Genomic DNA, 115,343 nt, shown 5'->3' on the forward strand with positions numbered 1-115,343 from the left:
CGGTTGCGACGCTGGACTGCGGGTTCTGGCCGGTGACGAGGTTTCCGTCGACGACGACCTCGCTCGACCAGGCGGCCGCCGGAGTGACGATCGCGCCCTGCTCCCGAAGCCGGGTCTCGACGAAGAACGGACTCTTGTCACCCAGGCCGCCCTGCCGTTCCTCTTCGTCGCTGAACGACGTCATCGAGCGGCCGGCGAAGGTGAACGATCCGTCTTCGCCACGCGCGCTGAGCAAGGCGGCGAGCCCGTGGCAGAGCGCGGCGATGGTCTTGCCGCGCGCGTCGGCGTCGTTGAGCAGGGTGCCGAGGTCGGCGTCGTCGACCAAGTCGGTCATCGGACCATGCCCGCCCGGCAGATAGAAGGCGTCGTAGTCGTCGGCTGAGACGCCGGAAAGCTTGAGCGGCGCCGAAAGATCCAGCCCCTGGAGGTATTCCGCGAACTTCGCACCCTCGGCGGGGTCGACGCCGCCGCGCTCGTCGAGGCTGATGGGATCGACGGTCGGCCGGTGCCCTGCCGGGGTCGCGATCTCCACCTGGTGACCGGCCTCGGCGAGCACCCGATGCGATGCGGCGACCTCTTCGGCCCAGAACCCGGTCGGGTGGTCGGTGCCGTCGGTGAGCCGCACGTGGTCGGCGGCCGAGACGATCATGAGGATCCGCGCCATGACTGTTCCTTTCGTTGTTCCGGGGCGTGTGCCCCACTGCCGCCTTCAACGAGGTCATGGCCACGCGTACTCCGCCTCAGCGGCTACGATCCATAAGATTTCTTATGGAATGGAGACTTGCATGCCCAACTTGGATCGGCTGGCGACCTTCCTGTCCATCTACCGCCAGGGCTCGCTCTCCGCGGCCGCGGCGGAACTCGGCCTGAGTCAGCCCGCCGTCACCGGCCAGCTGCTCAAGCTCGAGGAGGAACTCGGCGAACAGCTGTTCGTCCGGTCACGGCAGGGCGCGGCGCCGACCGCCCGCGCGGCCGAACTCGCCGCCAGGATCGGCACCCGCATCGACGAACTGCGGGGCGCGCTGACGGCCGGCGACGACGACGTCCAGTACCGCGAACGGGTGGCGCTGGGCGGTGCGAGCGACGGCATGGCCACGCGGTTCCTTCCCGCGCTGGCTCCGCTGACCGAACGTGGGTTGCACATCACCGTCACCCTCGGGCTCGCCGACGAACTCCTGTCCGCGCTCGAAGCCGCGCGCCTGGACCTCGTCCTCTCCTCGGTCCGCCCGCGCCGTCGCGGCATCGCCGCCATTCCGCTGATCGACGAGGAATTCGTCCTCGTCGCCGCTCCCGCCCTCGCGCGGAGCGTCGATCCCGTGCTGCTCGCGACCGACCCGGTGCCCGCGCTGGCCCATCTGCCGCTGATCGCGTACGCCGACGATCTGCCGATCATCCGCCGCTACTGGCGCAGCGAATTCGGGCGGCGGCCGCCGAACCGGGTCGCCATGGTCGTTCCCGACCTCCGCGCGATCCTCGCCGTCGTCGTCGCGGGCGCCGGGGTGAGCGTGCTGCCGCGCTACATCGCCGCGGCCGCGCTCGAAGCGGGCTCGGTCTCGACCGTGCACACCCCGGTGGTGCCGCCGCTCAACACGATCTATCTCGCGCACCGGGCGGGGACGGCGCGGCCGGTGGTGACCCTCATCCGCGACCGGCTGCTGGAACGCGCCCGCGTCTGGGGTTCGCTCTGAGTCCCCGGATGCGGCAAAAATGACCTCTTCCCGCGGCGGGACCGTCGCGAGGCTTGCTCTTCCGGATCCGTTTCTTGGAGGACACATGGTCTCGAAGCCCCGCCTCGCACTGGGAATGCTCGTTCTGGCCGCCTTGGCGGGCGGGCTGCTCGCGTTGCTCATCTCGCTCGACGTCGGCGCCTTCTGGGCCAAGACACTGCCGCTCGTGTTCCTGGCGGGCGGGGCGGCGCTGGCTCAATCCCTCGGTCTGTTCACCAAGGCACCGAAGGATTAGGACCGGTCCGTCAGCGTCCTGCCCGTGACCGGACTGGATTCACCGATGGCGCCGCACAGTGGGCCCACGACATCTTCGAGGCCGTCGGGCGGCGTTCCGCCTGAAGGGTGGTCAAACTCGCTGCGGCGCGAAGGTCCGGCGATAGTCCTGCGGGGAAACACCGACGACCTTGTGGAAATGGTGTCGTAGCAAGGCTCCCGAGCCGAAGCCGCAGCGGCGCGCGACCTCGTCGATGCTCATCGTCGTCTCCTCCAGCAGCGACCTCGCGTGCAGAACCCGTTGCGTCGAAAGCCATCGATGTGGCGTGGTGCCCGTCTCCGCGACGAACTTGCGCGCGAAGGTGCGCTCGGACATCCGGGCCCGGCGGGCGAGTTCGGCGACCGGATGTTCGTGGGCGATGGTGTCGAGCATCCAGGTGAGCACCGGCTGAAGGCTGTCCCCGGTGCACTCCGGGATCGGCACCTCGACGAACTGGCGCTGCCCGCCTTCCCGTTGCGGCGGCACCACCATGCGCCGCGCGATCGCGGTGGCCGCCGCGGAGCCGAGTTCACGCCGGACCAGATGCAGGCAGGCGTCGATGCCGGCGGCCGTCCCCGCGCTGGTGACGATGTCGCCGTCGTCGACGAAGAGGACGTCCGGGTCCAGCTGGGCCCGCGGGAAGCGTTTCCGGAACGCCGCGCTGTGACGCCAGTGGTTCGTGCACCGCCGCCCGTCGAGCAAGCCGGCGGCACCCAGCACGAACGCGCCCGTGCAGACCGAAAGCAAGGTGGCGCCGCGCTCCGAAGCCGCACGGAGCGCTTCGAGCACCGCGGGCGGATATTCGTCGCGCACGTCGCAGGCCGGGACGACGACGAGATCCGCGTCCTCGGTCGCTTCGAGACCGTGTTCCGGGGTCACTTTGACGCCGTGACCGAGGCTGAGCGGCACTCCCGCCCACTCCCCGCACACGCGGAAGTCGAGCAGGGGCACTCCGTCATCGGTGCGGTCGTAGCCGAACACCTCGCACACGACTCCGAACTCGAAGGCGGCGAAATCGTCCAGCAGCACCACGGCGACGCTTTTCAGCATGACCGGAGCCTAGCTGGCAGGATTTTGCCGCACAACGACAGAACTGCCACTTCTGGCAGGATGTCGAGTGGCGCAAACTTACTGCCATGACCGCAATCATCGTCACCCTCGCCCTGATCGCCCTCGTCGGCTACCTCCTGGAGCGCAACCACACGCGCCAGGGCCGCCCGGACACCGCCGGCGGAGACCCGCTCAGCCGCCCCTTCTGGAGAGGAGGCGCCACGGTCTAGGCTCTTTCGAAACTGGGGGTTTGATGGCCGGCAGACGGCGTTTTCTTCGTCCTGTCCTGTGGAGCGCGGCTGTGCTGGCCGGCGGCGGGGTGCTCTTCGCCGCCGTGTTGGCGGCCGACATTCCCTACGCGGACACCGAGCCGCCGACGACGAGCCAAGCTCCGAAGAGCCCGGCACCGCCTCCCTCGGCCGAAGCGGTACTCCCCGAGGCGACCTCCACCGTCACGACCACGGGCATCCGGACGGGGCCGGACGACCGCACTCTCCTGCTCCAGGTGCGGATCCCGGCCGGCTCGCCGCAGTGCGCCCGCGAGCCGCGGATCGAAGGCCTCACCGAAGAGAACGGCATCATCCACGCGAACGTCGTCATCGATGCCGTGGCCGCCGACTGCCGGGAAACGGTGCCGTCCGAGTTCAAGCTCACCACCGCGTCCCCGATCGCGAACCGGACCTTGATGCTCGGCTCCGGCGCTCCCTGGAACAAACTGCCCGACGGAACCTGGGGACACTGCGGCAGGCTGGGCTGCGACCCGCCCGCCGATCACTGCGCCGACGTCTGGATCGAGCAGACCCGCGGGGAGGCCATCGACTTCGACACGCGCGCCTGCGACCAGGGATGGCTCGTCGTCGACCGCCTCAACTTCCCCCAGAGCCCGTCCCTCCGCGTGCTCTACCGGTGGACACCCGAGGGGTGGCTCGGCGTGACGGGCGTCAAGTCCGAGGGCTGCGAGGAGATCCTCGCCAAAGAACCGCAGTTCACCAGGGCTCTCTGCGAGAAACTCGGCCCGATCTCCTGACCGCCTGTGTCACGAGCGCCACGTTGCCCGTCGAGACCCCCACCGGACCCGCATCCGCCGAGGTCAAGCCCGCAATCACGGCTTTAAACCACTTCGCCCGTATTTTCTGCCGGTTACCAGTTTTCTGGTTAGGGTGCAGTGGTGCAAATGGGTTAACATCGGGCGGAAGGAGCGCGCGCCGCAGTCGGCGCGTCACTGAACATGAGTTCGCAGGACGGTAAACAAGCGGAAGAAGAGGTCGTCGCGGAGACCGCGGGCGACCTTGCCCACGCGCCGGACACGACGGGCCCGGGCCACCCGCCCGACGAGCACGTCCCCCTCGACCTCGCCTCCGAACGACCCGCCGAGACCGACCGGACCGTTTTCGGTGTCGCGGCGGTGCTCGCGCTCGCGATCATCGTCTGGGGCGTGCTGGCCCCGGAAAATCTGGCGAGTGTCGCGTCGACCCTGTTGAACGACGCCGTGATCCCGTACGGCGGTTGGGCTTTCGTGCTGACCGCGAGCGGTTTCGTGCTCTTCGCGGTTTGTCTGGCCATAAGCCGCTACGGCCGGATCCCGCTGGGCGGGGACAAGGAACTGCCCGAATTCCGGACGTCCTCGTGGATCGCGATGATGTTCAGCGCCGGTATGGGCATCGGCCTGATGTTCTTCGGGGTGTACGAACCGGTCTCCCACCTCGCGAGCCCGCCCCCGGGCACCGCGGCCCCGAATTCCGACGAAGCCGTCCACACCGCGATGGCGACGACGCTGTTCCACTGGACCGTGCACCCGTGGGCGATCTACGCGGTCGTCGGGCTCGCGATCGCCTACAGCACCTTCCGCAAGGGCCGCACCCAGCTGATCAGTTCGGTGTTCGCGCCGCTGATCGGCAAGCGGCGCACCGAAGGCCCGCTGGGCAAGGCGATCGACATCATGGCGATCTTCGCCACGCTGTTCGGTTCCGCCGCTTCCCTCGGTCTCGGCGCGCTCCAGGTCGGCGGCGGCATGGGCGCCGTCGGCTGGATCGACGACCCCGGCAAGGGGCTGCTGGTCGCGATCATCGCGATCCTCACAATCGCGTTCATCGCTTCGGCGGTTTCCGGTGTGGCCAAGGGCATCCAGTGGCTGTCCAACATCAACATGGTGCTCGCCGCGGTGCTCGCGGTGTTCGTGCTGGTGGTCGGCCCGACCGTGCTGATCCTGAACATCGTGCCGGGCGCCATCGGCGACTACTTCCGCGAACTGGCGGAGATGTCGGGCCGCACCGGGATGACCGGCGGCGAGGAGATGCAGACCTGGCTCGGCGGCTGGACGGTCTTCTACTGGGCGTGGTGGATCTCGTGGACGCCCTTCGTCGGCATGTTCATCGCGCGGATCTCGCGCGGCCGCACGATCCGGCAGTTCATCTTCGGTGTCATCGCGATCCCGAGCATCGTGAGCCTGATCTGGTTCGCGATCTTCGGTGGCGCGGCGATCAGCAGGCAGCGAGCGGGGACGGACATCGCGGGCGCGGGCAGTGCCCAGTCGGCGACGTTCGAACTGCTCGAGACGCTGCCGTGGTTCATCCCGATCGCGATCCTGGTGATGATCCTGGTGTCCATCTTCTTCGTCTCCGGTGCGGACGCGGCGTCGGTGGTGATGGGTACCTTGTCCCAGCGTGGAAGCGTGCATCCGACGAAGGGTGTCGTGATCTTCTGGGGCGTGCTCATGGGCGCCGTCGCGGCGGTGATGTTGCTCGTCGGCGGGAACAAGGCGCTGACCGGTCTGCAGAACCTCACGATCCTGATCGCGGTGCCGTTCGTGTTCGTGATGGTCGGGTTGTGCGTGTCGGTCTGGAAGGACCTGCGCAACGACCCGCTGATGAAGCAGGAAGACGCGATGATGTTGTCGCTGAAGGAACTGCACGAGGAACGCACGAACGGCCACGCCCGCCGTCGCATCCTCGGACGGTCGAAGCAGCGCACCTGAGCTGATCGCGCGTGAAGGCCCCCTTCCCTCCGCTGAGCCGAGGGAAGGGGGCCTTCACGCGTTTCAGGCGCGTCCGATGGCGACGAAAGCGCACAACGCGAGGTAACCGAGATCCAGTAGCGCGACCAGCGGCTCGCGGCGGCGCAGGCGAACGACCACGGCGCCCGCCATCACCAGCGCCAGCCCGAGGGCGGCCAGCGGCACGAGTTCCGGCGCGATGTCGAGCAAGGCCGGGAGGATCAGGCCGGCCGCGCCCAGGATCTCGACCAGCCCGATGAACTTCACGGCGCCGGGGCTGAAATCCAGTACCCAGCCCGCGGCCGACGCCACCCCGGCGATCTTTTCCCTTCGCAGGAACAGTTTCCCGACGCCGGATACGACGTACATGACGGCCAGCAGCCAGGCGACGATCCACAGTGCGGTGTCCATCAATGCCCCGCGAACTGGCCGGGCGTGTAGTCGCCGGCCGGCTGCCGGGTGATGACGTTGAGCCGGTTGAAGGCGTTGATGAGCGCGATCTGGGTCACCAGCGCCACCAGCTGCTCGTCGTCGTAATGCTTGGCGGCGGCCGCCCACGCCTCGTCGGTGACTCCACTGCCGTCGGCGAGACGGCAGCCCTGCTCGGTGAGCTCCAGCGCGGCGCGTTCGGCCTCGGTGAACACCGTCGCCTCGCGCCAGCACGCGATCAGGTTCAGCCGGGTCGTGGTCTCCCCCGCGTGCGCCGCGTCCTTGGTGTGCATGTCGAGGCAGCCCGAGCAGCCGTTGATCTGGCTGGCCCGGATGTTCACCAGTTCCCTTGTCGCCAAGGGAAGTTCGCTGCCGTCGACGACTTTCGCGGCCGAAACGAGATGCTTCACCAGCTTCGGTGCGAGTGCGGTCTTGAGGTAATCGATCCTTGCCTGCATGGGTTTCTCCTTCTCGTCGGTGTTCACTTACTCCGACGAGGAGGACTCCCGAGAGGTAACACCCATGGCCGCGAGGCGACGCGGGTCACTCACGGACTCGATTTCGACGATGCGGCCGTCGACGACGGTGCAGGACATCACGCCCAGCAGCTTGCCGGTCCTGCTCCACGACACGATTCCCGGTTTGCCGTTGACCAGCGCGGGACGAGTGGTGACGACGGCGCGCGCCCCGCGCTGGACCCGCGTGGCCACCTCGGCCGCACCGAGCCGCACGACCTCGCCGTGCCGGCTCTGCGAGCGCCACGTCACGTCGGGGTCGAGCAACTCGACCAATCCTTCGAAGTCTCCTTTGCGCGCGGCCGCGAGGAACGCCTCGACGACCGCGTGCTGCCGCGGCTCGTCGGCGGGACGCCTTCCCTGCACCTTGCGGCGAGCGCGGCTGGCGAGCATCTTGGCCGCGGCCGCGGATTTGCCGAGGATCTCGCCGACCTCGGCGAACGGGACCCCGAACAGATCGTGCAGCACGAAGGCCAGCCGCTCGGCCGGGCCGAGGGCGTCGAGCACCACGACCAGCGCCACCCCGACCGATTCGGCGAGCAGCGCGTCCTCTTCCGGCGAGTCCTCCAGCACCAGCAGCTCGGGCGGCTCGTCGTAGGAGTCCTCGGGACGGGCTTTACGGGAGCGCAGGGCGTCGATGCAGACGCGGCCGACGACGGTGGTCAGCCAGCCGGACAGGTTGTCGATCGTGGCGGCGTCCTGGCGAGCCAGCCGCAGCCAGGCCTCCTGGACGGCGTCCTCGGCGTCCGCGCGCGAGCCGAGCATCCGCTGCGCCACGGCCACCAGACGCCCGCGCTGCTCCTCGAACGCGCTGGCCAGGGCTTCGCCGGTCATGTCGATACCTTTCTCGCGCCGAACCCGTCATGGACATGACGAGCGCGACGCGAGAAAGGTAACGGACCTCGCTCAGACGTCCCGGATCGGCGTCTTCACGGTCTTCTTCATGCCGGGGTTCTTCGTTTCCGGCTTCTTCTCACCGGGCTCGGGCTCAGCGGTAGAGCCGCCGATACCGGAGTCGATCGCCGCCGTGACGATCAGGTTCCGCTCGTCGGACGAGATGACCTCGCCGTCGAGGAGTTCCTGCGTCACGGCCCGCACGTAGGTCACGAACTGCTCGTTCGACGAGTAGTCCGACTCGTCGTCGATCACGTCGTTGATCGTGCAGCCGTTACCGGTGTCGCGGTTCTCGACCTGGCTGTCCGCCGTCCCGAGGATCACGGTGTCCCGGACGTCGGAGTCCGGGCACGTGTCCGGGCCCGGCGGCGCGGCGACGATGGTGAACGCGCCGCCCTGTTCCGCCGAGACGTTGCCCGCCTTGTCCGACGCGCGGTAGGTCAGCGTGTGCGTGCCCAGCGTGGTCACCTTCACCGGCGCGGTGTAGACCGTCCAGGCCCCACCGTCCAGTTTGTACTCGATCTTGTCCACACCGGACCCGGTGTCCGTCGCGGTCAGGTTGATGGTCGCGTCTTCGATGTACGACCAGCTTCCGTCCAGATCACCGCTCACCACCACCGAAACCGCGGGCGCGGTGCTGTCGTCGCCCTCGACGATGGTGAACGTCGCCGTGCCTTCCGCCGAGACGTTGCCCGCCTTGTCGGTCGCCTTGTACTTCACGGTGTGGGCGCCGACGACGGTGAGCGCGAGCGGCGCCGAGTACGCCAGCCACGGGCCGCCGTCCAGCTGGTACTCGACCTTGCCGACACCCGAGCCGGCGTCGGTCGCCGCGAGGGTCACGGTCGCCTTGCCGATGTAGTTCCCGGCGGTGTCCTTGGTCCCGGTCACCTCGGAGGTCACGGTCGGCGCGGTGGTGTCACTGCTGACGATGGTGAAATGCGCCATGCCCTCCGGCGAGACGTTGCCCGCCTTGTCCGACGCGCGGTAGTGCACCATGTGCATGCCCGGGGCGGCGACCGCGACCGGAGCGGTGTACGCGGTCCACGCACCTTCGTCCACTTTGTACTCGACCTTGTCGACGCCGGATCCGGCGTCTGTCGCGGTGAGCTTCACGGTGGCGGTGTCGACGTAGTTGCCCGCCGTGTCCTTGGTACCCGTGACCTCGGAAGTCACCGTCGGCGGTGTCGTGTCGCCGGGCTGCCCGGTGACGACGGTGAACGACGACATCCCTTCCGGCGAAACGTTTCCGGCCTTGTCGGACGCCCGGTAGTGGACCATGTGCGCCCCGGCGGCGGAGACCGCCACGGGTGCCGTGTACGCGGTCCAGGCGCCGCCGTCGAGCTGGTACTCGACCTTGTCCACACCGGACTGGCTGTCCGAAGCGGACAGGTTCACCGTCGCGGAACCGACGTAGTTCCCGGCGGTGTCCTTGGTCCCGGTCACGTTCGCGGTCACCGTCGGCGGCGTGGTGTCCGGGGTCGGCTCGCCGGTGACGACGAACTCGCCCATCATCTTGGTGTGACCCTGGATCGTGCAGTAGTAGCGGTACTTGCCAGGGGTCAGCGTCACCGTGGCCTGGTGCACGCCGTTCTTGTCGTCGTAGGGGTTGGCGAGGATGTTGAGGTTGACGTCGTGGTTGTAGCCCGGCGTCGACGTGTCGAACGTCAGCGTGTGCGACATCGTCGAACCGAGCTCTTCGGTGTTCTTGAAGACGATCGTGGTCTCACCGGCCACCGCGGTCGACGGCGCGCTGAGGTAGTGGTCGGTGCTGTCGCCCGCGGTCCATTCCAGGGTCTGGACAGGGGCGGCGGAGGCGGGAGCGGACGAGCCTGGCAACACCAGGCCCGCCAGCGCGAGTGTCGCGGCCACCAGGGCCACGACGAGGGTTCTTGGGGACATCGCAGGGAAACCTTCCGTACAAGGGAGACCGGCCGGGCACGCGGATCCGCGCGCCCGGCCGGTTTTCGCGCTACAGCTGCCGCACCCGGATGTTGCGGAACTCCATCAGGTCGTTGTCACCGTGGTTCTGCAGACCGATGAACCCGCTGACGAACTGCCGGAAGTCGGTGGACGGGTCGCCCGCCCGCGACGAGGAGATCCCCGGCGCGTTCTCGAACTCGTTGATCACCACACCGTTGCGGATGATCGTGTACTTCTGCCCGACGACCTTGACCTCGTACTCGTTCCAGGTCCCCTTCGGCTTCACGCCCGCCTGGTCCAGCGGCCGCGGGTCGAAGTTGTAGATCGACCCGGTCTTCTGCGGTTCGCCGGTGGCCCCGTCGTACAGCTGGACCTCGTGGCCGCAGTAGATCGCGACCCAGGCCTGCGACGTCCGAGCCGAACCGACCGTGCCGCAGCTGCCCGGCGGACGCTGCTCCAGCGGGGTGCGCGGATCCGGGAACCGGACGAACACACCGCTGTTCGCGCTGCCGTTCGGCGCGATGTCCTTGAACTGCAGCTTCACCGAGAAGTTGCCGAACTGCCGTGCCGAGTACCACAGCATCCCCAGCCCGCCCGACGGTCGCAGTGACCCGTCCGGCTGGATGGCGAACTGCCCGGACGGCGCCTGCGACCAGTTCCGGAACGACTCCGGCGTGCCGTCGTAGATCGCGTCGTAGCCGGTGACGCCCTTGTTGCCGATGGGCGACGCGGCGGCCGCGGCGTTGATCTTGTCCGACTCGGCCGCGTTCAGCACACCGAGGTCGCCCAGCCGGTCCACGGCCTGGGTGACGTGGTTGACGAAACCGGCGTGGGAGGTCCACGTGCTCTCGTCGTCGATCATGTCGTCGACCGTGCAGCCGCCACCGGCGTTGCGGTTGGTCACCCCGGTGTCGGTGTCACCGATGGTCACCGTGGCACTGGGATCCGCCACGAGACACCCGACGCTCACCGAGTTCCGCGTGGTCACCGTCTCGCCGTTCGCGTAGGTCACGGTCAGCTTGGCGGTGTACAGCCCGGTGCGCGGGTAGGTGTGCCGCGGGTCGGGCTGGGTCGAGATCGTGCCGTCGCCGAACTCCCACTTGTAGGAGACGCCGCCGGACTTCGACCCGGTGAAGGCCGCGGTGAGCGGCTTGTTCTGCACCATCGTCGAGGACGCCGCCGCGGACGGGGTGGCCTCGCCGCCGATGTAGCTGATCTTCAGCAGCTTCTGGTTGTTGGTCAGGGTGAAGAAGCCGCCGCCGTAGTCGAGCGCGTACAGCGCGCCGTCCGGCCCGAACTTGGCGTCCATCCACTGGTTCAGCTTGGTGTCGCCACCACCGGTCGGGATGATCTGCCGCACGGTCTCGGCGAACACCGGCGGATCCTGCTTCGCGACGCCGTTCGGGTCGAGGGTGACCGCGATCCGGTTCTGCCCGTTGCTCTGGTCACCGATGAACCACTTGTCGTTCCAGTAGGCGGGCCACGCGACGCCGCTGTTGGTGTTGACCAGTTCGCGGTGGTACGTCGGCCCGGTCATGACCGCCTGGCCGCCGCCCTTGAGGTAAGGCTGCGTGTAGGTGGCCTCGGCCGCGTTGTACGTCGGGACGGAGCTGTTGGGGCGGTTGGGGAACACCGGCCCGCCGCCGTCCGGCGCGTACCAGATCATGTTCTTCTTGATCGGCGGCAGGTTCACCAGGCCGGTGTTGCGCGGCGAGGTGTTGACCGGGTTGTCGCAGTCGTACCAGCCGGTGAGGACCGCGGCGTCGGTGCTGCTGCGGTCGCGGTACGGCTGCTTGTTGCCCATGCAGTACGGCCAGCCGTGGTTGCCCGCCTCGGTGATGACCGTGGCGGTCTCGTACTTGGCCGGGCCGAGCTCCGGGCTCGGCGAGGACGCGTCCGGGCCGACCCACGCGGCGGTCAGCCAGTTGGTCTTCTTGTCGACTTGCAGACGCGAGATGTTCCGCACGCCCATCACGTAGATCTCGGGCCTGGTCTTGTTCCCGGGGTCGTTGGCCTCGGGGAACAGGTTGCCCGCCGGGTTGGTGTAGGTACCGTCCGGCTCCGGGTGGATCCGCAGGATCTTCCCGTTGAGGTCATTGGTGTTGCCGGCGGTGCGGCGCGCGTCCTGGAACGAGACGCCCTTGTAGTCCTGGGTCCAGTTGTTGCCGGAGTACCCGTTGGAGCCCTGCGACGAGTTGCTGTCACCGGAACCGATGTAGAGGTTCCCGTCCTTGTCGAAGTCCATCCCGCCGCCGGCGTGGCAGCAGCTGTGGACCTGGACGTCCCACGACAGCAGATCCTTGCGGGTCGCCTGGTCCAGCGTCTGGTTCTTCAGGTCGTAGGTGAACCGCGAGACCGTGCGCTTGCCGATCCGCTTGTCGATGTCGACCGACGCGTGCGGCATCCAGTAGGCGTACATGAAGCCGTTCTCGCTGAACTTCGGGTCCAGCACGAGACCGAGGAGGCCTTCCTCGTTCTTGACCAGTTCGTCGCCGCTGCCGCGGTTGCCCATCACCTTCAGCGTGGTGAGCAGCTTCGGCTTCTTGGTGACCGGGTCCCACTGGTGGATCGTGCCGCAGCCGGCGCCGATCTCGGGGTTGGTCCAGTCGTTCGGCGCGGGCACCGTGTTGCCGGCGCAGGCGGCGCGGCCGATGTAGAAGACCCGGCCGTTCGGCGCGATGGTGAGCCCGTGCGGCTCGCCCATCTGGTCCAGCTGGCCGGGCTGGTTGATCCCGGTCAGGCGTTCGACCTTGTAGTTGGCCGCGATCCCCGCCTTGCAGTCACCGCGCACCATGCCGGTGGTCCACTTCAGCGCGCCCAGGATGTGGCTGCGGAACTGGGCTTCGCCGTAGCTCGCCTCGGTCCGGCCCATGCCGGTGTAGAAGGAGCGGCCGCCGTCGTAGTCACGGCACCAGGAGATGGGGTGGAAGGCGCCGTTCGCGCCGACGCCCGGCTTGTAGGTCGATTCCTCGACCTGCGCGACCGTGTGCACGGTCCCGACCGGGTTGACCTCCCAGTTGAGCCACCGGTCGGTGCGGACCCACTTCTGCGGCAGTCCCGCGGTGGCCGGGTTCGCCTTGTCGAGGACGTCGACCGTGGCCTCGGCCGGCGGGCTCTCCGGCGGCGGCGGGGTGGTCGAGTTGTCCTTGTACAGCTTCCAATCGGCCAGCTGGATGAGCGGTTCACCCGCGTTGGCCGTGATGTTCAGCCGGTAGTTCGCGTAAGCCGTGGTGTTGGCGAAGGTGAACTTGCGGCTCACGAACCGGTCGGCGAACGTCTCGTTGGTGCGAGTGTCCAGATCGGTCCACGTGGTCCCGTCGTTGGAGCCCTGCAGGGTCCAGCTCTTGGGGTCACGTCCGGGGAAGTCGTTCGCCGACACGAGGTCGTAGCTGCTGACGGCGACCGGGGCGGCCATCTTGTAGGCGACCCAGCCGGTCGGCTGGAACGCCAGCCACTTGGTGTTCTCGTTGTTGTCGGCGAGCTTTTCCTTGCTCTCGTTGGGCGCGTTCTCCGCGCTCGCGGTGACCGAGGCGACCGCCTCCGGCGTGGGACGCGCCCCCACCGGACGGGCGCCGATCAGCCCGGAGAACCACTGCGAGCCGTCCTGCGCCCGCGCGGCGTCGGACAGGCCGAGGAAGCCGCCGCCCGCCTTCATGTAGTTCTGCAGCGAGGTTTCCTGGTCGCGGTTCAGCGTGATGCCTTGCGCGGACAAGAAGACGACGCCGCGGTACTTCGCGAGGTTCGCCTGCGTGAACACCGCGGGGTCCGAAGAGGACGATACCGAGATCCCGTTCGCCTGGCCCAGGCTTGCGATCGCGTCCGTGGCGCGCAAGACGGGGTCCTTCTGGTCCGCGGCGGCGCCGTGGAAGACCAGCACGTTGATCGGGACGTTCGTCGCGGCTTCGGCGGTCACCGGTGCGATGGCCAGCGGAAGCCCGGAGGTGACGACGGCGCCGACCGCGAGCGCGGCCAGTGACCGTCTGCGGAGCCGACGTTGCGAAAATACTCGTCTCAAGTTTCTCGCTCCTTTCGAAGTCTAGTGGTGGTGGGCCGAAGCACCGGTGGCGTCCGGAGTGGACGTCGGGTGGTGGTGGCCCTTGAAGCGGTCGATCGCCTCCTGGGCGCCCGCGGGCATCCCGCCGTCGGCGTTGCGGACCAGGAACACCCCGGACATGCCGTCGTCCGAGTGCTGCTGGACGTGGCAGTGGTACATCCACGCGCCCGGCCCGACGCCGTCACCGGCGATCACCTGGAACCCGAAGGAGTTTCCGGGGTCCAGGGTCTTGTTGTCGACGATCGGGGCGTTGTCGGTCGCGCTGGTGAGCATGCCGGTGCGGGTGTCCGCCCAGCGGTGCGCGTGCAGGTGGAAGGTGTGCATCAGGTTGCCGTGCCCGATGCAGATGAACTCGACGCGTTCGCCGAGGTTCGCCTCGAAGATCGGCGTGTTCGGGGCGACCTGGTGGTTGACCCACATTTCGGTGAACACCACGGTGAACTGCTTGCTGGGCAGCAGATCCCCGCGTTTGCGCACGATCAGACCGCCGTAGAGGCCCTTCATCAGGCCCACGGTGCCGTGGTCGCCGCCGAACGCGTGGTCGTGGTAGTGCCAGTACCCCGCGCTGCCGGGCATCCAGAAACCGTTGGCCGCCTGATACGCCGTCCGCGTCCGCCAGGTGTAGGTCTTGGTCTCGTACGGCTTGTTGAAGGAGTCGTTGAACGGCGAGCCGTCCGACTTGGTGTCGTAGTTGACGCCGTGCGGGTGGATCGACAGCCGCTGGTCGGTGTTGTTGACCAGCTCGATCACCAGCGTGTCGCCCTCGTAGCACTCCAGGAGCGGCCCGGGGATCGTCGGTTTGCCGGGCTCCAGCCCGTACCCGACCCGGGTCGAACCGGGAACGTAGTCGGCGTAGATGGTGATGTTGCGGGTCATCCCGGCCGCGGCGGCCGGCGCCGATCCCGCGCCGGCCGACACCACGACCGGGGCGATGACCCCGGCCGCGGTGCCCGCGAGCATCGATCTGCGGGACAGCCCGCGTTTCTTCTTGTCCATTGTGGATTCCCCAGCTAGAAGCGGACGTTGCGGAGATAGGTGAATCCGGTCTGGGCGGTGCTCAGGGGATCCGTGGGGTTGTCGTGCTCGACGATGTATTCGGCGAGGTGGGGACGGGTGTGCCGGAAGATGCGGGGGAAGTCGATGACGCCCTTGCCGGGGTCGACCATCTCGCCCGCCGCGGTCCGGTCCTTGACGTGGTACTGCACCACGCGCGGGCAGTGCCGCCGGTACAGCGAAACCGGGTCCATCCCGCCTTCCACCGCCCAGAACAGGTCGATCTCCAGGTGCACGTAACGCGGGTTCGTGTTCCTGGTGAGCACGTCGTACGGGCGCACGCCGTCGATCGGCGCGAACTCGTGCGCGTGGTTGTGGTAGCCGAGCGGAATCCCGGCCTGGCGGAACTTCCGTGCCGCCGTGTCCATCCGACCGGCGAACTGCTTCCAGCCGTCGATGGTGTCGAAGTTCGCCCACGGCACGTTGGCGCGGGTGTTCCCGAGGATCTTCGCGTCCGCGATGGTCTTGTCGAGGTCACCGTCGATGCCGACGTGCGTGGACGTCGCCTTGATGTGGTTCTTGTCCAGCAGACCGCGGAACTCCTGCGCCGTACGGCCGTAGGTGCCCGCCAGTTCGACCTTCCGGTAGCCGATGTCCGCCAGCGCGGACAGGGTTCCCGGCAGATCGGCCTGCAGCGCGGTGCGCAGGGAGTAGAGCTGGATGCTGATCTTGTCCACCGGGACCCGGCCCCGGCCGTGGTGGCCGTGTCCCTGGGTCTCCGCCTCGGTGGCGGCACTGGCGACGGCCGGCAGGGCTACCGCCGCGCCGACCGCGACCGCCGCCGTCGCCGCACCACGCAGGAGTGATCGTCGAGAGTGGAACCGCTCAGCTTCTTCACCGCACATGAAACCGCCCTCACTTCTGGTTGCTGAAAGCCGCGTCGAAGGCCGCCGACGGCTTGTCGAACAGGAGCCCCCGCAGAAAGGTCACGGCTTCCGCCGCGCCCCGGAGCCGGTCCATGCCGGCGTCCTCCCACTCCACCGAGATCGGACCGGCGTAGCCGATCGAATTCAGTGCGCGGAAACAGTCCTCCCAGGGCACGTCGCCGTGCCCCGTCGAAACGAAGTCCCAGCCGCGTCGGGGATCTCCCCAGGGGAGATGCGAGCCGAGCCGTCCGTTCCGCCCGTCGAACCGCTTCCTGGTGTCCTTGCAGTCCACGTGGTAGATCCGGTCGGCGAAGTCGAGAATGAAGCCGACCGGGTCGAGGTCCTGCCAGATGAAATGCGAAGGATCCCAATTCAGCCCGAATGCCGGACGGTCGCCGACAGCTTCGAGCGCACGTTTCGTGGTCCAGTAGTCGTAAGCGATCTCCGATGGGTGGACCTCGTGGGCGAACCGCACGCCCACCTCGTCGAAGACGTCGAGGATCGGGTTCCACCGGTCGGCGAAGTCCTGATAGCCGTCGTCGATGACCGCCTGCGACACCGGCGGGAACATCGCGACGTACTTCCACGTCTTCGAACCGGTGAAGCCGATCACCGTGTCCACGCCGAGTTTCGCCGCCGCGCGGGCGGTGTCGGCCATCTCCTTCGCCGCCCGCTGCCGGACGCCTTCCGGCTCACCGTCCCCCCACACCCGCGAGGGAATGATGGCCTGGTGGCGTTCGTCGATCGGGTCGTCACAGACGGCCTGCCCGACGAGGTGGTTGGAGATGGCCCACACCTTCAGGCCGTGCTCGGCCAGCAGCTTCAGGCGTCCGGGCACGTAGTCCTCTTCGGACAGTGCGCGATCGACCTCGAAGTGGTCGCCGGAACACGCGATCTCGAGGCCGTCGTAGCCCCACTCGCTCGCGAGCCTGCACACCTCGGTGAACGGGAGATCCGCCCACTGGCCGGTGAACAGGGTGATCGGACGGCTCATCAGGACTCCTCGAAGGTGATCGCGTCTACGTCGAACAAGCCGCCGGAACCGCCCTTGAACACGAGGAACAACGGGCCGGTGCCGCCGGGGTCGGTGATGGCGGACGCCGGGATGTCGGCATAGGTGTCCCAGCCGCCGGTGTTGGCGACGGTCACCGTCTGGACCAGCGGTCCGTCCACCGTGCCCGAGCGGACCTCGATCGTGCCGCCCGCGCCACCGGAGGACACCCGGTAGCCGATGCCGCTGACACCCACGAGGTTCACCGGGTCGAATTTGATCCAGTCACCGGATTCGATGTGGCCGACGCGTTTGCCGCCACTGGCGCCGGCGTGCGCGACGACCTCGATCCCGCTGGACTGCGTGTAGAACTCGGCCTGCTTCAGCTTCGGCTGCAGGATGGACTCGGCCTCGCCGGTGAGCGCGGGCACGCCGTTTCCGCCGTTGTCGGTGTAGCTGGCGTTGATGACGCCGAAGACGTTGGCGTCCGCGCCGTGCCCTTCGTCGGCGGGGGTGGCGATGGTGCCCTCACAGCCGGTCGCACGGCTCAGCGGGTGTCCGTGCCCCTCGTGGCCGAGGATGTATTCGACGGTCACCTTCGAGCAGTCGATCGGGTTGTCTTCGGCGTCGGTCACCTCGACCTTGAACGGGACCATGTCCCCGAAACTGAACACGCTGCCGTTGACCGGCGTCTTCAGCGTGACCACCGGCGCGGTGTTGCCGACGGTGACCACCACGCTCGCCGAACCGGTCAGCCCGGTGGAGTCGGTGACCGAGAGCTTCGCCGTGTACTGGCCGTTCGCGGCGTAGGTGTGGGAAACCGGGGTGGCTTCGGTGGAATCGGTCGTACCGTTGCCGTCGAAGTCCCACGCGTAGGACAACGCCTGGCCGTCGGGGTCGTTCGTCCCGGCCGGGTCGAACTCGACGGTCAGCGGTGCCTGCCCGGACGTCTTGTCCGCGGCCACCTTGACGATCGGCGTCCGGCGGCCCTTGGTGTAGTCGATGCGGTAGACGGCGGATTCCTTGGAGCCGCCGAAGTAGCCGGTGCCGTAGTCGAGGACGTAGAGAGCGCCGTCCGGGCCGAACTCGAGGTTCATCGGGCGGACGAGGTCCATCGAGTCGAAGAACGGCTTGATGGCACCGCGCTCCCCGTTCGGTCCGACGGTGATCTCCTTGATCCAGCCGCGTTCCCATTCGTAGGCGAAGGTCTTGCCGTCGAAGTACTCCGGGAACTTGGTCTGTGACGGGTTCTTCGCGTCGAACTGGTAGACCGGCCCGCCCATCGGGGACTCGGGTCCGGTGCCGAACTCGGGCAGCGAACCGCCGTCGTAAGGGATCCACGCCTTCTCGACCGGCGGCAGATCGGTCAGCCCGGTGTTGCGCGGGCTGGTGTTCTTCGGCTTGGCGCAGTCGAACGCGGCGCCGGACTGCTTGGTGGCGAAGTCGTAGTCGATGAACGGCTGGTTGTCGCCGATGCAGTACGGCCAGCCGTAGTTGCCCGGCTTCTTGATCAGGTTGAACTCGACCGTGCCGCCGGGACCACGCTTCGGGTCGGCCGCGCCGGCGTCGGGACCGTAGTCGGCGAGGTGGATCCAGCCGGTCTCGCGGTCGACGGCGAATCGGAACGGGTTACGGAAGCCCATCGCGTAGATCTCGGGCTTGGTCTTGGCCGTGCCGCGCGGGAACAGGTTGCCCTTGGGGATGGTGTACTTACCGTTCGCGCCGACCTTGATCCGCAGCACCTTGCCGCGCAGGTCGTTGGTGTTGGCCGAGGTGCGCTGCGCGTCGTACACCGGGTTGCGGTCGGCGCGTTCGTCGATCGGCGTGTAACCGTCGGAGGAGAACGGGTTGGAATCGTCCCCTGTGGACAGATAGAGATTGCCCTGTGCGTCGAAGTCGATCTCGCCGCCGGCATGGCAGCAGATCCCGCGTTCGGCGGGGACCTGAAGGATCTTCTGTTCGCTCGCGAGATCGAGCTTGTTGTCGGTGCCCAGCTTGAACCGCGAGAGCTGGTTATAGCCCTTGAACGGCTCGAAGTCGGCGGGGGTGCCGTTCTCCGGCGCGTCACCGGCAGGGGTGTTCAGCTTGGGCGCGTAGTACAGGTAGACCCAGCGGTTCTTGGCGAAGCCCGGGTCGATGGCGACACCCTGGAGGCCGTCCTCGTCGTGGTTGTAGACGGGGATCTGCCCGGCCAGCGAGGTGGTCGCGGAGGAACTGGTGTACCAGACGCGGCCGTCGCGCGAGGTGTGCAGGACGTCGCGGTTGGGCAGCACGGACAGCGCGATCGGCTCGCCGGTCTTCTCCTCACCCTTGGCCAGGGTGATCTGGTCGAAGTCCGCGTCGACCGGGGCTTCCTCCTGTTTGGCGCAGCCCGGCTCGCTCAGCTTGGTGGCGTACTTGATGCCGCCCGCCAGATGCTTGAGGAAGGCCGGTTCGGCGTAGGACGCCTTGGTGTGCCCGCCGCCGGTGTACCAGGAGCGGCCGCCGGAATTCTCGTGGCACCAGGCGATCGGGTGATCGCCCATCGCGCCGTCACCGGGCTGGTAGCTCTTCTCGTCGAGGCTCGCGAGGACGTGGACGTTACTGCGCGGGTTCTCGCGGTAGTTGTACCACTCGTCGGTGCGCGGCCAGGTCTCGGGAAGGTCCACAGTGGACACGTGCTCGTGGTCTTCGATCTTGACGTTCGCCTGCTGGATCTGCGGATGCGACTTGAAGTACGCGCCGACCAGCTCGCCGTACCAGGGCCAGTCGTACTCGGTGTCGGAGGCGGCGTGCACGCCCACGTACCCGCCACCTCCCTTCACGTACCGCTCGAACGCGGCCTGCTGGTCCGCGTTCAGCACGTCACCGGTGGTGGAAAGCCAGACCACCGCGTTGAAGCGTTTGAGGTTCGCGTCGGTGAAGGCCGCCGCGTCCTCGGTCGCTTCCACCGCGAAGTGGTTCTGCGCCCCCAAATCCTTGATCGCTTTGATCCCGTCGGGGATCGAATCGTGCCGGAAGCCCGCGGTCTTGGAGAACACGAGCACCGTGGCCGCTTCGTGCGCCGATGCGGTCTGCACCGGTAGCGCGACGCCTGTCAGAGCCGTGACCATGGATGTGACGAGCACACCCAGTCGTCGTTTCAAAGACATAGCAGTAGCGATCCTTTCGATGAGCGGCGGCGATCAAGGAAGGGGTTGCGGAGCGGAGCGTCCTTTCTGGGAGGGGAAGGGAGGGGGGCGGGTGGAGAGGGGAGGTGGCGGGTGGGGAGGGGGGCGCGGTGGTCGTGAGTGGTAAGTGTCGTTAGAACGTCACTTACCACTCACGACCACCTTCACCGACGTCCTTGCCGCGCCCGTGCTGACGCGACGTGTTGCGAAAGCCACTTTCGCAACGTTGAAGGTTGCGAAAGTGGCTTTCGCAACGTCGGTACCGGCGAGAACAGGCGGCCTTGTCCCGAAAGCCACTTTCGGGACATCAGACGTCGCGAAAGTGGCGTCCGCGACACGCATCGACCACACCACCTCCGCCACCTCCTCTACTTCAGGCCCTGCAACGACAACAACAACGGATGCACGTCGGTCGCCCCCACCCGGCCGGACGGCTGGAAGGCCGGATCGGAGCACAGCAGCACCGGACCGTCCTCTGTGGAATCCGGCAGCCGTCCGTGCGAGCCGCGCACCCAGCGCGGGTCGGTCGGGACGACGTCCATCGCGTACCGGAGCCCGGCGAACTTCTTCGCCAGGTTCAACCCGGCCCGAGCCTTGGCGAACTTGTCCTCCGGGTCGAAGAACAGCTCGGCGGGGTCGTAGCCCGGTTTGCGGTGGATCTCGACGCCGCGCGCGAAGTCAGGCTTCCGCTCGTCGTCGAGCCAGTAGTAGTAGGTGAACCACGCGTCCGGCTCGGCGACCGCGACGAGTTCGCCCGCGCGTTCGTGGTCGATCCCGTACCGGGCCTGTGCCTCGCGGTCGAGCACCTCGTCGACGCCGGTCAGCTCACCGACGATCGAACGAACCCGCTCGACATCGGCGGAGTCGCGGACGTAGACGTGCGCGACCTGGTGGTCGGCGACGGCGAACGCGCGCGACGCCCACGGGTCGAGGTACTCCATCCCCGCCTGGGTGTAGACCTCCAGCAGCCCCTCGCGGCGCAGGGCCCGGTTGATGTCGACCGGCCGGTGCACGTTGGTGATCCCGTACTCGCTGAGCGCGACCACGGTCGCCCCGGCGTTGCGGGCGTCGTCGAGCAGTGGCGCGAGCGCGTTGTCCAGTTCCCGCGCCGCCTGCCGGGCTTGCGGAGCGTCGGGGCCGAAGCGCTGCAGGTCGTAGTCCAGGTGCGGGACGTAGGTCAGCAGCAGATCCGGCCGCTTCTCCCGGAGGATCTGCCGCGACGCGCCGATGACCCACTTGCTCGACTTGATCGACGCCGTCGGGCCCCAGTACTGGAAGAGCGGGAACTCCCCCAGCGCGCCGGTCAGCTGGTCGTGCAGCTCGGGCGGACGGACGTAGGCGTCCGGCGACTTGCGGCCGTCGGCGTGATAGATCGGCCGCGGGGTCACCGTGACGTCGGTGCTCATCCCCATCGCGTACCACCAGCAGACGTTCGCCGACGTGTAGCCGGGGTGCGCCGCCCGCGCGGTCTCCCACAGCTTCTCGCCACTGACGAGCCGGTTGTGCTGACGCCACAGGAAGATTTCGCCGAGTTCGCGGAAGTACCAGCCGTTGCCGACGATCCCGTGCTGCGCGGGCATGAGCCCGGTGAGGAACGTCGACTGCGCGCTGCAGGTGACGGCGGGCAGTACCGTGCCCAGTTCGGCCTGCCAGCCATCGCGGGCGACGGCGGACAGTTTCGGCATGTCCCGCAACGCCTTCGGGGTCAGCCCGACGACGTCGATGACGACCAAGGGTTTCACGCGGACACCCCTTCCGTGACGAGATTCGCCTGTGCCCAGGCGAGTTCCGCGGCGATTCCGCCGACGAGGTCGCCCGCGTCCGGGAGCACGCTCCAGGTGTAGGTCTCGACCTCGATATGCGGTTCGCCGGGCAGTCCGGCGGCGACGGTGCGCAGGACGTCGGTGGTGGTGGACAGCGGCGCGGCCGGGGCCTGGTGCAGCGGCATGTGGAAGTGCACGCGCCACGGCCCCTCCCCCGGCAGGTCGGTCCACGCCTCGGGCAGGTCGTCGGCCTTGCGCACGACGCCGCCGGAAAACTCGCGGACCTGGTGCAGGTAGCGCGGTTCCGCGAACACGGCCAACGCCTCACGCGCCTCGGCGGGCTTCTCGACATGCAGCGCGGCGGAAGCCTGCACCTTGACGATGTCCACATCGGACTCCGCGATGGCCTTGAGGGTCTCCGCCGGGTCGGCGAACGACACCGCGAGGTGACAGGTGTCCAGGCACAGCCCGACGTACTCCGGGTCGACGCGGCCGGACAACCAGCCCAGCGCGTCGGCCACGGTGTCGAGCACGCATCCGGGCTCCGGCTCGACGGCCAGTTTGATCGGGCGGCCACCGATCGCCCGGACGACCTGACCGAACGCCTCGGTGGCGCGGCGGTCGTCCTGTTCGGTCCACGGTTCACGCCAAGCCAACGGCAGCGTCGATATGCTGCCGTAAGAAGCATCCTCGGCGAGGAGATCGGACAGCACGTTCACGCAGTCGATCGTGTACGCGACCCGGTCAGGGTTCGTCCACTCAGGACGGTAGACCGCGTGCTTGACGACGTCGTCGTGGAAACCGCCGTACGGGAACGCGTTCAGCGTGTACACCGACAGACCACGAGCGTCGAGTTCGGCGCGAAAACGCTTGCGTGCTCCGGCGTCTTCGGCCAGCCCGCGCGCGACCGGCGCGGAAAGCCAGAGCCCGACGCCGAGCCGATCCGCGCCCAGTCGCTCACGCACCGGGAGCGCGTACCGCTCCAGCTGCGCGACGATGCCGTCGACATCTTCGGCGGGGTGGACGTTCGTACAGTAGGAGATCATTTGCGGGCACCTCGCAGCACCGAGTTGCCCTCGAAGGTCACGGCCTCGCCGGTGAAACCGGGCAGCGGGTCGAGGGTGAGCCTGCCGCTCAGGCCGTAGAAGTCGACGGGGTTCTGCCACAGCACCTTGTCGACGTCGGCCTCGGTGAAACCGCCGTCGAGCATCGCCTGCCCGGTCTTGGCGGTCTTCAGCGGATCGGACCGGCCCCAGTCCGCGGCCGAGTTGACGATCATCTGATCGAGCCCGTACTGGCGCAGGATCTCGACCATCCGGTGCTCGTCCATCTTGGTGTCCGGGTAGATGGAGAACCCCATCCAGGCGCCGGAATCCTTGACCAGCTTGACGGTGACCTCGTTGAGGTGGTCGACGACCACGCGCTCCGGCGCGACGCCGGCCTCGCGCACGACGTCGAGCGTGCGCTTGGTGCCTTCCAGCTTGTCGCGGTGCGGGGTGTGCACCAGCACCGGGAGATCGTGCTCCAGCGCCATCGCCAGCTGCTGCGAGAAGACCTCGTCCTCTTCCTTGGTCATCGAGTCGTAGCCGACCTCGCCGACCGCGACCACGCCGTCCTTCGCCAAGTACCTCGGGAGCACGTCGAGCACCTCGCGGCAACGGGGGTCGTTGGCCTCCTTGGGGTTCAGCGCGATCGTGCAGTGGTGCCGGATACCGAACTGGGCGGCGCGGAACCGTTCCCAGCCGATGAGCGCGTCGAAGTAGTCGGTGTACGAGCCGACGCTGGTACGCGGCTGCCCCAGCCAGAACGCGGGCTCGACCAGCGCGCGGACACCGGCCGCGTACATGGCGTCGTAGTCGTCGGTGGTCCGGGAGGACATGTGGATGTGGGGATCGAAGATACGCACGGTCAGTGGCCTTCCTTGAGCAAGGAGAGGGCGTCGGCGGGTACGTCACGTCCGGCCGCCCTGCGTTCGTCGGCGAAGTCGGCGAGCATGCGCCTCAGCTCGTCGTCCGCGCGGGAGGTGAGATCCGCGACGGCGGCCAGCGGCACCCCGACGAAGACGCATTTGAGGACGCCGTGGCGCCAGGTGTGGTCGTCCAGGAATCGGGCGAAAGCCCCCATCGCGGCCGCGACCAGCCTGATGTCGTTGGCGCGCAAGGCGTCTTCGACCAGTCTGATCCCGGCATCGGTGACTTCGGCGCCCGGGAACTCCAGCGCGTTGAGCGCCCGCAGGACCCCGCGCCGCTCGGCGTCGTCGCCGAAGCGGTAGAGATCGCGCAGTTCCGCGGCCAGTGCGGCGTCGTCGAGGACGTCGGCCAGTACCGCCACGAGCCGGACCCTCTCCCGGTCATCGACGGTGCCGTGGACCAGCCCCTGCGGATCGGTGTCCGGGCGCAGCGCCTCCCGGCCGACCTCGCGGCCGACCGCCGGGAAGAGCGAGCCGATCACCGACGGCTTCTCCCGGATCCGGCGTTCCGCCTTGGCCGACCACGTCTGAGGCATCGCGGCGGTCAGCGCTTCGAAGGCCCGGCGCGCGGTGTCCGGCGCGGCGTGGCTGTGCCGGGGCAGTTCGACCGCGGCGAGGCCGGTGTAGCCGATTTCCGCCAGCGCGGCGAGCGTCCCCGGCAGATCCAGATGTCCGTCGCCGAACTCCAGATGCTCGTGGACTCTCGGCAGCATGTCGTCAAGCTGCACGTTCCACAGCAGCGGGCCGGCGAGGCGGACGCATTCGGCCGCGTTGACCGGCTCGACCGCGACGCAGTGTCCGACGTCGAGCGTGACCCCGAACAGCTCCGGCTCGCCGAGTTCCTTGCGCAGGTCCAGGACCTGGCTCAGATGCTGCACGAGGTGGCCGGGCTCGGGTTCCATCGCCAGCCGTACGTTCAGCCGCGCGGCGTGCTCCAGGACCGCCGCAACGCCCTCACGCAACCGGGACCACGCGACGTCTTTGTCCACAGTGGACACACCGGACCAGAACGAGACGCAGTCCGCACCGAGATCTCCGGCGATCCGCAACGCCCGTGCCAGGAAGTCGACCCGGAGCGCGGGGTCGTCCGACAGCAGCGTCGGCGAATGCTTGCGCCACGGGTCGAGCAGGTACCGCGCGCCCGTCTCGATGACGACCCGGTTCAGGCCGAGCGACGAAAGCCGGGAGGCCACGTGGTCGACCTGCCGCGCCAGATCGTCGGCGAACGGGTCGAGGTGATCGTGGTCCAAGGTCAGCGCGACCCCGGTGTACCCGAGGTCGGCGATGATCGCGAGGGCGTCGTCGAGGCGGTGGTTGGAGAAGCCGTTGGTGCCGTATCCGAGTGAAAACGTCATGTGGGGCTCACCTTCCTCGACAGCTTGCGGGCGATCGGGAGCGCGGCCGCGACCAGCGCGGCCCCCAGTACCGAGCCCTTGGCCGTGACCGCCGCCTGCAGCGGGACCATTCCGTGGATGCCGGACTTCGTCGCCGAGCGCACGGACTTCGCCGACGGGTCACGGACAGCGTCCGCCTGTGCCCGGCCGACCAGGCCCGCGTAGCCGGAACCGGCCGCCATCGAGGCCGCGCGATGCCAGCCCCCACGTGCTGGTCCGGTCAATGCCAACGTTGTCGCCGCGCAGCTGGTGGCCAGTGCCGCCCGGGCGGTCGCCGGATTCGCGCCGTGCACTTCCCCGGTGGACAACGCCGTGACGCCGAGCGTGTGGACGCCCACCGCGGCCGCGGCGGTGGCCGCCTTCTTCGGAGAGTCACCAGCGCCCAGCAGGACATCGAGCATGCGGCAGGCCGCCATCGCCACCGGCCCGGCGAAGGTCGGTTTGAGCACGGTGTCGTAGGCCCACACCGCCGCCGCGAGCGGAACCGCGACCCGCATCGCCCGGCGGCCGCCGCCGAGCGCTGCCAGGCCAAGTCCCGCGGCGGTCAGCGCGGCCCCGGTGGTGAGCGCCGCGCCGGCACTCACCCGCCCGGACGGGATCGGCCGCTCGGGACGCTCCACGGCGTCGAGCTTCCGGTCCGCCCAGTCGTTGAGGGCCATCCCGGCCCAGTAGAAGGCGACCGACGACAACGGCAGCAGCAGCCGTCGCCCGGTCATCCTGAGCCCCGCCGCGGCGGATCCGGCGACCGTGTCGCCGAGCACCGTCAGCGCGGCGGGCGCCCGCACGAGTTCCACGTAGGCCTTCACAGGGTTCCCGCCCAGCTGATCAGGCGGGCGGTCTGCTCGGCGAACCGGTGTTCGTCGCTGCCCAACGGATCCTTGAAGAAGAACCCGAGTTCGGTCAGCGCGCCGCTCTGGCCGGCGGCGTGCGCCGCGGTCACCAGCCTCGCGAGATCCAGGATCAGCGGCGCCGCGAGCGCGGAATCGTAGCCGGTCCAGGTGAACTGCAGGCTCATGCGCGCGCCGAGGAAACCCTCGAACGAGACGTGGTCCCACGCGGTCTTGATCTCGCCGAGGTCGGGCACGTTGTCGATGTGCAGCGGCGCGGTGACGTCCTCGCCGAGCAGCGCCGCGAGCCCGCGCGCTTTGGACTCGAGCTTGCTGTTCGCGGTCACCGGGTCGGCCAGCGTCTCGCCGTCGCCGCCACCGAGCAGGTTGGTGCCCGCCCAGGAGCGGACCTTCAACGCCCGCGCGCTGAACATCGGCGCGAGGACCGTGCGCAGCAACGTCTCGCCGGTCTTGCCGTCGCAGCCCGCGTACGGCAGGCCTTCCCGCTCAGCCAGCTCACGCAGCGCGGGCAGGGTGATCCCGGCGGACGGCGTGAACTCGACGTACGGGCTGCCCGCTTTCAGTGCCGCATAGGCCGAGAGGGAACTCGACGGCAGCACCGCCCGCGCCGGGTCGGCGAGCGCCGCTTCGAGCGCGGCGAGGTCGTCGTGTTCGGGCAGGTGGGGACAGGGCGCCTCGGTGGAGGACACGTTGACCACGACGACCCGCGCGAGGTCGTGCCGGTCGGCGAAAGCTCGGATGTCCGCCGTCAGCCGGGCGGCCGCGTCGGCCTGGGCACCGGTGTGGGACGCCGGGTGGTAGCCGTCGCGGATCTCGGCGTCCACCTCGGCCAGCCCCGACCGGACCGCGGCGAACACCGCATGCCCGAACACGCCGGCGTGCGCCAGTTGCTCGGCCCGCTTCTCCAGCGGCGTATGCGCGATGTCGTGCCCGCCGAGGACCAGATCGTCCCAGCCCGGCAACGGAACCCCGGCGAACGCGGGCAGCTCGGTGACACAGCCGCCACCGCCGGTCACTCCCGCGCGCAGCGCGAGGAGCCCCACCGCGGCCGTGGTGGCCACAGACCCCCTCGCGCCGATCAACCAGATGCCCGTACGCTCGTGAGCAGGCATTTCCTCCACCTTTCCCAGCCCGAGAACCCGACCTCCGATGGTCGGATGTTTCGGATCGAACCAAGTCGCGGTGATGGTCGTCATGCGACTTTCGGCTGGATCTACTCCTCAGCTGCTTCCTTTCGCGGTGACGCCGGGCACAGCGGTCCATCGCGCCTCGTCGGACGCGCTGCGCTCGACCGCGGCCAAGACCTGCTGAACCCTCAACCCGTCCTCGAAGGACGGTTCGGGATCCGTGCCATCGCCGATCGCGGTGAGCAGATCGGCGACCTCGTTGGTGAAGGTGTGCTCGTAGCCGAGGAGATGCCCCGGCGGCCACCACACCCCGACGTACGGGTGCTCGGGTTCGGTGACCAGGATCCGGCGGAACCCGGCCTCGGTGGCGGGCTGGCCACCGTCGAAAAAGGACAGTTCGTTCATCGACTCGAAGTCGAACGCGAGGCTCGCCAACGAACCGTTGATCTCCAGCCGCATCGCGTTCTTGCGGCCCAGCGCGAACCGGGTCGCCTCGAAACTCGCCACCGCGCCGCCGGTGAACCGGCCGAGGAACAGCGCGGTGTCGTCGACCGTGACCTGCCCGGTGCCGCCGTCGCCGTCCGGGCGCTCCTTGACGAAGGTGTTGGTCAGCGCGGAAACCCCGGTGATCGTCTCGCCGGTGACGAACTGGGCGGCGTCGACGATGTGCGCGCCGAGATCGCCCAGCGCGCCCGAGCCAGCCTTGTCCTTGTGCAGCCGCCAGGTCATCGGCGCCTGCGCGTCGGACAGCCAGTCCTGCAAGTAGACCGACCGCACGTGGCGGATCTCGCCGAGCGCCCCGCTCGCGACCAGCTTCCTGGCGTGCGCGAGCGCGGGCACCCGGCGGTAGTTGAACGCCACCATCGACCGGACGCCGTCGGCCCGCGCCTTCGCCGCCGCCTCGGCCATCGCTTCGGCCTCGGCGAGGGTGTTGGCCAGCGGCTTCTCGCACAGCACGTGCTTCCCGGCCTCGAGCGCGGCGATCGCGATCTCGGCGTGGCTGTCGCCCGGTGTGCAGATGTCGACCAGGTCGACGTCGTCGCGGGCGATCAGCGCGCGCCAGTCCGTCTCGACGTCTTCCCAGCCGAACCGTTCCGCCGCGGCCTTTGTCCGCACCTCGTCACGGCCGCCGAGCACGGCGAGTCTCGGGATCAGCGGTGGCGCGAAGAACCGGTGCACACTGCGCCACGCGTGCGAATGCACCGCGCCCATGAACGCGTGGCCCACCATGCCGATCCCGATCGTTTCCTTTGCCGTGCTCATGCCCCTCCTAGATGCGTGCGTGTGTCGGGTACGCGGGTTTACGAGTCGAAGCCGACGTCCATGTACTTGTCGACGTTCTCCTTGGTGACCACCGCGGAGTACGTGGTGATCTCGGCGGGGATCTCGTGCTCGGCGAAGTCGCCCGCCCCCTTGCCCTGGCCGAGCAGCCGCGCGAGCGAGATCGCCGAAGACGCCATCGACGGGCTGTAGAGCACCGTCGCCTTCAACGGTTCGGCGTCGGACTTGATCAGGTTCATCGCGTTCTTGGAACCCGCGCCGCCGACCATCAGGAAGTCCTTGCGGTTGGCGTTGTTGATCGCCGCGATGACGCCGACGCCCTGGTCGTCGTCGTGGTTCCAGAGAGCGTCCAATTTGGACGCCGACTGCAGGAGGTTCGAGGTCTGCTGCTCGCCCGACTCCGGGGTGAACTGCGCCGAGACCCGCGGTCCGACCTGGAATCCCTGACGCGCCAAGGCGTCCTTGAAACCCTTGCTGCGTTCCTGGGTCAGCGGCAGCGAGTCGATACCCGCGACCTCGCCGATCACCGGGCTGGCGATGTTCTTCGCCTTCATCTGCTGGGCGATGTAGTTCCCGGCGTTGACGCCCATGCGGTAGTTGTCGCCACCGATCCAGGTGCGGTACGCGAGCGGGGTGTCGAAGACGCGGTCCAGGTTGATCACCTGGATACCGGCGTCCATCGCCTGCTGGCCGACCGCGGTCAGCGCCTTGCCGTCGAACGGCAGGATCACCAGGACGTTGACCTTGGCGTTGATCAAGGTCTCCACCTGGGAGATCTGCTGGTTGACGTCGTTGGTGCCCTCGGTCGCGTTGAGCGTGACCTCACTGAACTTCTGCGCCTGCGCGCGGGCGTTCTTGGTGATGGCCGCCATCCAGCCGTGGTCCGCGGCAGGCGCCGAGAACCCGATGGTGACGGGTGTTCCGGGCTGCGAGTTGGCGCCGGCGTTGGCCACGTTGGCCGCGTTGTTCTGCGCCGGTGCCTCGTTCGAGGTGCACGCGGTCAGCAGCGCGCCCGCTCCGACGGCCGCGCCTCCCAGCAGGAAGCGGCGGCGGTGCAGGGATTGTTCGGTCATGACGACTCTCCATCCACGGTGATCAAGTGCTCGTCTTTGTCTTCTTCACGGAGCGGAACTGCAGCAGCGCGGCCAGGACGATGATCACGCCCTTGGCGATGTTCTGGATGTCGGTGTCCAGGTTGTTGAGCGTGAAGATGTTGGACAGCACGGTGAAGATCAGCACGCCGATCAGGGTGCCGATGAGCGAGCCGCGGCCACCGGTGAGCAGCGTGCCGCCGATGACGACCGCCGCGATGGCGTCGAGTTCGTAGAGCATGCCGTTGGTCGAGGCACCCGCGGTGGTGCGGGCGACGACCATCAGCGCGGCGATACCGCAGCACAGGCCGGCGACGCCGTAGACGAGGGCGGTGTGCCGCTTGACGTTGATACCGGCCAGCCGCGAAGCCTCGGCGTTGCCGCCGACGGCGAAGGTGCGGCGGCCGAACGTGGTGCGGTTCAGCAGCACCCAGCCGACCACGAACACCAGCGCGAACATCCAGATCAGCACCGGGATGCCGAGCAGATCACCGCGGAAGAAATCGAGGAAGCCCGCCTCCGACACCACCTGCGTGCGGCGGCCGCTGATGCGTTCCGCGAGCCCGCGGGCCGAGACGTACATCGCCAGTGTCGCGATGAACGGCACGATCTTCCCGTAGGACACCAGGATCCCGTTGATCAGCCCACAGCCGAGGCCGACCAGGAGTCCACAAAGGATCATCACGAACGGGCCGTAGGACTGGGTGGCCAAGGTGGTCAGCCAGACACTGGAGAGCGCCACGATCGACCCGACCGAGAGGTCGATGCCGCCGGCGATGATCACGAACGTCATCCCGACGCTGACCACCCCGATCGCCGCGGCGAGCCGCAGGATCGTGGAGATGTTGCCGTCGGTGAAGAACTGGTCGGGCCTGGTCACCTGGCCGACGATGCACAGGATCACCAGCACCCCGGCCAGCCCGAGCAGCCGGGTGTCGAGCGAGAAATTCCGCTTTTCCTTGGGTGGTAACGGTTCCACGGCGGGTCCCGTACGCACCGATTCGGCTTGGTCGGTCACGCCGCACTCCCCTCGAGAATCACGTCGAGCACATCCGCCTCTGTCAGCTCCGCAGACGGCTTTTCAGCCAGGACACGTCCTTCACGCAGCACCAGCACCCGGTCGGACAAGCCGAGTACTTCGGGGATCTCGCTGCTGACCAGCACGATCGCGACGCCGGTCGCGGCGAGTTCTTCGATCAGCCGGTACAGCTCCGCCCGCGCGCCGACGTCGACCCCGCGCGTCGGTTCGTCCAGCAGCAGGACCCGGCAGCCGCGGACCAGCCAGCGGGCGAGCACCGCCTTCTGCTGGTTGCCGCCGGACAGCGTGCGGATGATGCGGTGCGGGTCGGCGGGCCGGAGATCGAGGCGCCGCAGGCTTTCCCCGGCGTCGTCGAGTTCCCTCCCCCGCTCGGTGAACCCGAACGTCGCGTATTTGCCCAGGCTCGCCAGGGTCACGTTGTGCACGACGGGCAGATCCAGCAACAGCCCCTGGCTCTTGCGTTCCTCCGGCGCCAGCCCGATCCCGGCCTTGACCGCCGCGGACACGCTGCCCGGCCGGACCGGCTGGCCGTCTACCGACACCGAACCCGTGTCCTGCTTGCGCGCGCCGAAGATCGTCTCCAGCAACTCGCTGCGTCCTGAGCCGACGAGGCCCGCGATGCCGACGACCTCGCCGGCGTGCACGGTGAAGTTCACGTTCTCGAATTCGCCGACGGTGGTCAGGTTCTCCACCTTGAGGACCTCGATGTCCGGGTCCACGTGCTCCTGATGGCGAGGGCCGAACACGGTTTCGACCTTGCGGCCCGCCATCAGCGCGACGAGGTCCGCGGTCGGCGTCTCCTTGGCGTCGAGGCCCGTGGAGACGGTCCTGCCGTCCTTGAGCACGGTGACGCGGTGGCCGATCCGGCGCAGTTCTTCGAGCCGGTGAGAGATGTAGATGATCGCGACACCCTCGGCGGTCAGTTCGCCGACGATACGGAACAGGTTGTCGACCTCTTCGCCCGCCAGCGCCGCGGTGGGCTCGTCCATCACCAGCAGCTTCGCGTCGTACGCGAGCGCCCGCGCCATCGAGACCAGCTGCTGGCCCGCGGCGGAGAGCTTGCCGACCTCGGTCGACGGCGCGATCTCGGGGTGACCGAGCCGCGCCATCAGTTTCGCGGCCTTGTTCCGGGACTCGCTGATCCGCGTGAACCCGAACGACGCGCGCTCGCGGCCGAGGAAGATGTTGTCCGCCACGGAAAGCCCGGGCACCAGGTCGAGTTCCTGGTACATGGTCGCGATGCCGAGCTTCAGCGCGGCGACCGGCGAGGGCAGCGTGACCGGCTCACCCTGCCAGAAGATCTCGCCGCCGTCGGGGCGATGCGCGCCGGCGAGCGTTTTGATCAGCGTGGACTTGCCCGCGCCGTTCTGACCGAGGAGACAGTGCACCTCGCCGGGTTCGACGTCGAAGTCGACACCGTCGAGTGCACGCACCCCCGGGAAGGTCTTCACGATCCCCCGGACGGAGAGCAGGGTCATGCCGGAGCCTCCTCGGTCTCGAAAGGAACTAATGTCGGGTCGGCGAAAAGCCGTTCGGTGGCGAGATGCGCGGCGCCCCGCAGCGGAGCGGTGGTGCCCAGCGGCGACGGCTCGACACGGCAGGTGGGCTCTTGCCCGAGCGGACGCGCGGACAGCTCGCGGCGTACCGGCTCGACCAGCCATTCGCCCAGTTCGGCGAAGTAGCCACCGAGCACGACGACGTCCGGGTCGAGCACGTCGACCACAGTGGACACCGCGATGCCGAGCGCGACCCCGAGTTCCGAGACCGCCGCGACCGCGCGCTGATCACCGCGCTGCACGCGGTGCTTGAGCAGCCCGACCCGGCCGTCGACTCCGAGGGCGGGATCGTGCAGCGGGTCGCCGGGCGAAGCCGCGCCGCGCAGGACGGCGTTGAGGCCGGCCTTGGTCTCCAGGCACCCGACCCGGCCGCACGGGCACTGTTCGCCGGACGGATCGACGGTGATGTGCCCGACCTCGCCCGCGAATCCCCTGGCACCACGCAGGATCGCGCCGCCGGACACGAGTCCGCCGCCGACGCCCGTGCCGCCGCTGAGGTAGAAGAGCTCCCGCACACCTCGACCGGCTCCGGCGACGGCCTCGCCGATCGCACCGAGGTTGGCCTCGTTGTCGACCGCGATGGCGTCGGCCCGCAGACCGAGCCTGGCGGCGAGCAGGTCGGCGATCTCGGCGTCACGCCAGCGCAGGGTCGGCGCGAACCGCAGCACGGCGGCGGCCGAATCGACCAGGCCCGGCACCGAGACGGTGACCCCGACCGGCTGGTCGTCGAGCAGCACGTTCCTGGCGAGGAAGGCGAGTTCGTCCATGCTCCGGTGCAGCCCGAGCGCGGCGACGTCGGCGGTCTCGGCGCGTTCGGCGACGACGCGGCCGTCGAGATTCGTGACGACGGCGGCGAACCGATCGGCCTCGACACTGAGCGCGAGCCCGCAGGCGCTGGCGCCGTTCAGCTCGACCAGCTGGCTGGGCCTGCCGTTGCCGCCGCCCTGGAGTCCGGCGGAACGGACGAGACCGCGTTCGGACAGCTCGGTGATCAATCCGGAGACGGCCGCCTTCGTGAGCCCGCAGCGCGCGGCGAGCTGGGTACGCGAGAGCGGCCCCGCACGCATCGCCCGCAAGAGCGCGGCGAGGTTCGCCGTGCGTGGGCTGACCGGGTCGAGCTGCCCGGATTCAGTCGCGGCCACACTGCCCTCACTTACGAATCGGCCGTAACAAACTTTGTTACTTAGCCAGCGAAAGTAGGGTGGCCCGTGTCACTCGTCAAGGTGACAACAGGACAGAAACGCCCCTCGTCACCCGAATAGCCGTCCAGAACCGCGCAGACTTTCGTACTTTTCGAGCGAAAGTCTGTACGATCTTGACGTTACTAATCGGAATCAGGTGAGTGCTCAACGTGCCGCGCGAGCGCCTCAGCTGCTCAGCGTGAAGGCCCGATCGGTAGCGGACCAGGCGGCCCCGATGACGCCCGCGGTGTCCCCGAGCTCGGACAGCACGATCGGCAGGTTCCCGGTCGCGAGCGGCAGCGACCGCCGGTAGACCGAGCTGCGGATCTCGGCGAGCAGCTGATGCCCGAGCTGCGCCACGCCGCCGCCGATCACGACCATGCCCGGGTTCACGAAACTCACCAGCGAGGCGACCACCTGCCCGAGCCGTCGCCCGCCGTCACGGATGAGGTTGACCGCGCCGAAATCCCCCGACGCCGCGGCGCGGCCGACATCCTGCGCGGTGATCACGCCGCGGTCCGCGACGACGTCGGCGAGGTACGCCGACCGGCCGCTGCGCGCCAGGGTCAGCCCGTCGCGGGCCAGCGCGGCGCCGCCGAAGTACGCCTCGAGACAACCCGTCTCACCGCAGGCGCAGGTCGGCCCGTAGTCGTCGAGGCGGATGTGCCCGATGTCACCCGCCGTGCCGGCGACGCCGCGGTACACCTTGCCGCCGAGCACGATCCCGCAGCCGATACCGGTACCGATCTTGACGAACACCAGGTCGTCGATGGAGCGCGCGACCCCGGCATGCCGTTCCCCGAGCGCCATCGAGTTCACGTCGTTGTCGACGGTGACCGGGCAGCGCAGCAGCCCGCCGAGATGATCGCGCACGGAGAATCGGTCCCAGCCGGGCATTATCGGCGGCGCGACCGCCATCCCCTCGGCGAAACTCACCGGCCCCGGGAGGCCGATCCCTGCGGCGATCAACTTGCCCGGCGCCTCTTCGCGGATCTTCTCCGCCAGCGCGACGACGCGTTTGAGCACGGCGTGCGGCCCCTGCCGGACGTCGCAGTCCTCGACGGTGTGCACCAGGACCTCGCACGAAGCGTCGGTGAGGGCGACCCCGACCGACGTCGCGCCGACGTCCACCGACAGCACTCGCAGGTCTCCCGCCAGCCGCACCAGTGTGGACCGCCTGCCGCCGCGGCTCGCCGAAGGCCCCGCGGTCTCGACGAGACCGACCTCGGCCAGCCGCGCGACCTCGGCCCCCACCCGGGCACGCGGCAGCTCCAGCCGCTCCCCCAGTTCGACCCGGGACATCGGTCCCTCATCCCGCAACAGGGTGAGCAGCTGGGTCTGGTGCCGGGTTTCGACCATCGGATGCTCCGAGGTGGGTGCCGTGCTCATTCACCTGAGCCTACGGCGTTGTCCACCGGCTGTCCCGAATGCCACTCGGAACCCTCGGGGCATTTCGGGCGGGAACAAACCCACCGCCGCCTCTCAGTCCACTGTGGACGATTCGGCGCGGACGAGCAGCCACGCCGGGATCAGCACGATCACGGTGAGTCCGGCGATCCACCAGTGAGCGTGCGCGATGGCCCCCACGGTCCCCGGAGCGGCGAGCACGGTGAGAATCGAGGTGCCGAAGGATCCGCCGATCCGTTGCAGCATGGCGAAGAGCGGCATCGCGTGGGAAATTCGCTCTCGCGGCACCGAAACCAGTCCGGCGGCGAGCGCCGGGGTCGTGGTGAGTCCGATACCGCAGCCGCGGACGACCTGCACGGCCGAGAGCCACCAGTAACCGTCGGATCCGGTGAGCAGCGCCAGCGGCACCGTCCCGGCGATCGTGACGATCAACCCGGCGAAGATCACCCGGGCCCCGCCGATCCGGTCGGTCAGCCTGCCCGCGAGCGGAAGTGCCAGCACCGTGCCGAGTGCCAGGGGCGCGGTCAGGAACCCGGTGGCGACGAGGCTTTCGTGTCGGACATCGAGGTAGTACAGCGGCAGGACGATCATCGCGCCGAACGACGCGATCCCCATCCCGAAGATCACGGCGGCGGCCGAGGAGAACGTCCGGTCGCGGAACAGCCGCAGCTCGAGCAACGGCGCGGGCGACCTCAGCGCGGTGATCGCGAAGACGACGAGCAGGATCGCGCCGGCGACCGCCGCGATCGGGGCGGCTTCGGCGAAGCCGTACACGAGCAACGGCAGCCCGGTGACGGTGAGCGCCAAACCACGCCGGTCCAGCGGCCGGGTGTCGACGGGGACCTCCCTCGGCAACCGTTTCCGGCCCAGCAGCAGGCAGAGCAGCGAGAGCGGCACGTTCACCAGGAAGAGCCACGGGACGCCGAACCGCTCGGTGAGCACGCTGCCGGCCAGGGTGCCGAGCACCGGCGCGAGGTAGATCGGGATGCTCAGTACGGCCATCATCCGGCCCAGCCGCTTCGGCCCCACCGTCGTCGCGAACAGGATCTGTCCCGCCGGGACCAGGAGCCCGCCCGCGGCGCCTTGCAGGACGCGGAAAGCGATCAGCGCCTCGATCGACGTCGCCGTCGCGCAGAGCGCGGAAAGCACCGCGAACAGTCCCACGCACACCAGCCACAGCCGCGTCGTACCGAAGCGGCGGCACGCCCAGCCGCTCACCGACACCATCGCCGCGAGCGCGAGCAGATAGCCGGTGGTGATCCACTGGACGGTACCGAGCGGTGCACGGAATCCGGCCGCGATCGTGCCGAGGGCGACGGTGACGACGGTCGAGGTGAACATCGACAAGAACCCGCCGAGGGTCAGGATCGACGCCATCCCCCACAACGCGGGGGTTATGCGCTCCTCGGAACTCCCGATCATCCTACCTGCCGATCTTATCGATGTTAAGATCTTAACGGTGATAAGATACTGCCGAGTTGTCAAGTCCGATACGGACCGGCGAAGGTGTGCGCATGGTCGTGAGACGGGATGGCTACGTTCGAGCCGCGCTCGAACTCCTCGACGAGGTCGGGCTGGACGGATTGAGCCTGCGCAAGCTCGGGGAAAAGCTCGGTGTGCGGGGTCCCGCGCTCTACACGCATTTCAAGAGCAAGCAGGCGTTGCTCGATCAGATGGCCGAGACCATGCTGGACGACCGGCTGGCTCCGCTGGACGAGCCCTCGGCGATGGACGATTGGGCCGAGTGGCTGGCGCGGCGTGCCCGCACTATCCGCCGCACGCTGCTGTCCTACCGGGACGGCGCCCGGCTGCACGCGGGCTCGCGCCCGACCGGCCGGTCGGCGATGGCGCCGCTGATCAAACCGTTGCTGCGGGCCGGTTTCACCGAAAAGGACGCGACGCACGCGATCCTCGCCATCAGTCGGTACACGCTCGGCTGCGCGATCGACGAACAGCAGCACGTCGAGGGCGACCACGACGAGGATCCGGCCGCCTCCTTCGAATACGGCCTCGCGCGCCTGATCGCCGGGCTCCGCGCCGATGTCGATGTCGCGAATCCGCCAGACCAGGATGTCGCGTGACTGCTGGACTGAGGTCATGACGACCGACAACGCCCGGCTGTTCCGCTCCCTGCACGTCCCGTCCGACCCGCTGGTGCTCGCCAACGCATGGGACGTCGCGAGCGCCCGGCTCGTCGAGGACGCGGGCGCCGCGGCGATCGCCACCACCAGCGCCGGCGTGGCGTGGAGCCTCGGCGCCCCCGACGGCGACCGCCTCGGCCGTGCACTCGCGGTGGACCTGATCACCAGGATCGCCCGTGTGACAACGGTTCCGGTGACCGCGGACATCGAAGGCGGCTACGCGGACACACCCGGCGGCGTCGCCGAAACCGTCGCCGCGGTAGTCGCGGCGGGCGCGGTCGGCATCAACATCGAGGACGGCCCGCGAGCGCCCGAAGAGGTGGTCCCCCGGATCGCGGCGGCCCGCGCGGCGAGCGGCGAGGTGTTCGTCAACGCCCGGATCGACACCTTCCTGCGCGGGCTCGGCGGGGTGCCGGAAACGCTGGAGCGCGCCGCCGCCTACCTCGCCGCGGGCGCGGACGGGATCTTCGTCCCCGGCGCCACCGATCCCTCCGTGATCACCGCGCTGGTCGAGGGCATCGACGCGCCGGTGAACGTGATGGCCCACCCGGGCGCGCCGAGCGTCAAGGAACTGGCCGGACTCGGGGTCGCGCGGGTGAGCGTCGGCTCCGGCATCAGCCAGGCCGCGTACGCAGTCGTGCGGGAAAGCGCCCGGGAACTCTTCTCGGCGGGCACGTACTCGCGTCTCGAGGAGTCCGTGGACTACGGCACCCTCAACGACCTCCTCACCTCCCGCAATTAGGTGACGAATTGCGGGGTCAGGACCAGAGGTAGCGTCGCTCCGGCCGTCCCGTCCCGCCGTACTTGAGGGTCACCTCGGCCTTCCCGGTCGCCACGAAGTGCTCCAGGTACCGGCGCGCGCTCACCCGCGCGACGCCGGTCGCTTCGGCGCATTCGCTCGCGGACATCCCGCCGGGCGCGCCGCGCAGCGCGGTCTCCACCAACCGCGCGGTCTGGACCGTAAGTCCCTTGGGCAGCACGGGTTTCGCGCTCGGTCGCGCGCCGAAGACCTGGTCGACATCGGCCTGCCCGGCCTCCGCGAGCCGGTCCAGCCGCTGGTGCAGCGACGCGAAATGGGTGAGCTGATCCCGCAGGGACGCGTACTCGAACGGCTTGATCAGATAGTGCAGGACCCCGCCCCGCATCGCCTGCCGCACGGTTTCCACGTCGGTCGCGGCGGTGATGAGGATGACGTCGACGTCCTCGGTCGCGCGCAGTTCCCGCAGCACCGAAAGCCCGTCGAGATCGGGAAGATAGACGTCGAGCAGCACCAGATCCGGTTTCAGTTCCCGCGCGAGGCGGAGCGCGTCGGCCCCGGTGTGGGCGACCCCGACCACGGCGAACCCCTCGGTGCGCGTGACGTATCCACTGTGGACCTTCGCGACCATGAAATCGTCGTCGACGACGAGGACCTTGATCATCGCGGCAACCTCGCCGTGAACACCGCGCCGCCGGAGTTGTGCACCTCGACGGAACCACCCCGCCGCACGCACGCCTGCCGGATCAGCGCGAGGCCGAGCCCGCGCTGGCCGTGCGCCGCGGCCTTCGTGGTGAAGCCGTGCTCGAACACTTCTTCCGCGATCTCCGGGGCGACTCCCGGTCCGGAATCACGGACCACCACGCGCACTTCGTCCTCCTCCTGCCACACCCCGACCTCGATCCAGCCCCGCTCACCACCCAGCGCGTCCAGCGCGTTGTCGACGAGATTTCCCAGCACTGTCACCAAATCCGTGGAAAGGGCGTCCTCGACGCGGTCGAGTTCGCTGTCCGGGGCCATGCGCAGCCCGACCCCGCGTTCCGCGGCGAGCGACGCCTTCGCGATCAGCAGTGCCGCCACCGCCGGATCACCGACCCGCGAGCCGACCTCGGCACGCCACTCCCCCTGCGCCGAACTGATCCGGCTGACGTAGCCGCGAACCTCCTCGTATTCCCCGAGTTCCAGCAATCCGGAGATGGTGTGCAGCCGGTTGCTGAACTCGTGCGCCTGCGCCCGCAACGTGTCGGTCGCGTGCCTGCTGGCGTCGAGTTCGTCCCGCAACGTCATCAGATCGGTGCGGTCCCGCAGGGTGACCACGGCTCCCCGTACGTCGATCGGCATCCGGTTCAGCGTCAGCACCTTCCCTTGCCGCAACACGATCTGGTCGGCGCCGGTCGCGCGGCCGGTGAGCAGGTCACGGATCCGCTCGTTGAGGTCGAGGTCCTCCACCGACCGGCCGACGGCGTCCTCCGGCAGCGCCAGCAGCTCGCGGGCCTGGTCGTTCGCCAGGGTGATGCGGTGCTGCGGGTCCAGGCCGACGACGCCCTCCTTGATGCCGTGCAGCAGCGCCTCCCGGTTCTCGACCAGCGCGGTGATCTCGTGCGGTTCCAGGCCGAGCGTCTGGTTCTTCACGCGCCGCGCGAGCAGCAGCGAACCGCTCACCCCGATCACCAGCGCGACCCCCAGCACTCGCAGCGCGTTGTCCGGCGAGTCGAGCACACCGGCGAAGAACCCCGGCGACTTCGAACCCGCCGCGACCATGCGGATCACCTTGCCGCCCTTTTCGTCGAGCACCGGGACGTGCGCCATGATCGAACCGTCGAGTTCGCCGACCCAGGACCGTCCAGAGAGGACGGTACTGTCGCCGATGTCGAGCAGCGTGCGGAGCTGATCCGGATACGTCGACGCGAGCACATACCGGTCCGCGTCGGCGATGACGACGAAATCCACCCCGGAGAGGCTCCGCGCGGTCTCCGCGGGCGCGTTCAGCTCGAACGGGCCGTTGTCGAGGTCGCCCACGATGCCCTGCGCGGCGACACTCTCCGCGACCGAAAGCGCCCGGCGTCCCTCGGTCGTGCGGAAATTGCTCCCCGCCTGGACGACGGCCAGCACGCCTACCGCGCACAGTAGGCACGTGACGACTACCAGTTGCCACACGAGGAGCTGACGGGCCAGCGAACCCCGAGCACCCATCGCCACCTCCGCGTGACCACAAAGAACAAAAGAAACCTTAGGCGTCTAAGCGAGACATCTCTGTTTACACGAGTGCAACATGTCCAACCACGCGGCAGAGAGGCGGGGATCACAGTGAAGCCCAGTAGCTGGTTAGCCATCGCGGCGGCGCTCGTCGCCGTTTTGCTGGTGCCACCGTTGCTCACCTCGGGCGGCGAGGCCGACGAGGGCTCGCAGATCCGGTCGTTGCGGGTGCTCGTGCCCAACGCGCCCGGCGGCGGTTACGACATCACGGCGCGGACCGCGACCAAGGCGATGGAAGACGCCGACCTGCTCGGCAACGCGGAGGTCTTCAACCTCCCCGGCGCCGGTGGCACGGTCGGCCTCGGCCGCACGGTCGCCGAACGCGGCAACGGCAAACTCGTCATGTCGATGGGCCTGGGCGTCGTCGGCAGCGTGTTCACGAACAAGTCGCCGTCTTCGCTCCTCGACACCACACCGGTGGCGAAGCTGATCGAAGAGTCGGACATCGTCGTGGTCGGCAAGGACTCGCCGTACCAGAACATCGGCCAGCTGATCGAGGCCTGGAAGAAGGACCCCGGCGCGGTCCAGGTCGGCGGCGGTTCGTCGCCGGGCGGGCCGGACCACCTGGCGCCGATGCTGATGGCGAAGGCCGTCGGGCTCGCGCCCAAGGCGGTCAACTACGTCCAGTTCGACGGCGGCGGCGAGCTGCTCGCCTCGGTCCTCGGCGGCAAGGTCGCGTTCGGCGTCTCGGGGGTCGGCGAGTACCGCGACCAGATCGCGGCGGGCACGCTCCGGGTGCTGGCGGTGACCAGCGGGAGCCGGATCCCCGGAATCGACGCGCCGACGCTCGCGGAGTCCGGTGTGGACGTCAAGTTCACCAACTGGCGCGGCATCGTCGCGCCGCCCGGGATCACCGACGCCGACCGCGCGAAGCTGGTGAGCCTGTTCGAGCGGTTGCAGAAGACGCCGCAGTGGCAGGAAGCCTTACAGCGCAACGGATGGACCGGTGCGTTCGCGCCAGGCGAGCAGTTCGGTTCGTTTCTCGAAGAGGAGAACACACGAGTGGCAACGGTGCTGAAAGAGCTGGGTCTGGCATGACGACCACATGGCTGAAGGAGCGCTCCGAACTCGGGGTGAGCGTCGGGCTCGTGGTGCTCGGTGTCCTGGTGCTCACCGACGCGCTGAGCATTCCCACCGACTTCGCCCAGCGCGGCCCGGTGGGACCGAAGGCGGTGCCGATCCTGGTCGGCTCGCTGTTGCTGCTCGTCGCCGTCCTGCTGGCGCGCGACGTGCTGCGCGGCGGCAAAGGGGAGGCCGAGGGCGGTGAGGACATCGACCTCAGCGAGCCCGCCGACCTGCGCACGGTGCTGTTGCTGTGCGGTGCCTTCCTCGCCAACGCGGCGCTGATCGGCCTGGTCGGCTTCCCGATCTCGGGCGCGATCCTGTTCTGGGGTGCGGCGTACGCGCTCGGCAGCCGCAACCTGGTGCGTGACCCGCTGATCGCGGCGGGCATGTCCGTCGTGACCTTCCTGGTCTTCAACAACCTGCTCGGAGTCCCGCTCCCCGGTGGCCCGTTGATGGAGGTGTTCTGATGTTCCAGCAACTCATCGACGGCTTCGGCACCGCGCTGACCCCGACCCATATCGCGATGGCGGCGATCGGCGTGCTGCTGGGCACCGCGATCGGTGTCCTGCCGGGGATCGGCCCGGCCATGGCGGTGGCACTGCTGCTCCCGGTGACCTACGGGCTGGAGCCCACCGGCGCGTTCATCATGTTCGCCGGCATCTACTACGGCGGGATGTTCGGCGGTTCGACGACGTCGATCCTGCTGAACACGCCGGGTGAGAGCGCGGCGGTGGTCGCGGCCATCGACGGCAACCCGATGGCCCGCAAGGGCCGCGGCGCGCAAGCGCTTGCGGCGGCCGCGATCGGGCATTTCGTCGGCGGCATCCTCGGCACGATCGCGCTGGTCGTGCTGGCCCCGGTGATCGCGAAGCACGCCGTCGACATCGGTGCGCCGGATCTGTTCGCGATCATGGTGCTGGCGTTCATCGCGGTCACCTCGGTGCTCGGCAGTTCCCGCATCCGCGGTGTGGCATCGCTGCTGATCGGGCTCACCATCGGGCTGGTGGGCCTGGACGAGATGACCGGACAGCAGCGGCTGACCTTCGGTTCCCTGCATCTCGCCGACGGGATCGACGTCGTCATCGTGGCGGTCGCGCTGTTCGCGGTCGGCGAGTCGCTCTGGGTCGCCGCGCACCTGCGGCGCAACGCGTTCAAACCGATCCCGGTCGGCAGGCCGTGGCTTTCGCGTGCCGATCTGAAGCGGACGTGGAAGCCGTGGCTACGCGGTCCGGTCATCGGGTTCCCGTTCGGCGCGGTGCCCGCCGGCGGCGCCGAGATCCCGACTTTCCTCTCTTACGTCACGGAGAAGCGGCTCTCGAAGCACAAGGACGAGTTCGGCAAGGGCGCCATCGAAGGCGTCGCGGGCCCGGAAGCGACGGCGTCGGCTTCCGCCGCCGGGACGCTGGTGTCCATGCTGACGCTCGGCCTGCCGACCACCGCGGTCGCCGCCGTGATGCTGGCGGCGTTCCAGCAGTACGGCATCCAGCCGGGACCGCTGCTGTTCGAGCGGGAGTCCTCACTGGTGTGGGGCCTGATCGCCTCGCTGTTCGTCGGGCTGACGCTGCTGCTGGTGCTGAACCTGCCGCTGGCGCCGCTGTGGGCGAAGCTGCTGCGGATCCCGCGGCCGTACCTCTACGCGGGCATCCTGTTCTTCGCCAGTGTCGGCGCGTACGCGGTCAACGCGGACATCTTCGACCTGCTGGTGATGTTCGTGATCGGCCTGATCGGCTTCGCGATGCGCCGATACGGGTTGCCGGTGCTGCCGGCGATCATCGGCGTCATCCTCGGCCCGGCCGCCGAACAGCAGATGCGGCGCGCGCTGCAGCTCAGTGACGGAGAGTTGACCGGGCTGGTCAACACCCCGTTCGCGATCGTGGTCTACGTGATCATCCTGGTGATCCTGTTCTTCCCGTTGCTCAAACGTTTCCTGCCTGCCCGTCCCACCGCCTCCGAGGCGGAGCCCAAGGACAAGGTGGACGTCTGATCAGTGGGAAACCGGCCCGGCCTCGACTGCCCCGAGGCCGGGCCTTCTCCCTCTCCGGAAGGAGGGAACTTGTCCGCGCGAGTGATCTTTCCGGCGCCCCGCGGCGACAGGATCGGTTTCATGAAGATCCTTCACCGTCCACCGGCCGTCAGCGACACGGAGCGGCCGGTTCCCCGCTGGGCGACGCGCTTGGCTTACGCGCTGCCCTGGCTTTTGCTGCCTTCGTGCCTGTGGCGGCTGCCCTTCGCCGTGCATTTCGAGATGGGGCAGGTCCACGATCGCGAGATGCCGGACTACTGGTTGAGCATCCCGTACGTTCTCACGCTCGGCGTGCTCTCCGAAGTCATCGCACTCCTGGCCATCGGGCTGGTCCGAGGCTGGGGCGAGGTGGCGCCCCGATGGATTCCGTTCCTCGGAGGTAAACCGATCCGGCCGATGGCGGCGGTCGTTCCCGCCGTGGCCGGAGGCTTGATCCTCACCGCGCTCTTCAGTTCGATCCCCCTCGGCGACGGGCGACGGCTCACCCTGTTCGGCGTCACCGAAAACGCGGCCTACGTCAACGAAGCCTGGGAAACACTGGCGACGATCTGCATCGCGCCGCTCGCGCTCTGGGGGCCGATCACCCTCGTTCTGGGACTCGCCTATCACCACCGCCGCAAGGTAACGAAAGCATAACGGCGAGGTCGCGTTTTGAACCGGTCACCCGTCGGGGCCGTTTCAGCCAACGCGGAGTCAGTGACGCCGGTGCTGCCGGCGCCGCATCCCCCGGGCTCCGCGCAACGACACCGAACGAGGTGAACAAGTTCATGCCCCGTAACCAAAGAACCGCCGGCCGCCATCGCATGGCACGCCGTACCAAGGTCGCCACGGGCGCCATCGCCTTCGCCCTCGCCGTCGGCGGGATCATCGTGCTCAACACGACCGGAACCCCCGACGCCGCCAGGGCCGATGGCGCGGACAAATCCTTCTTCATCGACATCACGAAGGTCCCCCGCGGCAACAACGTCAACCTCGACCTCGCGAAACGAGGCGCACGAGGGACGTTCACCGTGGACTGCGGCCGCAACGAGAACGGCCACTTCAACGGCGACAACTTCATCGCGCAGCCCGGTGTCCGCAATGGAGCCGAGCACCTCCACGACTACGTCGGGAACCTGTCGACCAACGCGGATTCGAACAACAAGAGCCTGCTGCGCGCGGGCACCACGTGCAAGAACGGGGACAAGTCGGCCTATTTCTGGCCGGTCATCCGGATCAACACCGAAGAAGAGGAAGCGAACGAGGCGGCGAACGAGGAGAAACTCGCCGCCGACCGCGCGAACGCGGCCAAGGACGAGGCCGCCGCCCAGGTCGACTGCCCCGACATCGCCAGCGAACTCGACGAACTCAGTGAGGTCCCCGACCAGGCCATGCCCGCGGTCGACGAGAACCTCGACAAACTCGACCAGGAGTCCGACAACGCGAACAACCAGCTGGCGCAAGGAAAACAACCGGGCCAGGTGCTCGACGAACTGAAGAACAAGCGGAAGCCGTCGATCGAGAAGATCGCCGACACCATGCGGCAGGCCGGGAAGCCGGTCGCGAAGAACGAAGACCAGCTGGCGGGCTGCGCCGTGAAGCAGAACGGCGAGGGCGGCCTCGACAACGGCGGCGACAACAGCAACGTCAACGCCGCCGGCGACGCCGAGAAGAAGAAGTCCGACGGCAAGGCCGCCGACCTGCCCGGCGTGAACGACAACAACGAGATCGGTGACAACGAGGGCGAAATCCAGCGTGCCGAAAAGGTCGATCTGACCTTCACCAGCGGCGGCGCCCGCCGGGTCGTCGCGATGCCGAAATTCCTGCGCGTGCTCTACGGCGACGCCAAGCAGAGCACCAACGGCCCGGCCAACGCGCGGCCGAGCTGGACCTGTACCGGCTTCGAGGACCGGCTCACCGAGCTGTACCCGATCTGCCCGCGGGGCAGCAAGGTCACGCGGATCCACTCGTTCCCGAACTGCTGGGACGGGAAGAACACCGACAGCGCCAACCACCGGACGCATATCGTGTTCTCCGACCGCAACGGGAAATGCCCGCGCGGCTTCAAGAACGTGCCGCAGCTGCGGATCACGCTGGTGTACGACATCCCGCCGGAGATCCAGGCGGCCGGGCAGTACGCGGTCGACGCGTTCGCGCAGGAGAAGCACAATCCCCGTTCGGATCACGACGACTTCGCGAACGTCATGTCGCAGCGGCTGATGAACCAGCTGGTGAAGTGCGTCAACAGCGGGAAACGCTGCCGCCAGTGACCAAAGCTCGTGAGTGGTAAGGACGGTTCTGCACCGACTGGGTCAACCAACTACAGTCGGCAGAGCGTCTACCAGCGAGGATACGGCCATGAGCGCACCAGCACCGAGGAAGCGGCGGAGGTTCAAGAAGCAGGCCAGTGAGCGGCCGCCCGTCGTCCCGTTCGATCCCGTGGACGACGCGGCGGTTTGCTACTCGCGTGAGTCGCACTACACGGACGAGAGCACGTCCAACGTGGTCCAGCGCGACACCACGCACCGGTGGACGTCGGCCTATGACATTCCGGTGGTGGCGACCGTCGAGGACTTGCACGTGTCCGGTGACCTGGAACCGCACAAGCGGGCGGGGCTCAAGCAGTGGCTGTCCGACGCGCCACCGCAACCGTGGAAGACGCTCGTGGTGTCGAAGCTTGACCGGCTGGTACGGAACGTCATGGACGCCCTGAACTTGCTGGAGTGGCTGCGGGCACGCGGCAAGCGCTTGATCGCCATCGCGGAAGGCATCGATTCCAGTAATTCGATGGCTGAATTCATGATCACGCTGATTGCGGCATTCGCCCGTATGGAGCGTGAACGAATGCGTGAGCGTTTCCGCTCCGCGAAAGCGTCCCTTAAAGAACAGGGTCGATGGAGCGGCGAGAGTCACCTGTACGGCACGATGCCGGTGGAATTGCCTGGCGGCGGAGGCTGGATTCTCGGTTTGGACCCGTACGCGGTCAAGATCCTGCATTCCCTGTCCACTCTCGTGCGGGCAGAAAAGCAGGGACTTACCGACCTGTGCAAGTGGCTGACGAAAAATAAGGTCGTCACCCCGCGAGACAGGCAAGCGCAGTTGACGGCGGAACGGCGGGGCGAAGATCCCGCCACAGTGGAACTCAAGGGCTATAAATGGCAAAGTGGCACGCTCGCTGCTTTGCTGGTGAATCCGGAGCTTGTCGAACTTGGCATTTTCGAGCCTGCCGAACAGGCTGAGATTATGGCGATGCTTGAGGAGAAGTCGCGCCGCAAAGCCCGGGGAAGCAACCAGCCGTACCCGTTCTCGGGTGTCTTGGTGTGTCCGGAGTGCCTTGAACCCTTGTGGCATCGCATCGCGGGCGACACGCGGACCCGCGCGGACGGAACCAAGGTCAGCTATGAGTACCGCTACTGGCGGTGCCCGACAGCTAAGCACGGTCCGTCCATCCGCGCGGAGGATGTGGAGCCGTTCGCCGAGAAATCTTTCTATGTGCTCTTTTCCATGGTTCCGGTCCGTGAACGGATGGTTCTGCCGCCGACGAATCACGCTAACGAAATCGCGAAGCTGGAACGGGAACACGCGCGACTAATGGCGAAGGTGGCGCGGGCCGTGTCAGCGGATGAGCGTCAGCGGATTATGGACGATGGGCAAAAAATCCTGAAAGATATTGACACACTTCGCGCATTGCCGATTGATCCCGGAGGGGTGCAATGGGTTCCAACTGACCGGACGTGGCGGGAAGAACTGGAAACGCTAACACCGGAAGAACGGCGCATTCGATGGCTTGACGTGGGTTTCTCGTTTGCAGCGCAGAAACGGCCCGATGGAAAGATGGTGATGGGATGGCATCTGCCGGAGGGCTGGCAGGATGCCATGCCGGAACTAGCCGAATTCATAGACAAGTACGTCGCTGAAAGCGGAATGATCGATATCACGAACTTGGTTAGTTAGCCGAGTGCCCTGATCATTATGTTTAGCTATCGGACCGGCGGGTAGGTAACGGATGGTAGCTGCCTGGTTTCAAACCGAGTGACTGGGCGGCTACCGTCTTTCTCGCAGCTCACGGGCATGGCCGGTACCCGATGACTAGATGGCCTTGCCCGAGTTGCTGTCTGAGAGTCAGCTCACCGAGTTGCGGACCAGGGGTGGCGGTCGGGGTGTCGTCCAAGACGGGCCCGAATTCCAGACGGCACGCGTTCACGACGCTGGTGATGTGATCCGGCTCGAACCGCACAGCGCTACCCGGAACCGACAGGCGCGTGACGTAGTCGTGGGGGTTGGTGACCTCGGCGGCCAGTGCCAGGAACGCGCCCGGACAGTCCACCGCGCCCCGTGCAGTGGCGAACGCGTCCGCCGCCTGCGGGCTGAAATGAAAGCAAAAGTCGGCGGCGGCACTGGTCCCGGATGCCGCCGCCTGTCGGCCGCCCGTGGCCTGATCGGACAGCCTGACGACCAAGTTCCATACCAGTGCGTTCGGGGTGCGCGGCAGAATCCGCGCGACCGCTTCCGCGTGTGCCGCGTTCAGTTCGTCCTGTGTCTGGCGGGTCTCTTCGGCCGCGTTCAGGGCCAGCATGACCGAACCGGCCGTCACCATGGCCAGCCCGAGGGCCAGCGCCCCGAGCGTCTGCCAACGGCGGGTGCGGAGTCGCAGGTGGACGGCGGCGACCATCGCGGCAGCGAACAGGATCACCCCGGCGATGACGACCCACCACCACGGGTCCACATAGGTCAGCAGCCACACCGCGACCACGAGCAGCGGTACCGTCAGCCGCCACGCCAGCGGCACGCCGCGCCCGAGCAACAGCATGACAACCATGCCGCCGACACCGCCGAACAACCAGGGCCACATCTGCCAGCCCGACAACCACCACGCCGCCAGCGCCAAGAACAGCGCCAGCCCGAGCGCCGGATATCTGACGCCCCGTTCAACGGCAGCGCGCCGCCGCTCACGAGCGGCGGCGCGTTCGCCTGCCTCTGCCATCCGATCGAATAATGATCCTCCACCCATCTAGTCAGGATGCGCCCGGATCACCCGGGACGCCACCTATCAGTGCTGGTCACCGCGCCTGCGGACGGGTGAGGGCGTCGTACACGACGTTGATCCTCTCCGCCAGCTCCGCGAAGTCGGCACCCTCGACCAGCACCCACGCCGCACCCTCTGGCGTCGTCTTGAGCATCACGCGCCCCACGTCGGGCCGATGACCCGCCGTCGACCGTGCGGAGCCGTCTACGGCCCTCTCAGCGCCCCCGTCGGTGGTGCCCTGTCCGCCGTCCCGGGGTGAGTCGGCGTCCGGCTGGTCCGCATCGTGCGGGCCGTCGGCGTGGTCACCGTCCGGTGTGTCCGGTCGGCCGTCTGCGGTGCGGTGTCCGTCCTCGGATTCGTACGGGTCGTGGTCATGGTCGCTGCCTTTCGAGCGGGTGTCTGCGGTCGCTGGTCGGGGGGAGCGGGGGAAGGCCCCGGACGTGGTGTCGATTCCCCTGGTTTCGGGCGGTTTACGGGTCTTCGGTGGTGGCACTCCCCCGCCTCCCCCCGGGGTGTTCTCCCTGGTCAACCGAGGGATCTTGGTCGGGGGAGGCTAGGGGGAGAACTCCCCCGGTCCCTGGTGCTTCCCCCGTTGCCTCCCCGCGTGCCTGTCGGCGGGCGGCGGCCACGTCGTCGGCGTGGACGTACATCAGCCCGCGTACCTTGCGGAGCCGTTGCCCGTGATCGGTCAGCACTGCTTTCAGGTCGGCGAATGCCCACGGTTCGTACTCGTCCGCGTTGTACTCGGTAAGGCGGGTGAGCACGGTCTGTGTCCGCACCCGCTGTTCGTCGCCGAGCACGTGCGCAATGTCGGCGAGGTGATCCACCGGAGCCGCCTCAATCTCGATTCGCTCCGCTGTCTCCACCGCCCGCCCGGCGTCCTCAATGGACGCCATGGCGCGGGCGATGACCGGTGTCACGTCGTCGGCCCCGTCCTCGAACGGCACATAGAACGTGCGCACCAACTCGAAAACTTCATCGGTGATGCCGACGGCGACACAGGTTCCCCGGTCGGTGTTGATCCGCAGTTCGGTCGCGCGGACACCGGCCGCGTACCGGCCAGAACCCAACAACCCGTCGTTGGCCACCTGGTCGGCCACGGAGAACGCCACGCCGCAGGAGATGTTGCGCGTGATCTCCCGGGGAATGCTGTCCTTGGTGGGCGACTGCGTGGCCAGCAAGAGAACGACGCCGTACTTCCGGCCGCGTTTGATCAGCCGCACCGCCAGCTCCGCCGCCCGCTTCCCGAACTTGGGGTGCTGGAACAGTTCGTGACACTCGTCGATCGCACACACCAGCGGGTGCAAGCCCAACGCGTGTTTGTCGGCGAGCTTGCGCGACACCTTCGGCGGCCGCCCGGGTTGTTCGCCGAGCGTCTTGCCGCGTCGCTCCATTTCGGTCAGCAAGTCCGCCAGTGCTTGCGTCGCCGCCTCGGCCACGCTGTCGTCCATGCCCATGCGGTAGCGGGACAACCGGGGTTCGAACGGAGCGAAGTCCGGAGACTCGCCCATCACGAACACCCACAGCTCCGCCGTCGGGTCGAGTGCCGCGCCGAGCATGAGCGTGCGCAGCGCCGACGATTTCCCTTGCCCGGGGCGGCCTCCGATCAACCAGTTGACCCCGAGCAACGGCGCGTTGATGACCAGCCCGCGTTGCGACAGTCCAAACGGGACACCCTCGAAAAGGTCGACCTGTCCATCGTGGACCAAGGGCCAGTCGCCGGCGCCGCGGCCGCCTAGAACGCCCTTGTCCGCGACCCACAGATCTAAGATTCCGTCCTCGGATCCCTTGGTTGGCCACGTTTCCAGCGCGGCGCGCCCGAGGTTCGCCGCCAACCGCGATCGGCGCGCGGCCACCATGTCGGCCGTGACACCCATCGGCAACCTGATCTGCGCGGCGGTGCCGTCGCCGTCCCTGCGGGCGGCCACCGTGTACACCAACTCGCCGCCGTCGCGGTAGAACTTGTCCAGCGGCGCGATACCGAGGTGAGCCAGCGCGCGGGAGATCATCCTTTCGTCAACCCACGAATCCGCGTCGTCCCGGTCCGGCTGCACGAGCCACCCCGCACCCGGAGTCCGGTCGCGTCCCTCGAACGCGGCCGCGACCACCAGCACCAACGGCAACGCCCACAACACCACCGGCCCGAGGAACACCAGCACGGACCATGCCGCGTCGAGTCCGGTGTAGACCTCGGCCAGCCACGTCCACATGTCCGCCCGTTCCATGAACGCGGCCACCGCCCACAACACCGCCACCACCGGCGCGGCCACCCGCACCGCGATCACGAACCGTCGAACGGCGATACCGACCTTTGCCCATCGTGCCGTCGCGTCGGAGCGGATCAACTCCTGCGCGGCGCGGCGTGCTTCGGCGTCGCCTGCCAGCCGCGCCCGCCGCGCGTCCGCCCGCAGGTCGGCATACGTGGCCCACTGCCAGAATTTCAGCAGCCACCGCCACATGCCGCGCGCCACGAACCAGATCAGCCGCACCACATCGCGCGGAGCCTGCCGAACGCGGTAGGCGGCCAGCGACCGCGCCCGCACCACCGGCGCGGACTGCCACACCCGACGCAGCCACCGGCCGACACGGCGCCGCACCGTCCGCCGACGCGGCTGCGGCAACGTGTCATCAACCAACTCGCCGTCAAGGATCGGCCCGACGTGTTCGACGTCGCGCGACCCGGCACGCTCCAGATCACTGGTCATGGCCGCACCTCCTCGGCCACCTCGGCCGCCAGCGCGGCGGCCAGCCGGGACGACAGACCACGCGAACACCCGGTGGCTTCCCGCACCCATGCCGGAGTGATCTCCACCTCCGCCGACCACGCAGCCCGCGCGTCGGCGAGATAGTCGGCGAACAGCTTCCGCCGCTCCGGCCGCGCCACCTCGGCCACGGTCACGGCCGGTTCGGTCGCGGCCGGTTCATGAACCTCTGTGCGGTTCATGGACGTGGAGACCGCGACGTGAACCGCGTCGGTGAGCTTGTCCCGCAGGTCGGTGACCGCCTCGGCGGCCACGAACACCACCACCGGGGGCACCGAGTGCAGCACCACCCCCGCAGGCGAACCGGCCGCCCACGATGACCACGTGTTCATGACATACGTGGCCGCCAGCGTGAGCCACTTCGCCGCACGAACCCACCGTCCCGTGTGGACCTGGTACCGCGCGGTGATCTGTTCGGCCCGCAGGATGGCAAGCAGGACCAGACACACCGTCGGGTCCAGCAGCCACGCCGTCAGCCACGGCAGCGAACCCACCTCGGCGCCAGCGGCGGCGAACCACTGAACGTTCGCCGTCGTGAACGCCAACCCGAGCACGATCCCGGCCCAGCACAACCGGTCAACCTGACGGCGGACCCGCTCCACCCGCCACGCGATCACGTCCGGGTGGGACTGCCAGCGCCGAACCTCGGCAGCGTCGGCCGCGTCCCGCGCCAACCGATCAGCGTTCGTAGTCATCGGCGACCACCACCCCGACGCCTCATGGTCGGAGCGTCCAGTGTGGTCACCGTCAGCGCCCGCGTAAGGACATGCGCCGCGATCAGGTCCGGCACCGCCAGCACCACGAGCAGCAGCAGCGGGCTACCCGGGTGCGTGATCACGAGCCACTGAACGCCCACGAACGCGGCACCCGTGAACAGCACCCGCCCGGCCAGCGACACCACCCGGGCACTAGCCCGTGCCGCGTCAGCCGCCGCACGAGCCTTGCGGGCACTGGCCCGCCAGACCGTGAACAGCAGCACCAGGACACCAGCCCCGGCCAGAATCTGCGTCGTCGACAGAGAGACAGTCATCGTGCCTCACCACCCCGACGACGCAGCCACACCGGGAACAGTGCCCGCCGATCGGTATCCGGCAGCGCGCCCCAGACCCCGACCGTGTTCTCACCGGCCGTGCGCAAGTCGAGTTCCAAGCACTCATCAACCACCGGGCACCCGGCACACATCCGTGCCGCCGTCGCCCTGTCCGTCTCACCCTCGGGGAAGTCGCTCCGATCGAACGCCCACAAACACAGGCCATCCCTTGCCACCACTTCGGACAACACGTCATCCGGCACGGCGGACAACCGGTCAAGCTGAGCAGCCAACTCCGTGTATTCGTCTTCAGTCATCGCGCACCGCCAAGCACGCGCCGCAGTTCGGCGGTGGGAACCACAAGACGGGACCTACGCCGAACGGCACGCAAGGCACCAACTCGGACCGCGTGGCACACCCTGGACTCGCTAACTCCGAGAGCCCAGGCGGCCTGACGGATCGAAACATGCGCCGGGGAACCGGAACTTTGGATTGTGTTACTCATGATTGTTGAATCCTTACTCTTGGCTGCGACTCGCGGAATTGCGAGCCGTCGCCATCAAGTAAGGCGCCGCAGCATCAAATCAACTATGTCAACACCGAAGTAAACTATTCCATGCTTGAATAGCCGCAGGTGGTGAATGCTTTAATGAAGTGCGGTATTCCGAGAAAGAATGCCGCAGTGGCTAAATATTCTCAGCCAGGATGTTGATCAAGGGTTGCGCTTGACCTCGGCCAGCAGCTCGCGGAAGTCGCGCCCCGCGTCGGTGCCGTACGTGGTGAGCTCGTCTTCAAGTTCGGTCGAGACCATCAGTAGTGATGGGCGACTCTGGCGGCCGGACTGGAGCGCGCGCATGCCCAGTTCCTCCGCCTGTTCGACGTCGCCGCGCCTTGCGGCTATGACGGCGAGGGTTAGCTCAGCTTCGGCTATGCGCATCGGGGAAAGCGGAACGCCCTCGGGATTGACCCCGCGTCGGATTACTTCCTCGGCGTTTCGCTGTGCGAGTTGGTCTTCGCCGACAATTCGATAGGTATCCATTGCGTAGAAGTCCCACTTGTCAGGATCAACAACAAAGTGGTTATCCGGCCTATCCGGGAAGGGGAGCCGATCCAGGAGGGCGCTGCCGTTGTCCAGCGCTTGGCGAACCTCTTCGGGCTTGCCCATACGGGCGTACGCTTTCGCCTGCTGCCCGTACAACTGCACTGCGACAGAGTGGGAGGGTGCCGCCAAAACCCCCGCTTCAGCGGCCGGAATAACGGCGCGGTAATTTCCCGCCGTCAGATGGAACCATGCGAGCATTTCATGCGCCCACCCTACAATTCCCTGATCCCCAGCTTCCTTACCTAGTTCCATTGCCATGCGACGTGTCGCTTCCGCTGCGCGAGCGTCGCCTGTGTCGTATTCCAGGCATCCGACAAGCAAGGCCAGCGTTCCCGCCTTGCTGAGTATGTCGCGGTGCTGTGACAGCGTCAGTCGATTTTCGAGCAACTGCGTCATCTTGCCGAGCCACTCTTTACCGGCAACCATCAGTGTGCGAGCGTCAGCATGCGGATAGTCGCAACACAATTGCTCTACCGTGATACTGAGTGCGTCAATGGTTGACGAGTCGATTGCCGATGCTCGCACGCGCCGCAAGAGTTCAAGTGTATCCATTCCGGTGTTGACCACCAGAAGTTCGTCACGTTCCCCTGCCGCAATTAGCTTATTGGATTCATGGCCAGCATTGGCAGTCCGCGGAATCCTCAATCGGCTTTCACCTGGGAAATCGAACCAAAGAAGATGCTGCGGCAGATGCAGAATCTTTGCATAGTTCCGGAGATTTCCGAGGTTTTCTTCCGGCTTTCCGTTTTCAAGCTTGCTTACTTGGGCTTGCGTAAGTCCCAACCATCGACCCAGCAACTCTTGATTGAGCGCCTTCCCGAACAGTTGAAGGTGGCGCGGGTGGTTCCGATACGCCTTGAAGACCTTCCCAATGTGATGACTCGCGAAGGCTGCGCGAAACGCATCAGTCTCGAAGAATTCATTTCGAAGCTGCGCAGGGGGTGTCCGCAGCTGGTCGCGCTGCTCTCTCAGGCACTTGCTGCACATTCGGGCCGTATTATCGGCAGCGAGCAAGGTCCCGCATTCCGGGCAGTTCCGTGAACCACCGGGTGTACCCATGCGATCCCCCTTGCCGAGGTCTGTACCGATCAGCCTCCGACCAGCGTACCTAGCGCTATCGGCCGCCACCACCGAGTGAAGCTCACAGTCCCCTGATCTGGCCTCCCACCTGCGGATATGTCAGATCCAGCATGTGGCATGCCCGAGTAGATATAGACCCCCGCGCCACTCCCCGTGACCGTAGGCCGAGCAAGACCCCGACAGGGGGCCGAGACCGGATTCAACCGACCGAACGGTGACATGGACGCATGATTGTGACGGCATCGCTTTCTTCCGGCGTGGCCCGAGTCGCGCGCGGAATGGCTGCATCGGCCGCACTTGTTGAAGAAATCTTGACAATAGACCACACCGATTCGGAAACCACCCTTTCGATCGGCGAAGTTGAGTTCTACATCAGCAAGGATGGCCCGTTTCCAAATCATCAATTTCGGGTAAGCGTCCGCCCGTCCATCGGTCTTGCCGCGTTGAACTACATGGACAACGACGATGCTCAAATGCCGATCGCGAACTCATACAATCCTAGGCGCCCGCTTCCTGAATCGAACCTCATCTTCAATGGGTCAGTGGGGTCGGTGTTTCCGCGCTCGGCGGCAATTCCTATTGCCGATGCGCGCACTGCGTTAATCGAGTGGCTAAATACGAGACTGCGGCCAACCTGCATTCAATGGCGCCCATACGACAAATACTGAAGGAACCGGCAATGACGACAGGAACTCAATCGACCTCAGAGCGGCATCACTTGACTTGGATCACAGCCGATAGCGGTGCCGTGATCGATCATGCGGTGACCGACGACGCCTTGGCGGCAGGAATGGCGTCCCAGGGTGTCTATCAGGGCTTGTGTGGAGTGCTGTTCGTTTCTGCGCCAATGACTGCCGCTCCGGGAAATGTGTGTGTAGGTTGCCGCCTGTTTATAGAGGCGCGAGCATCCTTGAAGTCAATGGAACAGCGCATGTCAGTCCGGCGCTGCCATCGTCGCCATGCACGTCCCGGTGTACTCGCCCGGATGGCGGCGGCATTGAAATCTCCGGCTGTGCCGTCTCATATTCCGCATCCCCGTTCCGGGTTGACTGCGACCGGGGACGACTACGCCACCACAGATTCAGCGACGGCGGGCAGCGCTGCGGCCGCGCCCGTATCCACCGGTCGGCACGCGCTGCGCGGAACGCGAGGACGGGGCCAGTGGTGAACCCAAACGTGCCGGAATATGCCGCATTGAAAGAGCTTTCCAATGTCGCGGACGTTCTGCATTCGGTCCGGACAGCGCGCGGCCTGTCCCAAAGTGACATATGTTCGGCGTCGGGCATGGGAAGCGCTACGGTTTCCCGACTGGAGTCCAATTTCGACTATTACTCAGACGCGTTGGTGCGTCATCTAGGTGCATATGCGGCCGCTCTCGGATACACGTTGCGTTTCGTGCTTGTTCACGACTCTGCCAGCGCTCCGAATGCTGGCACCGTTTGGCAAGCAGATCACGATAGGGAGCAAACAACATGAGTGTCACTGATCTGGAGACACAGCGCGGGCTTGCCGAGTTGGTCCGACAGACGACAGAACTGGCGTTGTCCCCGGATGCGGGTTGGTCGGAGACCGGCCCACCGGGTGACCGCCTGCGGCACGCATTTGTGTCCTATGGGGACAGTGTGTTCACGCTGCTATGCAACGACAAAGGCAGGGTTTTGGTGTTCACCGCGCGGGAGTGGGACGCATTTCTCGACGGTGTGCGCAATGGAGAGTTCGACACCGAAGCAGGACTCACGGAAGGAAGCAGGGCATGAAGTTCACAGGCTGGAAGAAAGCACACAAGACCCATTGGGAAGAGAACGCATGCGTGGAGGTTGGCACGGCGCCGGGGTTCGTCGGCATCCGTGACACCAAGCAGGCCGGAGTGCCGGACGCGGCGCGGACGGTACTGGCGGTATCCACGGGCACGTTCGCCGCGTTCGTGAACGGCCTGCGCGGCTAGACCCGCGCGAGACGGCAAGGGAGTACCGGTGATGGAGCGGGTAGCGAATCCTTACATGGCGGGGTCGGCATGGGAAGTGGTCGGCAAGCTGCGGCAGGGGCTTTGGGTGGTGTTCGACCACCAGTGGGGCCGCAACGGGCCGGATCCGTTGATGTGGCAGGAGATCGTCCAGGCGACATGCGTTCAGGAGGACGTGCCGGTCGCGTTCATCACCATCCCGCGCCGTGACCTGACGGTGGTGGTGAACCCGCGCATGCAACCGTCGTTCGATCAGGTGCGGGAGTCGGTGGACGCGATGCTGCGGCATCGGTTCACCGGCCACCCGATCCCGTCGGAGATGGTCGCCAAAACCGGATCGGATAACCCCTTGGTCACCGACCGCGCACGGCACCGCCTCCGCCCCTGATGACCCACCAGCACGACCGAGAGACCGAGGGATGACCGACCGAGAACCGACCAAGTCCGAACGCCAGGCGGCAGCCGCCGCACTGGACGCCCTGAATAACGGGGACCTGAAGCGCGCGGCGATGTTCGGCGCGCTGCTGGACATGACGATCGAGGACAACGACAAGGCCGCCGAGAACGCGCAGGAGTAGCCGCATCCGACGTTCATGCCGCCGTTAAAGTCACCGCCCCCCGTTTTCACCAGTCCGGGAACATGCGGAATCCAAGGTGAGTAGCACGTGCGCCTCCATGCGCTGCGTTGATCCACCTGCGGTAGGCATGAGTGCCAGAGTTGAGCCGCCCGCCCTTGACACGACCAAGGGCGGGCGGCTCCTCGCACTCATGGCTCGTACAGGACGAGCGGAGTACAGTGTTGTTGGTTGACTTAGACGGTGGCTAACCGTCCTTACCACTCACGAGGTCTCCGCGAGAGGGCGCGGCGGGGATGACCCGCGCCCCCACCCCCCGCGCCGGGGGTCCGGTTCCCGGCCGGCGTAGGGGTACCGGGCCGGGAACCGGCGAGCGATACGGCTTTCCCTCCCTGGAAACCGGACCGCCCGGTCTGGGTCAGGCCGTCGTGGACAACCGGCTCACCCGGTCGAACACGAGCGGCACCGCGACGGCGGGGTTCAGTTCGGCGAGGACCGCTTCCGCGTCCAGGCCCGGCAGGTGGATCCACGCGCTGTCCGCGAAATCCGGGGTCGTGACGCTGATCCGCGCGCAGCGGGCGGGCGGGACCAGCGCGACCCCGAACGGCTCGACCACGTTGCGCCACACCGATTGCGAGACGATCATCCCGGCGCCGAACTTGTCGCCCGTCGGATCCGAACGGCACCAGTAGCCGACGGCGTCGTTGAAGGTGGAGGCGCACAGCAACCGGGTCAGCGTGATGTACGTGCGGTGGTAGCGGTGGTTGTCCGCCATCGGTCCCATGTGGACCGCCACGCGCGCCCGCATCGGGACCCGGGCGTAGCGGTTGCGGGTCCGGAGGAGATGGTCCAGGTGGAACACGACCTCGCAGAGCTGGCCGACGGCGTGGTCCGGATACGCGACCATCAGCCCGTCCCCGGTCTCCCGGAAGTGACGCGCTTCCCCCGGCGCGAGCCCGACCGCGGTGAACGACCGGGAAACCAGCGTTTCCATCTCGGTCTTCATCGGGTCCAGCAGGTCGTCACTGGCCTTCGACGAACCGACGATGTCGACGGACAGCACGGCGTGGGTGTGCGCGTTGTATCGGCCTGAGGTCAGCACCTGCATCTCTGCGACCCCTCCCCTGATCGGTGAAAACTGGCGGCAGGAAGCAGTGTTCCCACTCCTCACCGGAAGTTCTGTTCGGAACCGAACAAAACGTGACCTCGCGCAGGTCAACGCCAGTGAGCTAAGTCACACCTTTTTCCGTGACCACCCGCAATGCCTCGCGGTCGATGACGGTGATCGCACGGCGCGAACTGGCCACCACTCCCGCCTTCCGGAGCTTGTCCAGCGCCTGCGCGACCATGGTCCGGCCCATCGGGATGAACTGCGCGAGTTCGTCCTGGCTCAACGGGATCCCGATCCGCCAGCCGGCGGGTGTCCGGATGCCACAGACGTCGACCAGGTAGTCCAATCTGGTCGCGACCCTGGCCACCGCCTGCGGTTTCCAGGACTGGGTCCGCTGCCGCTGGGCGAGCACGAACCGGCGGGCGACGCTGACGAGCACCTCCCGCATCGCCGCCGGATGCTCCAGCAGGAACCGGTTGAACTCGCTCGCCGCGATCCGCCGGACGTGGACTTCCTCGATGGCGATGACGTCGGCCATCCGGATACCACCCGCGATCACCGCGATCTCGCCGTGCAGATCGCCGGGGACCCCGACGTCGAGGATGACCGTCGCGCCCATCCGGTCGGCACTGGTCACCTTCACGTAGCCGTGCCGTAGCAGCATGACGAAGTCGCCGGGTTCGCCCGCCCGCATCAGCGCCTGCCTGCCCTCGTAGGTCTGCGGGGTCCCCATCTCCAGCAACCGGGCACGGACGGGTTCGTCCAGTCGCTCCAGGAACGGACGTTCTCTTTCTTCGGCGGCCTCCTGGCCCAAACCCACGAAACACCCTCCCAGGCAGTCGTGAACACCTATCGCGGAGAGTAACCGAGTCGGCCACCCGATCCGGCGGCGGAACCGTCGTGAGTGGTGAAGATGCCCAGCCGGACCAGCTCCGATCTGATCCACTCGGCCAGCCGGTGCAACGGTCCGTCTTCGGCCTCGACGAAATAGCTGTCCACGATCTGGTGTCGCCTATCGGCGTGTTTCGCCGCATAGAGCAGCGCTGACCGTACCTCCGACACCTTCAGCGGAGCGACCTTGATTCCCGGAGCGGGCCGCACGGTGCTTTTGGCGGCCATCACCGCCAGCACGGCCTCCTCCAGGCTGAACCGGTGCTCCACCGGTACGACCACATGTTCCACGCCCTCGACAACCCGGCGCCCGATCAACGGCATGCCCTCAGATCAGCATGACGCACGGCCGTAGTCTGTTCGGCACCGAACACTCACCCCGGTTCGACCGCCGCGAGAGCGTCTTCGAGCGTTTCCCGGTACAGCCGCATCCGCTCGACGAGCATCACCGGATCAGGGTTCTCGTCCCGCGCGTGTCGCTCCAGCTTCTCGGTGGTCTGCTTCACCGTCACCCGCAGCTCGACGACTTCGGGAGCATTCCGGTCCGTCCGGCTTTCCAGTCTCGCCACCGCCCGCCGGAAGACCCCCGCGAGCTCCGTCTCACCCGGCCGCAGCGTTTCGATGGCCGTCAGCGCCCGTCCGAGCAGGCTGTAGTGATCGGACGGCGGTTCCGGCGCACGCTTCGGCTGCGCCTGCCTCCGCCGCCTTCCGTTCAGCACGAAGAACGCGGTTTCGGCCGGGATCAGCACGGCCAGGACGGCGACGCCGCCGAACAGCCAGGCCTGCGGATGCGGGTAGGTCACCGCGCGGCCGATCAACCCGGCGATCAGGCTGAGCACCACCGCGACGACGTGGAACGGACGATTGTCGTACTCGGCCATGTCAGAAGTTGCTGAAGACGTTGACGAACATCTTGTCGATGCCGTACGGGTCGACGGCCTGGTAGCTGCGGGCCTTGGACTTCTGCGCGATCTCGTCGAGGACTCGGCTGTCGGCCTGCGCGCCGTAGGCCATGGTGAAGATGCGGACGGAGTTGTCCAGCCGTTCGGCATCGACGTTCTGCAGCACCTGCTCCTTCGTCCCGGCCTCGGTGTTCTCGCCGTCGGTCAGGAAGACGACGGCGTTGATCAGGTTCGGGTCGAACTCCCGCCGCATCTTCTCGTTGGCGGCCATCACGGTCTGGTACAGCGCCGTATCGCCTTTCGGGGTCAGGTTATCGACCAGGTCGACCATCGGGCCGCGGACGTTCTTCACCTTGCCGATCGGCATCTTTTCCTCGTACCCGTCGGAGAACGTCCACAGCCCGACCTCGTCTTCGGGATGCAGGTACTCGAGCTGTTTCCGGATCGCGGGTTTCAGCAGGGCGATCCGGCTCTCGGCATACGGCTTGTCCTTGCGGTTCTTGTCGAACGGTTCGTTCATCGAGCCGGACAGGTCCAGTACCAGCAGGATCCGGCCGCGCCGTTGCGTGTACTCCCAGCCGTCCAGCATCTTCTGGATCTGTTCGCCGGTGGGGACGCCGATCTTCGGCGGCTCTTGGGCTCCCTGGGTGCCCACGACCCCGGCGAGCTCCGGGGTCCCGTTACCGCCGGGGTCGCGGAATCCGAGCTCACGGAACCGTTTCTGCTGTTCGGTCTCCAGGAGGAAGTCGTAGAAGTCCTTGGCCGCCGCCTGCTGTTCCGGGGACGCGTTCGCGGTGACCAGGAACGGATGATCGATCAGCATCGTCCCTTCCCGCGGGTGGACGGCGACCAGCGGGCGCAGCGGCGCGACCGGGTTTCCCTTCAGCTGCGCCGGATCCCCGGTCGGCACACCGCGGTTGTAGAGGTAGACCATCTGCTCCTGCATCGCCATCGCGCTGATGTAGGGCGTCGGCTTCTTGCGGTCCTCGTCGTACAGCGTCTTCAGGAAGGCCACCGAATCGTCGCTGTAGTAGGCGACCGACGCCTCGATCCCGCGGACGAACTGCACGGTCTCCGCGGTGCCGATCTTGCCGTAGTCGCCGCCCGTCGCGGCGAAGTAGGTCGCGATGGTCGCGGCGAGCCCGGACGTCGACCGCCGCGGGTTGTCCTTGCCGAGCGTGAAGTTCCCCCACTGGGCGTACGCCGCGCCTTTCGAGGCCCAGCCGCCGTTCCGGTTCACTTCCAGTACGTCGCCCCAGCCGAGGGTCTTGCCCGGCCAGCCCATCGCCTTGGCCATCGGCTCGGGCATCGCGATCACCATCGGGCTGGTCGCGAGCGAGGTCTTCGGCCCGGCCTTGATCCGCTCGCCCTTTCCGCGCTGGCGCAGCAGATCGAGCCAGAGCGACGAACTGGGCAGCCAGACCTGAGGCTCGGGCTGGTGCTGGTCGAGGTCGTTCCAGCCGTCGGCGATGAGGTCGAGCGTCGCCCCCGAGGTCTTCTTGTGCGCCTCGACCTTCGCGCACCGGCCGCGGTCGAACGTCCGGCCGGTGTTGTTGTACCGCTCGGCCAGTTCGGCGATCAGATCACCCTTCTCCGTGGAAGAACTGGTGATCAGGCGGACGCAGTCGGCCCTGGTCGCGTTCGAGGGCGGGGTGACCGTGGTGGCGAGCAGGACGATCACGAGCGTCCCGACGAGCGCGCCGAAGACGAGCGAAAGCCAGCCTGATCTCCGCATGTGCCGCCCCCTAGCCGTCGTAGCGGGCAAGTGTAGCTACAACGCGGTTCCCGGTTCTGTCTCCTCGGTCACGAGATCGTAGGTTTCGAAACTGAAGCGGGCGAGGGTGCCCACCCAATTCCGATAGACCTGTAGATCATCGAAGGATTCGGCGTCTAGCCGCCATTCAGGTGGAAAGGCCTCCCGCACCGATTCCCCGGCGGAAAGGGCGACGAACGTCCTGCGCGCGGCGTCCGGATCGGCGACCAGCAGGGTCAGCAGGACGAGCACCGCCCGGTAGGGACCGCCGACGAACCGCGCCAACTCCGCGTCCGGGATGCCGATGCGCACGAGCCGGTAGAGGTTGACCAGCTTCCGGATCTCGCGCGGCGTGTTCAGCCTTTTCCGCAGCACGTGGACGAAAGCGCGTTCGACCTCGGTGAGCCGCAACCGGTCCGGCCGCATGTTGTAGAACGTCGGCGGGGCCGTCTCCTGGACGACCACCTCCCTCGTTTCGCCGCCTTCGGGGGCACCGTCGTCCTCCGGCCATTCTTCGGGCTCGGACGGCTCCGGTGCCCGTTCCTCGATCGGCATCAGCGCGTCGATCAGCTCGTCCGCCGCGCTTCCCATGGGGCGCAGGGCGAACACGATCTGGAAGATCTTGTCGAGGTACTCCGCCTGTCGCGCCTCCCCCGCGCCGAACAGTTCTTCGTGGTGCTGGTCGAGGCAGCGCCGCAGCCACCGCGGATCGACCGCGACCACCACGACGAACGCGGGCAGCGCCAGCAGCAGATGCACGGCGGCCAGCACTTCGATCACCTTCGAAGGTGGGCAACGGTCGAGATCGTCGACGTAGAGCACGATCCGTTCCAGCGGCGGCTTGCCCTTGCCGCCCGCCCGCAGCCATTCCTCCCTGGCGTCCCCCAGATCAGCACTCAGGTTCGCGAGATCTTCGCGGACCCGGGCGAAAACCCCTTGGTAGTCCCCGTACCGGCCGGTTTTCGCCTCCTCGATCAGATCGCCGAGCCTGCTCGCCGCGTCCAGGCGCCTCAGTCGCTCCTCGGTTTCCCGAACCTCGGTCTCGAATCGTTCCGCGCGTTTGTCGACGTCGTGCCGCAGATTGTCCAATGTGGACTTCACCGGCGCGAGGGCGGCCCTGGCGGTGGTGAAGGCCGGGGTCAGCACGGCGCCGAGCGCGACGATGCCGCCCGCCGCGGCGAGGATCGCGTTGTGCCACAAGGCCCAGCCGGTGATCGCCCCGGCGACACCGAGCACGCCCAGCACCGCGTACCCCGCGACGGCGAGCCTCCGCCGACGACGTTCGGCCCGGTCCTTCCCGGACACCAGCAGCCGCCAGCGCCAGGTGAGCGGGGAATCCGCCTTGACCGCCTTCAGCCCCGCGAGCCGGTTGCGCAGTTCCTCGCGTTCGGCGCGGACCTCGCCGGCGTCCGCGTGCGTCTCGGGCGCGCCGAGATTGCGGAACAGGTGGTCCACCAGCCCGACCCACAGATGGTCGTCGTGGTACTGCCAGGCGTTGAACCGGATCTGCCGGATCTCACCGGCGAACACGCTGTTGGCGGCGTCGCCGCGGGACCGGCGCGCCAGTTCGGCCACCCGGTCGGTCACCTGGCGGACGAAACTCGACTTGCCGGAACCCCAGGGCCCCAGCAGCGCGACACACAGCGGCGGACTGGTCTCGCGGTCCGCGATGACCGCGGCGAGAGTGCGCACGTCGTCGTGGAAACCGATCAGGTCGACCGGGCTTTCGAGGTCGGGCGTGATCCGCGGCCGCGCCCGGCCCGGTTTGGGCTCGACGAAGCCGGTGCCGTCGATCTGGTTGCCGAAGCGGTCCCACACCCGGATCGTGCGGTCGTCCCCGACCGTGACGATCTTCTCGTTGCCCGCGGTGCAGACGATCGCCCGGACGTTCCCCTGATGTCCCTTGAGGAGCGTGTAGTCCCGCGGGTCGTCGATCTCGCGGACGCGGACCTCGCCGTCGGAACCGCCGGAGAGCACCAATCTGCCGTCCGCGCCGAAGGCCAGTGCCCGCACCACGCCGGTGTGCCCGGGGAAGACGAGTGCCGGATCGCCCTTGCGTCCCCACAACCGGACCATCTCGCCTTCGGCGGACAGCACCTGCCTGCCGTCGGCGGAGATCGCGACCACATGGACCGCGGCCGCGCCGCCGAACCGGTAGTGCGAAACGATTTCCCCGTCCCACAGCCGCACGCCACCGGCGTCGTCCCCGGCGACGACGACCCGGCCGTCCGGGGTCACCGCGACCGATTCGACCTCCGGCCCGCCGGTGCGCAGGGCCCGTACCGTCGCGCCGTCCAGTCGCCGGACCTCGACGGTGCTTCCCGCGCCGGACACGGCGAAGTCCTTCGCCACCGCCACCGCCACGGTCCGCTTGGTGGTCTGGACCTCCGGGGCGTGCGCACCGGTACCGGTGATCCGCCAGCGCCGCACCGTCGCCCCATCGCAACCGACCACGTACTGCCCCGAAATACCCACCGCCAGCACCGGCCGATCGTGGCCGCTCAGCGCGAAACGCTGCTCTCCGGTCTCCAGGTCCCATACCCGCACGGTCCGGTCCGCACCGCCGGTGACCAGCCGGTTTCCCTTCACCGCGACCGCGAGGATCGGTTCTTCGTGTCCGGTGAAACGCGCCGTCGTCATAACGGCACAGTCTTCCGGTCGCGTCAAGATCATGGTTAACGACAGGCGACTATCGGCGGGTACCCCGAGCGCCCCGAAGGGTTCAGGGTCGACAGTGCTCCGAAATTCCAGCACGCCTTAACGCGAGGAGTTCAACGTGCTTCGACGTACCTTCGCCGCGGTGCTCACCGGCGCCGCGCTCTCCGTCTCGGTGCTTTCGGCACCCTCCGCCGGCGCCGCCGAGATCATGGCGACCACCCTGACCTACGACGACAGCCAGGCCGCGGAGTTCAAAGAAGCGGTGGCCGCCGGCGTCAACGTCTGGAACACCAACGTCACCAACGTCCGGATCGTGAAGGCGACACCGGGGCAGCGGGTCAACATCCGGGTCATCGCCGACAACGGCTGGCCGCGCGCCACGCTCGGCCCGGTCCGCCCGAGCGGCACCGTCACCGTGTGGATGGGCAGGCAGGCCGTCCAGCAGGGTTACTACACGCCGCGGATCGCTTCCCACGAACTCGGGCACAGCCTCGGCCTGCCCGACGTGAAGCCCGGCCCGTGCTCGTCGCTGATGTCCGGCTCGACCGGCGGTGTCAGCTGCAAGAGCGTGAACCCGAACGCGCAGGAGAAGGCCAGGGTCCAGCAGCTCTACGCCGGCACCGCGGTGCCGAGCGCCGACGCGGGCAAGGTCCTCGCGGACGTCGGCTGATCCCGTGCCAGGGGGTGCCCGCCCGGCACCCCCTGGCCTGGGGTTTTCACTCCTTCGCCGTGATCGCCGCCGCCGGGCACGACTGCACGGCGTCGCCGATGTCGGCCGGTTCCGGGTCCAGCAACCGGACCCGGCCGTCTTCTTCGTCCTGTTCGAACACCGCGGGCGCGGTCAGCACGCACATTCCGGCGCCCACACAGCGTTCCCGGTCCACTTCGAGTTTCATCGCGATCAGTCCCATGCCACCGGGAGCGCGTACACCCCGTAGATGTCGGAGTCCGTCCGCATCGGGATCTCGTCGGCCGGAACGGCGAGGCGCAGCTTCGGGAACCTGGCGAGCAGCCCGGTGAAGGCGACCTTCATCTGTACCCGCGCGAGCTGCTGGCCGAGGCACTGGTGGACGCCGTGCCCGAAGGAGCCGTGTCCGGCGGTGTTCCGGCGGACGTCGAGCCGGTCGGGTTCCGGGAACTTCAGCGGATCACGGTTGGCCGCCTGGGCCGAAAGCGCGACCACCTCCCCCGCTTTGACGAGCTGCCCGCCGATCTCGACGTCTTCGAGCGCGGTGCGCGCGCCGGTGTGCGCGATGCTCAGGTAGCGCAGCAGTTCCTCGATCGCGCCTTCGACGCGCTCCGGACCCTCGCGGACCGCCGCGAGCTGGTCCGGGTGGCGCAGCAAGGCGAAAGTGCCCAGCGCGAGCATGTTGGCCGTCGTGTCCAAACCGGCTCCCAGCAAGAGGAACGCGATACTGGTGAGTTCCTCGTCGGTGAGTTCCGTGGTCGTCAGTTCGCCGAGGATGTCGTCGGTCGGCTCGGCCCGCTTCGCCAGGATGAGTTTGTAGAGGTACTCCCCCAGCGCGTTGATGGCGGCTCCCTGCTCCTCGGCCGAGGCGTCCGGCTGGTTCAGCGGCAAGACGTTGCGGCGGAAGAACTCGTGGTCTTCGTACGGGACGCCGAGCAGCTCGCAGATCATCAGCGCCGGAATGGGCTGCGCGAAGGCCGTCACCAGGTCGGCCGACGTTCCTTGCCGTTCCATCGCGTCGAGATACTCGGTGGTCACCTGCTCCACCCGTTCGGAGAGCAGCCGCATCCGGCGGACGGTGAACTTGCCGGTGAGCAGCTTGCGGTACCGCGCGTGCTCCGCACCGTCCATCCTGATGAACATCCCCGGGGCCGCCGGCGGCATCTCCATCATCGCGGCCGCGCCCGGCAGCGGCGAGTGCATCAGCTCCTGCCGGGCACTGAACCGCGGATCCGCGAGGACGGCCCGGACGATCGCGTGCCCCGTCGCGAGCCAGCCTTCGTGGCCGTCGGGGAACGTCAGCCGGACGAGCGGGTGCTCGTCGCGCAGCGTGCCGAGCTCGGCGGGCGGGTCGAACGGGCAGCCCTTCGGTCGTTCGAGGGGCAGTTCGGTGAGATGAGGCACCGATGTGGTCATTTCTGTTCCTCCCAGTTTTTACCGATACTCGAAGGCTACGTTGCATTTATGTTTGCCTCAAAGCTACGAGCTGGCTTTTTTGCCGTTGTCGCTGGTAGATTTCGGGAAATCGTTGCAACGGTCGTGTCGATGAATGCAACGCCTCGTTGCAATGATCTGCGCGTGAACGCACAGGAGGTGCCCATGCCGGGCGGCAGGCTGACCCAGGAGGACCGCAGGCTGATCGCGACCTGGCTCAAGGACGGTCTCGGTTACGCCGAGATCGCCCGGCGGCTCGGGCGGCCGACGTCGACGATCAGCCGCGAGGTCGCGCGCAACAGCGGCCGGTCCGGCTACCGCGCCGAAGAAGCGAACCGCGTGACCGGCGAACGCGCCCGGCGCCGCAAACCGCAACCGCGCACCGTCCCCGTCGTCGAGAACGGCTACGGCCGGGACCCGGAAGCCGTACGCGCCTTCGAAACCGACTTCGCCGAGATGATCGTGGCGACCGGATTGCCCCGCATGACCGCGCGGGTCCTCGCCTGCCTGGCCGTGAGCGACGACGGAGTGCTCACCGCCTCCGAACTCACCCGGCGGCTCCAGGTCAGCCCGGCCTCGATCTCGAACGCCGTCGCCTACCTCGAAGCGCAGGCGATGCTCAAGCGGGAACGGGACGGCCGCCGGGAGCAGTACGTCATCGACGAGGAGATGCCACAGCGGGTCTGGGCCGAAAGCGTTCGCGCGAACCAGGAATGGGTCAAGATCTCCCGCCAGGGCGCCGAAGTCCTCGGCGTCGGGACCCCCGCCGGCGCCCGCTTGGACGACCTCTCCCGATTCCACGCGCGCATCAACGAAGTCATGCACGACGACCGCGTCGCGGTCTTCGCCGGTGACGCGCTCACCGTGCTCACCGCACTCCTCCACGCCGGCCGAGGGCTGTCACTTCCGGCACTCGCGTCCGCGCTGGACTGGTCGTCCGATCGGGTTTCGGCCGCCTTAAGGGTGGCGGAAGAGCATCCGCACATCGCCGGGCCGGTGTGGGTGGATTCTCACGCTGGGGAGTATCGGGCGGTTCCGTTGGTGGAACGGCTAACGGCTGGGCAGTTGGCTGCTTTGGGTCGTCCTAGGGGGTGAGGAGTCTCGGGTGCCTGGGTTGGTAGCCGATTTCTGGCGACGGTCGCTTTGCCGGGCTTTGTCGGTCTTGGGTGGTGGATTGGCGGCTGGAGAACCCGCTGTTGGGTGGGTGGCTCTTTCGGCGAAGCTGATGGGTGTCCGGGGGCATTCCAGCACCAGGTGCCCGACCTGGCCGTCGCCGGTTTTCGGTCGGGAGGCGGGTGTGCGGCGGCACTCCCGGCATATGGAGGACTCCCCGCCGCACGAGCCGGGGGTTGTCGGCGAGGATGCGAGGATTCCGAACGGCCGCCGCCGGTACTCGGCGAAACTGACGGGTGGCCAAGGACACTCAAGCCCAGGAGCCCGAACGGGCCGCCGCTTTCCGGCCAGGAGGCGGGTGTGCGACGGCACTCCCAGCACACGGAGAACTCCCCACCGCACGAGCCGGGGTTATTGCCGATTTTCGGCGACGACGCGAGGATTCCGAACGGCCGCCGGTATTCGGCGAAACTGACGGGTGGCCAAGGACACTCAAGCCCAGGAGCCCGAACGAGCCGCCGCCATTTACCGGCCAGAAGGCGGGTGCACGGCGGCACTCCCGACACACGGAGAACTCCCCACCGCACGAGCCGGGGATTGTTGCCGATTTTCGGCGACGACGCGAGGATTCCGAACGGCCGCCGGTATTCGGCGAAACTGACGGGTGGCCAAGGACACTCAAGCCCAGGAGCCCGAACGGACCGTCGCCATTTTCCGGCCAGAAGGCGGGTGTACGGGGGCAATCCGGCACATGGACAGCTCCCGCCGCACGGACCGGGGTCGTTGCCGATTTTCGGCGAGGCTGATGGGGTGTCCGGGGACGTTCGAGCACCAGGTTCCCGACCGGACCGTCGCCATTTACCGGCCAGAAGGCGGGTGCACGGCGGCACTCCCAGCACATGGAGAACGCCCCGCCGCACGAGCCGGGGTTATTGCCGATTTCCGGCGACGACGCGAGGATTCCGAACGGCCGTCATCGGTACTCGGCGAAACTGACGGGTGGCCAAGGACACCCAAGCACCAGGTGCCCGAACAGACCGCCGCCGCTTTCCGGCCAGAAGGCGGGTGCACGGCGGCAAACCCGGCACATGGAGAACCGCCCCGCGGCGCGAGCCGGGGTCATTGCCGTGTTTCGGCAACAGGCCCGATTGCCACCCGGTCCCCGGAGAACCAGCAGGTGTCTGAGGAGGCCGTCGCCGGTATTCGGCTATGCGCAGTGTGCGTGGCGACGACCTGGCACCTGGAGAACTCTCCGTCGCGCAATGGCTAGGGCCGTGGCCGTTTTCCGGCAACGCGATCGCTTCCGATTGGCGCCGGAACGAGCTGCCGACTTCCCGCTTCGAAGCCAGGACCCGTTTTCTGGCGAGAGTGTTCAGAACGGTGGCGGTTGGTCGGCTGGTGGCCGGGGTTGGTGGAGCGGCGGAGGCGTGCTGTCGTAGGCCTGGCCGGTGGGGGTGATGATGGTGAGGGTGCCGTCCGATGCGAGCCGGTAGGTCCAGCCGGGTTCGTCTTTCAAGCGGTGGTCGCGGCGGCAGAGATCGATCAGTTCGGTGTCGGCGGTGTGGCCGCCGTGCTGCCACGGCAGCGAGTGGTCGAGGTCGCAGGCCTGGGCGGGGCGGTGGCAGCCGGGTCTTCGGCATTCCCGGTCTCGCACCCGCACGAACTCGGCCAGCCCCGCTGTCGGCCGATAGCGGTCCCGGCCGAGATCGAGTACTTGCCCGGAGAGGGGGTCGGTGATGATCCGCCGCAACACCGTGTCCGAGCCGGACGCGATCTGGCGCGCCAGTCCCGCGGGAACAGACCCGTGCCCGGCCAGCTCCGCCGGATCATCGTTCAGACCGAGATAGGTGAACAGATCCATGTACAGAAACACCTCACTACGCTCACCCGCACCACCTTGGCCGCCCAGCAGGAGATCGAGAGCGACATCCGCACGCAACTGGTCCAGCGTGCGGGTCTCACCCTCGGTCTTCAGGGCTCGCGCTTCGCGGTCGATGCGCCGGTAGGCGGCGGCCGCCTTCTCCACCGGGGCGTCTTCGACCTCGATCGACGCCACCCCAATCTCACCGTGACGCAGACTGAGACGCCGACCGTTCCGATGCCCCTCGGCCCGCCTGCCCGCACCGTCCGGATCGATGGTGTTCGCCGCGTGATTGGCGGCCTTGCGGACCTGGCCGGGATTCTTGTCCGCGATCCGGTCCTCCAGGACCGCGTCAACAGCGCGCGCGTCGGTATCCGACAGCCACGCGGTGGCCGCGGCGACCTTCATCGCACCGAACCCGCCGAGTTTCCCTTGGTCCATCAACCCGAGGGTGCGGGGCAGGCGGGTGGTCAACGCGTCGGCCGCGGCGACCACCGCGCCCGCGTGATTGTCCACCACAGACAGCGCGAACGCCACCTCCTGGGTGACGCTCCGGGCGCCGGAACGGTGCCGGTTCAGCTGCGCCACAGCCCGGAACCGGATCGCTTCCAGCCGCGCGATCCCCGCCGACGCCGCCTGCGCGACAGCGACGGAATCCTTGTCGTCCAAGGAATCCACCACATCGTTCACCGGGGCTAGCACGGCCGGGTCGGTGAGATTTTCCAGAAGCGCCACAGGCGCGGAATGAGTGTCCACCCCACGAACATACGACCCACCACCGACAAAACCGCCCCCACGGACACCGCAAAGCATTACCGATTTTCGGCGACAAAGGCCGCCCGCCACGGCCGGGCTTAGCCGTTCCCGACAAAGGCCGCCCGCCATGGCCGGGCTTAGCAGTTTCCGACAAAGGCCGCCCGCCATGGCCGGGCTTAGCAGTTTCCGACAAAGGCCGCCCGCCACGGCCGATTTCCGGCAAATACCCCGCCTATCGGCAAGTGCACCGCAGTCGGCAAAGCCTGGACTTCGCGGGCATGGCGGGACGTTGCCATTTTGCCGCAACAAACCGGCCACTCGTGACACCAAAAAGGCGGCCCATCGCCGTTTCCCGGCAATGGGCCGCCCGAGCGTTCAAACCCGAACTACACCACGTCCCGCACGACCATCCGCTCCGAAGCGCGCTCGATAGCCGCCTCGACCGCGCCGACCCGGTCGGCCAGCAGGCCCATCGCGCCGACCGCACGGCTCATCGGGTCCTCGTCGTCCCCGCCCAGCGCTTGCGCGCGCAGGTACGCCGCCTTCACGTCCGCCCATCGCTTCGCCTCCGAGGAACTCAGCCGTCCGCGGAGTTCGGCCAGTTTCAGCAGGTTCGCTTCGGCGCCCGAGGTGAGTGTCTGTGCTTCGCCGGCGTAGTGGTCGTCGATCAGCGCTTCCAGTTCGGCGTCGTTCATCGCGGGCACGATCCGGCCGGCGAGCTTGTTCATGTTCCGGTACGAGCCCTGTAGCTGGAACGGCGGTTCGACCCGGGACGAGTCCGCTTGTGCGGCCGAAGCGATGTACGCCTGGTTGTTCGTCAGGACGATCCGCTGCACCTTGATCAGTTTCCGCAGGACGGCGAGGATCTGTTCCAGTTCGGTCGCCGAGTACGAGTGCTTCAGCTGATCCGCCCGCACCGAACCGTCACCGCGGGCCAGCCGCACGAGAACGTCCACATCGGACCGTTCACGCGAGACCAACGGGGCCAGGACGGTGTTCGCGGTGAGCGAGTTCTCGATGTAGCTCAACGCGAAGAGGTCTTCCTTGCCCGACAGCACATCGCCGAGGTTCCACACGTCCGCGCGGTTGGCGAGCATGTCCGGGATCCGGAAACGCTTGCCCTGCTCGGTATAGGGGTTGCCCGCCATGCAGACCGCGAACCGCTTGCCCCGCAGGTCATAGGTCCGCGTCCGGCCTTCCCAGACGCCTTCCATCCGCCGTTGCGCGTCGCACAGCGAGATGAACTTCTGCAGCAGTTCCGGCGAGGTGTGCTGGATGTCGTCCAGGTACAACAGCACATTGTTGCCCTGCTCCAGCGCGAACGAAATCTTTTCGACCTCTTGCCGCGCCGTCGCGTTGGGCGCGTCCGCCGGATCCACCGACGTGACCTCGTGCCCGAGCGCCGGCCCGTTCACCTTGACGAACACCAGTCCGAGCCGGCTCGCGACGTACTCCATGAGCGTCGTCTTGCCGTAGCCGGGCGGGGAGATGAGCAGCAGCAGACCGGATTGGTCGGTGCGCCGCGCATCGCCGGTCGCGCCGAGTTGCTTGGCGAGGTTGTCGCCGATCAACGGCAGATAGACCTCGTCGAGCAACCTGTTGCGCACGAAGGCGCTCATCACCTTCGGCTTGTACTCGCTCAGCCGCAACCTGTCCCGCTCGGCCGCCACGAGATCGTTACGCAGCCGTTGGTACGCCCGGAAACCCGGCACCCGGTCACGACGGAACCGGAGTGTTCTGGCCAGCGTCTCGTCCAGTCGCAGCGTCAGGGAACGGTTCACGATCCGCGGATGCGAGCCGAGCAGACCGTCCACAGTGGCCGAAAGCTCCGCCGAGGAATCGTAACGGGGCAGGTCGGCCAGTTCGATCGCGACGGCCTCCGCGAGTTCATCCCGAGAGAGACCGGACGAGTCCACAAAGGACTGAAGCCAGGCCTCGGCGAGCTGGTGACGGTCCGCGAGGTCTTCGAGGGCGCGCAGGTCTTCGGCGAAGCTCCGGCGGTCGAGCCGGAACTTGTCGAGCAGGGTCCGCGCGCCGGCGCTGGTGACGAAACCCGGCGACGCGTCGGCCAGTTCCTCGAACAGGTACTCGCCGGCGAGTTCGAGGTCCAGCGTCAAGCCGGACGACGTGGCGAAGGCCGACATCGCCTCGGTGAGTTCCCGCGCCAGCGCGTCGATCGCCGTGGTGTGCCCGAACGCCTCCCGTACCCGCGCGAGCGACGCGGCGCGCGTCGTCCAGGCGGACTTCGCCGCTTCTTCGGCACCGAAAGCCCAGAACAGCTGGGCGGCGGCACGAGCGGCGGGCGGATACCGCAGCAGCCCCGCGGCGGACCGCAGGCGCAACAGCACGGCCAGGATCGCCGCGGCGTCGTGGTCGTGCACACCCCGCGCGTAACCCTCGTCGTAGCGGTCCCCCGCCACCCGCCGGACGACGTCCAGCAGATCGGCTTCCGGCAGCTCCGGCTGTTCGGCCAGAATCGACGTCGCCAAATATTCGGCGCGGTAGACCTCGGGCGATTCCGAGACCAGCAGCTGATCCCAGTACGGCCGCGTCGCCTCGAAGGAGGAATCCCGTACGGGCGAGCGGTAGTCGGTCCCGGTGATCGCGAACTTCATCCCGCCGTCGTGCGGCACCAGGGTGAGGTCGATGTCCTGCGTGTTGACCGCGAAGGTGTTGCGGCCGAGGCGGATCGTCTCGCCGTTCTCGCCGTAGAGGTCGAGCCGGTCACGCAGTGCGCGGCCTGCCTCCTGGCGGGCGGCCTTGACCCGGCCTTCCAGTTCCTCGGCGCGCACCTGGTCGCCGAGGTCCCGGAGTTCGGTGACCACGCTGCGCAGCTTCGCGACCATCGGATCGGAAGCGAAGTAGGTGTTGATCTCGTCGACCGAGCCGAGTGTGCCGACCCGCCTGGTGACGCTCGAGAGGATCCGCTCGGCCGAGTCGACCAGCCGGTCCGCGCGACGCGCCCGCTCGTCGAGCAGCGCCTGTTTGCGCGAGGAAAACGCCTCGTAGACGTCGGTGCGCTTCTCACCGAGCGACGCGAGGAAGTCGTCGAACTCGCCGAACCGCGATTCGAGGTTCTCCAGCTGCAACAGCAATCTGCCGAGTTGTTCGTCGCACCGGTCGGGAGTGTCCGCGACCGCGAGCCCACCCGTGATCGCCTGCGCGAGCAGCGCGAACTCGGCGGCGAACTCCGCCCTGCCCTCGGTCTCCAGCAGCTCCTTGCGACGCGCTTCGAGGGTGGCCCGCGCCCGGTTGACCGCGCCGATGACCTCGCCGACGCGCTCGAGGATCTTCGTCCGCACCACGGCGTCCGCGATGTCCAGGCCGCCGACCACGTCGGTGAGGACCTCAAGTCCGCCGGATTGCTCGTCCAGCTGTTCGGCGACCGGGACGGCCTCGGCGACCGTGGAGATCGCGCCCGCGGCCTCGATCAGCCCGTCGACCTCGGCGTGGTAGCTCGTGAACGCGTCCTCGCCCTGCAAGAACCGGACGGCACGCTGAGCGGCTTCGCTGAAATTCCCGTCGAGGTCGGCGATCAGCTTGTCGACGCGGTCGGTGTCGACATAGCGCAGTTCCCGCACGGTGACGAGATGTCCTCGCGCGCGGTGCATTTCGGCGAGCCTGCGCACCCACGCGTCGGCCGCGTTCAGCGCCTCGCCCCGCACCTTCCGCACGAGCGAGGCGGTTTCCGCGGCGGCCTCCTCGACGGCGTCGGCCGCCTGCGAGGTGAGCGCGGTGACCGTCTCGAACTCGTCGAGCACCTGTTCCGCGGTGACCCGCACGTCCGACAGCGGCGACCGCAGGTCACCGAGTTCGGCCTCGCCGAGCCAGTGGTAGTGGTCGAAGACCCGTGCGCACGCGGCGATCAGAGCTTCGAACACCGCCGCCGACGGCGCCATCTCGCCGACCATCCGGCCGATCGAGAGACAGTCGGAGATCCCGCGGACCAGATCGGCGTTGCCGACCCGCTCCAGCGGTCCGGTCCCGGCGGGCTGCGACGCGGCGTAGGTGTCGGACTGGAACGGCGTCCGCCACACCTGCATCGGGTGCACGCGGCTCGGCTCGTCGGACAGCGCGCGGAACAGCACCATCGTGCCGTCGTCGAACAGCGAGTACCCGTGGCACGGGATCGGGTTCGAGACCTCTTTGCGGATCACGTTGTACGGCAGGAGAAGCGAACGACCGTCGGCCCGCGCGTGGAAGACGTAGAGCACGTCCTCCCCGTTGGGCGAGCGGATCACGCGCTCGAACTCGAGGCCGTCCACGGTGGTGTCGAACGTCCTGCTGACACCCGTGTCGAGGTAGTAACCCCCGGGGAAGATGATCCCGTGGTCCTCGGGCAGCCGCTGGCACGCCTGCCCGATCCCGTCGAGGCGCACCACGTCCCGGGTGCGGGTGTTGAAGACCAGGTACCGGTGCACGGTCTCCTTGTACGGCAACACCCGCAGCAGGATCAGCGGGCCGATCCTGGCGTAGGAGACCTCGGCGTCGGCGAGGCTCTGCAGCGGCTCGTCGACCGCCTCGGCGTAAACGCCCTCACCGGTTTCGGTGTTGTTCTCGACCTTGATCGTCAGGTTGCCGCCGACGGTCTCGACGAACACCTCGTCCTCGATCGAGATATGCGGATGCCGCCCGAGAACATGCTGCTCGCGGCTCGTCTCGATCCATTCGAAGTCGTGCGACGGCGGGAACACGTGGTCCCGTTCGCCTCGGCTGTCCACATAGGACACAGAGCCGTCGGCGGCGATGCCCCAGCGCAGTACCCGGATGTCCTCGGTCCGCGGACCGATCTGGAACACCGCGAGCAGTTTGCCCTCGACCCGCCGCAGCTGCAGCAGCTTCGCCTGCCGGTAGTACCGGTACAGCTCGGCGAAGTCGCGGACGAACTGCTCGTCGCGCAGCAGCTCCGGCAGCTCTTCGGCAGGCACGTCGTCGAAGCGGAACGCTACAGTGTCTTCCATGTCGTGACTGAAGCCGTGCAGCGAGAAGACGTCGTCGACCGTCGTCTCCGGTTTGAGCCCGATGAAGACGTTGTAGCCGAACAGCATCCGCCCGCCGACCGACACGACGTCCCGCGGCACGCAGTTGTTCGCGGTGCGGATCCGCTCCGTGCCGATCAGCGCGAGCTGCGCGCTGCCGAAGACCCCGAGCCGCGCCTTGTTGAGCTCGTCCGCGCGTTTCGCCAGTTCGGCGGCCTGTGCGGCGAGCCGGGCGCGGAGCACCTCGTAGGTGCCCGCGTCCAGCTGCTCCGTTCCCGCCGCCGGTTCGGTCGTCGTCACTGCTTCGCGGGGGCGAGGGTGGCGACAGAGGTCTCGGCGAGGCCGAGCCGCTGCGCCATCGACAGCAGCTCACGCAGCTTGTCGCTGTCCGGGCCGCCCGCCTGCAACTGCTTGGCCAGGAAGGCCGACAGCGTCAGGTTCTTCACGTCCTCCGTGCTCACCGAGCCGACCAGTTTCGTCAGGTCGTCGGTGAAGCTGCCCGAACCGTCGAGCCACGACTTCCCGAGCGTCTGGACGACGTCCGAGTGCTCGACGAAGCCGTCCACGCTCTTGCCGAGCCCGATCGAGCCGATCACCTTCTCGAAGAACATCGTCTCGCCGCCGACGATGTCGATGTCGGCCTTCTCCAGCCCGATGCCCAGCACCGTGGCCTGCGCCTCGGCGACCTCGCGCTGCACGGTGAGCGCGGCGAGCCGGATCTCCTTCTCGGCCTCCAGGCGCAGGCGGTACTCCTCGTGCTGACGGCTGGCGGTGTCGAGCGCGGCCATCGCGGCGGCCTTCTCGGTGAGACCTTCGGCCTCGCCCTTGAGCTTGTCGCGCATCCCGTCGGCGAGCACGATCGCCTTCTCGCGTTCGACGATCGCCTCGGCCCGGCCGACCTTCTCCAGCGCGTCGGCGTCGCGTTCCTTGACCTGCGCCGCGGCCAGCCCGATGGCGGCCTCCTCGGCCTGGATGCCTTCGGCCAGACGGATCTTGGCCCGGGTGTCCAGCTCGGCGGCCTGCTGGCGTGCCTCGGCCAGCGTCAGCTCCTCGCGGGCCTTGTGCTTCGACGCGGCCTCGGCGGCTTCCGCGGCCTTGATGTCCTTGACGAGGTTTTCCTGCGCCTCCGCCTCGGCCCGGATGATGATCGCCGAACGCTGGCGCTCCGCCTCTTCGACGACGCGGAGCTTCTTGATGTTCTCTTCCTGCTCGGCCACGGTCTTCTCGACCGCGATCCGCTCGCGGATCACCTCGGCGATGGACCGCTTCTCGGTCTCGACTTCCTTGTCCTTGGCGATCCGGGACAGCTCGGTCTCGCGCTCACGGCCGATGACCTCGAGCAGCCGGTCCTTCTCGATGCGCTCGCTCTCGATGGCGATGACGCGTTCGCGGTTCTTGCCCGCGACCTCGATCTCACGCTGCTGGTTCTGGTGCTGGATGCCGAGCTGCTCGTCCGTGCGCAGCTGCGCGGCCTGCGACTTGAGCCGCTCCTCCGCCTGCACCTTCGCGATCTCGGCCTCTTCACGCGCCCGCATGGTCTCGACCTCGCGGTTCTGCTTGATCTCCGCGTCGGCCTGCCGCCGCTCCAGTTCCAGGATCGCCTCGCGGGCGTCCACGTTCTGGCGGGTGATCTCTTTTTCCTCGCTGCGGCGGAACTCGTTGGTGCGCACGTGCTCGATCGCGGTCAGCTCGGTGATCTTGCGGATACCCTGCGCGTCGAGGATGTTCGCGGAGTCGAGCTGCGCCATCGGCGTCTGCTCGAGGTAGTCGATGGCCGCGTCCTCCAGGCTGTACCCGTTGAGGTCGGTGCCGATGACGCGGATGATCTGGTCGCGGAATTCGTGGCGTTTGGTGTAGAGGTCCACGAAGTCGAGTTGCTTGCCGACGGTTTTCAACGCCTCGGAGAACTTGGCGTTGAACAGCTCCTGCAGGGTCGCCTCGTCGCTGGCGCGTTCGGTGCCGATGGCCTGCGCGACCTTGATGACGTCCTCGACGGTCTTGTTGACCCGCACGAAGAACGAGATCCGGATGTCGGCGCGGATGTTGTCCCGGCAGATCAGGCCCTCGCGGCCAGTCCGGGTGATCTCCATGGCCTTGACCGAGGTGTCCATGATCTCGGCCTTGTGCAGCACGGGCAGGACGATCGCGCCGGTGAACGTCACGTCGACACGGCGGACCTTCGAGATGATCAGCGCCTTACCCTGCGGCACCTTTTTGAACAACCTGGTGATCGTGAAGAGCAAGACCAGGAGGATGACAACTATCACGGCGATCAGTACGCCGGCCCCCACGCTGATGGCACCCATAGTGTTCCTTTTCTGCTTCAGATGTCCAAGGACTCGACCCAGAAGAACTCGCGTTCGGGGTCGTAGTCATAGAGAACTACGCGGCTGCCCGCCGTGAGGTTGCCTTCGCCTGCCTGACGAACGTCCACAATGGCCGTGGACCCGTCGGCGGCGGCGACTTCGGCCTGGCCGAAGTCATGGGTGACCGACGAGGTGCGGATGACCGCGGCCCTGCCGACGAAATCTCTTCTGCTCGGTTCCTTGGCGGGACCGAAGACGCGACGAAGCGGCACCACGATCACCCTCGTCCCGAGTGTGCCGAGTAGGAGCGCGACGACGAGCACGCCGATCCCGAGCCCGATCCTCGATGGTGTCGAAAGCTCCAGGTCATCGAGTAGAACCGTCCCTGCCAGGCTGGCGAACCAGGTGAATGCGATCAGTGAAGAGAGCGAAAGGGACAAGGGGACCCCGCCGAAGCCCGCCAGGAGCCCGTCGCCGCCGTCGAAGTCATCGACGTCGACAGCGCCGAGCAGGGCCAGCAGCCAATAGCCGATCACCACGATCAGCAGGAAGCTGAAGAGCACGGCCGGGAACCCCAGAGCCGCGGTGACGAACCCGCTCATCGCCGTCGTTCCCTCCCCCATTACCCCGGGTCAGGACTATAACCAGCGCGTGACGGGGAGCGGGTCGTTTTCGGCTACGAGTGGGTCACGGTGCTCCCCGCGATTAGTCACCTACTTGCGCCCGATCCCTCCCGCAACCAGGTGACTGATTGCGAGCGGAGGGTTACGCCGACCGGCGGCTCTCAAGCCATCCGGTTGGACCTGTCGCACCACCGGGGCGAGCCCTACTCTCCAGTATTGAGAGTGACACAGGACACACCACGGTCTTGGGAGGCTCCATGGGGTGGCACGTTCGCGAAACGATCGACGAAGATCGGCGCGAACGGCGAATCCGCCACGTCACCCGATGTCTGAGCTGCACGCTCACCTGTGTCCATTGTGGACTTCCCGCGAGATTCTCCGTTCCGCCAGGGCATCCCGGCCTCGGCGTCGTCGAACACCTGCCAGGCGTGACGTCCCCCGGCCTCCCGGATCTCGCCCTGCTGCACCGATTCTGCCGGGACACTCTCGCGGCGGAGCCGGGTATCGCGCTCAGACGCGCCTATCTCGGGCTGGCGACCGAACTCTTCGAAACGGGACGGCGGATCCGCCGTCACCGCAGGCTCGGCGTGCATCCGCCACGGCCGGGACATCTCGAGGCCTACCGAAAACGGTGGCGAGTGGCCAAAATGCGGTACGCCTGCAAGGCGTGCCGGTACTACACCGGCTCTCACTGAGCCGATTCTCCCCCGGAGGACTCGTGCTCGTTCGTCTCATCCTCGGTCTGCTCATCACCGTCGCCGGTCTCGCTTTCGCCGCCCGCCGCGCCGTCTGGCTCTACAAGCTGATCCGCTCCGGTCAGCCGGACGAAAAGCGCTCCGACGTCATGGCCGTCCGCGCGAAAACGCATCTGGCCGAGGTCTTCGGGCAGCGCAAACTGCTCAAGTGGTCCGTCCCCGGGCTCGCGCATCTCTTCACGTTCTGGGGTTTCGTGATCCTCGGGTCCGTCTACGTCGAGGCGTACGGCGCCCTGTTCGACCACGACTTCCACATCCCGCTCATCGGGCACTGGGCGGTACTGGGCTTCCTTCAGGACTTCATCGCGGTCGCGGTGCTCGTCTCGCTGGCGGTCTTCGCGGTCATCCGGATCCGGCAGGCACCCGAACGGAAAGACCGGGCATCACGGTTCTTCGGGTCGCACACCGGCGGTGCCTGGCTGATCCTGTTCATGATCTTCAACGTGATCTGGACGATGTTCCTCTTCCGGGGCGCCTCGGCCGCGGTCGGCGTCTTCCCGTACGAGTCGGGCGCGTGGGTTTCCCTTGGCGTGGGCGAACTCCTGGAGCCGCTGGGCCCGTCGATCACCGAACCGCTGGAGACGGTCGGGCTGCTGCTGCACATCGGCGTGATGCTGGCGTTCCTGTCGATCGTGCTCTACTCCAAGCACCTCCACATCTTCCTGGCGCCGGTCAACGTCACGGCGAAGCGGCTTCCGGACGCGCTCGGCCCGTTGCTGCCGATGGAATCGGGCGGCAAGCCGATCGACTTCGAGGATCCGGGCGAGGACGACACGTTCGGCCGCGGCAAGATCGAGGACTTCACCTGGAAGGGCATGCTCGACTTCGCCACCTGCACCGAATGCGGCCGCTGCCAGTCGCAGTGCCCGGCCTGGAACACCGGGAAACCCTTGTCCCCCAAGCTGTTGATCATGGATCTGCGCGACCACCTCTTCGAGAAGGCGCCGTACATCCTGGACGACAAGGAAGCGCCCGAAGAACGTCCCCTGGTCGGCACCAAGGAGGACTTCGGCGTCATCGATCCGGACGTCCTCTGGTCGTGCACCACGTGCGGTGCCTGCGTCGAACAATGCCCGGTCGACATCGAGCACGTCGACCACGTCGTGGACATGCGCCGCTACCAGGTGATGATCGAGTCGGCCTTCCCGAGCGAACTCGGCGTGCTGTTCAAGAACCTCGAAACCAAGGGGAATCCCTGGGGCCAGAACAACTCCGATCGACTCGCGTGGACGAAGGACCTCGGCTTCGAAGTGCCGATCTTCGACGGCGAACTCGCCGGCGACGTCGAGTACGTCTACTGGGTCGGCTGCGCGGGCGCTTTCGACGACAACGCCCGCAAGACCGTCCGCGCCACCGCCGAACTGCTGCATCTCGCCGGGGTGAAGTACACGATCCTCGGCACCGACGAGTCCTGCACCGGCGACCCGGCGCGCCGCTCCGGCAACGAGTTCCTCTTCCAGATGCTCGCGCAGCAGACCGTCGAGACGCTGAACGCGGTGTTCGAGGGCCGCGAACCGGGCACCCGCAAGATCGTCACCACCTGCCCGCACTGTCTCAACACCCTCGGCCGCGAATACCCGCAACTGGACGGGCATTACGAGGTCCTGCACCACACGCAACTGCTGAACCGGCTCGTCCGCGCGGGCAGGCTGACGCCGGTCAAACCGGTCGACGCCGGCCCGGTGACCTACCACGACCCGTGTTACCTCGGCCGCCACAACAAGGTCTACGAGCCGCCGCGCGAACTCGTCGGCGCGACGGGCGCCACGCTCAGCGAGATGCCCCGGCACGCCGACCGCTCGCTCTGCTGCGGTGCCGGCGGCGCGCGAATGTGGATGGAAGAGCAGATCGGCAAGCGCATCAACCTCGAGCGCGTCGACGAAGCCCTCGGCACGGACGCCGAAACCATCGTCACCGGGTGCCCGTTCTGCCGCGTGATGCTGAACGACGGCCTCGTCCAGCGACAGAGCGAGAAGCGTGGTGAGAACGTCACCGTGCGTGATGTCTCCCAGCTGCTACTGGAGACCGTGCGGGAACGGGACCGGACGGCGACGGAGATTTAAGGCACACGAGAGTTGGAAGTTCGGCGCACCGAACTCTAAACTCGCGGAATGGCGAATCTGCGCAAGACCGTGTGCGCGCTGGCGGCGTCCGCACTCGTCCTGTCCGCTTGCAGCGGTCCCGCCGGCGGGACCGACGACAAGCGGCCGGTCGTGCTGACCACGTTCACGGTCCTGGCGGACATCGCCTCGAACGTCGCGGGCGACAAGCTCCGGGTCGAGTCGATCACCAAACCCGGCGCCGAAATCCACGGCTACGAGCCCACCCCGGACGACATCAAGAAGGCCGCGAAGGCCGACCTGATCCTCGACAACGGACTGAACCTGGAGGCGTGGTTCGCCCGGTTCGTCAAGGAGAGCGACGCCCCGCACAAGGTGGTCAGCGAGGGTGTCCAGCCCATCGCCATCGGCGAAGACGCCTATCAGGGAAAGCCGAACCCGCACGCGTGGATGTCTCCGACGAATGTGGGTATCTACGTGGACAACATGGTGAAGGCGTTCAGCGAGCTCTCCTCCGGCGACGCCGCCGTGTTCAAGTCCAATGGCGACGCCTACAAGGCGAAACTGAAGGAGGTGCGGGACGAGATGACGGCTGCGCTGAGCGGGCTGCCGCAGAACGAGCGAGCGCTGGTCACCTGCGAAGGCGCCTTCTCCTATCTAGCGCGCGACACCGGCCTCACCGAGCGGTACATCTGGGCGGTCAACGCCGAACAGCAGGCCACGCCGCAGCAGATCACCCGCGCCATCGAATTCGTCAAGCAGAACAAGGTCCCCGCGGTGTTCTGCGAGTCGACCGTCTCCGACGCCCCGATGCAGCAGGTCGTCTCCGCGACCGGTGCCGCGTTCGGTGGCGTCCTGTACGTAGATTCCCTGTCCGGTCCCGAAGGCCCGGTGCCGACCTACCTCGACCTCATCCGCCACGACTCGAAGACGATCGTCGCGGCCCTCACCGGAGCGAAGCCGTGACGGCCGCGATCCGCGTCGAGGACGTCACCGTCCACTACGGCGACGTCCTCGCGCTCGACGGTGTCGACGTCACGCTCGAACACGGGCACGTCTGCGGACTGGTCGGGATGAACGGCTCCGGCAAGTCGACGCTGTTCAAGACCATCATGGGCATGGTCCGGCCGGACACCGGCACGGTGTCGATCGACGGTGGCACCCCCGCCCGCGCCCGCAAGACCGGCGTGATCGGGTACGTGCCGCAGAGCGAGGACGTCGACTGGTCGTTCCCGTTGTCGGTGCGGGATGTCGTGATGACCGGCCGCTACGGGCGTCTCGGCTTCACCAGGCGTCCGCGCCGCGCCGACCACGAAGCCGTCGACCACGCGCTGGAGCGGGTGGAGCTGACCGAACTCGCCGGACGCCAGATCGGCCGGTTGTCCGGCGGACAGCGCAAACGCGCGTTCGTCGCGCGCGGTATCGCCCAAGACGCCCGCGTCCTCCTGCTGGATGAGCCGTTCGCCGGTGTGGACAAGCGGTCGGAAGCCACGATCACCCGGCTGCTCAAGGAACTCGCGGCCGACGGCGCCGCGGTCCTGATCTCCACGCACGACCTGCACGCGCTGCCCGGCCTTGCCGACGAGGCGATCCTGCTGATGCGCAAGGTGCTCGCGCACGGCTCCCCCGGCGAGGTGCTCCGGCCCGAAAATCTCGCGCTGGCCTTCGGACTCGACGTCCTGCAACGGGAAGAAGAACTCGCGTGAGTCTGTACGACCTGTTCCTCGAACCGCTGAGCTACGACTTCATGGTGCGGGCGCTGGCGTCCACGGTCATCGCGTCGGCGGTCTGCGCGGTGCTCTCCTGCTGGCTGGTGCTGATCGGCTGGTCGCTCATGGGCGACGCGGTCTCACACGCCGTGCTGCCCGGCGTCGTGCTCGCCTACGTTCTCGGCGCGCCCTTCGCGCTGGGCGCCGTCGTCTTCGGTTTCCTCGCCGTGGCGCTGATCGGCGTCGTCCGCGACACCAGCCGCGTCAAGGAGGACGCCGCGATCGGCATCGTGTTCACCACGCTGTTCGCGCTGGGGCTCGTGCTGATCTCGGTGACACCGAGCCAGACCGACCTGAACCACATCATCTTCGGCAACCTGCTCGGCGTCGACACCTCGGACCTGATCCAGATCGGCGTCCTCGGCGCGATCACGCTCACCCTGCTGGTGCTCAAACGCCGCGATTTCACCTTGTACGCCTTCGATCCCACGCACGCGCACGCCATCGGGCTGAACCCGCGGGTGCTCGGCGCCGCGCTGCTCGGGCTGCTCGCGCTGACCGCGGTGGTGGCGCTGCAGGTGGTCGGTGTGATCCTCGTGGTGGCGATGCTGATCATCCCCGGCGCGACGGCGTACCTGCTGACCGACCGGTTCGGCCGCATGCTGGTGATCGCGCCGTCGTTCTCGGTGCTCGCGGCGGTGACCGGGCTGTACCTGAGCTATCACCTCGACACCGCGTCCGGCGGGATGATCGTGCTGGTCCAGGGTGCCGGGTTCACGCTGGTGTACCTGTTCGGACCGCGGCACGGGATCGTCGGGAAGCGGCTGGCCAGGCGGCGGCGAGAGCTCGCGAGGGGCTGAAGGACGCTTTCACCGCATCTCGCGCGGTGAAGGGCGCCTTCGTCGCGTCGCATGCGGTGAAAGCGTCCTTCAGCTCCGGTAACCGGACAATCACCCCGCGCTCTGTGTCTCTCGTGACATGGGTACCGGCCCGACCTTAGGTTAGGCTCCCCTCATGTCTACGGAAGACGCGCTGCTCACCGGCCATGACCTGGTGCTCGCGCACCAAGAGCGGGCCGTGGTGGACGGCGTGTCCTTGTCGCTGCGCGCCGGCGTGGTGACCGCGCTGGTCGGGCCGAACGGCTCCGGCAAGTCGACGCTCCTGCGTTCGCTGGCGCGGCTGCACAAGCCCCGCGAAGGCGGCGTCCGCCTCGGGGAACGCGCCGTCTGGGGCGGGAACGCGTTGTCCGGTAAGGAATTCGCCCGGCGGGTCACGTTGCTGACCCAGCACCGGCCCACGCCGAGCGGCGTTTCGGTCCGCGACGTCGTCTCCTACGGCCGGTACCCGTACCGCTCGGGCTGGCGCGGGGTCGACGTCGACGGCGCCGCCGCGATCCGCCGCGCGATGGAGCTGACCGGGGTGACCCCCATGGCCGAACGCGGCGTCGACGAGCTCTCCGGCGGCGAGCTCCAGCGTGTCTGGCTCGCGTCCTGTCTCGCCCAGCAGACTTCCGTGCTGCTGCTCGACGAGCCCACCAACCATCTCGACCTGCGCTATCAGGTCGAGATCCTCGACGTCGTCCGCGATCTGGCCAACGAAGGCGTCGCGGTCGGCGTGGTGCTGCACGACCTCGACCACGCGGCGATCATCGCCGACGAGGTCGTGCTGCTGAGCGAGGGAACCATCGTGGCCACGGGTGACATCGGGCAGGTGCTCACCACCGAGCACCTCTCCCAGGCCTACGGCGTCACCGTCCACGTCGCGAACGACCCGGTGACGGGCGCGATCCACTGCAGGCCACTCGGGCGGCATTCGCCCAGGCCCGCCTGAGAAATCCAGGAAGAACCATGCGTTTGCTGACCCCTGCCGCCTTTGTCGCGGCGACGGCCCTGCTGCTGTCCGCCTGCGGCACCACCGAGAACGCCGCCGTCGCGCCGAGCGACACCGCCGCCGCGAGCGGACCGGTCACCGTGACCGACGCGCGCGGGAAGGCCGTCAACCTCAAGGCCCCGGCCAAGCGAGTCGTCGCGCTCGAATGGGGCGAGGCCGAGATGGTCGCGTCGCTCGGGGTCATGCCGGTCGGCGCCGCGGACGTCGCGGGCTACAACGTCTGGGACAAGGCCGCCCCGCTGACCGCCGAGGTCAAGGATGTCGGCAAGCGCAACGAGCCCAGTGTCGACGCGATCGTCGGGCTGAACCCCGACGTCGTCATCATGGCCGAGGAGCGCGACTCGACGCTGGTGCCGCAGATCGAGAAGTACGTGCCGGTCGTGGTCACCAAGGCCAGCGACGCGAGCCGCAACTTCGACCGCCTGCGCGAGGACTTCAAGCTGATCGCGAAGACGGTCGGCAAGGAGTCCGAAGCGGACAAGCAACTGTCCGAAATGGACGCCAAACTCGCCGAGGGCAAGAAGGCCGTCGAGGCCAAGGGCGTCGCGGGCACGCCGTTCCTGATGGCCGACGGCTACCTCGAAGGCAGCACCGTCAGCATCCGCCCGTTCGGCAAGGGCTCGCTGGTCTCCGACACCGCCGAGGCCGTCGGCCTGAAGAACGCCTGGACCGGCAAGGTCGACCCGCAGTGGGGTCTCGGCCAGACCGACGTCGAAGGACTGACCGCGCTCACCGACCCGAAGACCGTGCTGTTCTACAGCGCGGCCGAAGAGGACGTCTTCACCACCGGGCTCGCGCAGAACGCCGTCTACCAGCGCCTGCCGTTCGTGGTCTCGAAGAAGATCCACAAGCTGGAGGCCGGCACCTGGACCTTCGGCGGGCCGAAGTCGGTCATCATGACCGCCGACCAGATCGTGAAGGCCATCACCGCCTGATGATCAAGGAACTGCGTGCGCCGCAAGCCGTGCGCACCGCGGTGGTGTCGGCGGGGCTGGTGGTGCTCATCGTCGTCCTCGCCGGCGTCCACCTGACCCAGGGCACCTCGACGTCCGGCCCGCTGGACGTGGTGAAGGCGATCTTCGGCCAGGGCGACGCGCAGACCCTCGCGGTACTCGAAGGTTCGCGCGTCCCCCGGCTGCTCGCCGCGTTGCTGCTCGGGGTCGCGCTCGGCGTCGCGGGCGCGGGAATGCAGTCCGTCGCACGGAACCCGCTCGCCTCGCCCGACACGCTCGCGGTCAACGCGGGCGCGCATTGCGCCGTGGTGGCCATTTCCGCGTTCGGGCTTTCGCTGCCGCTCGTGCCGGTGGGCGGGGCGGCGTTCGCGGGCGGGCTCGCCGCGGCCGTCATCGTGCTGGGACTGGCGGGCGGCGGTTCGGCGAGTCCGCGGCTGGTGCTCGTCGGCTCGGCCGTACTGCTGGCGCTCCAGTCGGTGACCATCCTGATGCTGCTCATGTTCGAGCAGGAGACGTCCGGGCTGTTCGCCTGGGGCAGTGGTTCGCTCACCGTCTCCGATCTGCGCGCGACCGCCCAGATGACGCCGATCGTGGTGCTCGCCGTGGCGGCGCTCATCGCGATGGGCCGGAAACTCGACGTCCTCGCCCTCGGCGACGACAACGCGACCGTGCTCGGCCTGCGGGTGCGCCGGACCAGGGTCGGCGCGGTCGTGCTGACCGTCGCGCTGACCGCCGCGGCGGTGACCGTCGCCGGACCGGTCGGATTCGTCGGGCTGAGTGCGCCGGTGATCACGCGGCTGCTGCTGCCGATCGCCAAACATCGCGCTCTGCTGCCGGTGTCCGGGCTGGTCGGCGTGGTGACGGTGCTCGGCGCCGACGTCGTCCTGCGGGCGATCATGGGCTCGGCCGCCGCCGTGCGGGTGCCGACCGGCGTGGTGACCACGATCGTCGGCGCCGTCGTGATGGTGTGGCTGGCGCGGCGCGGGCGGGGCAGCGGCTCACGTCGTCCGGCTCCGGCCGGGCGGGTCGGCGTCGCCGGATCGACCCGGCGCCTCGTGGCCATTTCCGTCGTCCTGGTGGCGCTGCTCGCCGTCGTCCCGCTGGTGGGCCTGATGCTGGGCGACCGCATGGTGCTGCTCGGCGACCTCGCGAACTGGGTCACCGGCAACACCGGCACCGCGCTGACTTTCGTGCTGGACCAACGACTTCCGCGGGTGCTGGCCGCGCTGCTCGCCGGGGCCGCGCTGGCGGTCTCGGGCTGCGGGATCCAGTCGGTCAGCCGCAACCCGCTCGCCGAACCGGGGTTGCTCGGCATCACCGCCGGGGCCGGGCTCGGCGCGATCACGCTGATCACCATCGTCCCCACGGTCGGCGCCTGGTCGATCGCCGGTGCCGCCGGTGTCGGCGCGGCCGTCGTGTTCGCGCTGGTCTACGGGCTGGCTTGGCGGTCGGGGCTGGATTCGGACCGGCTGGTGATCATCGGCATCGCGGTCTGGTCGGCCGGGATGGCGCTGATCACGCTGCTGATCGTGGTCTCCGACCCGTGGAACTCGGCCAAGGCGCTGACCTGGCTTTCGGGGTCGACCTACGGCCGCACGCTGGAACAGGTCGCGCCGGTGGCGCTGGCGCTCCTCGCGCTCACGCCGCTGCTGTGGATCAAGCACCGCGAACTGGATCTGCACGCCCTCGACGAGGACACCCCGCGCGTGCTCGGGATGCGCGTCGAACGGTCGCGGCTGATCGTGCTGGCCGCCTCCGGGATCCTGGCGGCCACCGCCGTGTCCGCCATCGGCGTGGTCGCGTTCGTCGGGCTGGTCGCGCCGCATCTGGCGCGTTCGCTCGTCGGAGGACGGCACGGCCGGGTGCTCCCGGTGGCCGCGGCGCTCGGGGCGCTGCTGGTGAGCGTCGCGGACACCCTCGGGCGGACGGTCATCGCGCCGGCCCAGATCCCGGCGGGCCTGGTCATCGCGATGGTCGGGACGCCGTACTTCGTGCTGGTGCTCTGGAAGACCCGGCCGTAACGGGCTGAAAGGGCCCTTCACCACATGCGATGCGGTGAAGGGCCCCTTCGTGGCGTCTTATGCGGGGAAAGTCCCCTTCAGCCCCTACAGAGTCTTCTGGAGGTGCGTGGCCAGCAGCTTCGTGAAGCGGGACGGGTCGCCCAGTTCACCGCCCTCGGCGAGCAAAGCCATGCCGTACAGCAGTTCGGCGGTCTCGGCGAGGCCCTCGGACTCGCCCTTTTCGGTGAACGAGGAGCGCAGCCCGGAGACCAGCGGGTGGCCCGGGTTGAGTTCCAGGATCCGCTTGATCTGCGGCATTTCCTGGCCCATCGCGCGGTACATCTTCTCCAGCGTCGGGGTGACGTCGTTCGTGTCGCCGACGATGCAGGCGGGCGACGTCGTCAGCCGTGACGAGAGCCGGACCTCCTTGACCTGGTCCGCGAGCGACTTCGTCAGCCAGGTCAGCAGCCCGGAGAACTCTTCCTTCTGCTCGTCGGTGGTGTCGGAATCGAGTTCGACCTCGCCCTTCGCGACCGACTGGAACTGCTTCTCCTCGAAGCCCGGGACCGCGTCGACCCACATCTCGTCGATCGGGTCGGTGAGCACGAGCACCTCGTAACCCTTGGCCTTGAAGGCTTCCAGATGCGGGGAGTTCTCGATGCTCTGCCGCGACTCGCCGGTCAGGTAGTAGATGTGTTCCTGGCCGTCCTTCATCCGCTCGACGTACTCACGCAGCGACGTGAGCTTCTCCGGATCGTTGGTCGAGGCGAACGAGCAGATGTCGAGGATCGCGGTGCGGTTCTCGTGGTCGTCCAGCAGGCCTTCCTTGACGGCGCGGCCGAACTCCTTCCAGAACGTCTCGTACTTGTACGGGTTCTCGTCGGCCATCAGGGTCTTGACCGTCGACAGGACCTTCTTGACCAGGCGACGGCGGATCAGCTGGATCTGCCGGTCCTGCTGCAGGATCTCGCGCGAGACGTTCAGCGAAAGGTCCTGGGCGTCGACGACACCCTTCACGAAGCGCAGGTACTCCGGCATCAGTGCTTCGCAGTCGTCCATGATGAAGACGCGCTTCACGTACAGCTGGACGCCGCGTTTGCGCTCCCGCATGAACAGGTCGAGCGGCGCGTGGCCCGGCAGGAACAGCAGCGCCTGGTACTCGAAGGTGCCCTCGGCCTGGAGCCGGATCGTCTCCAGCGGGTCGTTCCAGTCGTGGGCGACGTGCTTGTAGAACTCGTTGTACTCGTCTTCGGTGACGTCGCTGGACGAGCGGGCCCACAGCGCCTTCATCGAGTTGACCGTGACGACCTCTTCGCCCTCGGTCATCCGGATGGGCCAGGTGATGAAGTCCGAGTACTTCTTGACGATCTGCTTGATCTTCGTGGCCGAGGCGTAGTCGAAGAGCTGGTCTTCGGTGTCCTCGGGCTTGAGGTGCAGGACGACCGACGTGCCCTGCGGCAGGTCCGGCACCGTCTCGATGGTGTACGTGCCCTCGCCCTCGGACTCCCAGCGGACGCCCTCGTCCGATCCGGCGCGGCGGGTCAGCAGCGTGACCTTGTCGGCCACCATGAAGCTGGCGTAGAAGCCGATGCCGAATTGGCCGATCAGATCCTGCGAAGCCGCGGAATCCTTGGTCTCCTTCAGTTTCTTCAGGAATTCGGCGGTGCCGGATTTCGCGATCGTGCCGATCAGCGCCACGACGTCGTCCCGGCTCATCCCGATTCCGTTGTCCCGCACGGTGAGGGTGCGGTTTTCGGGGTCGGTCGCGATCTCGATGTGGAGATCGTCGGTGTCCGCCTGGAGGTCCTTGTCGCGGAACGCTTCGAGGCGGAGTTTGTCCAGTGCGTCGGAGGCGTTGGACACCAGTTCCCGCAGGAAGGTGTCCTTGTTCGAGTAGATCGAGTGGATCATCAGCTGGAGCAGCTGACGTGCCTCCGACTGGAACTCGAGTGTTTCGGCAGAGGTTGTCACGCGCCGATATTACCCAGCGTGGAACGGGCTCAGGCCAGCCTCCGTCTTGCCACTTCGACCAGTCCGTCGCCGATGGCCTGTTCGATCGTCGTGACGCACGCCCGGCCCTCGGTCTCGACCGTGGCGATGACGTTGCCGAAATGCGGCCCGGACACCTTGGACCAGGTCAGCGGATCGGGTGCGACGCCGCCGCGGCGGGCCCAGCGGCGCGCGATCGCCGCCATCGGGGACGACCAGGTGGCGGCGAACGCCAGCCGGAGCGGGCGCGGCATGGCGTTGTGGACCGGGGAGCAGGTGAGCTGGAAGACGGTCGAGGTCACGGGCTCCGGATAGCGCGCCTCGGCGATGTAGGCGTGATGGACGTCGCCCGAAAGCACCGCGATGGTGGCGGGCGGCTCGTCCCGGCGTCCCTCGCGGGCGATCATCGCGGACAACCGGTCGAACGACGCCCGGAACGACGCCCAGTGTTCGAGGTCCGCGGCTTGGCGGATCTTCTCCGCGAGCCGCCCCCGCCACCCGGGGCGCGCGCAGGCCCGTTCGTTGAGCGACTGGAGGTGGGAGATCACCGGCGGCAGCAGCCACGGCAGCGAGGAGCCGATGAGCAGGTGGTCGCAGGCGTCGGCGGCGTTGTCTTCGATCCAGTCGAACTCGTCGTCGTCGACCATGGACCGGGCGCCGCCTGCCAAAATCCGCCCCGCCCGGGTGTCGATGACCAGCAACCGCACGGCACCGAAATCGCGCCGGTAACTCCATCGCGCGCCCTTGGTGCCGTCGCGGTCGTCGTCGGCCTCGTCGGCGAACGCGACGAGCAGGCCGGCGTTGTCACCGCCGGAGGTGATGGCCTTCTGGAACGTCGGGTCCTCGGCGAGTTCCGCGGGGCCGAGATTCCCCAGGTGCTGGTAGACCCAGTACGACATGATCGCCCCGCGCAGGCGCTCCCGCCACCACGGCTGCGCGCGCATCCGCTCCCGCCAGGTGTGCGAGGTGTTCCAGTCGTCGCGGACGTCGTGGTCGTCGAAGATCATCGACGTGGGCACGGTGGAGAGCAGCCACCGGATCGACGGCTCACCCCAGGCTTCGAGGTAGAGGTGGGTGTACTCCTCGAAATCCTTCACCTCCGTGCCCGGCGGCTCGGAGATGTCGCGGCGCCGGGACAGCCACTCCTGGGTCTCGTCGGTGGTCTCGTCGGCGTAGACCTGGTCACCCAGCATCAGCAGCGCCTGCGGCCATTCGGTTTCCTCGCCCGCCGCCATCCGGTGGGCGTACGCGGCCAGCGCGTCGGGGCCGAAGGCCTTTCCTTCATGCGGTTTGCGGCACGAGCCGAACACGAGCCGGACCCGCGACTCCTGCTCGGGCAGCGTCCGGATCCGGCTCGGCGGGAACCCGGAATCGGCCAGAGGCCACACCTTCTCGCCGTCCACGCGCACTTCGTATTCGACGCACGAGCCGGGTTCGAGACCCGTCAGCACCAGAAGGGCGTAGTGGTGGCCCTTGATCTCGAACGTCCTCGCGGACGTGCCGAGTACCTCGACCTCACTCGCGGTGGTGGTCTCGACCCACACCGTCGCCGACGTCTCGTCGACGTGGCGCAGCAACGGACCCAGGAGCAGACTCATTCCCGGAACGGTGCCACAACGGAGCCAAGATCGTGCGCTGAGCGGACTCCTCAGCCGAGCCGCGCGAAGATCTCGCGGATCTCGGCCAGCGCCTCGGCCCGTTTCGCGTCGTCGTCTTCGTACCAGCCGTCGGCGGCCCGCTCCTCGACGATCGCCTCGGGGGTGAATTCCTCGCCGAACCGGTAGTGGCCGACGCAGTATTCGAACCCCGACTCGCTCAGCGGGTCCAGGTCCTCCCGGCGGCAGTGCTCCAGGAAGCCTTCGGCCTGCGCCCACCGCTCGCCGTCGAACCAGAACACGCCACCGGCGTAGTGGATCGACGCTCCCGTCCCCGCGTCGACGAGGTTCAGCGACTCGTAGTTCTCGGGGCGGTTCCGCACCAACGCGACGAGGTTTTCGGGAACGCCGCCGTAAAGCGCCTCCTGCACCGAGTAGTCCTCTTCGGCGTACAGGTTCAAGTCCGTCTCGTGGTCGAAGGTCAGCAGCAGCGCCTGCTTGTCCGGCGTGAAGTACCAGACGGCCGACTGCCCGCCGCAGTCGTTCCAGGCGAACCGCTCCGCGCCGTCCACCTCGACCGGCGTGATCTCGGTGATCGCGTCGATCACCGCGGCACGCCGCCGCACCTCTTCGAGGGATGTCGCACCGAGGGCCGCCCAGATCTCTTCGCTCACCCGCGCAGAGTACCGGTGCGCACGTGGCCGATCCGGATGCGCTGCGGGTGGTCGCCGACCGGGACGGACTTCACCTTCGCGCCGGTCGCGAAGTCGATCGCGGTCACCTGGTCCGAGCCGCTTTCCGAGATGACGCAATGCCTTCCGTCACCGCTGACGGTCGCCCAGTAGGGCTTCGCCGCCGTGACGAGCTGTGCCTCACGCAGGCTCGAGCGGTCCACAATGGTCGCGTAGTCGTCCATCGTCCCGGCGACGCAGAGCTTGTCGCCCGCGGGACTCATCGAGAGCCCGTGGTGACGCGAATCGTTGACCCAGGTCGTGCGGTCCTCACTGGTGTCCGGGTTCTTCGGCAACGTCTTCGACCGGGTGATCCGGTCGGTGGCGACGTCGTATTCGAGGAGCCCGTTGAAGAAGGACACCTGGAAGTACAGCTTCGACTCGTCCGGGGTGAACGCCACCGGCCGGACGGCGTCGGAGAGGTCGCTGCGCCCGAAGGCGTCCAGGCGCGGGCGCATGTCGATCACCTTGACCTGCTGGAAGGTCTTCGCGTCGACCACGGTGAGCTTCCGGTCGCCCTTGGTGAAGTCCTGCCACGGCGCGTCGAGCGCGGTGTTCACCTCGCCGATCGAGCTGTTCCAGAGGTAGCGGCCGCCGTCGGTGTAGGTGTTCTCGTGCGGTTTGTCCCCGGTCTTGAACGAGCCGAGCTGCCGTCCGGTCTCGATGTCGAGCACGTGGACGGTGTTCGACGTCGAAGCCGATACCGCGATGCTGCGGCCGTCCGGCGACACCGCCATGTGGTCGGACCGGAAACCCGACACCGGGAACCGCCAGTTGACCCGGCCGGTGGCGAGGTCGATCGACACGACGTCGGCGAAGCTCGGACGGGACGCGACGACCGCGCGGCCGTCCGGGGTCGTGTAGAGGTCGTCGACGAGCTGGTCGTGTCCCTCGCCGACGCCGTTGCGGATGCCGAGGAAGAACGCGAGCTTGATCGGGTTCAGGTAGATCTCGGTGAGCCGTTCGTCCTTGTCCGGCACCATGTTCACGCGCGCGATCTTCGCGTAGTCGCCGGAGGGCGCGATGATGTCCGCGGTCCCCTCCCAGTTGTTGCCGACGAAGAGGACCTGTCGCAGGCCGTCGTCCGCCGCGGCGGCGGGGGCCGAGCCCAGTGCCGCGGCCAGGCAGGTCACGAGGACGGTGTTCAGCAACCGGCGTTTCCGCATCGGGCGCACCTTTCGGCGAGGGCCTGTTACCTTTCGGTAGCTCACAGGAAACCAACCGGCCGGACACCCTCGGTAGGGGACGGTCGCCAAGGACCGCCGGCTTCGTTGTGCACCGCGCACAATCCGCGCGGGAAGGCGGTGGCGATGGCGCACCGGTCGCTCCACGACCTGCTGGCCGAGATGGCGGCCGACGCCGCCGTCGTCGACGAAGTGGTCCGGGCAGCCCGCGCGGAGTCGCCCGAAGTGGCGCGGTTGCCGGTGGGCGAGAACCGGCGGCACGTCGCGATCGTGCTCGCGGCCGGGCTCGCCTCCTTCGACCGGCAGGGCGGAGCCGGGGAGCAGGACTACGCCGCGGCCGCCGTGCTCGGCGCGGACAGGGCCGCGCAGGGCGTGCCGCTCGCCGCTCTGCTGCGCGGGGTGCAGGCTGGCCGCAGCCGCGCGGTCGAGATCGCCGTCGAACGCGGCAAGGCGGCCGGGGTGCCGGACGACGTCATGCTGGCGACACTGGTCGATTTCGACCGGAACACCCGCGCGCTCGAACGCCAGGTCATCGCCGGGTATCACGAGGCCGAGCTCGAACTCTCCCGCACGGTGCACGACAGCCGCGCCCGGTTGCTGCGGCGGTTGCTGGGCGGCGGCACGACGGCGCCTTCGGCCGAGGAAGTCGCGAACGCCGGGCTGAACCCGGGTGGGCGCTACCACTGCCTGCTCTCCGACGTCGGAGATCCGTACCAGGCACGGGTCGTCGAGCGACGGCTCGGCGCGACGGGTGGCGTCTTCGGCCTGGTCGAAGGGCGGCTGGCCGGGCTGGCGCCGCGGCTCCCCACTCCGTCAGCGCTGGGGGGCGACGTGCTCATGGTGGCCTCCCCCGCCGTGCCGCTCGCCGAAGTCCGCGGCACGTACGCCCTGTGCGTGATGGCCCTGCCGACGGCCGCGCGATCCCGCGGCCTGCACGCGGTGGCCGATCTGGCCGTGGAGACCGCGCTCGCCGCTCACCCGGGGCTCGCCGCGCTGCTCGAAGGCACCCTGCTGAACGCGCTGACGCCAGGCGATCCGTTCCATGAGCAACTCGTCTCGACCGCGCTGGCCTACCTCGATCACGGGCGGCGGCTCGACCAGACGGCCGCGGCGCTGCACGTCCACGCGAACACCGTCCGGTACCGGCTTTCCCGGCTGGGCGAGATCACCGGAGCGTCGCTCGACCCGCCGGAGGAAGACGGCGGAGCGCATGTGCGGCACACCGTCAGCTGGTGGTGGGCGCTGCGCACGTGGCGCTCGGGCTGAACCGCCGGGGCCCCTCATCCGTGTAACCCGATGAAGGCAGTCCACCCCGGAAGGAACCCGCCTTGTCGGTTTTCCCGCGTCCCGCCCTGGCCGGCCTGCCCGGCGACCGGACGACAGCCCGCGAGATCGCGTCCAGCGCGGCGACGACCGCGTCGGCGGTGCTCGTGCTGTTCGCCCTGCTCGCGCCGGACGACCTCGACGGGCTGACGCCGGAAGCGTTCGTGCGGCTGCCGGTGGAGGCGCTGCTCGGGGTGGCGGTCGTGCTCATGCTGCGCGACGGCGCGCGACGCGTCGTCGCGGTGTCGGCCGGCGCGCTCCTCGGGCTCCTGACCGTGCTCAAGGCCATCGACATCGGTTTCGGGCTCGCGCTGAACCGGCGGTTCGACCCGGTGTTCGACTGGGGTGTGCTCGGCAACGGTGTCGACCTGCTCGGCACGTCGATCGGCCGGGCCGGCGCGCTCGCGTCGTTCGCCGGGCTGACGCTCCTGGCCGTGGTCGTGATCGTGCTGATGGCGCTGGCCGTCCTGCGGTTGAGCCGGGTGGTGGCCGGACGGCGCACCGCGTCGACCCGGGTGACGGCCGTGCTCAGCGTGCTCTGGATGGTGTGCGCGGTCTCCGGCGCGCAACTCGCTCCGGGACAGCCGTTCGCGTCGCGCAGCGCGGTCGCCTTCGCCTACGACGACCTCCGCCAGGTGCGGGCCGGTATCCGGGACAGGGAGGCCTTCGCCGAAGAAATCGCCGTCGATGCCTTCCGTGACACCCCGGCCTCCGGGCTGCTGAACGCGTTGCGCGGCAAGGACGTGCTGTTCACCTTCGTCGAGAGCTACGGACGGGTGGCCGTCCAGGACTCGGACATCGCGCCGAAGGTCGACGCGGTGCTCGACGCCGGGACCGCGCGGCTGAAGAACGCGGGATACGGCTCGCGCAGCGCTTTCCTGACGTCGCCGACGACGAGCGCGGGGAGCTGGCTGGCGCACTCGACGTTCCAATCCGGCGTCTGGGTCGACAGCCAGCACCGGTACGACGACTTCGTGAAGTCCGACCGGTTCACCCTCGGGGGTGCGTTCAAACGCGCGGGCTGGGAGACGGTCGGTGTCGTCCCGGCGCATACCGAGGACTGGCCGGAAGGCGAGGTCTACGGCTACGACCGTTACTACGACTCACGCACCATCGGGTATCGCGGCCCGCCGTTCTCCTACGCCACGATGCCTGACCAGTTCACCCTTTCGGCTTTCCAGCGCGCCGAACGCGCGAGGCCGGACCGTCCGCCGCTGATGGCGGAGATCGACCTCGTCACCAGTCACTGGCCGTGGACGCCGCTCCCCCGCCTGGTCGACTGGGCCGCCGTCGGGGACGGGTCGATCTACCGTCCCATGCCCTCGCAAGGGAAAACGCCCGAAGAGGTGTTCACCGACCCTGCGAACGTGCGCGGCGCGTACGGCGACTCGATCGCCTATTCGCTGAACTCGCTCATCTCGTACGTGGAGACCTACGGGGGCGACGATCTCGTGCTCGTGTTCCTCGGCGATCACCAGCCGAACCCGATCGTCGCCGGCGCGGGCGCGGATCACGACGTGCCGATCACGGTGGTCACGCGGGACAAGGCGGTACTCGACAAGATCGCCGGCTGGGACTGGCAGGACGGCCTGAACCCGGACCGGAACGCGCCGGTGTGGAAGATGGACGCGTTCCGGGACCGCTTCCTGACCACTTTCGCTCGCTAACCGGTCGCGTCGCGGTACCGGTCGGCCAACTCCCGCAAGTAGTCGACCAGTTGCGGGGGTTCGGTCACCCGGAACGGGAGGTTGAGCAGTCCTAAGTGGACGGCCATGGTCTCGATGGTGTCCGCGCCGGTGTGCAGGACGCACGTGTTCGCGTCGACGGCCTCCACCGTTCCGACGGCCGGGTTGATCCGCGCGGTCACCTCCTCCGCGGACGCGTGCACGGTGACCTCGGCCCGGTAACGCCACGCGGCGGACGAGACGCCACGCCGCACCCGGTCCGTGACGTCCTCGGGCAGTTCACGCGCGGTGAACCGCGGACCGGTCGGGACGCGTGGGGTCAGCCTGTCGACGCGGAACGTGCGCCAGTCTCCGCGGTCGAGGTCCCAGGCGACGAGGTACCAGCGACGCCCCCAGTTCACCAGGCGATACGGCTCGACCTTGCGGACGCTTTCCGAGCCGTCGTGGGTCAGGTAGCCGAACCGCAGCACCTCACGGTCCCGGCAGCACGCCGTCAGCACGGTGAGCGTCTCGGCGGCGACTCGCGGGCCGGGTTCGTCCCTCGGAACCGGGACCGTGTACGCCTGCAAGGCGTTCACCCGGCGGCGCAGCCGGGACGGAAGCACCCGCTCCAGCTTGGCGAGCGCGCGCAACGACGTCTCCTCCACGCCCGCGATGGTGCCGCCCGCCGCGGTGCGCAGGCCGATCGCGACGGCGACGGCCTCCTCGTCGTCCAGCAGCAACGGCGGCAGATCGGCGCCCGCGCCGAGACGGTAGCCGCCGACCGAACCGCGGGTCGCGTCCACCGGGTAGCCGAGCGCGCGCAGCCGCTCGACGTCGTTGCGGATCGTCCGGGCACTGACTTCCAGGCGTTCCGCGAGTTCGGTGCCGGTCCAGTCACGGGGAGTCTGCAGGAGGGAGAGCAAACGGAGTAGTCGCGCCGAAGTTTCCAACATTTTTTCAGGATGCTCCTCCATTAGGAACGGGATGTTCCTAATTGAATCCTATCTTGGTCTCATGAACGAAAACACCGAGATCAAGCCCTTCCGCATCGACGTCCCGCAGGCCGAGCTGGACGACCTGGCCGACCGCCTGGCCCGCGTCCGCTGGGCGAACGAACTGCCCGCCGACCAGGTGACCGACGGGGTGCAGCGCGGACCGGTCACGCCGGGCTGGGAGTACGGCGTGCCCCTGGAGTACGTGCAGCGCCTCGTCTCGTACTGGCGCGAGGGCTACGACTGGCGCAAGTGGGAGGCGAAGCTCAACGAGTACCCGCAGTTCACCACCGAGATCGACGGGCAGAACATCCATTTCCTGCACGTCCGCTCGCCGGAGCCGGACGCGAAGCCGCTGATCCTCACCCACGGCTGGCCGAACTCGGTCTTCGAGTACCTCGACCTGATCGACCAGCTGACGGACCCGCGTGCTCACGGGGGCGACGCGGCCGACGCGTTCCACGTCGTCATCCCGTCACTGCCCGGGTTCGGCTTCTCCGGCCCGACGCGGGAGAAGGGCTGGAACCGATACCGCACCGCTCAGGCTTGGGCCGAGCTGATGCGCCGCCTGGGCTACGAGCGCTACGGCACGCACGGGAACGACGCCGGCTCGTTCGTCGCCCCCGAGGTCGGCCGTGTCGACGCGGAGCACGTGATCGGCGTGCACGTCACGCAGCTGTTCTCCTTCCCCAGCGGCGACCCGGCGGAGTTCGAGGGCATGACCGAGCAGGAACTGGAGTACATGCAGTTCCTCCAGTCCTTCAACGACGACATGTCCGGCTACGCCAAACTTCAGGAGAGCGCGCCGCAGAACCTCGCGCACGCGCTGGCCGACTCGCCGACCGGACAGCTGGCGTGGAGCGCGCAACTGCTGGCGGCGACGAGCGACGACCACGTGCTCACCAACGCCACGCTGTACTGGCTCACCAACACCGCGGCCTCGGCGGCGCGGTTCTACTACGAGGACAAGCACAGCGAGCACCCCACCGAGCCGACGACCGCGCCGACCGGACTGGCGAGTTTCGCCTACGACTTCCGGCCGCTGCGGCGCTTCGCCGAACGGGACCACTCGAACATCGTGTCCTGGCAGGAATTCGAGCGCGGCAGCCACTGGGCGACGCAGGACGCGCCCGATCTGCTGCTGGGCGACATCCGGGCCTTCTTCCGCAAGCTGACCTGAGTCTCCCGAAAGTACGTGAAGGCCCCCTTCATTGCGCCTAGCGCAATGAAGGGGGCCTTCACGTACTTGGGGCGGTCAGCCCGGCAGCACCGACCGCACGGCCTCCGGGGTCCGCCCCACCACGGTCGTGCCGTCGTCGGCGGTGATGATCGGCCGCTGGAGCAGCTTCGGATGGGTGGCCAGTGCCTCGATCCACCGATCGCGGTCGGCGGGGGTGCGCCCCCACGTCTTCACCTCGAGTTCCTTCGCGATCGGCTCGGCGGTGCGGGTGATGTCCCACGGCTCGAGGCCGAGCCGCTTGAGGACGGCCTTCAGTTCCTTCGCCGTCGGCGGCTCTTCGAGGTACTTCCGCACGGTGTACTCGGCTCCCGCCTCGTCCAGCATCGACACCGCGGACCGGCATTTGGCACACGCCGGGTTCACCCAGATCTCCATCCGGGGCCACCTCCCTTTAAAAAGCGCTCACTTGGTGAGCACTTTGCTTCCGATGATGGTCACAGACTCCTACGACGAAAGGAATCCGGCCATGGACGAGACCACCTTCACCGCCGCTTCCCCCGCCGAGTGGCGCGTTTGGCTGGCCGAGAACGCCGGGACCGCGAAGGAGGTCTGGCTGGTCATCCACCACAAGGGCAGCGGCGTTCCCAGCATCCGGATCGAAGAGGCGATGGAACAGGCTCTGTGCTTCGGCTGGATCGACGGGCTGCACCGCAAGAACGACGCGACGAGTTCCCGTCTGCGGTTCACTCCGCGCAACCCCCGGAGTTCGTGGAGCCGGGTCAACCGCGAGCGGGCCGCCCGGCTGATCGCCGAGGGACTGATGACCGAACGCGGGCAGGCGATGATCGACCTCGCCAAGGAGAAGGGCCGCTGGCAGGTCGTGCCGGACGGCGACGGCGTCCCCGAGGACCTGCGTGCCCGGCTCGACGCCGACGAGGCCGCCCGCACCCATTTCGAGAAGTTCCCGCCGTCGTCGAAACGGCTGATCCTGGAATGGATCCTGACGGCGAAGAAGCCGGAAACCCGGGAGCGGCGGATCGCCAGGACCGTCGAACTCGCGGCCGTGAACCTCCGCGCCAATCACCCGGCCCGGTGATTCAGTTCGGTTCGCACCGCGCCACGAGGAGGGCGATGTCGTCCTGCGCCGGCGTGTTGCCGACGAGCGTGGCCATCACCCGAGCGCACACCACCGAAGGCGAGTCGGCGGTGACCACACCGGCGAGCCGTTGCAGGCCGACGTCGATCAGCTGGTCCCGGCGCTCCACCAAGCCGTCGGTATAGAAGGCGAGCACACCACCGGGTGGCAGCTCGATCTCCACTCGCCGGCGCCCCGGCCCGGTGACACCGATGGGTGGATCGACGGGAGTGTCGACGAACACCGACGGCCGACCGGGCACCGCGAGTACCGGCGGCAGGTGCCCGGCCAGCGAGATCACGATGCTCTCCCGCGAAGCCGACACCGACCCGTACACGACGGTGGCCAGCGCCCCCGGCTCGAAATGCTGGACCTTCCGGTCCAGTTTGGACAGTACCTCCGCCGGGTCGTCCGATTCGAGCGCGTAAGCGCGCAGGGCGCTGCGCAGCCGTCCCATGATCACCGCGGCGTTGAGGCCGTGCCCGGCGACATCGCCCATCACGATGCCGAGGCGGCCGTCAGGCAACGGGAACAGGTCGTACCAGTCACCGCCGACGCCGGGCTCGGTCCCGGGGACGTATCGGGCGGCGAACTTCATCCCGGAGACGGCGGGCAGCCGGGCGGGCACCAGGCTCCGCTGGAGCGCCGCCGCGGCCGCGCGATCGCTGGCGGCGACCTCGATCTGCACCTCCAGCGCGAGCCGCGCGGCCACCAGCCGCAGCAGTTCGACGTCGGTCTCGGAGAACTCCCGCTCCGTCACCGCTCCGACGTGCAGCACACCGACCAGGTCGTCCTCGACCAGCATCGGCACACCGAGCAGTGTGCGCAGCCCCCGTTCCCACAGGAGCGCGTTCACCACCGTGGTCGCGTCCACGTGGTCGATGATCACCGGTCGCCGCTGCTCGGCGACCCGTCCCGCGAAACCGGCTCCCACCGGGATCCGGACGTCCTGGTAGACCTCCTCCTCGATCCCGGAGGCGGCCATGGCCTGCAGTTGCTGCGCCGTCGGGTCGAGCCGGAGCACGGTGGCCGTGTCGACGCCGAGCACTTCGCGGACGCGCGCGAGGAGCGTCGCCATCACCTTGTCCTGACCGAGTTTCCCCAGGGACGTGTCGGTGATGGCTTCGAGCACCTGGAGCCGCTCGTCGGCGGTCGGGGTCTCGGGCATGCGCAGAGCCTAACCAGTCCGCCTCGCCCGCACCGCCCAGCCCGCCGTCAGCCCGTCGAGGTCCTCCGCCACTACGGCACTCGGCGGAATGGCGTCGCGCGGGACGCGGCAGGCGAGCGCCGTGCCGAGACCGGCCATCCGGATGACGGTGTCGATCAGCGCCTCGGGTTCCTCCGGCCAGCCGAAGCCCGGCTGGGCGATCAGCAGGCTCACGCAGCCGTGCATCGCCGACCAGAGGCCCATCGCGAGGACCTCCGGTTCGCCGTGCAGGATCCCGGCCCGCACGCAGGTGGCCGTCGCGTCGGCGAGATACCGGAAACAGGCGACCGCGCCGGGAGACGAGCCGCCCGAGGGACGCATCAGGAGCACCCGGTACTGCACCGGATGGTCGAGCGCGAACCGCGCGTACACCCGGGCGCACCGGCTGAGCGCGCGCATCGGATCGACGACCTCGACGGCGTGTTCGCGCATCCGGTGCCCGAGTTCGTCCCATACCCGCAGGCAGACGGCCTCCAGCAGGGCGTCGCGGCTCGTGAAGTGGGCGTACACCGACGGCGTGGAGACCCCGGTCCGGCGCGCGACGGCACGCAGCGTCAGCGCCTCGTCGGTCCCCGCCTCGCCGAGCAGGGCGTCGGCGGCGCACAGGATCTCGTCCCGCAGCTTCTCCCCTTCGCCCGGCCGCGCCTTCGTCCGTTTCGCGCCCATGCCGTGATGCTGCCAGCATTGACTTGACACCGTCAACTTGACGATGTCAGCTTGGGCCATGGCGTCTTTCCAGACCGCGACCGCCCTTGTCCGCCGGGGCGAGCGCCCGGTGTTCGACACCGAACTCGATCCACAGTGGACGATCGGGACGAAGCTGCACGGCGGCTATCTGCTCGCCTTGCTCGGCAGAGCCGCCGCCGAGGTCTCCTCGCATCCGCATTTGACCGCGATCAGCGGCTCGTTCTCCGTGGCCCCGGAACCCGGCCCGGCCGTCGTCGAGGTCGAGGTGTTGCGTGAAGGACGTGGCCTGACCCAATTACGCGCACGGCTGAGCCAGCACGGCAAGCCCTGTACCGAAGCCCTGATCACCCAGGGCGTCCTGACCGACAGCGACGCCTGGTGGTCCGGAGTGGACCCGGTCGAGATCCCGCCGGAGCAGGACTGCCTGCCCGTGCCCGCCGACGGCGGCGGCGGATTCCGCATCGGCCTGATGGACGTCGTCGAGCAGCGGATCGACCCGGCCTCGGCGGGGTTCGCGGTGGGACAGCCGTCCCGGAAAGGCGTCATCTCGTCCTGGCTGCGGCTCGCCGACGGTAGCGACTGGGATCCGGTGAGCCTGCTCGTGGCACTCGACCCGGTGCCACCGATCTCCTACGACCTCGGCATCGCGGGCTGGGCGCCGACGGTCCAGTTCACCGCGTATCTGCGCGGGATCCCGGCGCCGGGACCGGTGCGGGTGCGGATGCGCGCGGGTGAGATCGGCGGTGACCGGATGGACGAGGTCGCCGAACTCTGGGACGAAAAGAACAGGTTGATCGGGCAAGCCACGCAAATCGCCGCCGTACGCGTTCCCTGAACCACCCGAAAGCAGGACCATGACGCGGCGCCGGGAGTTAAGATCCGGCGTCGACGTCATTGTTCTGGGGGCAGGACCATGGAAGTGGAACCGCGCCGCGCGGACGGCTCCGGCGGGGCCGAGATCACCCGGCTCTGCCGGACGCTCGTGCCACTGGCGACCGCCGGGAAGTACGCCGAGGCCGCGTCGACCTATCGGTGGGTGACCAGGGCATCGGCCGGGGATCCGCTCCGCTACGGCGATCACGCGCTGCGCCTGGAGTTCTGCGCCCTCACCGGCAACGAGCACACCGGTGTCGATCTTCTGTCGCTTTTGGACGGTGTGGGCGACCACGCGGACGCCGTGGACAGGATGGAGTTCTTCGCCTCGGCCGCACTGCTCACCCGCCGGTTGACGGAAACCGGATACGGCGAGATCCCGTTCGTTCTCAACGGACCGTACGACGGGGTGCCCCTGAACCGGTTGCACCGGCGAATGCGGGCGGCGGCGCTCGTCGAAGCCGAAGAACTCGACGAACTCGATCGCACCGGCTACTTCACCGCGTACGCCGAGCGGAAAATGGCCGCGAACCCGGTCGCGGACTTCGTGCCGCTCCTGCCTTCCGCACTCCCCAGGGTCGCGATCACGCCCCCGCCGGGATTGTCCGCGGAGGAACTCGTCATCCGCGCCGAAATCCACAATCACCGGTGCGAACCGGAGGAGGCACGAGCCTGCCTCGCGGCGATCGAAACCGTCCCGGATGAAATCGCCCCCCGGCTGACCGAGTTGCGCGCGATTTTCCACCAGGGCGACGACACCGAAGAGCGGTTACGCGACGCCGCGGCCGGATTCCGGCGCCAGAACGACGAAATCCGGTTCCTGCTCAACCAATGCTGGCTCGGGCTGTGGCTCGTCTTCGACGATCAGGCCGAGACCGGGGTCGCGCTGACGACGGTGGCCGCGGCGCGGTTGCGCGCCGGGACGGACGAGCGTGCCGCCTGCTGGGGTGAATACTGGCTGGCGCACGTCCTTTCGGGACAGGGCCGGACTCCGGAGGCGTACGAGGCTTTGCGGCGGGGCGCCGGGCGGGCCCGCGAAGCGGGCGATCCTTTGCTCCACGGCACCCTTCTGTGCCTGGAAGCATCGCTGCGGAACGGTGACGGCGAGGATCCGGTGACCACACTGGAACTCGCGCGGGCGGCGACGGACGCCTTCATCGTCGGAAACGTCGGCGAGAAAGCCGTCGAGGCCGTCGAACAGGTGCGGATCGCCTACGAGCGCACAGGATCGCTCGACGAACTGGACGTCTTCGTCGAGCACATGCTGGCGACGCTGCCCGTGGGCGGCCCGGAACGGTTGCGCGGGCATCTCCGCCACCTCCGGGCGCTGTCGCTGATCGGCACCGGCCGATTCGCCGAAGCCGTCGACGACGCCTACGCGTCCCTCGGTGTCGCCGCGTCGAAAGGCAAGGACACCGCGGAACATTGGTACGTCCTCGTCACCGCACTGCACGGCGCCGGCCGCTACGACGACGTGCTCGACGTCGCGCCCCGCACCATCTCGCTGCTCACCGCGTCACCGGACTGGGCGCACCGCTGCCGGTGGATGTACGCCGACAGCTACCGCGCGCTCGGCGAATCTTCTCGCGCCTTCAACGAATACGCCGTCCTCGCCGAAATACTCCAGGACTCGGGTGACACCGGGCATTCCTACATCTCGGTGAGCATGGCCGCCGCCGAGCAACTCGACCTGCTCGGCTACGGGGCGAACGCCGCCGACTTCTACGCCCGTGCCGCCGACGCGGCCTCGGCGATCGGCGGCGGCTACGTGGCCGCCACTTGCCGCAACGCCGCGACGCTGTCCCGGCTGCGGTCCGGCGACCTCGACGCGGCGCTGACCGCGCTCGACGCCGCGGAAACCGCCGTGCACGCCGTGGAAAGCGAAACCGCGCCCGCCAGGGAGCATCTCGCCGCCCAGCTCGACCACGTCGCCGCCCATGTGCTCAGCGCCGCGGGAAGGGTGCGGGAAGCCGCTCGCCGCGCGCTCCGTGCCGCCGAAACGTTCCACCGGATAGGCGAAGCCGAGTCCGCCCGGGACGTGGACCTGTTGCTCGAACAGATACTCCTCGGCGAACAGAACTGACGGGCTGAAGGGGCCTTTCCCCGCATGCGACGAAGCGAAGGGAGCTTTCCCCGCATGGCATGCGGGGAAAGCTCCCTTCAGCACCCTTGCCACCCCCGCCCACCAGGAGAAGGATCCCCGGCATGTCCGAAGGAACCAGCGGTACCCGAAGCCTGACGGTCGGCTCGATCGTGCTGTGGGTCGTGCGCGTCGCGCTCGCCGCCGAGTTCCTCTACAGCGGCTACCTGCTGTTCGCGGGCGGCCACACCGAACAGACCTTCGCCGAGATCGGGCTCGGGCAGTGGCTCCGGTACGTCACCTGCGTACTCGAGGTCGGCGGCGCGATCGGGCTGCTCATCCCCCGCTTCGGCGGGCCGTCGGCGCTCCTGCTGGCCGGCGTGATGGTCGGCGCGAGCGTCACGGAGCTGTTCATCCTCCCCGACGGCGGCCCGGTTCTGCCGTTGGTCCTGCTGATCGTCTCCGCGACGCTGGCGTGGTTCCTGCAGGATCAGACGCGCGCCTTGCTCGGCATCAAGCCGCCTGCCGAAGACGACGAGGACCAGCGCTAGCCCACTCGGCGAACGCGAGCCCGGCCTTCCTCCGAACGGCGCAAAAGGCTCCCGCCGAATGCCCCGATCAGCGGTACAGACAAAGAAAAACCGCATGTCAGCGCGCCTCGCGAGGCGCTGACGGCAGCGCCGAAATCCGATCATCAGCGTGATCATGCGCTCACTCAAGGTGAAAGATTGCGGCTCGTTTACAACGAACCGGCCACCCGCTTGACAGTCGGAGTGGTACGTACCACGCTGCCCGCATTGGTCTACACCATTTTGTGGGAGCCCGGCATGGTGGCCGGGCATCGAAAGGACGGCACGAGTGAAGCGCTGGCTCAAGATGGCTGCGGGCGCCGCCGCCATCACCCTCGCGACGGCGGGCTGCGCCGGTTCCGGCAGTGGCGACAGCACGAATTCGAGCGCTCCGGCCTCGAATGGCACGCTCACGGTCTGGCTCATGACCGGGACCGCCCCGGAAGCCCTGACGAACTCGCTCCACAAGGAATTCGAAGACGCGCACCCCGGCGTCAAGGTCAAGTACGAGATCCAGCAGTGGAACGGCATCCAGCAGAAGCTGACCACGGCGCTGGCGAGTGACAACCCGCCGGACGTGATCGAGCTGGGCAACACCCAGACCCCCGCGTTCGCGAACCAGGGCGTGCTCGCCGACCTCACCTCGAGCGTCGGCGACTTCAACGGCGCCCAGTGGCTCCAGGGCCTCAAGGCCTCTGGCGAATTCGACGGCAAGACCTACGGCGTCCCGTTCTACGCGGCCAACCGTGAGGTCATCTACCGCAAGGACATGTTCGAGCAGGCCGGTGTCACCGCGACGCCGAAGACGCGCGCGGAATGGCTCGACGCGATCACCAAGCTCAAGGCCAAGTTCGGCAGCGACCCCGAGTTCCAGGCCCTCTACCACCCCGGCCAGAACTGGTACGAGCTGCTGTCCTACATCTGGGACGAGGGCGGCGACATCGCCCAGGCCAACGGGAAGTCCTTCAAGTCGACCCTGGACACCCCTCAGGCGAAGGCCGGGCTCGAGTTCTACAAGCAGCTCACCGAGGCTTCGGGCACCAAGGCCCCGAAGGACGCCGACGAGGCCACCCCGCAGCAGGCCGGTATCTACGGCGCGGGCAAGGTCGCGATGATGATCGGCGTCCCGGGCGAGGTCGACACCGCGGCGAAGACCGACCCGTCGATCAAGGAGAAGTCGGCCGCCTTCCCGATCCCGGGCAAGACCGCCGGCAAGTCGGCCCCGGTCTTCCTCGGCGGCTCGAACCTGGTCATCCCGGCCAACAGCAAGAACGCGGCCGCGGCCAAGGACTACGTCAAGCTGTTCTCCACCCCGAAGTACCAGACCGAGCTGGCCAAGGCCGGTTACGTCCCCGGTACCTCGACCGACGTGTCCGCGCTCGACGCGAACCCGCTCACCAAGGTCATGGCCGAGGCGTCCAAGAACGGCCGCGCCGTGCCGACCAGCCCCAAGTGGGGTGACGTCGAATCCGGTCAGAACCCGATCAAGGACATGCTGACCGCCTACCTGACCGGAACCAAGACGCTCGACCAGGCGACCGCCGACGCCAACGCAGCGCTCGACAAGCTCATCGGCGGATGACCACGACCGAAGATGTGACGATGCCGGCGGGGGCCACCCCGCCGGCATCGCCGCGCATCAAGCCGCCGAAGTCCACCCGGCGCCTCCGTCTCGGCGAACGGACGGCGCCGTACCTGTTGATCCTTCCCGCGCTGATCGCGATCCTGGCCCTGCTGGGGTGGCCGACGCTGCAACTGGTCGGGATCAGCCTCCGCAAGCTCGACCTCCGTGAGCTGGTCTCCGGAGAGATGGTCTGGGTCGGGTTCGAGAATTTCTCCGCGATCCTGTCCGACCCCGAATTCTGGGAGATCACCGTCCGCACGCTGGTGTTCACCGCCGCGGTCGTGATCACCACCCTGCTGCTCGCGCTGTTCATGGCGTTGCTGATGCGGCACCTCAACCCGGCGGTCCGGGTGATCCTGCAGGTCGCGCTGATCCTCGCGTGGGCAACGCCGGTGGTCGCGACCACCACGGTCTTCCAGTGGATCTTCGACCAGCAGTACGGGATCCTGAACAAGACGCTCGCGAAACTCGGCTTCGAGCAGTTCATCGGGCATTCCTGGTTCTCCACCGGCCCGAGCACGCTGACCGTCATCGGCCTGCTGGTCGTCTGGCAGGCCGTGCCGTTCGTGGCCTTCACGCTGTACGCCGGGCTGCTCGGCGTCCCGAAGGAGCAGTACGAGGCCGCGGGCATCGACGGCGCGAACGCCTGGCAGGCGTTCTGGGCGGTCAGCTGGCCGGCGATCCGGCCGATCCTGACCATGGTCACGTTCCTGTCGGTCCTGTGGGACTTCAAGGTGTTCGCCCAGGTGTGGGCGATCCGTCAAGGCGGGCCGGACGGCGCCAGCACGACGCTGCCGGTCTACATGTACCTCAAGGGCCTCGCGGGCAATCACTTCGGCCTGGCGGCGACCGCCGCCCTGCTGATGATGCTCGTGCTGATCCTGCTCACCGCCCGGTACGTCCAGCTGCTGGTGCGCACGAAGGAGGCCGACCTGTCATGAGGAAGTCCCTGACCCAGCGGATCGGCCTCGGCACGCTCGGCGTGGTCGTGGCCGTCCTGTTCGTCTTCCCGACGTACTGGATGATCACCTCCTCGCTGAAGACACCGGGCCAGGTCCTTTCCCCGGACTACGACCTGATCCCGCTCTCGGTGACGTTCGACAACTTCGTCTCGGCGCTGACGAAGCCCGGCTTCGCCACGTACCTCACCAACAGCCTCATCGTCACGATCGGCGCGGTGCTGTGCTCGCTCTTCGCGGGTGTGCTGGCCGCGGTCCCCTTGTCCCGGATGCGGTTCCGCGGGCGCAAGGGGTTCCTGCTGCTGGTGCTCGTCGCTCAGCTGGCGCCGTTCGAAGCGCTGCTGATCCCGATGTACCTGCTGATGCGCGACGCCGGGCTGCTCAACCAGCTGCCTTCGCTGCTGCTGGTGTACTTCGCGGCGACGCTGCCCTTCACGTGCTGGATGCTCTACGGCTTCGTCAACGGCATCCCGTACGACCTCGAAGAGGCCGCGATGATCGACGGATGCAGCCGGGCGGGCGCCTTCCGCCGGGTGACGCTGCCGTTGCTCGCACCGGGACTGGTGACCACTTCGGTGTTCAGTTTCATCACCGCGTGGAACGAGTTCCTGTTCGCGTTCGTGTTCATGCGTGACCAGAACAAGCAGACGCTGCCGGTGTGGCTGTCCTCGTTCCGCACGGCGTTTTCCGTGGACTGGGGCGGCATCATGGCGGCGTCGGTCATCTACGCCGTGCCCGCACTGGTGTTCTTCATCATCGTTCAGCGCAAGCTCGTGTCCAACCTGACCGCAGGCGCAGTGAAGGGGTAGTCCTTGTCTTCACCGGAAAAGCTCGCCGCATCCGTTCTCGTTTCGGGCTTCGACGGCACGACCGCGCCGGATTGGCTGCGCCGCAAGGTGGCCGACGGTCTCGGCGGCGCGATCCTGTTCGGCCGCAACGTGGTCGACGACGAGCAGGTGGCCGCGCTCAGCGCGCAGCTGCGGGCGGAACGGCCCGACGTGCTCGTCGGCATCGACGAGGAGGGTGGTGACGTCACCCGGCTCGACGTCGCCACCGGCTCGTTCGTCCCGGGACCGCTCGCACTCGGCGCCGCGGACGACGTCGAGCTGACGACCGCGGTCGCGGCGGCGCTCGGCGAACGGCTGGCCGCGTGCGGGGTCACGATCAACTTCGCCCCGTGCGCGGATCTGACGCTCGCGGCGGAGGATCCCTCGATCGGGGTCCGGGCCTTCGGTTCGGATCCGCTGAAGGCGTCGCCGCATGTCGCGGCGTACATCACCGGCCTGCAGAAGTACGGCGTGGCCGCGTCGGCCAAGCATTTCCCCGGGCACGGGGCGGCGACCGACGATTCGCACCACGCCCTGCCGGTGCTGCCCAGGACCGAGGCGGAACTGCACGAGCTCGAACTCGTCCCGTTCAAGGCGGCGATCGCGGCCGGGGTGCGCGCGGTGATGACCGGGCACCTCGTCGTGCCCGCGTGGGGTGATCTGCCCGCGACGCTCAACCCGAAGGCGCTCACCGACGTCCTGCGCGGCGAACTCGGTTTCACCGGCGCGGTGGTCACCGACGCGCTCGACATGGGTGCCGTCGCCGGCGAACTCGGCAAGACCGAAGGGGTCGGCCGGGCGTCGGTGCGGGCGCTGATCGCCGGTGCCGACGCGCTGTGCCTCGGCGGTGTGTCGTTCGAAGAGGACGAGCTGAACCGGATCGCGGCGGTCATCGCGGCCGCCGTCGAGTCCGGTGAGCTGCCGCTGGAGCGGCTGGCCGAAGCGTCGGAGCGGGTCGCGGCGCTCGGTGCTCCGCCGGTGTCGACGCCGATCTCGCCGGTCGATCACCAGCTCGGGCTGGAGGCGGCGCGCAAGGCGCTGCGGATCCAGGGTTCGCCGAAGCTGGCGGGGCCGCCGCTGGTCATCGACATCGAGACCGAGCCGATCGTCGCGGCGGGCCCCATGCCGTGGGGGCTCGGCTCGCATCTGACCGAACTCGTGCCCGGCACGCGGGCGCTCAAGGTCGGCGCGGACGGGATCGCGACCGCGATCGAGGCGGTCCACGGCGCCCGCGATCTCGTGATCGTGACGCGCGAGGCGCACCGGCACCCCGAGGTCCGCGAGTTCCTCGGCTGGCTGCGTGAGTCCACTGTGGACTACATCCGGGTCGAGACCGGCGTGCCGGGACCGGATTCGGGCGACGGCCCGCGGATCGACACGTTCAGCGGGTCCTACGTCAGCCTCCGCGCCGCCGCGGAGTACCTGGCCTGAAAGTACGTGAAGGCCCCCTTCACTGCGCCTAGCGCAATGAAGGGGGCCTTCACGTATTTCGGTTGCGGTGCCGGAGCAGGAGTGTTGTAGTCGGGAAGACCGGTTCCCGGCCCAGGAGATGATCGTCTTGCGAGTGTCCACGTCCTTCCATCAGGTAATTCCCGCCTACCTCGAGGACATGACCACTCGTGAAGAACCTCAATCTGGGAATTCTGGCGCATGTTGACGCCGGGAAGACGAGCCTGACCGAGCGGCTGTTGCACACCGCCGGGATCATCGGTGAACTGGGCAGCGTCGACGACGGCAGCACGCAGACCGACACGCTGGCGCTCGAACGCGCTCGCGGCATCACCATCAAGGCGGCCGTGGTCTCGTTCGCCCTCGGCGACGTCACCGTCAACCTGATCGACACCCCCGGCCACCCCGATTTCATCGCCGAGGTCGAACGCGCGCTCGGCGTGCTCGACGGCGCCGTCCTGGTGCTTTCGGCGGTCGAAGGCGTCCAGGCGCAGACCCGTGTCCTGATGCGGACGCTACGAAGGCTGGGCATTCCGGTGCTGCTGTTCGTGAACAAACTGGACCGCCGGGGAGCCGATCCCGGCAGGGTGTTCCGGGAGGTCACCGCGAAGCTCACGCCGTCGGCGATCGCGATGGACCCGATGGACCTCGATCAGGTGATCGACCTCCTGGCGACCCTCGACGAGGGCTTCCTCACCGAGTACCTCACGGCCCCGGACGCGTTCACGCCGCCGCGACTCCGCGCCGAACTGACGGTGAAAGTCGCCGAAGGTCTCGCTCATCCGGTCTACTTCGGCTCCGCGATCACCGGCGCCGGGATCGACGCGCTCCGCGATGGCATCGAGAACCTTTTGCCCGCCGGGGAAAGTGCCGTCGACGGGCCACTGTCCGGCACGGTGTTCAAGGTCGAGCGCGCGCCGGGCGGCGAGAAGATCGCCTACGTGCGGCTGTTCTCCGGCAGCGTCTCCGTGCGCGAGAAGGTCCCGCTCGGGGACGGCGAAGGCAAGGTCACCGCGATCAGCGTCTTCGAAAACGGCTCGGCCGTGCCGTCGGGATCGGTCGGCGCCGGGCGGATCGCGAAGCTCTCCGGGCTCGACGTCCGGGTCGGCGACATGCTCGGGGCCCGGACCCGAGGGTGGGAAGGACTGTTCTCGCCGCCCACGCTGGCAACCGTCGTCTCGCCGGTGCGTCCGTCCGATCGCGGGCCGCTGCACCAGGCGCTCACCCGGCTGGCCGAGCAGGACCCCCTGATCGGGCTGCGGCACGACGAGGTCCGCCAGGAGACTTCCGTTTCGTTGTACGGAGAAGTGCAGAAGGAGGTCATACAGGCGACGCTCGCGGACGAGTACGGCCTCGGCGTCACGTTCAGTGAGACGACGACGATCTGCGTCGAGCACGTCTCCGGCACCGGGTCGGCCGCCGAACTCATCGGCAAGGCACCGAATCCCTTTCTGGCGACGGTCGGGCTCCGGGTCGGACCGGGGTCGCCCGGAAGCGGGATCTCGTTCCGGCTGGAGGTCGAACTCGGCTCCATGCCGTATTCCTTCGTCAAAGCCGTGGAGGAAACGGTGAAGGAGACGCTGCGCGAGGGCCTCCACGGCTGGGAGGTGCTCGATTGCGTGGTGACGATGACGCATTCGGGCTACTACGCCCGGCAAAGCCATGCGCACGGCACCTTCGACAAGAGCATGTCCAGCACCGCGGGCGACTTCCGCGACCTGACGCCGTTGGTGCTGATGGCGGCGCTGCGCGAGGCCGGGACGACCGTGCACGAACCGATGCACCGGTTCGTCCTCCAGGCCCCGGCCGACACCCTCGGTCCGGTCACCGCCCTGCTGACGCAGGCTCGTGCCGTCCCGCGCACGACGGTCACGAAAGCCGGGACGGCGGAGCTGGAAGGCGAGATCCCGGCGGTGAAAACCCATGAGGTGCATCGGTTCCTGCCCTCGGCGACCCGGGGCGAAGGCACGATGGAGACCGCGTTCCACGGCTACCGGCCTGTCCGGGGTGCCGCGCCGACTCGGTCGAGGACCGATCACAACCCGTTGAACCGCAAGGAATACCTGCTACACGTGCTGCGGCGCGTCTGAGGAACGGAGAGCGACATGGTTTCACGGCTCGGAGTCAGGATTCCCCGCGAACTGCCCGCCGCCCGGCTGACCGGCCTCGCCCGGCGCGCGGAACAGGAGGGCCTGGACGAGGTCTGGATCGTCGAGGACTGCTTCTACGCGGGCGGGATCGCGACGGCGTCCGCGGTGCTGGCGGCGACCGAGAAGATCACCCTCGGCATCGGCATCATGCCCGCCGTGGCGCGGAACCCGGCCATCGCGGCGATGGAGATCGCGGCGCTGGCGGAGCTGTACCCGGGGCGGCTGATCGCCGGGTTCGGGCACGGCGTCCCGAGCTGGATGCGGCAGATCGACGCGTGGCCGAAGTCGGCGCTGACCGCCTTCGAGGAGACGCTGACGGTGCTGCGGCGGCTACTGGCGGGTGAGCGCGTTTCCTTCGAGGGTAAGCATGTCCGGCTCGACGAGGTCGAGCTGGAGTTCCCGCCCGCGCTGCCGCCGAAGCTCATCGCCGGCGTCCGCGGCCCGAAGTCGCTCGCGGCGGCGGGCCGGGTCGCCGACGGGACACTGCTCGCCGAACCGGCGACACCGGAGTACGTCCGCGCGACGCGGGACCTCATCGGCGTCGAAGGTCATACGATCGCCACCTACAACTGGCTCGCCCTAGACGCCGATCCCGAACGGGCCCGCGAGCGCGCCAGGGCCGACGTCGCTTCCGCGATCGGGCCGAACTCGGGCCCGGCGCTGGAACCGCTGGACTTCGGCGCCGAACTGCTGGCCGAGGTCGCCGCCGTGAACGGTGACCGGACGGAACTGGCGCGGCGGTTGCGGCCCGAGTGGATCGACCGGCTGAGCATCAGCGGGCCGCTCGACCGCTGTGTCGAGCAGATCCGCGCGCTGTACGCGGCCGGGACCGAATCCGTCATCCTCCTCCCCTTGCTCGGCGAGCCGGAGGAGGAGTCCTTCGCCGCGGCGGGCCGGATGGCTTCGGCCCTGCGCGGCTGATCCGACCGCGTTCAGTCCTCTGAACGCGGCCGGGCCTCGAGGGCCTTGACGACGGCGACCATGTCCTCCGCGCCGAAGCCGAGCCGCGCGGTTTCGGCGTAGAGCGCTCGCGACGCCTCGATCAGCGGCAACTCGAGTCCCGCCTCCCTCGCCGCGGCCGCGATCAGCTCGACATTGGCCAGGACGTTCGCGATCGAGGCCTGCGGCGCGAAATCCTCCTCGACGAGCTTGAGCGCCTTGACCCGCAGGATCGGGCTGGCCAGCTGTCCCGCGCCGAGGACGTCGGCGAGCAGGCCGGGATCGAGTCCGTAGGCCCGGGCGAAACGCACGGTCTCGGCCAGACTGGTCACGACCGCGGTCAGATGCACGTTGACCGCGAGCTTCATCAGAAGCCCGTTGGGCACCGGCCCGCAGTACACGGTTTCCCGGCACATCGGCGCGAACAGCTCGCGTACCTCGTCGATCGTGCCGGGATCCCCCGCGAGCATCGCGACCAGCTCCCCCGCCTCCGCCGGGATCCGCGAGCCGGAGACCGGCGCCTCCACGTACTTCGCCCCGGCCGCGAGGAGCTCGGTTTCGAGGCCGCGGGAATGCCTCGGCGCCGTCGTTCCCATGTGGACGATCGTGCGGCCCGCCACCCGGCCGGCGAACGCGGGCCCGCCGCGATCGAGCACGGCGTCGACGGCGTCCGCGTCCTTGAGCATCAGGACCACGACGTCGCACCGCGCGAAGAGCTCGGCGACGTCCTCGGCCGCCTCGGCCACTGCTTTGCCCGGAGTGCGATTCCAGACGAGCAACGGGATTCCGGCCCGCGCCAGGTTCAGTGCCATCGGCTCGCCCATACTGCCCAGCCCGGCGAAACCGACTCGCGAGATACCCATGGCCTTACTGTGCGGCACGGCCGGGGCCCGGTGTGGCCGGTGCGACGATCGCGGCGGAAATCGCGAGGAATGGGCTAGGCACGGAGTGTCACAGCACGCCCGGCCGGAGCGACCGGCACCGCACCAGGCCGCGGCACCCTGCCGCCCCTGCCCCTCTGATGGTTGCGAAAGCCACTTTCGCAACCATCAACGTTGCGAAAGTGGCTTTCGCAACACCGGCGACGGCCGGGACCACCGGCTCAGAACGGGTGCTCCATCCACACGTTCGCCTCCACGTACACCCCGCAGTCCCGCTCGACGTTCGCGTGCACCGGCGCGATGCCGCCCGGGATCACGTTGTCGCCGTCGGCGAGTTTCACCCCGGTCCACTCGTGCCAGTCCGCGATCGAGCCGGAAATCGTCACCGCGAACGGGCACACCTTGATCATCCGCGCGCCGAGCCGTTCGTGGGTGCGCAGCCAGCGGTCGGCGAACAGCCCGTCCTCACGCCGCCGGACGGCGTACTCCTCCATGGGCACGTCGGGTTCGTCCTCCTTGCCGATCGGGCGCACGGAGACGATCAGCCGCTTCAGCCCCGTCTCGGCCGCGCGCGCCTTCAGTGCCTTGAGCATCGGCGCGGACAGGCCCGTCCCGCGCATCCGCGGCGCCACAACGACTTCGAGCGCGCACAGGGTGTCCGGCACGCGGCCGTCCATGAGGTCCTGCGCGGCCCACTGGATCGCCTCGTCCCAGCCGTGCGCGGGCAGTTCGCGGCGGTCCTCGGCCGGAAAGGTCAACGGGACCGACAGCGCCCGCGCGATCGGTTCGCCGTCGTCGTCCAGCGCGATCAGGAAGTACCGGGACCAGTGGCGCAGGAACCGTTCCGCGGTGATCATCTTGCCGCTGAACCCGGCGTAGATGAACTCACCGCCGACATCGCCGAGGTTCAGCGCGGGTTCGAGGAGGTCGGGACGGGACGCAAGATCGACGATTCGCATGCCGCCAAGTCAAGCGAGCCGATGACCGGCCCGATAGCTGCTTCCGGGCGATGATCAAGCCGGCTGACGCGGCGCCGCCTGCAACCGGGAAAGGACGTCGGTGAGCCTGCCCGCGGCGACGTCCCATTCCTCCAGGACGCTGCTCCGCGCGAGCGCCGACGTCCGCAGGGAATGGCGGAGTTCGGCGTCGAGCGACCAGCGCAGCAACGCCGCCGCGAGCGCCGAGGGGTTGTTCGGCGGCACCAGCATGCCGGGGACTCCGCCGCCGGGCGCCGTGCCGAGCGCGTCGTGCGCGCCGGCGGTTTCGGTGGTCACCACGGGGATGCCGCGCGCGAGCGCCTCGGCGACGACCAGCCCGGAGGTGCCACCGCGAGCGGGCAGCACGAGCAGATCCGCGCCGTCGTAGACCAGGTCGAGGTCGTCCGGCGGCTGGATGAGGCTGATCCGGGAACCGAGCCCGAGCCGTTCGACCGTCCAGCGCAGTTCGTCGACGTAGGCGGGATCGTGCCGCGTCGCGCCGGCGAACACGCATTTGAACGCCAGCTCGTCGACCATCGAGAGCGCGCGGATGAGCACGTCCTGGCCGTGGCGCGCGGTCATGGGCGCGAGGCACAGCAGCCGGGAGACACCGTTGGCCCCGGCGGCGAGCGGGGCCGCGTCCGTGCCGGGGGTCGCGACGTAGACCCGCGTCGGGTCGAGGTCGTGCCGGTCGATCAGCTGCCGCGCGAGCCACGGCCCGGTGGCGACGATCATTCCCGTCAGCCGCAGGGTCTCCCGTTCGCACGCGTCGAGTTCGGCGGCCTGCGCCGGATCGAGCGCGGGGTCGTCGGCGAGCGGCCGGTGGACCAGCACGGCCAGCCGCAGCCGCCGCGCGTGCGGGACCACGATCTCCGGGACCCCGCAGGCGACCGTGCCGTCGATCAGGACGACGGTGTCGTCGGGCAGCGCGGCGAGCGAACGGGCCAGTCTCGACCGGGACAGCGGACCCGGTATCGGCCATTCGCCGGCGATCGGCAGTTCCAGCAGCGGGAGACCGGTGGCCGGGAGGTTCTGGCACATGCGGCGGTCGTATTCACCACTGGTGTCCTCGGTGTCCCCCGGCAGGACGAAGACGACCGGTTCGGTCACGCGGACATTCGAGGTGAACACGGTTACCTCCAGATGCGGGCGCCTTACCGGTAGACACGGATGCGACGCCCATCCGGTTCATTTCCCGCGTGACGAGTTCAGCTCGCCGCGCGCGCGATCGCGGCGACGATCTCGTCACGCAGCCCGGCACCGACCGCGATGGTGGCCGCCGAACGCACCGTGTGGTCGCCGCCGTCGATGTCGACGACCACTCCCCCGGCCTCGCGCACCAGCAGGACACCCGCCATCGTGTCCCACGGCTGATTCGAGAGGATGACGCTCGCGTCGAGTTTGCCGTCCGCGACCCAGGCCAGGTCGATCGCCGCGGAGCCGAGGAAGCGGACCCGCTGCACCCGGCCGCCGAGTTCGGCCAGCAGCGCCATCCGGACACGGTTCTTGACCTCCGCTCCTTCCCCGACCGCGAAGTCGCCGATACTCACGATCGCGTCGGACAGCTTCGTCGCT

The 115,343-nt window shown here is 68.2% G+C and carries 97 protein-coding genes and 1 pseudogene (2 of these 98 only partly in view); 42 read left to right on the forward strand and 56 right to left on the reverse strand.

Features of this window, described 5'->3' with window-relative positions:
* Nucleotides 1–664: the 5' portion of a type 1 glutamine amidotransferase domain-containing protein gene (locus BLW75_RS16775; RefSeq protein ID WP_034313656.1), read on the reverse strand. It extends 35 nt beyond the left edge of the window; only the first 664 of its 699 coding nucleotides appear in the window; its start codon is at nt 662–664; its stop codon lies off the left edge, out of view.
* A 121-nt stretch (nt 665–785) separates the two neighbouring features.
* On the opposite strand from BLW75_RS16775, the gene BLW75_RS16780 reads away from it, so the two are divergent.
* Together BLW75_RS16780 and BLW75_RS16785 are read left to right on the forward strand one after the other, a co-directional pair.
* Complete coding sequence (locus tag BLW75_RS16780; protein ID WP_034313658.1) at nt 786–1,688, forward strand: LysR family transcriptional regulator; 903 nt, start codon at nt 786–788, stop codon at nt 1,686–1,688.
* 85 nt (nt 1,689–1,773) lie between these two features.
* Entirely contained in the window at nt 1,774–1,962 is a 189-nt protein-coding gene (locus BLW75_RS16785; RefSeq protein ID WP_034313661.1) for a hypothetical protein, read from the forward strand.
* A gap of 111 nt (nt 1,963–2,073) precedes the next feature.
* Here the strand turns inward: BLW75_RS16785 and BLW75_RS16790 are convergent, their stop codons facing one another.
* The gene (locus tag BLW75_RS16790) at nt 2,074–3,030 is read right to left on the reverse strand and encodes a GlxA family transcriptional regulator (protein WP_034313663.1); all 957 of its coding nucleotides are present in this window, start codon (nt 3,028–3,030) and stop codon (nt 2,074–2,076) included.
* An 86-nt stretch (nt 3,031–3,116) separates the two neighbouring features.
* On the opposite strand from BLW75_RS16790, the gene BLW75_RS42830 reads away from it, so the two are divergent.
* From BLW75_RS42830 to BLW75_RS16800, 3 genes are all read left to right on the forward strand, one after another.
* Nucleotides 3,117–3,260, forward strand: coding sequence for a hypothetical protein (locus BLW75_RS42830; protein ID WP_167373501.1), 144 nt, complete (start codon nt 3,117–3,119; stop codon nt 3,258–3,260).
* 23 nt (nt 3,261–3,283) lie between these two features.
* Nucleotides 3,284–4,057, forward strand: coding sequence for a hypothetical protein (locus tag BLW75_RS16795; protein ID WP_143055329.1), 774 nt, complete (start codon nt 3,284–3,286; stop codon nt 4,055–4,057).
* 201 nt (nt 4,058–4,258) lie between these two features.
* Entirely contained in the window at nt 4,259–6,004 is a 1,746-nt protein-coding gene (locus BLW75_RS16800) for a BCCT family transporter (protein WP_034313664.1), read from the forward strand.
* Nucleotides 6,005–6,067: 63 nt separating this feature from the next.
* Here BLW75_RS16800 and BLW75_RS16805 read toward each other — a convergent pair whose 3' ends face one another.
* The 22 genes from BLW75_RS16805 to BLW75_RS16910 form a co-directional block, all read right to left on the reverse strand.
* A complete protein-coding gene (locus tag BLW75_RS16805) occupies nt 6,068–6,433 on the reverse strand; it encodes a DoxX family protein (protein WP_034313667.1) in 366 nt (121 codons plus the stop codon).
* Nucleotides 6,433–6,909, reverse strand: coding sequence for a carboxymuconolactone decarboxylase family protein (locus BLW75_RS16810; protein ID WP_034313710.1), 477 nt, complete (start codon nt 6,907–6,909; stop codon nt 6,433–6,435). The genes BLW75_RS16805 and BLW75_RS16810 overlap by 1 nt, the downstream gene beginning before the upstream one ends.
* A gap of 27 nt (nt 6,910–6,936) precedes the next feature.
* Nucleotides 6,937–7,800 carry a sigma-70 family RNA polymerase sigma factor gene (locus BLW75_RS16815; protein ID WP_034313668.1) on the reverse strand — a complete coding sequence of 288 codons (864 nt, stop codon included), beginning with the start codon at nt 7,798–7,800 and terminating at the stop codon, nt 6,937–6,939.
* Nucleotides 7,801–7,872: 72 nt separating this feature from the next.
* Nucleotides 7,873–9,759 (reverse strand): OmpL47-type beta-barrel domain-containing protein, encoded by a 1,887-nt coding sequence (locus tag BLW75_RS16820; protein WP_034313669.1) that lies wholly within the window; start codon nt 9,757–9,759, stop codon nt 7,873–7,875.
* Nucleotides 9,760–9,829: 70 nt separating this feature from the next.
* Nucleotides 9,830–13,795 (reverse strand): ThuA domain-containing protein, encoded by a 3,966-nt coding sequence (locus BLW75_RS16825; RefSeq protein WP_034313672.1) that lies wholly within the window; start codon nt 13,793–13,795, stop codon nt 9,830–9,832.
* A 21-nt stretch (nt 13,796–13,816) separates the two neighbouring features.
* Nucleotides 13,817–14,830, reverse strand: coding sequence for a multicopper oxidase domain-containing protein (locus BLW75_RS16830; protein ID WP_034313674.1), 1,014 nt, complete (start codon nt 14,828–14,830; stop codon nt 13,817–13,819).
* Nucleotides 14,831–14,844: 14 nt separating this feature from the next.
* On the reverse strand, nt 14,845–15,732 hold the full coding sequence (locus BLW75_RS16835) for a sugar phosphate isomerase/epimerase family protein (RefSeq protein WP_034313676.1): 888 nt from the start codon (nt 15,730–15,732) through the stop codon (nt 14,845–14,847).
* A 10-nt stretch (nt 15,733–15,742) separates the two neighbouring features.
* The gene (locus tag BLW75_RS16840) at nt 15,743–16,747 is read right to left on the reverse strand and encodes a sugar phosphate isomerase/epimerase family protein (protein ID WP_034313678.1); all 1,005 of its coding nucleotides are present in this window, start codon (nt 16,745–16,747) and stop codon (nt 15,743–15,745) included.
* A complete protein-coding gene (locus BLW75_RS16845) occupies nt 16,747–19,836 on the reverse strand; it encodes a ThuA domain-containing protein (protein ID WP_034313680.1) in 3,090 nt (1,029 codons plus the stop codon). The genes BLW75_RS16840 and BLW75_RS16845 overlap by 1 nt, the downstream gene beginning before the upstream one ends.
* A gap of 425 nt (nt 19,837–20,261) precedes the next feature.
* A complete protein-coding gene (locus BLW75_RS16850) occupies nt 20,262–21,635 on the reverse strand; it encodes an alkaline phosphatase family protein (RefSeq protein ID WP_034317981.1) in 1,374 nt (457 codons plus the stop codon).
* The gene (eboE, locus tag BLW75_RS16855) at nt 21,632–22,702 is read right to left on the reverse strand and encodes a metabolite traffic protein EboE (RefSeq protein WP_034317979.1); all 1,071 of its coding nucleotides are present in this window, start codon (nt 22,700–22,702) and stop codon (nt 21,632–21,634) included. The genes BLW75_RS16850 and eboE overlap by 4 nt, the downstream gene beginning before the upstream one ends.
* Complete coding sequence (locus BLW75_RS16860; protein WP_034317976.1) at nt 22,699–23,562, reverse strand: TatD family hydrolase; 864 nt, start codon at nt 23,560–23,562, stop codon at nt 22,699–22,701. Before BLW75_RS16860 ends, eboE begins: the two co-directional genes overlap by 4 nt.
* A 2-nt stretch (nt 23,563–23,564) precedes the next feature.
* A complete protein-coding gene (locus BLW75_RS16865) occupies nt 23,565–24,980 on the reverse strand; it encodes an EboA domain-containing protein (RefSeq protein ID WP_034317973.1) in 1,416 nt (471 codons plus the stop codon).
* The gene (locus BLW75_RS16870; RefSeq protein WP_034317970.1) at nt 24,977–25,825 is read right to left on the reverse strand and encodes an SCO3242 family prenyltransferase; all 849 of its coding nucleotides are present in this window, start codon (nt 25,823–25,825) and stop codon (nt 24,977–24,979) included. The genes BLW75_RS16865 and BLW75_RS16870 overlap by 4 nt, the downstream gene beginning before the upstream one ends.
* The gene (locus BLW75_RS16875) at nt 25,822–26,979 is read right to left on the reverse strand and encodes an inositol-3-phosphate synthase (protein ID WP_034318019.1); all 1,158 of its coding nucleotides are present in this window, start codon (nt 26,977–26,979) and stop codon (nt 25,822–25,824) included. Before BLW75_RS16875 ends, BLW75_RS16870 begins: the two co-directional genes overlap by 4 nt.
* Nucleotides 26,980–27,087: 108 nt before the next feature.
* Nucleotides 27,088–28,257: a Gfo/Idh/MocA family protein gene (locus BLW75_RS16880; protein WP_034317967.1), complete on the reverse strand. Its 1,170-nt coding sequence runs from the start codon at nt 28,255–28,257 to the stop codon at nt 27,088–27,090.
* A 38-nt stretch (nt 28,258–28,295) separates the two neighbouring features.
* The gene (locus tag BLW75_RS16885; RefSeq protein WP_034317963.1) at nt 28,296–29,348 is read right to left on the reverse strand and encodes a substrate-binding domain-containing protein; all 1,053 of its coding nucleotides are present in this window, start codon (nt 29,346–29,348) and stop codon (nt 28,296–28,298) included.
* A 22-nt stretch (nt 29,349–29,370) separates the two neighbouring features.
* Nucleotides 29,371–30,384, reverse strand: coding sequence for an ABC transporter permease (locus BLW75_RS16890; RefSeq protein ID WP_091597760.1), 1,014 nt, complete (start codon nt 30,382–30,384; stop codon nt 29,371–29,373).
* The gene (locus BLW75_RS16895) at nt 30,381–31,883 is read right to left on the reverse strand and encodes a sugar ABC transporter ATP-binding protein (RefSeq protein WP_034317961.1); all 1,503 of its coding nucleotides are present in this window, start codon (nt 31,881–31,883) and stop codon (nt 30,381–30,383) included. The genes BLW75_RS16890 and BLW75_RS16895 overlap by 4 nt, the downstream gene beginning before the upstream one ends.
* Nucleotides 31,880–33,103, reverse strand: a complete 1,224-nt coding sequence (locus BLW75_RS16900; protein ID WP_034317958.1) for an ROK family transcriptional regulator — start codon at nt 33,101–33,103, stop codon at nt 31,880–31,882. The genes BLW75_RS16895 and BLW75_RS16900 overlap by 4 nt, the downstream gene beginning before the upstream one ends.
* Nucleotides 33,104–33,328: 225 nt before the next feature.
* Nucleotides 33,329–34,531 (reverse strand): ROK family transcriptional regulator, encoded by a 1,203-nt coding sequence (locus tag BLW75_RS16905; protein ID WP_034317955.1) that lies wholly within the window; start codon nt 34,529–34,531, stop codon nt 33,329–33,331.
* A 93-nt stretch (nt 34,532–34,624) separates the two neighbouring features.
* The gene (locus BLW75_RS16910) at nt 34,625–35,971 is read right to left on the reverse strand and encodes a DHA2 family efflux MFS transporter permease subunit (RefSeq protein WP_034317952.1); all 1,347 of its coding nucleotides are present in this window, start codon (nt 35,969–35,971) and stop codon (nt 34,625–34,627) included.
* 92 nt (nt 35,972–36,063) lie between these two features.
* Here BLW75_RS16910 and BLW75_RS16915 point away from each other — a divergent pair, with 92 nt between their 5' ends.
* Together BLW75_RS16915 and BLW75_RS16920 are read left to right on the forward strand one after the other, a co-directional pair.
* On the forward strand, nt 36,064–36,630 hold the full coding sequence (locus tag BLW75_RS16915) for a TetR/AcrR family transcriptional regulator C-terminal domain-containing protein (RefSeq protein WP_034317949.1): 567 nt from the start codon (nt 36,064–36,066) through the stop codon (nt 36,628–36,630).
* Nucleotides 36,631–36,646: 16 nt separating this feature from the next.
* Complete coding sequence (locus BLW75_RS16920; RefSeq protein WP_034317946.1) at nt 36,647–37,432, forward strand: isocitrate lyase/PEP mutase family protein; 786 nt, start codon at nt 36,647–36,649, stop codon at nt 37,430–37,432.
* 16 nt (nt 37,433–37,448) lie between these two features.
* Here BLW75_RS16920 and BLW75_RS16925 read toward each other — a convergent pair whose 3' ends face one another.
* Nucleotides 37,449–38,111, reverse strand: a complete 663-nt coding sequence (locus BLW75_RS16925; RefSeq protein WP_034317942.1) for a response regulator — start codon at nt 38,109–38,111, stop codon at nt 37,449–37,451.
* Entirely contained in the window at nt 38,108–39,640 is a 1,533-nt protein-coding gene (locus BLW75_RS16930; protein ID WP_034317939.1) for a sensor histidine kinase, read from the reverse strand. Before BLW75_RS16930 ends, BLW75_RS16925 begins: the two co-directional genes overlap by 4 nt.
* Nucleotides 39,641–39,754: 114 nt before the next feature.
* Between BLW75_RS16930 and BLW75_RS16935 the strand changes: the two genes are divergently transcribed.
* The 6 genes and pseudogenes from BLW75_RS16935 to BLW75_RS44200 all read left to right on the forward strand — a co-directional run.
* Nucleotides 39,755–40,741 carry a Bug family tripartite tricarboxylate transporter substrate binding protein gene (locus tag BLW75_RS16935; RefSeq protein WP_034317936.1) on the forward strand — a complete coding sequence of 329 codons (987 nt, stop codon included), beginning with the start codon at nt 39,755–39,757 and terminating at the stop codon, nt 40,739–40,741.
* Nucleotides 40,738–41,235, forward strand: a complete 498-nt coding sequence (locus tag BLW75_RS16940) for a tripartite tricarboxylate transporter TctB family protein (RefSeq protein ID WP_034317933.1) — start codon at nt 40,738–40,740, stop codon at nt 41,233–41,235. Before BLW75_RS16935 ends, BLW75_RS16940 begins: the two co-directional genes overlap by 4 nt.
* Entirely contained in the window at nt 41,235–42,752 is a 1,518-nt protein-coding gene (locus BLW75_RS16945) for a tripartite tricarboxylate transporter permease (protein WP_034317930.1), read from the forward strand. Before BLW75_RS16940 ends, BLW75_RS16945 begins: the two co-directional genes overlap by 1 nt.
* 120 nt (nt 42,753–42,872) lie before the next feature.
* Nucleotides 42,873–43,427, forward strand: a complete 555-nt coding sequence (locus BLW75_RS16950) for a hypothetical protein (protein WP_034318013.1) — start codon at nt 42,873–42,875, stop codon at nt 43,425–43,427.
* 167 nt (nt 43,428–43,594) lie between these two features.
* Nucleotides 43,595–45,040 (forward strand): DUF1996 domain-containing protein, encoded by a 1,446-nt coding sequence (locus BLW75_RS16955; RefSeq protein WP_091597766.1) that lies wholly within the window; start codon nt 43,595–43,597, stop codon nt 45,038–45,040.
* An 88-nt stretch (nt 45,041–45,128) separates the two neighbouring features.
* Nucleotides 45,129–45,656, forward strand: a pseudogene (locus tag BLW75_RS44200) (recombinase family protein); the annotation flags it as partial.
* A 1,177-nt stretch (nt 45,657–46,833) separates the two neighbouring features.
* Here BLW75_RS44200 and BLW75_RS16965 read toward each other — a convergent pair.
* The 6 genes from BLW75_RS16965 to BLW75_RS42310 form a co-directional block, all read right to left on the reverse strand.
* Nucleotides 46,834–47,754, reverse strand: coding sequence for an ABC transporter permease family protein (locus BLW75_RS16965; protein WP_091597769.1), 921 nt, complete (start codon nt 47,752–47,754; stop codon nt 46,834–46,836).
* A gap of 512 nt (nt 47,755–48,266) precedes the next feature.
* The gene (locus tag BLW75_RS16970) at nt 48,267–50,501 is read right to left on the reverse strand and encodes an FtsK/SpoIIIE domain-containing protein (protein WP_034317923.1); all 2,235 of its coding nucleotides are present in this window, start codon (nt 50,499–50,501) and stop codon (nt 48,267–48,269) included.
* Nucleotides 50,498–51,253 carry a hypothetical protein gene (locus BLW75_RS16975; protein WP_034317920.1) on the reverse strand — a complete coding sequence of 252 codons (756 nt, stop codon included), beginning with the start codon at nt 51,251–51,253 and terminating at the stop codon, nt 50,498–50,500. The genes BLW75_RS16970 and BLW75_RS16975 overlap by 4 nt, the downstream gene beginning before the upstream one ends.
* Nucleotides 51,250–51,588, reverse strand: a complete 339-nt coding sequence (locus BLW75_RS16980) for a hypothetical protein (protein ID WP_034317917.1) — start codon at nt 51,586–51,588, stop codon at nt 51,250–51,252. The genes BLW75_RS16975 and BLW75_RS16980 overlap by 4 nt, the downstream gene beginning before the upstream one ends.
* On the reverse strand, nt 51,585–51,905 hold the full coding sequence (locus tag BLW75_RS16985; RefSeq protein WP_034317915.1) for a WhiB family transcriptional regulator: 321 nt from the start codon (nt 51,903–51,905) through the stop codon (nt 51,585–51,587). The genes BLW75_RS16980 and BLW75_RS16985 overlap by 4 nt, the downstream gene beginning before the upstream one ends.
* A 395-nt stretch (nt 51,906–52,300) precedes the next feature.
* Complete coding sequence (locus BLW75_RS42310) at nt 52,301–53,677, reverse strand: NsdA family TPR-like regulatory protein (protein ID WP_143055330.1); 1,377 nt, start codon at nt 53,675–53,677, stop codon at nt 52,301–52,303.
* A 320-nt stretch (nt 53,678–53,997) separates the two neighbouring features.
* Here BLW75_RS42310 and BLW75_RS17005 point away from each other — a divergent pair, with 320 nt between their 5' ends.
* The 6 genes from BLW75_RS17005 (at nt 53,998) to BLW75_RS42840 (ending at nt 56,311) form a co-directional block, all read left to right on the forward strand.
* Complete coding sequence (locus tag BLW75_RS17005) at nt 53,998–54,438, forward strand: Imm1 family immunity protein (RefSeq protein WP_084098320.1); 441 nt, start codon at nt 53,998–54,000, stop codon at nt 54,436–54,438.
* A 508-nt stretch (nt 54,439–54,946) separates the two neighbouring features.
* Complete coding sequence (locus BLW75_RS44205; RefSeq protein WP_395766752.1) at nt 54,947–55,246, forward strand: helix-turn-helix domain-containing protein; 300 nt, start codon at nt 54,947–54,949, stop codon at nt 55,244–55,246.
* Nucleotides 55,243–55,527 (forward strand): DUF397 domain-containing protein, encoded by a 285-nt coding sequence (locus BLW75_RS42320; protein WP_103746183.1) that lies wholly within the window; start codon nt 55,243–55,245, stop codon nt 55,525–55,527. The genes BLW75_RS44205 and BLW75_RS42320 overlap by 4 nt, the downstream gene beginning before the upstream one ends.
* Nucleotides 55,524–55,715, forward strand: coding sequence for a DUF397 domain-containing protein (locus BLW75_RS17010; protein WP_034317909.1), 192 nt, complete (start codon nt 55,524–55,526; stop codon nt 55,713–55,715). The genes BLW75_RS42320 and BLW75_RS17010 overlap by 4 nt, the downstream gene beginning before the upstream one ends.
* A 31-nt stretch (nt 55,716–55,746) precedes the next feature.
* Nucleotides 55,747–56,121, forward strand: a complete 375-nt coding sequence (locus BLW75_RS17015; protein ID WP_143055332.1) for a hypothetical protein — start codon at nt 55,747–55,749, stop codon at nt 56,119–56,121.
* Nucleotides 56,122–56,152: 31 nt separating this feature from the next.
* Nucleotides 56,153–56,311, forward strand: coding sequence for a hypothetical protein (locus BLW75_RS42840; protein WP_158005404.1), 159 nt, complete (start codon nt 56,153–56,155; stop codon nt 56,309–56,311).
* 415 nt (nt 56,312–56,726) lie between these two features.
* Here BLW75_RS42840 and BLW75_RS17020 read toward each other — a convergent pair whose 3' ends face one another.
* From BLW75_RS17020 to BLW75_RS17045, 6 genes are all read right to left on the reverse strand, one after another.
* Nucleotides 56,727–57,416, reverse strand: coding sequence for a hypothetical protein (locus tag BLW75_RS17020; protein WP_034317906.1), 690 nt, complete (start codon nt 57,414–57,416; stop codon nt 56,727–56,729).
* A 121-nt stretch (nt 57,417–57,537) separates the two neighbouring features.
* Nucleotides 57,538–58,239 carry a Crp/Fnr family transcriptional regulator gene (locus BLW75_RS17025; protein ID WP_034317903.1) on the reverse strand — a complete coding sequence of 234 codons (702 nt, stop codon included), beginning with the start codon at nt 58,237–58,239 and terminating at the stop codon, nt 57,538–57,540.
* A gap of 29 nt (nt 58,240–58,268) precedes the next feature.
* A complete protein-coding gene (locus BLW75_RS17030) occupies nt 58,269–58,634 on the reverse strand; it encodes a hypothetical protein (protein ID WP_016331763.1) in 366 nt (121 codons plus the stop codon).
* A gap of 50 nt (nt 58,635–58,684) precedes the next feature.
* A complete protein-coding gene (locus BLW75_RS17035; protein WP_034317900.1) occupies nt 58,685–59,191 on the reverse strand; it encodes a hypothetical protein in 507 nt (168 codons plus the stop codon).
* 1 nt (nt 59,192) lies between these two features.
* Nucleotides 59,193–60,947, reverse strand: coding sequence for a substrate-binding and vWA domain-containing protein (locus BLW75_RS17040; RefSeq protein ID WP_034317898.1), 1,755 nt, complete (start codon nt 60,945–60,947; stop codon nt 59,193–59,195).
* Between the two features lie 36 nt (nt 60,948–60,983).
* Complete coding sequence (locus BLW75_RS17045) at nt 60,984–63,605, reverse strand: P-loop NTPase fold protein (RefSeq protein WP_034317895.1); 2,622 nt, start codon at nt 63,603–63,605, stop codon at nt 60,984–60,986.
* Nucleotides 63,606–63,741: 136 nt separating this feature from the next.
* On the opposite strand from BLW75_RS17045, the gene BLW75_RS17050 reads away from it, so the two are divergent.
* Nucleotides 63,742–64,293, forward strand: coding sequence for a snapalysin family zinc-dependent metalloprotease (locus BLW75_RS17050; protein WP_034317892.1), 552 nt, complete (start codon nt 63,742–63,744; stop codon nt 64,291–64,293).
* Between the two features lie 46 nt (nt 64,294–64,339).
* Here the strand turns inward: BLW75_RS17050 and BLW75_RS17055 are convergent, their stop codons facing one another.
* The gene (locus tag BLW75_RS17055) at nt 64,340–64,534 is read right to left on the reverse strand and encodes a ferredoxin (protein ID WP_395766751.1); all 195 of its coding nucleotides are present in this window, start codon (nt 64,532–64,534) and stop codon (nt 64,340–64,342) included.
* Complete coding sequence (locus tag BLW75_RS17060) at nt 64,525–65,727, reverse strand: cytochrome P450 (RefSeq protein WP_034317889.1); 1,203 nt, start codon at nt 65,725–65,727, stop codon at nt 64,525–64,527. Before BLW75_RS17060 ends, BLW75_RS17055 begins: the two co-directional genes overlap by 10 nt.
* 183 nt (nt 65,728–65,910) lie before the next feature.
* On the opposite strand from BLW75_RS17060, the gene BLW75_RS17065 reads away from it, so the two are divergent.
* Nucleotides 65,911–66,840, forward strand: coding sequence for a MarR family transcriptional regulator (locus tag BLW75_RS17065; protein WP_034317885.1), 930 nt, complete (start codon nt 65,911–65,913; stop codon nt 66,838–66,840).
* Nucleotides 66,841–68,230: 1,390 nt separating this feature from the next.
* On the opposite strand, the gene BLW75_RS17070 is transcribed toward BLW75_RS17065, so the two are convergent.
* The 4 genes from BLW75_RS17070 to BLW75_RS17085 all read right to left on the reverse strand — a co-directional run bounded on the left by BLW75_RS17070 (nt 68,231) and on the right by BLW75_RS17085 (nt 77,362).
* Nucleotides 68,231–69,454 (reverse strand): HNH endonuclease signature motif containing protein, encoded by a 1,224-nt coding sequence (locus BLW75_RS17070; RefSeq protein WP_034317882.1) that lies wholly within the window; start codon nt 69,452–69,454, stop codon nt 68,231–68,233.
* Nucleotides 69,455–69,861: 407 nt separating this feature from the next.
* On the reverse strand, nt 69,862–74,754 hold the full coding sequence (locus BLW75_RS17075; RefSeq protein ID WP_034317879.1) for a DNA repair ATPase: 4,893 nt from the start codon (nt 74,752–74,754) through the stop codon (nt 69,862–69,864).
* Nucleotides 74,751–76,760, reverse strand: a complete 2,010-nt coding sequence (locus BLW75_RS17080) for a flotillin family protein (RefSeq protein WP_034317875.1) — start codon at nt 76,758–76,760, stop codon at nt 74,751–74,753. Before BLW75_RS17080 ends, BLW75_RS17075 begins: the two co-directional genes overlap by 4 nt.
* A 17-nt stretch (nt 76,761–76,777) precedes the next feature.
* Nucleotides 76,778–77,362, reverse strand: coding sequence for a hypothetical protein (locus BLW75_RS17085; protein ID WP_034317871.1), 585 nt, complete (start codon nt 77,360–77,362; stop codon nt 76,778–76,780).
* A 278-nt stretch (nt 77,363–77,640) separates the two neighbouring features.
* Between BLW75_RS17085 and BLW75_RS17090 the strand changes: the two genes are divergently transcribed.
* The 8 genes from BLW75_RS17090 to BLW75_RS17125 all read left to right on the forward strand — a co-directional run bounded on the left by BLW75_RS17090 (nt 77,641) and on the right by BLW75_RS17125 (nt 86,771).
* Nucleotides 77,641–78,078 (forward strand): hypothetical protein, encoded by a 438-nt coding sequence (locus tag BLW75_RS17090; RefSeq protein ID WP_034317868.1) that lies wholly within the window; start codon nt 77,641–77,643, stop codon nt 78,076–78,078.
* Between the two features lie 23 nt (nt 78,079–78,101).
* A complete protein-coding gene (locus BLW75_RS17095; protein ID WP_034317865.1) occupies nt 78,102–80,201 on the forward strand; it encodes a heterodisulfide reductase-related iron-sulfur binding cluster in 2,100 nt (699 codons plus the stop codon).
* A gap of 48 nt (nt 80,202–80,249) precedes the next feature.
* A complete protein-coding gene (locus BLW75_RS17100; RefSeq protein WP_034317862.1) occupies nt 80,250–81,164 on the forward strand; it encodes a metal ABC transporter substrate-binding protein in 915 nt (304 codons plus the stop codon).
* Entirely contained in the window at nt 81,161–81,904 is a 744-nt protein-coding gene (locus tag BLW75_RS17105; RefSeq protein WP_034317859.1) for a metal ABC transporter ATP-binding protein, read from the forward strand. Before BLW75_RS17100 ends, BLW75_RS17105 begins: the two co-directional genes overlap by 4 nt.
* Nucleotides 81,901–82,767, forward strand: coding sequence for a metal ABC transporter permease (locus BLW75_RS17110; RefSeq protein ID WP_034317856.1), 867 nt, complete (start codon nt 81,901–81,903; stop codon nt 82,765–82,767). The genes BLW75_RS17105 and BLW75_RS17110 overlap by 4 nt, the downstream gene beginning before the upstream one ends.
* Before the next feature lie 154 nt (nt 82,768–82,921).
* Nucleotides 82,922–83,737 (forward strand): ABC transporter ATP-binding protein, encoded by an 816-nt coding sequence (locus BLW75_RS17115; protein WP_034317853.1) that lies wholly within the window; start codon nt 82,922–82,924, stop codon nt 83,735–83,737.
* Nucleotides 83,738–83,754: 17 nt separating this feature from the next.
* Nucleotides 83,755–84,732, forward strand: coding sequence for an ABC transporter substrate-binding protein (locus tag BLW75_RS17120; RefSeq protein ID WP_034317850.1), 978 nt, complete (start codon nt 83,755–83,757; stop codon nt 84,730–84,732).
* Complete coding sequence (locus tag BLW75_RS17125; protein WP_034317847.1) at nt 84,732–86,771, forward strand: iron ABC transporter permease; 2,040 nt, start codon at nt 84,732–84,734, stop codon at nt 86,769–86,771. The genes BLW75_RS17120 and BLW75_RS17125 overlap by 1 nt, the downstream gene beginning before the upstream one ends.
* A gap of 84 nt (nt 86,772–86,855) precedes the next feature.
* Here BLW75_RS17125 and htpG read toward each other — a convergent pair whose 3' ends face one another.
* Genes htpG through BLW75_RS17145 form a run of 4 tightly spaced genes read right to left on the reverse strand, consistent with a single transcriptional unit; the run spans nt 86,856 to nt 92,231 of the window.
* Complete coding sequence (gene htpG, locus BLW75_RS17130) at nt 86,856–88,721, reverse strand: molecular chaperone HtpG (RefSeq protein ID WP_034317845.1); 1,866 nt, start codon at nt 88,719–88,721, stop codon at nt 86,856–86,858.
* Nucleotides 88,722–88,750: 29 nt separating this feature from the next.
* Nucleotides 88,751–90,337, reverse strand: coding sequence for an alkaline phosphatase D family protein (locus tag BLW75_RS17135; protein ID WP_034317843.1), 1,587 nt, complete (start codon nt 90,335–90,337; stop codon nt 88,751–88,753).
* Nucleotides 90,338–90,387: 50 nt separating this feature from the next.
* Entirely contained in the window at nt 90,388–91,008 is a 621-nt protein-coding gene (locus BLW75_RS17140; RefSeq protein ID WP_034317841.1) for a hypothetical protein, read from the reverse strand.
* The gene (locus BLW75_RS17145) at nt 91,005–92,231 is read right to left on the reverse strand and encodes a YncE family protein (protein ID WP_034317839.1); all 1,227 of its coding nucleotides are present in this window, start codon (nt 92,229–92,231) and stop codon (nt 91,005–91,007) included. The genes BLW75_RS17140 and BLW75_RS17145 overlap by 4 nt, the downstream gene beginning before the upstream one ends.
* A 144-nt stretch (nt 92,232–92,375) precedes the next feature.
* On the opposite strand from BLW75_RS17145, the gene BLW75_RS17150 reads away from it, so the two are divergent.
* Together BLW75_RS17150 and BLW75_RS17155 are read left to right on the forward strand one after the other, a co-directional pair.
* Entirely contained in the window at nt 92,376–93,515 is a 1,140-nt protein-coding gene (locus BLW75_RS17150; protein WP_034317836.1) for an RsbRD N-terminal domain-containing protein, read from the forward strand.
* A 62-nt stretch (nt 93,516–93,577) separates the two neighbouring features.
* On the forward strand, nt 93,578–95,239 hold the full coding sequence (locus BLW75_RS17155; RefSeq protein ID WP_091597777.1) for an LTA synthase family protein: 1,662 nt from the start codon (nt 93,578–93,580) through the stop codon (nt 95,237–95,239).
* On the opposite strand, the gene BLW75_RS17160 is transcribed toward BLW75_RS17155, so the two are convergent.
* Complete coding sequence (locus BLW75_RS17160; RefSeq protein WP_034317993.1) at nt 95,236–96,192, reverse strand: helix-turn-helix transcriptional regulator; 957 nt, start codon at nt 96,190–96,192, stop codon at nt 95,236–95,238. The two genes, BLW75_RS17155 and BLW75_RS17160, sit on opposite strands and share 4 nt — an antisense overlap.
* A 61-nt stretch (nt 96,193–96,253) precedes the next feature.
* On the opposite strand from BLW75_RS17160, the gene BLW75_RS17165 reads away from it, so the two are divergent.
* A complete protein-coding gene (locus BLW75_RS17165) occupies nt 96,254–97,411 on the forward strand; it encodes an epoxide hydrolase family protein (protein ID WP_034317833.1) in 1,158 nt (385 codons plus the stop codon).
* 75 nt (nt 97,412–97,486) lie between these two features.
* Here the strand turns inward: BLW75_RS17165 and BLW75_RS17170 are convergent, their stop codons facing one another.
* Nucleotides 97,487–97,846, reverse strand: a complete 360-nt coding sequence (locus BLW75_RS17170; RefSeq protein WP_034317830.1) for an arsenate reductase family protein — start codon at nt 97,844–97,846, stop codon at nt 97,487–97,489.
* A 91-nt stretch (nt 97,847–97,937) separates the two neighbouring features.
* Here BLW75_RS17170 and BLW75_RS17175 point away from each other — a divergent pair, with 91 nt between their 5' ends.
* Nucleotides 97,938–98,507, forward strand: coding sequence for a YdeI/OmpD-associated family protein (locus BLW75_RS17175; RefSeq protein WP_034317827.1), 570 nt, complete (start codon nt 97,938–97,940; stop codon nt 98,505–98,507).
* 1 nt (nt 98,508) lies between these two features.
* Here the strand turns inward: BLW75_RS17175 and BLW75_RS17180 are convergent, their stop codons facing one another.
* Together BLW75_RS17180 and BLW75_RS17185 are read right to left on the reverse strand one after the other, a co-directional pair.
* Nucleotides 98,509–99,714: a PP2C family protein-serine/threonine phosphatase gene (locus BLW75_RS17180; RefSeq protein ID WP_034317824.1), complete on the reverse strand. Its 1,206-nt coding sequence runs from the start codon at nt 99,712–99,714 to the stop codon at nt 98,509–98,511.
* Nucleotides 99,715–99,723: 9 nt separating this feature from the next.
* Nucleotides 99,724–100,419, reverse strand: a complete 696-nt coding sequence (locus tag BLW75_RS17185; RefSeq protein WP_034317990.1) for a TetR/AcrR family transcriptional regulator — start codon at nt 100,417–100,419, stop codon at nt 99,724–99,726.
* Nucleotides 100,420–100,477: 58 nt separating this feature from the next.
* Here BLW75_RS17185 and BLW75_RS17190 point away from each other — a divergent pair, with 58 nt between their 5' ends.
* The 9 genes from BLW75_RS17190 to BLW75_RS17230 all read left to right on the forward strand — a co-directional run bounded on the left by BLW75_RS17190 (nt 100,478) and on the right by BLW75_RS17230 (nt 111,892).
* Nucleotides 100,478–101,275: a thioesterase family protein gene (locus tag BLW75_RS17190; protein WP_034317821.1), complete on the forward strand. Its 798-nt coding sequence runs from the start codon at nt 100,478–100,480 to the stop codon at nt 101,273–101,275.
* Between the two features lie 78 nt (nt 101,276–101,353).
* Nucleotides 101,354–103,396: a hypothetical protein gene (locus BLW75_RS17195; RefSeq protein ID WP_034317818.1), complete on the forward strand. Its 2,043-nt coding sequence runs from the start codon at nt 101,354–101,356 to the stop codon at nt 103,394–103,396.
* Between the two features lie 122 nt (nt 103,397–103,518).
* Nucleotides 103,519–103,944, forward strand: a complete 426-nt coding sequence (locus BLW75_RS17200; protein WP_034317816.1) for a DoxX family protein — start codon at nt 103,519–103,521, stop codon at nt 103,942–103,944.
* Nucleotides 103,945–104,251: 307 nt separating this feature from the next.
* Entirely contained in the window at nt 104,252–105,544 is a 1,293-nt protein-coding gene (locus BLW75_RS17205) for an extracellular solute-binding protein (protein WP_034317814.1), read from the forward strand.
* Entirely contained in the window at nt 105,541–106,527 is a 987-nt protein-coding gene (locus BLW75_RS17210; RefSeq protein WP_034317811.1) for a carbohydrate ABC transporter permease, read from the forward strand. Before BLW75_RS17205 ends, BLW75_RS17210 begins: the two co-directional genes overlap by 4 nt.
* Entirely contained in the window at nt 106,524–107,354 is an 831-nt protein-coding gene (locus tag BLW75_RS17215) for a carbohydrate ABC transporter permease (RefSeq protein ID WP_034317808.1), read from the forward strand. Before BLW75_RS17210 ends, BLW75_RS17215 begins: the two co-directional genes overlap by 4 nt.
* A 3-nt stretch (nt 107,355–107,357) precedes the next feature.
* Complete coding sequence (locus tag BLW75_RS17220; protein ID WP_034317805.1) at nt 107,358–108,803, forward strand: glycoside hydrolase family 3 protein; 1,446 nt, start codon at nt 107,358–107,360, stop codon at nt 108,801–108,803.
* A gap of 188 nt (nt 108,804–108,991) precedes the next feature.
* Nucleotides 108,992–110,911: an elongation factor G gene (locus BLW75_RS17225; RefSeq protein ID WP_034317801.1), complete on the forward strand. Its 1,920-nt coding sequence runs from the start codon at nt 108,992–108,994 to the stop codon at nt 110,909–110,911.
* Nucleotides 110,912–110,926: 15 nt separating this feature from the next.
* Nucleotides 110,927–111,892 carry an LLM class flavin-dependent oxidoreductase gene (locus BLW75_RS17230; protein ID WP_034317798.1) on the forward strand — a complete coding sequence of 322 codons (966 nt, stop codon included), beginning with the start codon at nt 110,927–110,929 and terminating at the stop codon, nt 111,890–111,892.
* An 11-nt stretch (nt 111,893–111,903) separates the two neighbouring features.
* On the opposite strand, the gene BLW75_RS17235 is transcribed toward BLW75_RS17230, so the two are convergent.
* The 4 genes from BLW75_RS17235 to BLW75_RS17250 form a co-directional block, all read right to left on the reverse strand.
* The gene (locus tag BLW75_RS17235) at nt 111,904–112,773 is read right to left on the reverse strand and encodes an NAD(P)-dependent oxidoreductase (protein ID WP_034317795.1); all 870 of its coding nucleotides are present in this window, start codon (nt 112,771–112,773) and stop codon (nt 111,904–111,906) included.
* 239 nt (nt 112,774–113,012) lie between these two features.
* The gene (locus tag BLW75_RS17240) at nt 113,013–113,750 is read right to left on the reverse strand and encodes a GNAT family protein (RefSeq protein ID WP_034317792.1); all 738 of its coding nucleotides are present in this window, start codon (nt 113,748–113,750) and stop codon (nt 113,013–113,015) included.
* Between the two features lie 54 nt (nt 113,751–113,804).
* Nucleotides 113,805–114,899: a glycosyltransferase family 4 protein gene (locus tag BLW75_RS17245; protein ID WP_034317789.1), complete on the reverse strand. Its 1,095-nt coding sequence runs from the start codon at nt 114,897–114,899 to the stop codon at nt 113,805–113,807.
* 77 nt (nt 114,900–114,976) lie between these two features.
* A protein-coding gene (locus BLW75_RS17250) for an inositol monophosphatase family protein (RefSeq protein ID WP_034317786.1) crosses the window boundary here: on the reverse strand, nt 114,977–115,343 show its end. It continues 422 nt past the right edge of the window; 367 of the gene's 789 nt are visible here — the last part of the coding sequence; its start codon lies off the right edge, out of view; it ends in the stop codon at nt 114,977–114,979.

Source organism: Amycolatopsis lurida (assembly GCF_900105055.1).
In the GTDB taxonomy this organism is placed as follows: domain Bacteria; phylum Actinomycetota; class Actinomycetes; order Mycobacteriales; family Pseudonocardiaceae; genus Amycolatopsis; species Amycolatopsis lurida.

Coding starts and splice junctions, on each gene's coding strand:
- BLW75_RS16780 (WP_034313658.1), top strand. CDS start 786: ATGCCCAACTTGGATCGGCTGGCGACCTTCCTGTCCATCTACCGCCAG.
- BLW75_RS16785 (WP_034313661.1), top strand. CDS start 1,774: ATGGTCTCGAAGCCCCGCCTCGCACTGGGAATGCTCGTTCTGGCCGCC.
- BLW75_RS16790 (WP_034313663.1), bottom strand. CDS start 3,030: ATGCTGAAAAGCGTCGCCGTGGTGCTGCTGGACGATTTCGCCGCCTTC.
- BLW75_RS42830 (WP_167373501.1), top strand. CDS start 3,117: ATGACCGCAATCATCGTCACCCTCGCCCTGATCGCCCTCGTCGGCTAC.
- BLW75_RS16795 (WP_143055329.1), top strand. CDS start 3,284: ATGGCCGGCAGACGGCGTTTTCTTCGTCCTGTCCTGTGGAGCGCGGCT.
- BLW75_RS16800 (WP_034313664.1), top strand. CDS start 4,259: ATGAGTTCGCAGGACGGTAAACAAGCGGAAGAAGAGGTCGTCGCGGAG.
- BLW75_RS16805 (WP_034313667.1), bottom strand. CDS start 6,433: ATGGACACCGCACTGTGGATCGTCGCCTGGCTGCTGGCCGTCATGTAC.
- BLW75_RS16810 (WP_034313710.1), bottom strand. CDS start 6,909: ATGCAGGCAAGGATCGATTACCTCAAGACCGCACTCGCACCGAAGCTG.
- BLW75_RS16815 (WP_034313668.1), bottom strand. CDS start 7,800: ATGACCGGCGAAGCCCTGGCCAGCGCGTTCGAGGAGCAGCGCGGGCGT.
- BLW75_RS16820 (WP_034313669.1), bottom strand. CDS start 9,759: ATGTCCCCAAGAACCCTCGTCGTGGCCCTGGTGGCCGCGACACTCGCG.
- BLW75_RS16830 (WP_034313674.1), bottom strand. CDS start 14,830: ATGGACAAGAAGAAACGCGGGCTGTCCCGCAGATCGATGCTCGCGGGC.
- BLW75_RS16835 (WP_034313676.1), bottom strand. CDS start 15,732: ATGTGCGGTGAAGAAGCTGAGCGGTTCCACTCTCGACGATCACTCCTG.
- BLW75_RS16840 (WP_034313678.1), bottom strand. CDS start 16,747: ATGAGCCGTCCGATCACCCTGTTCACCGGCCAGTGGGCGGATCTCCCG.
- BLW75_RS16845 (WP_034313680.1), bottom strand. CDS start 19,836: ATGGTCACGGCTCTGACAGGCGTCGCGCTACCGGTGCAGACCGCATCG.
- eboE (WP_034317979.1), bottom strand. CDS start 22,702: ATGATCTCCTACTGTACGAACGTCCACCCCGCCGAAGATGTCGACGGC.
- BLW75_RS16865 (WP_034317973.1), bottom strand. CDS start 24,980: ATGACGTTTTCACTCGGATACGGCACCAACGGCTTCTCCAACCACCGC.
- BLW75_RS16875 (WP_034318019.1), bottom strand. CDS start 26,979: ATGCCTGCTCACGAGCGTACGGGCATCTGGTTGATCGGCGCGAGGGGG.
- BLW75_RS16880 (WP_034317967.1), bottom strand. CDS start 28,257: ATGAGCACGGCAAAGGAAACGATCGGGATCGGCATGGTGGGCCACGCG.
- BLW75_RS16885 (WP_034317963.1), bottom strand. CDS start 29,348: ATGACCGAACAATCCCTGCACCGCCGCCGCTTCCTGCTGGGAGGCGCG.
- BLW75_RS16895 (WP_034317961.1), bottom strand. CDS start 31,883: ATGACCCTGCTCTCCGTCCGGGGGATCGTGAAGACCTTCCCGGGGGTG.
- BLW75_RS16905 (WP_034317955.1), bottom strand. CDS start 34,531: ATGAGCACGGCACCCACCTCGGAGCATCCGATGGTCGAAACCCGGCAC.
- BLW75_RS16910 (WP_034317952.1), bottom strand. CDS start 35,971: ATGATCGGGAGTTCCGAGGAGCGCATAACCCCCGCGTTGTGGGGGATG.
- BLW75_RS16915 (WP_034317949.1), top strand. CDS start 36,064: ATGGTCGTGAGACGGGATGGCTACGTTCGAGCCGCGCTCGAACTCCTC.
- BLW75_RS16920 (WP_034317946.1), top strand. CDS start 36,647: ATGACGACCGACAACGCCCGGCTGTTCCGCTCCCTGCACGTCCCGTCC.
- BLW75_RS16925 (WP_034317942.1), bottom strand. CDS start 38,111: ATGATCAAGGTCCTCGTCGTCGACGACGATTTCATGGTCGCGAAGGTC.
- BLW75_RS16930 (WP_034317939.1), bottom strand. CDS start 39,640: ATGGGTGCTCGGGGTTCGCTGGCCCGTCAGCTCCTCGTGTGGCAACTG.
- BLW75_RS16940 (WP_034317933.1), top strand. CDS start 40,738: ATGACGACCACATGGCTGAAGGAGCGCTCCGAACTCGGGGTGAGCGTC.
- BLW75_RS16945 (WP_034317930.1), top strand. CDS start 41,235: ATGTTCCAGCAACTCATCGACGGCTTCGGCACCGCGCTGACCCCGACC.
- BLW75_RS16950 (WP_034318013.1), top strand. CDS start 42,873: ATGAAGATCCTTCACCGTCCACCGGCCGTCAGCGACACGGAGCGGCCG.
- BLW75_RS16955 (WP_091597766.1), top strand. CDS start 43,595: ATGGCACGCCGTACCAAGGTCGCCACGGGCGCCATCGCCTTCGCCCTC.
- BLW75_RS16965 (WP_091597769.1), bottom strand. CDS start 47,754: ATGGCAGAGGCAGGCGAACGCGCCGCCGCTCGTGAGCGGCGGCGCGCT.
- BLW75_RS16970 (WP_034317923.1), bottom strand. CDS start 50,501: ATGACCAGTGATCTGGAGCGTGCCGGGTCGCGCGACGTCGAACACGTC.
- BLW75_RS16975 (WP_034317920.1), bottom strand. CDS start 51,253: ATGACTACGAACGCTGATCGGTTGGCGCGGGACGCGGCCGACGCTGCC.
- BLW75_RS16980 (WP_034317917.1), bottom strand. CDS start 51,588: ATGACTGTCTCTCTGTCGACGACGCAGATTCTGGCCGGGGCTGGTGTC.
- BLW75_RS16985 (WP_034317915.1), bottom strand. CDS start 51,905: ATGACTGAAGACGAATACACGGAGTTGGCTGCTCAGCTTGACCGGTTG.
- BLW75_RS42310 (WP_143055330.1), bottom strand. CDS start 53,677: ATGTGCAGCAAGTGCCTGAGAGAGCAGCGCGACCAGCTGCGGACACCC.
- BLW75_RS17005 (WP_084098320.1), top strand. CDS start 53,998: ATGATTGTGACGGCATCGCTTTCTTCCGGCGTGGCCCGAGTCGCGCGC.
- BLW75_RS42320 (WP_103746183.1), top strand. CDS start 55,243: ATGAGTGTCACTGATCTGGAGACACAGCGCGGGCTTGCCGAGTTGGTC.
- BLW75_RS17010 (WP_034317909.1), top strand. CDS start 55,524: ATGAAGTTCACAGGCTGGAAGAAAGCACACAAGACCCATTGGGAAGAG.
- BLW75_RS17015 (WP_143055332.1), top strand. CDS start 55,747: ATGGAGCGGGTAGCGAATCCTTACATGGCGGGGTCGGCATGGGAAGTG.
- BLW75_RS42840 (WP_158005404.1), top strand. CDS start 56,153: ATGACCGACCGAGAACCGACCAAGTCCGAACGCCAGGCGGCAGCCGCC.
- BLW75_RS17020 (WP_034317906.1), bottom strand. CDS start 57,416: ATGCAGGTGCTGACCTCAGGCCGATACAACGCGCACACCCACGCCGTG.
- BLW75_RS17030 (WP_016331763.1), bottom strand. CDS start 58,634: ATGCCGTTGATCGGGCGCCGGGTTGTCGAGGGCGTGGAACATGTGGTC.
- BLW75_RS17035 (WP_034317900.1), bottom strand. CDS start 59,191: ATGGCCGAGTACGACAATCGTCCGTTCCACGTCGTCGCGGTGGTGCTC.
- BLW75_RS17040 (WP_034317898.1), bottom strand. CDS start 60,947: ATGCGGAGATCAGGCTGGCTTTCGCTCGTCTTCGGCGCGCTCGTCGGG.
- BLW75_RS17045 (WP_034317895.1), bottom strand. CDS start 63,605: ATGACGACGGCGCGTTTCACCGGACACGAAGAACCGATCCTCGCGGTC.
- BLW75_RS17055 (WP_395766751.1), bottom strand. CDS start 64,534: ATGGGACTGATCGCGATGAAACTCGAAGTGGACCGGGAACGCTGTGTG.
- BLW75_RS17060 (WP_034317889.1), bottom strand. CDS start 65,727: ATGACCACATCGGTGCCTCATCTCACCGAACTGCCCCTCGAACGACCG.
- BLW75_RS17065 (WP_034317885.1), top strand. CDS start 65,911: ATGCCGGGCGGCAGGCTGACCCAGGAGGACCGCAGGCTGATCGCGACC.
- BLW75_RS17080 (WP_034317875.1), bottom strand. CDS start 76,760: ATGGGTGCCATCAGCGTGGGGGCCGGCGTACTGATCGCCGTGATAGTT.
- BLW75_RS17085 (WP_034317871.1), bottom strand. CDS start 77,362: ATGAGCGGGTTCGTCACCGCGGCTCTGGGGTTCCCGGCCGTGCTCTTC.
- BLW75_RS17090 (WP_034317868.1), top strand. CDS start 77,641: ATGGGGTGGCACGTTCGCGAAACGATCGACGAAGATCGGCGCGAACGG.
- BLW75_RS17100 (WP_034317862.1), top strand. CDS start 80,250: ATGGCGAATCTGCGCAAGACCGTGTGCGCGCTGGCGGCGTCCGCACTC.
- BLW75_RS17115 (WP_034317853.1), top strand. CDS start 82,922: ATGTCTACGGAAGACGCGCTGCTCACCGGCCATGACCTGGTGCTCGCG.
- BLW75_RS17120 (WP_034317850.1), top strand. CDS start 83,755: ATGCGTTTGCTGACCCCTGCCGCCTTTGTCGCGGCGACGGCCCTGCTG.
- BLW75_RS17125 (WP_034317847.1), top strand. CDS start 84,732: ATGATCAAGGAACTGCGTGCGCCGCAAGCCGTGCGCACCGCGGTGGTG.
- BLW75_RS17135 (WP_034317843.1), bottom strand. CDS start 90,337: ATGAGTCTGCTCCTGGGTCCGTTGCTGCGCCACGTCGACGAGACGTCG.
- BLW75_RS17145 (WP_034317839.1), bottom strand. CDS start 92,231: ATGCGGAAACGCCGGTTGCTGAACACCGTCCTCGTGACCTGCCTGGCC.
- BLW75_RS17150 (WP_034317836.1), top strand. CDS start 92,376: ATGGCGCACCGGTCGCTCCACGACCTGCTGGCCGAGATGGCGGCCGAC.
- BLW75_RS17160 (WP_034317993.1), bottom strand. CDS start 96,192: ATGTTGGAAACTTCGGCGCGACTACTCCGTTTGCTCTCCCTCCTGCAG.
- BLW75_RS17165 (WP_034317833.1), top strand. CDS start 96,254: ATGAACGAAAACACCGAGATCAAGCCCTTCCGCATCGACGTCCCGCAG.
- BLW75_RS17170 (WP_034317830.1), bottom strand. CDS start 97,846: ATGGAGATCTGGGTGAACCCGGCGTGTGCCAAATGCCGGTCCGCGGTG.
- BLW75_RS17175 (WP_034317827.1), top strand. CDS start 97,938: ATGGACGAGACCACCTTCACCGCCGCTTCCCCCGCCGAGTGGCGCGTT.
- BLW75_RS17180 (WP_034317824.1), bottom strand. CDS start 99,714: ATGCCCGAGACCCCGACCGCCGACGAGCGGCTCCAGGTGCTCGAAGCC.
- BLW75_RS17185 (WP_034317990.1), bottom strand. CDS start 100,419: ATGGGCGCGAAACGGACGAAGGCGCGGCCGGGCGAAGGGGAGAAGCTG.
- BLW75_RS17190 (WP_034317821.1), top strand. CDS start 100,478: ATGGCGTCTTTCCAGACCGCGACCGCCCTTGTCCGCCGGGGCGAGCGC.
- BLW75_RS17195 (WP_034317818.1), top strand. CDS start 101,354: ATGGAAGTGGAACCGCGCCGCGCGGACGGCTCCGGCGGGGCCGAGATC.
- BLW75_RS17200 (WP_034317816.1), top strand. CDS start 103,519: ATGTCCGAAGGAACCAGCGGTACCCGAAGCCTGACGGTCGGCTCGATC.
- BLW75_RS17210 (WP_034317811.1), top strand. CDS start 105,541: ATGACCACGACCGAAGATGTGACGATGCCGGCGGGGGCCACCCCGCCG.
- BLW75_RS17215 (WP_034317808.1), top strand. CDS start 106,524: ATGAGGAAGTCCCTGACCCAGCGGATCGGCCTCGGCACGCTCGGCGTG.
- BLW75_RS17230 (WP_034317798.1), top strand. CDS start 110,927: ATGGTTTCACGGCTCGGAGTCAGGATTCCCCGCGAACTGCCCGCCGCC.
- BLW75_RS17235 (WP_034317795.1), bottom strand. CDS start 112,773: ATGGGTATCTCGCGAGTCGGTTTCGCCGGGCTGGGCAGTATGGGCGAG.
- BLW75_RS17240 (WP_034317792.1), bottom strand. CDS start 113,750: ATGCGAATCGTCGATCTTGCGTCCCGTCCCGACCTCCTCGAACCCGCG.